97 protein-coding genes and 1 pseudogene (2 of these 98 running past the window's edge) are annotated in these 115343 nt (G+C 62.9%); 71 read left to right on the top strand and 27 right to left on the bottom strand.

Features of this window, described 5'->3' with window-relative positions; genetic code table 11:
• From NRG23_RS03920 to ispC, 6 genes are all read right to left on the bottom strand, one after another.
• Nucleotides 1–102, bottom strand: the start of a protein-coding gene (locus tag NRG23_RS03920) for a gamma-glutamyltransferase family protein (protein ID WP_028683950.1). The gene continues 1509 nt to the left of window position 1, outside the view; the window shows 102 of its 1611 coding nt (coding positions 1–102); its start codon is at nucleotides 100–102; the stop codon falls past the left edge of the window.
• Nucleotides 103–134: 32 nt separating this feature from the next.
• A complete protein-coding gene (locus NRG23_RS03925) occupies nucleotides 135–914 on the bottom strand; it encodes an amino acid ABC transporter ATP-binding protein (RefSeq protein ID WP_009048997.1) in 780 nt (259 codons plus the stop codon).
• 2 nt (nucleotides 915–916) lie between these two features.
• The gene (locus NRG23_RS03930) at nucleotides 917–1684 is read right to left on the bottom strand and encodes an amino acid ABC transporter permease (protein ID WP_257373789.1); all 768 of its coding nucleotides are present in this window, start codon (nucleotides 1682–1684) and stop codon (nucleotides 917–919) included.
• An 11-nt stretch (nucleotides 1685–1695) separates the two neighbouring features.
• Complete coding sequence (locus NRG23_RS03935) at nucleotides 1696–2520, bottom strand: ABC transporter substrate-binding protein (RefSeq protein WP_257373790.1); 825 nt, start codon at nucleotides 2518–2520, stop codon at nucleotides 1696–1698.
• 81 nt (nucleotides 2521–2601) lie between these two features.
• Nucleotides 2602–3270, bottom strand: coding sequence for a GntR family transcriptional regulator (locus tag NRG23_RS03940; protein ID WP_009048994.1), 669 nt, complete (start codon nucleotides 3268–3270; stop codon nucleotides 2602–2604).
• Between the two features lie 238 nt (nucleotides 3271–3508).
• The gene (gene ispC / locus NRG23_RS03945) at nucleotides 3509–4756 is read right to left on the bottom strand and encodes a 1-deoxy-D-xylulose-5-phosphate reductoisomerase (RefSeq protein ID WP_257373791.1); all 1248 of its coding nucleotides are present in this window, start codon (nucleotides 4754–4756) and stop codon (nucleotides 3509–3511) included.
• 495 nt (nucleotides 4757–5251) lie between these two features.
• Between ispC and idi the strand changes: the two genes are divergently transcribed.
• From idi to ispG, 9 genes are all read left to right on the top strand, one after another.
• On the top strand, nucleotides 5252–6667 hold the full coding sequence (idi, locus tag NRG23_RS03950) for an isopentenyl-diphosphate Delta-isomerase (RefSeq protein ID WP_080684228.1): 1416 nt from the start codon (nucleotides 5252–5254) through the stop codon (nucleotides 6665–6667).
• Between the two features lie 57 nt (nucleotides 6668–6724).
• The gene (gene dxs / locus NRG23_RS03955) at nucleotides 6725–8650 is read left to right on the top strand and encodes a 1-deoxy-D-xylulose-5-phosphate synthase (RefSeq protein ID WP_257373792.1); all 1926 of its coding nucleotides are present in this window, start codon (nucleotides 6725–6727) and stop codon (nucleotides 8648–8650) included.
• Between the two features lie 25 nt (nucleotides 8651–8675).
• Nucleotides 8676–9623 carry a cyclopropane-fatty-acyl-phospholipid synthase family protein gene (locus NRG23_RS03960; protein WP_103331242.1) on the top strand — a complete coding sequence of 316 codons (948 nt, stop codon included), beginning with the start codon at nucleotides 8676–8678 and terminating at the stop codon, nucleotides 9621–9623.
• 21 nt (nucleotides 9624–9644) lie between these two features.
• A complete protein-coding gene (locus NRG23_RS03965; RefSeq protein WP_124340156.1) occupies nucleotides 9645–10673 on the top strand; it encodes a Rieske 2Fe-2S domain-containing protein in 1029 nt (342 codons plus the stop codon).
• Between the two features lies 1 nt (nucleotide 10674).
• Complete coding sequence (locus tag NRG23_RS03970) at nucleotides 10675–11835, top strand: terpene synthase family protein (protein ID WP_103331240.1); 1161 nt, start codon at nucleotides 10675–10677, stop codon at nucleotides 11833–11835.
• A gap of 264 nt (nucleotides 11836–12099) precedes the next feature.
• The gene (locus NRG23_RS03975) at nucleotides 12100–13275 is read left to right on the top strand and encodes a terpene synthase (RefSeq protein WP_257373793.1); all 1176 of its coding nucleotides are present in this window, start codon (nucleotides 12100–12102) and stop codon (nucleotides 13273–13275) included.
• A gap of 121 nt (nucleotides 13276–13396) precedes the next feature.
• Nucleotides 13397–14431 (top strand): Rieske 2Fe-2S domain-containing protein, encoded by a 1035-nt coding sequence (locus NRG23_RS03980; protein ID WP_232291012.1) that lies wholly within the window; start codon nucleotides 13397–13399, stop codon nucleotides 14429–14431.
• Nucleotides 14432–14530: 99 nt separating this feature from the next.
• Entirely contained in the window at nucleotides 14531–15460 is a 930-nt protein-coding gene (gene ispH, locus NRG23_RS03985) for a 4-hydroxy-3-methylbut-2-enyl diphosphate reductase (protein WP_257373794.1), read from the top strand.
• Between the two features lie 25 nt (nucleotides 15461–15485).
• Nucleotides 15486–16778 (top strand): flavodoxin-dependent (E)-4-hydroxy-3-methylbut-2-enyl-diphosphate synthase, encoded by a 1293-nt coding sequence (gene ispG / locus NRG23_RS03990; protein ID WP_257373795.1) that lies wholly within the window; start codon nucleotides 15486–15488, stop codon nucleotides 16776–16778.
• 157 nt (nucleotides 16779–16935) lie between these two features.
• On the opposite strand, the gene NRG23_RS03995 is transcribed toward ispG, so the two are convergent.
• The 5 genes from NRG23_RS03995 to NRG23_RS04015 form a co-directional block, all read right to left on the bottom strand.
• Entirely contained in the window at nucleotides 16936–17370 is a 435-nt protein-coding gene (locus NRG23_RS03995) for a nuclear transport factor 2 family protein (protein ID WP_009043842.1), read from the bottom strand.
• 148 nt (nucleotides 17371–17518) lie between these two features.
• Nucleotides 17519–18043 carry a cupin domain-containing protein gene (locus NRG23_RS04000; protein WP_257373796.1) on the bottom strand — a complete coding sequence of 175 codons (525 nt, stop codon included), beginning with the start codon at nucleotides 18041–18043 and terminating at the stop codon, nucleotides 17519–17521.
• A 106-nt stretch (nucleotides 18044–18149) separates the two neighbouring features.
• Complete coding sequence (locus tag NRG23_RS04005) at nucleotides 18150–20036, bottom strand: Gldg family protein (RefSeq protein WP_038632337.1); 1887 nt, start codon at nucleotides 20034–20036, stop codon at nucleotides 18150–18152.
• Nucleotides 20037–20046: 10 nt separating this feature from the next.
• Nucleotides 20047–20781 (bottom strand): ABC transporter permease subunit, encoded by a 735-nt coding sequence (locus NRG23_RS04010; RefSeq protein ID WP_009048982.1) that lies wholly within the window; start codon nucleotides 20779–20781, stop codon nucleotides 20047–20049.
• The gene (locus NRG23_RS04015; RefSeq protein ID WP_009048981.1) at nucleotides 20778–21701 is read right to left on the bottom strand and encodes an ABC transporter ATP-binding protein; all 924 of its coding nucleotides are present in this window, start codon (nucleotides 21699–21701) and stop codon (nucleotides 20778–20780) included. Before NRG23_RS04015 ends, NRG23_RS04010 begins: the two co-directional genes overlap by 4 nt.
• Before the next feature lie 334 nt (nucleotides 21702–22035).
• On the opposite strand from NRG23_RS04015, the gene NRG23_RS04020 reads away from it, so the two are divergent.
• Nucleotides 22036–23079, top strand: coding sequence for a hypothetical protein (locus NRG23_RS04020; protein ID WP_100208965.1), 1044 nt, complete (start codon nucleotides 22036–22038; stop codon nucleotides 23077–23079).
• Nucleotides 23080–23135: 56 nt separating this feature from the next.
• Here NRG23_RS04020 and NRG23_RS04025 read toward each other — a convergent pair whose 3' ends face one another.
• Complete coding sequence (locus tag NRG23_RS04025) at nucleotides 23136–23927, bottom strand: ABC transporter substrate-binding protein (protein ID WP_306674811.1); 792 nt, start codon at nucleotides 23925–23927, stop codon at nucleotides 23136–23138.
• A gap of 779 nt (nucleotides 23928–24706) precedes the next feature.
• On the opposite strand from NRG23_RS04025, the gene arnB reads away from it, so the two are divergent.
• Genes arnB through NRG23_RS04075 form a run of 10 tightly spaced genes read left to right on the top strand, consistent with a single transcriptional unit; the run spans nucleotide 24707 to nucleotide 35718 of the window.
• Entirely contained in the window at nucleotides 24707–25855 is a 1149-nt protein-coding gene (gene arnB, locus NRG23_RS04030; protein ID WP_257373798.1) for a UDP-4-amino-4-deoxy-L-arabinose aminotransferase, read from the top strand.
• Nucleotides 25852–26871 carry an undecaprenyl-phosphate 4-deoxy-4-formamido-L-arabinose transferase gene (arnC, locus tag NRG23_RS04035; RefSeq protein ID WP_009048977.1) on the top strand — a complete coding sequence of 340 codons (1020 nt, stop codon included), beginning with the start codon at nucleotides 25852–25854 and terminating at the stop codon, nucleotides 26869–26871. Before arnB ends, arnC begins: the two co-directional genes overlap by 4 nt.
• Nucleotides 26868–28874 carry a bifunctional UDP-4-amino-4-deoxy-L-arabinose formyltransferase/UDP-glucuronic acid oxidase ArnA gene (gene arnA / locus NRG23_RS04040; protein ID WP_016702927.1) on the top strand — a complete coding sequence of 669 codons (2007 nt, stop codon included), beginning with the start codon at nucleotides 26868–26870 and terminating at the stop codon, nucleotides 28872–28874. The genes arnC and arnA overlap by 4 nt, the downstream gene beginning before the upstream one ends.
• Nucleotides 28874–29758, top strand: coding sequence for a 4-deoxy-4-formamido-L-arabinose-phosphoundecaprenol deformylase (gene arnD, locus NRG23_RS04045; protein ID WP_009048975.1), 885 nt, complete (start codon nucleotides 28874–28876; stop codon nucleotides 29756–29758). Before arnA ends, arnD begins: the two co-directional genes overlap by 1 nt.
• Nucleotides 29755–31401, top strand: coding sequence for a lipid IV(A) 4-amino-4-deoxy-L-arabinosyltransferase (gene arnT / locus NRG23_RS04050; RefSeq protein ID WP_257373799.1), 1647 nt, complete (start codon nucleotides 29755–29757; stop codon nucleotides 31399–31401). The genes arnD and arnT overlap by 4 nt, the downstream gene beginning before the upstream one ends.
• Complete coding sequence (gene arnE / locus NRG23_RS04055; protein WP_009048973.1) at nucleotides 31398–31742, top strand: 4-amino-4-deoxy-L-arabinose-phosphoundecaprenol flippase subunit ArnE; 345 nt, start codon at nucleotides 31398–31400, stop codon at nucleotides 31740–31742. Before arnT ends, arnE begins: the two co-directional genes overlap by 4 nt.
• Nucleotides 31739–32152 carry a 4-amino-4-deoxy-L-arabinose-phosphoundecaprenol flippase subunit ArnF gene (gene arnF, locus NRG23_RS04060; protein WP_009048972.1) on the top strand — a complete coding sequence of 138 codons (414 nt, stop codon included), beginning with the start codon at nucleotides 31739–31741 and terminating at the stop codon, nucleotides 32150–32152. Before arnE ends, arnF begins: the two co-directional genes overlap by 4 nt.
• Nucleotides 32149–33522 carry a UDP-glucose/GDP-mannose dehydrogenase family protein gene (locus tag NRG23_RS04065; protein WP_016702921.1) on the top strand — a complete coding sequence of 458 codons (1374 nt, stop codon included), beginning with the start codon at nucleotides 32149–32151 and terminating at the stop codon, nucleotides 33520–33522. The genes arnF and NRG23_RS04065 overlap by 4 nt, the downstream gene beginning before the upstream one ends.
• Nucleotides 33523–35142: a glycosyltransferase family 39 protein gene (locus NRG23_RS04070; protein ID WP_257373800.1), complete on the top strand. Its 1620-nt coding sequence runs from the start codon at nucleotides 33523–33525 to the stop codon at nucleotides 35140–35142.
• Between the two features lie 42 nt (nucleotides 35143–35184).
• A complete protein-coding gene (locus NRG23_RS04075; RefSeq protein WP_124313541.1) occupies nucleotides 35185–35718 on the top strand; it encodes a GNAT family N-acetyltransferase in 534 nt (177 codons plus the stop codon).
• Nucleotides 35719–36094: 376 nt separating this feature from the next.
• On the opposite strand, the gene NRG23_RS04080 is transcribed toward NRG23_RS04075, so the two are convergent.
• Nucleotides 36095–37060: a LysR family transcriptional regulator gene (locus NRG23_RS04080; RefSeq protein ID WP_016702918.1), complete on the bottom strand. Its 966-nt coding sequence runs from the start codon at nucleotides 37058–37060 to the stop codon at nucleotides 36095–36097.
• Nucleotides 37061–37364: 304 nt separating this feature from the next.
• Here NRG23_RS04080 and argH point away from each other — a divergent pair, with 304 nt between their 5' ends.
• The 9 genes from argH to NRG23_RS04125 all read left to right on the top strand — a co-directional run bounded on the left by argH (nucleotide 37365) and on the right by NRG23_RS04125 (nucleotide 46730).
• Nucleotides 37365–38792, top strand: a complete 1428-nt coding sequence (argH, locus tag NRG23_RS04085; protein ID WP_110177187.1) for an argininosuccinate lyase — start codon at nucleotides 37365–37367, stop codon at nucleotides 38790–38792.
• Between the two features lie 113 nt (nucleotides 38793–38905).
• The gene (locus tag NRG23_RS04090) at nucleotides 38906–39784 is read left to right on the top strand and encodes an amino acid ABC transporter permease (protein ID WP_257373801.1); all 879 of its coding nucleotides are present in this window, start codon (nucleotides 38906–38908) and stop codon (nucleotides 39782–39784) included.
• Nucleotides 39785–39805: 21 nt separating this feature from the next.
• Nucleotides 39806–40570, top strand: coding sequence for an amino acid ABC transporter ATP-binding protein (locus NRG23_RS04095; RefSeq protein ID WP_009043823.1), 765 nt, complete (start codon nucleotides 39806–39808; stop codon nucleotides 40568–40570).
• A 53-nt stretch (nucleotides 40571–40623) separates the two neighbouring features.
• Entirely contained in the window at nucleotides 40624–41448 is an 825-nt protein-coding gene (locus NRG23_RS04100; RefSeq protein WP_016702916.1) for an ABC transporter substrate-binding protein, read from the top strand.
• A 111-nt stretch (nucleotides 41449–41559) separates the two neighbouring features.
• Entirely contained in the window at nucleotides 41560–42408 is an 849-nt protein-coding gene (locus tag NRG23_RS04105; protein WP_009048964.1) for a polysaccharide deacetylase, read from the top strand.
• Nucleotides 42401–43288 (top strand): polysaccharide deacetylase, encoded by an 888-nt coding sequence (locus NRG23_RS04110; protein WP_009048963.1) that lies wholly within the window; start codon nucleotides 42401–42403, stop codon nucleotides 43286–43288. The genes NRG23_RS04105 and NRG23_RS04110 overlap by 8 nt, the downstream gene beginning before the upstream one ends.
• Nucleotides 43285–44637 carry an MmgE/PrpD family protein gene (locus NRG23_RS04115; RefSeq protein WP_257373802.1) on the top strand — a complete coding sequence of 451 codons (1353 nt, stop codon included), beginning with the start codon at nucleotides 43285–43287 and terminating at the stop codon, nucleotides 44635–44637. The genes NRG23_RS04110 and NRG23_RS04115 overlap by 4 nt, the downstream gene beginning before the upstream one ends.
• A gap of 43 nt (nucleotides 44638–44680) precedes the next feature.
• A complete protein-coding gene (locus NRG23_RS04120; RefSeq protein ID WP_257373803.1) occupies nucleotides 44681–45865 on the top strand; it encodes an MFS transporter in 1185 nt (394 codons plus the stop codon).
• A gap of 157 nt (nucleotides 45866–46022) precedes the next feature.
• Nucleotides 46023–46730 (top strand): HPP family protein, encoded by a 708-nt coding sequence (locus tag NRG23_RS04125; RefSeq protein ID WP_124336627.1) that lies wholly within the window; start codon nucleotides 46023–46025, stop codon nucleotides 46728–46730.
• A gap of 183 nt (nucleotides 46731–46913) precedes the next feature.
• Here the strand turns inward: NRG23_RS04125 and NRG23_RS04130 are convergent, their stop codons facing one another.
• Nucleotides 46914–47777 carry a LysR family transcriptional regulator gene (locus tag NRG23_RS04130; protein WP_257373804.1) on the bottom strand — a complete coding sequence of 288 codons (864 nt, stop codon included), beginning with the start codon at nucleotides 47775–47777 and terminating at the stop codon, nucleotides 46914–46916.
• A gap of 260 nt (nucleotides 47778–48037) precedes the next feature.
• On the opposite strand from NRG23_RS04130, the gene NRG23_RS04135 reads away from it, so the two are divergent.
• Complete coding sequence (locus NRG23_RS04135; RefSeq protein ID WP_257373805.1) at nucleotides 48038–49159, top strand: enoyl-CoA hydratase/isomerase family protein; 1122 nt, start codon at nucleotides 48038–48040, stop codon at nucleotides 49157–49159.
• A gap of 3 nt (nucleotides 49160–49162) precedes the next feature.
• Nucleotides 49163–50356 carry an acyl-CoA dehydrogenase family protein gene (locus NRG23_RS04140; protein ID WP_232788621.1) on the top strand — a complete coding sequence of 398 codons (1194 nt, stop codon included), beginning with the start codon at nucleotides 49163–49165 and terminating at the stop codon, nucleotides 50354–50356.
• A gap of 12 nt (nucleotides 50357–50368) precedes the next feature.
• Here the strand turns inward: NRG23_RS04140 and NRG23_RS04145 are convergent, their stop codons facing one another.
• The 6 genes from NRG23_RS04145 to NRG23_RS04170 form a co-directional block, all read right to left on the bottom strand.
• Entirely contained in the window at nucleotides 50369–51142 is a 774-nt protein-coding gene (locus NRG23_RS04145) for an enoyl-CoA hydratase (RefSeq protein ID WP_016702909.1), read from the bottom strand.
• A gap of 20 nt (nucleotides 51143–51162) precedes the next feature.
• Nucleotides 51163–52290 (bottom strand): acyl-CoA dehydrogenase, encoded by a 1128-nt coding sequence (locus NRG23_RS04150; protein WP_016702908.1) that lies wholly within the window; start codon nucleotides 52288–52290, stop codon nucleotides 51163–51165.
• Nucleotides 52291–52299: 9 nt separating this feature from the next.
• On the bottom strand, nucleotides 52300–53487 hold the full coding sequence (locus NRG23_RS04155) for an acetyl-CoA C-acyltransferase (RefSeq protein WP_009048952.1): 1188 nt from the start codon (nucleotides 53485–53487) through the stop codon (nucleotides 52300–52302).
• A gap of 12 nt (nucleotides 53488–53499) precedes the next feature.
• Nucleotides 53500–54261, bottom strand: a complete 762-nt coding sequence (locus NRG23_RS04160) for an SDR family NAD(P)-dependent oxidoreductase (protein ID WP_009048951.1) — start codon at nucleotides 54259–54261, stop codon at nucleotides 53500–53502.
• A gap of 18 nt (nucleotides 54262–54279) precedes the next feature.
• The gene (locus NRG23_RS04165; RefSeq protein WP_257373807.1) at nucleotides 54280–55944 is read right to left on the bottom strand and encodes an AMP-binding protein; all 1665 of its coding nucleotides are present in this window, start codon (nucleotides 55942–55944) and stop codon (nucleotides 54280–54282) included.
• Between the two features lie 746 nt (nucleotides 55945–56690).
• Nucleotides 56691–57707, bottom strand: a complete 1017-nt coding sequence (locus NRG23_RS04170) for an AraC family transcriptional regulator (RefSeq protein WP_257373809.1) — start codon at nucleotides 57705–57707, stop codon at nucleotides 56691–56693.
• A 357-nt stretch (nucleotides 57708–58064) separates the two neighbouring features.
• Here NRG23_RS04170 and NRG23_RS04175 point away from each other — a divergent pair, with 357 nt between their 5' ends.
• The 9 genes from NRG23_RS04175 (at nucleotide 58065) to NRG23_RS04215 (ending at nucleotide 70627) form a co-directional block, all read left to right on the top strand.
• Nucleotides 58065–60275, top strand: a complete 2211-nt coding sequence (locus tag NRG23_RS04175) for a TonB-dependent siderophore receptor (RefSeq protein ID WP_257373810.1) — start codon at nucleotides 58065–58067, stop codon at nucleotides 60273–60275.
• A gap of 379 nt (nucleotides 60276–60654) precedes the next feature.
• A complete protein-coding gene (locus tag NRG23_RS04180; protein ID WP_371923123.1) occupies nucleotides 60655–61926 on the top strand; it encodes a sugar ABC transporter substrate-binding protein in 1272 nt (423 codons plus the stop codon).
• 151 nt (nucleotides 61927–62077) lie between these two features.
• Nucleotides 62078–63004: a carbohydrate ABC transporter permease gene (locus tag NRG23_RS04185; RefSeq protein ID WP_110177210.1), complete on the top strand. Its 927-nt coding sequence runs from the start codon at nucleotides 62078–62080 to the stop codon at nucleotides 63002–63004.
• A 10-nt stretch (nucleotides 63005–63014) separates the two neighbouring features.
• Nucleotides 63015–63845, top strand: a complete 831-nt coding sequence (locus NRG23_RS04190) for a carbohydrate ABC transporter permease (RefSeq protein ID WP_028683916.1) — start codon at nucleotides 63015–63017, stop codon at nucleotides 63843–63845.
• Nucleotides 63846–63993: 148 nt separating this feature from the next.
• The gene (locus NRG23_RS04195) at nucleotides 63994–65097 is read left to right on the top strand and encodes an ABC transporter ATP-binding protein (protein WP_110177212.1); all 1104 of its coding nucleotides are present in this window, start codon (nucleotides 63994–63996) and stop codon (nucleotides 65095–65097) included.
• Between the two features lie 14 nt (nucleotides 65098–65111).
• On the top strand, nucleotides 65112–66593 hold the full coding sequence (locus tag NRG23_RS04200) for a mannitol dehydrogenase family protein (RefSeq protein ID WP_257373811.1): 1482 nt from the start codon (nucleotides 65112–65114) through the stop codon (nucleotides 66591–66593).
• A 916-nt stretch (nucleotides 66594–67509) separates the two neighbouring features.
• Entirely contained in the window at nucleotides 67510–69018 is a 1509-nt protein-coding gene (gene xylB, locus NRG23_RS04205) for a xylulokinase (protein ID WP_257373812.1), read from the top strand.
• A gap of 2 nt (nucleotides 69019–69020) precedes the next feature.
• A complete protein-coding gene (locus NRG23_RS04210) occupies nucleotides 69021–69959 on the top strand; it encodes a carbohydrate kinase (protein ID WP_257375126.1) in 939 nt (312 codons plus the stop codon).
• A 50-nt stretch (nucleotides 69960–70009) separates the two neighbouring features.
• Nucleotides 70010–70627: a lipoprotein gene (locus tag NRG23_RS04215; RefSeq protein ID WP_038579126.1), complete on the top strand. Its 618-nt coding sequence runs from the start codon at nucleotides 70010–70012 to the stop codon at nucleotides 70625–70627.
• Nucleotides 70628–71543: 916 nt separating this feature from the next.
• Here the strand turns inward: NRG23_RS04215 and NRG23_RS04220 are convergent.
• Nucleotides 71544–72860: an OprD family porin gene (locus NRG23_RS04220; RefSeq protein ID WP_257373813.1), complete on the bottom strand. Its 1317-nt coding sequence runs from the start codon at nucleotides 72858–72860 to the stop codon at nucleotides 71544–71546.
• A 641-nt stretch (nucleotides 72861–73501) separates the two neighbouring features.
• Here NRG23_RS04220 and NRG23_RS04225 point away from each other — a divergent pair.
• The 24 genes from NRG23_RS04225 to NRG23_RS04340 all read left to right on the top strand — a co-directional run bounded on the left by NRG23_RS04225 (nucleotide 73502) and on the right by NRG23_RS04340 (nucleotide 103799).
• On the top strand, nucleotides 73502–74854 hold the full coding sequence (locus tag NRG23_RS04225; RefSeq protein ID WP_009048938.1) for a UDP-glucose/GDP-mannose dehydrogenase family protein: 1353 nt from the start codon (nucleotides 73502–73504) through the stop codon (nucleotides 74852–74854).
• Nucleotides 74851–75870: an NAD-dependent epimerase gene (locus NRG23_RS04230; RefSeq protein ID WP_009048937.1), complete on the top strand. Its 1020-nt coding sequence runs from the start codon at nucleotides 74851–74853 to the stop codon at nucleotides 75868–75870. The genes NRG23_RS04225 and NRG23_RS04230 overlap by 4 nt, the downstream gene beginning before the upstream one ends.
• Before the next feature lie 74 nt (nucleotides 75871–75944).
• Complete coding sequence (locus NRG23_RS04235) at nucleotides 75945–76718, top strand: sugar transferase (protein WP_257373814.1); 774 nt, start codon at nucleotides 75945–75947, stop codon at nucleotides 76716–76718.
• 1 nt (nucleotide 76719) lies between these two features.
• A complete protein-coding gene (locus NRG23_RS04240) occupies nucleotides 76720–77364 on the top strand; it encodes a CpsD/CapB family tyrosine-protein kinase (RefSeq protein WP_038632293.1) in 645 nt (214 codons plus the stop codon).
• A gap of 22 nt (nucleotides 77365–77386) precedes the next feature.
• Complete coding sequence (locus tag NRG23_RS04245; protein ID WP_101282431.1) at nucleotides 77387–78400, top strand: polysaccharide biosynthesis/export family protein; 1014 nt, start codon at nucleotides 77387–77389, stop codon at nucleotides 78398–78400.
• An 11-nt stretch (nucleotides 78401–78411) separates the two neighbouring features.
• A complete protein-coding gene (locus tag NRG23_RS04250; protein ID WP_038632291.1) occupies nucleotides 78412–79980 on the top strand; it encodes an LPS biosynthesis protein in 1569 nt (522 codons plus the stop codon).
• Nucleotides 79981–80003: 23 nt separating this feature from the next.
• Nucleotides 80004–81068: a glycosyltransferase family 4 protein gene (locus NRG23_RS04255; protein WP_016702143.1), complete on the top strand. Its 1065-nt coding sequence runs from the start codon at nucleotides 80004–80006 to the stop codon at nucleotides 81066–81068.
• Nucleotides 81065–82423: an O-antigen ligase gene (locus NRG23_RS04260; RefSeq protein WP_257373815.1), complete on the top strand. Its 1359-nt coding sequence runs from the start codon at nucleotides 81065–81067 to the stop codon at nucleotides 82421–82423. The genes NRG23_RS04255 and NRG23_RS04260 overlap by 4 nt, the downstream gene beginning before the upstream one ends.
• Before the next feature lie 1297 nt (nucleotides 82424–83720).
• A complete protein-coding gene (locus NRG23_RS04265; protein ID WP_110177219.1) occupies nucleotides 83721–84686 on the top strand; it encodes a glycosyltransferase in 966 nt (321 codons plus the stop codon).
• A complete protein-coding gene (locus tag NRG23_RS04270; RefSeq protein ID WP_028683902.1) occupies nucleotides 84679–85815 on the top strand; it encodes a glycosyltransferase in 1137 nt (378 codons plus the stop codon). Before NRG23_RS04265 ends, NRG23_RS04270 begins: the two co-directional genes overlap by 8 nt.
• Nucleotide 85816: 1 nt before the next feature.
• A complete protein-coding gene (locus NRG23_RS04275) occupies nucleotides 85817–86815 on the top strand; it encodes a polysaccharide deacetylase family protein (RefSeq protein WP_028683901.1) in 999 nt (332 codons plus the stop codon).
• Nucleotides 86812–88122 carry a lipopolysaccharide biosynthesis protein gene (locus tag NRG23_RS04280; RefSeq protein ID WP_081361591.1) on the top strand — a complete coding sequence of 437 codons (1311 nt, stop codon included), beginning with the start codon at nucleotides 86812–86814 and terminating at the stop codon, nucleotides 88120–88122. Before NRG23_RS04275 ends, NRG23_RS04280 begins: the two co-directional genes overlap by 4 nt.
• Entirely contained in the window at nucleotides 88116–90050 is a 1935-nt protein-coding gene (locus tag NRG23_RS04285) for a hypothetical protein (RefSeq protein ID WP_257373817.1), read from the top strand. The genes NRG23_RS04280 and NRG23_RS04285 overlap by 7 nt, the downstream gene beginning before the upstream one ends.
• Nucleotides 90047–90751 (top strand): GNAT family N-acetyltransferase, encoded by a 705-nt coding sequence (locus NRG23_RS04290; protein ID WP_257373819.1) that lies wholly within the window; start codon nucleotides 90047–90049, stop codon nucleotides 90749–90751. The genes NRG23_RS04285 and NRG23_RS04290 overlap by 4 nt, the downstream gene beginning before the upstream one ends.
• Nucleotides 90748–91878 (top strand): GNAT family N-acetyltransferase, encoded by a 1131-nt coding sequence (locus NRG23_RS04295; RefSeq protein WP_257373820.1) that lies wholly within the window; start codon nucleotides 90748–90750, stop codon nucleotides 91876–91878. The genes NRG23_RS04290 and NRG23_RS04295 overlap by 4 nt, the downstream gene beginning before the upstream one ends.
• An 8-nt stretch (nucleotides 91879–91886) precedes the next feature.
• Nucleotides 91887–92669 carry a ChbG/HpnK family deacetylase gene (locus NRG23_RS04300; RefSeq protein WP_257373821.1) on the top strand — a complete coding sequence of 261 codons (783 nt, stop codon included), beginning with the start codon at nucleotides 91887–91889 and terminating at the stop codon, nucleotides 92667–92669.
• A 167-nt stretch (nucleotides 92670–92836) separates the two neighbouring features.
• A complete protein-coding gene (locus NRG23_RS04305) occupies nucleotides 92837–94897 on the top strand; it encodes a type VI secretion system tip protein VgrG (RefSeq protein WP_257373822.1) in 2061 nt (686 codons plus the stop codon).
• Nucleotides 94888–95748, top strand: a complete 861-nt coding sequence (locus NRG23_RS04310) for a DUF4123 domain-containing protein (protein ID WP_009048921.1) — start codon at nucleotides 94888–94890, stop codon at nucleotides 95746–95748. The genes NRG23_RS04305 and NRG23_RS04310 overlap by 10 nt, the downstream gene beginning before the upstream one ends.
• Nucleotides 95749–95784: 36 nt before the next feature.
• A complete protein-coding gene (locus tag NRG23_RS04315; protein WP_009048920.1) occupies nucleotides 95785–99051 on the top strand; it encodes a hypothetical protein in 3267 nt (1088 codons plus the stop codon).
• A gap of 11 nt (nucleotides 99052–99062) precedes the next feature.
• On the top strand, nucleotides 99063–100040 hold the full coding sequence (locus NRG23_RS04320) for a tetratricopeptide repeat protein (RefSeq protein ID WP_193384699.1): 978 nt from the start codon (nucleotides 99063–99065) through the stop codon (nucleotides 100038–100040).
• Nucleotides 100041–100091: 51 nt separating this feature from the next.
• On the top strand, nucleotides 100092–101063 hold the full coding sequence (locus NRG23_RS04325; protein WP_016701752.1) for a tetratricopeptide repeat protein: 972 nt from the start codon (nucleotides 100092–100094) through the stop codon (nucleotides 101061–101063).
• A gap of 60 nt (nucleotides 101064–101123) precedes the next feature.
• Nucleotides 101124–102320, top strand: a complete 1197-nt coding sequence (locus tag NRG23_RS04330) for a hypothetical protein (protein WP_257373824.1) — start codon at nucleotides 101124–101126, stop codon at nucleotides 102318–102320.
• Between the two features lie 75 nt (nucleotides 102321–102395).
• Entirely contained in the window at nucleotides 102396–103277 is an 882-nt protein-coding gene (locus tag NRG23_RS04335; protein ID WP_053268996.1) for a hypothetical protein, read from the top strand.
• 261 nt (nucleotides 103278–103538) lie between these two features.
• The gene (locus tag NRG23_RS04340) at nucleotides 103539–103799 is read left to right on the top strand and encodes a DUF2790 domain-containing protein (RefSeq protein ID WP_038579170.1); all 261 of its coding nucleotides are present in this window, start codon (nucleotides 103539–103541) and stop codon (nucleotides 103797–103799) included.
• A 147-nt stretch (nucleotides 103800–103946) separates the two neighbouring features.
• Here NRG23_RS04340 and NRG23_RS04345 read toward each other — a convergent pair whose 3' ends face one another.
• Nucleotides 103947–104216 carry a DUF1652 domain-containing protein gene (locus NRG23_RS04345; RefSeq protein ID WP_257373826.1) on the bottom strand — a complete coding sequence of 90 codons (270 nt, stop codon included), beginning with the start codon at nucleotides 104214–104216 and terminating at the stop codon, nucleotides 103947–103949.
• 475 nt (nucleotides 104217–104691) lie between these two features.
• Here NRG23_RS04345 and eco point away from each other — a divergent pair, with 475 nt between their 5' ends.
• Nucleotides 104692–105174, top strand: coding sequence for a serine protease inhibitor ecotin (gene eco / locus NRG23_RS04350; RefSeq protein WP_009048913.1), 483 nt, complete (start codon nucleotides 104692–104694; stop codon nucleotides 105172–105174).
• 186 nt (nucleotides 105175–105360) lie between these two features.
• On the opposite strand, the pseudogene ilvA reads toward eco, so the two are convergent.
• Nucleotides 105361–106368 (bottom strand): annotated as a pseudogene (gene ilvA, locus NRG23_RS04355) (threonine ammonia-lyase, biosynthetic); the annotation flags it as partial.
• Nucleotides 106369–106632: 264 nt separating this feature from the next.
• Between ilvA and NRG23_RS04360 the strand changes: the two are divergent.
• The 3 genes from NRG23_RS04360 to map all read left to right on the top strand — a co-directional run bounded on the left by NRG23_RS04360 (nucleotide 106633) and on the right by map (nucleotide 108011).
• A complete protein-coding gene (locus NRG23_RS04360; RefSeq protein WP_016701749.1) occupies nucleotides 106633–106968 on the top strand; it encodes a hypothetical protein in 336 nt (111 codons plus the stop codon).
• Between the two features lie 78 nt (nucleotides 106969–107046).
• On the top strand, nucleotides 107047–107250 hold the full coding sequence (locus NRG23_RS04365) for a ParD-like family protein (RefSeq protein ID WP_009048910.1): 204 nt from the start codon (nucleotides 107047–107049) through the stop codon (nucleotides 107248–107250).
• On the top strand, nucleotides 107247–108011 hold the full coding sequence (gene map / locus NRG23_RS04370; RefSeq protein ID WP_041984000.1) for a type I methionyl aminopeptidase: 765 nt from the start codon (nucleotides 107247–107249) through the stop codon (nucleotides 108009–108011). The genes NRG23_RS04365 and map overlap by 4 nt, the downstream gene beginning before the upstream one ends.
• Before the next feature lie 4 nt (nucleotides 108012–108015).
• Here the strand turns inward: map and NRG23_RS04375 are convergent, their stop codons facing one another.
• Nucleotides 108016–108954, bottom strand: coding sequence for a magnesium transporter CorA family protein (locus tag NRG23_RS04375; RefSeq protein WP_257373828.1), 939 nt, complete (start codon nucleotides 108952–108954; stop codon nucleotides 108016–108018).
• Nucleotides 108955–108961: 7 nt separating this feature from the next.
• Complete coding sequence (locus NRG23_RS04380) at nucleotides 108962–110548, bottom strand: RimK family protein (protein WP_016701747.1); 1587 nt, start codon at nucleotides 110546–110548, stop codon at nucleotides 108962–108964.
• A gap of 92 nt (nucleotides 110549–110640) precedes the next feature.
• Here NRG23_RS04380 and NRG23_RS04385 point away from each other — a divergent pair, with 92 nt between their 5' ends.
• The gene (locus tag NRG23_RS04385; RefSeq protein WP_257373829.1) at nucleotides 110641–111747 is read left to right on the top strand and encodes a GNAT family N-acetyltransferase/peptidase C39 family protein; all 1107 of its coding nucleotides are present in this window, start codon (nucleotides 110641–110643) and stop codon (nucleotides 111745–111747) included.
• Nucleotides 111748–111860: 113 nt separating this feature from the next.
• On the opposite strand, the gene NRG23_RS04390 is transcribed toward NRG23_RS04385, so the two are convergent.
• Both NRG23_RS04390 and NRG23_RS04395 read right to left on the bottom strand, forming a co-directional pair.
• A complete protein-coding gene (locus NRG23_RS04390) occupies nucleotides 111861–113012 on the bottom strand; it encodes a PQQ-dependent sugar dehydrogenase (RefSeq protein WP_009048905.1) in 1152 nt (383 codons plus the stop codon).
• A 67-nt stretch (nucleotides 113013–113079) separates the two neighbouring features.
• Nucleotides 113080–113436 carry a hypothetical protein gene (locus NRG23_RS04395; RefSeq protein ID WP_016701742.1) on the bottom strand — a complete coding sequence of 119 codons (357 nt, stop codon included), beginning with the start codon at nucleotides 113434–113436 and terminating at the stop codon, nucleotides 113080–113082.
• A 215-nt stretch (nucleotides 113437–113651) separates the two neighbouring features.
• Here NRG23_RS04395 and NRG23_RS04400 point away from each other — a divergent pair, with 215 nt between their 5' ends.
• Nucleotides 113652–114524 (top strand): Ku protein, encoded by an 873-nt coding sequence (locus tag NRG23_RS04400; RefSeq protein WP_038632256.1) that lies wholly within the window; start codon nucleotides 113652–113654, stop codon nucleotides 114522–114524.
• Between the two features lie 32 nt (nucleotides 114525–114556).
• Nucleotides 114557–115343, top strand: the start of a protein-coding gene (ligD, locus tag NRG23_RS04405) for a DNA ligase D (protein ID WP_257373831.1). It continues 1748 nt past the right edge of the window; only the first 787 of its 2535 coding nucleotides appear in the window; it begins with the start codon at nucleotides 114557–114559; its stop codon lies beyond the right edge, outside the window.

A 115343-nucleotide genomic window follows, 5' to 3' on the forward strand; every position in this document is an offset into this window, starting at 1 on the left:
CTCGGCGGCCAATGGCTGGGACGCCGCGACCATGCCGCGCTTGGCGAACACGCTTTGCCGCTGGGAGGCGTAGGGATACTCGTGGGCAGAAAATTTGAACATGGCAAGACTCACACAAGATTGAGGATTCGGGTTCACAACACCCGGCTGAGAAAGGCCCGGGTCCGGGCGTGGCGGGGCTGGCTGAAGATCTGCTCGGGCGGGCCCTGCTCGATCAGCTCACCCTGGTCGAGCACCACCACCCGGTCGGCCACTTCGCGGGCAAAGCCCATTTCGTGGGTGACCACCACCATGGTCATGCCCTCCTCCGCCAGTTCCTTCATCACTTGCAGCACTTCGCCCACCGTCTCCGGGTCGAGGGCGCTGGTCGGCTCGTCGAACAGCATCGCCTGGGGTTTCATCGCCAGCGCCCGGGCGATCGCCACCCGCTGCTGCTGGCCGCCAGACAACATTGAAGGATAGTGGCCGGCCTTCTCCGCCAGCCCCACCCGCTTGAGCAGTGCCCGCGCCTGTTGCTCCGCGGCGGCGCGCGGAACGCCGAGCACGTGGACCGGTGCCTCGATGATGTTTTCCAGGGCAGTCATGTGCGGGAACAGGTTGAAACGCTGGAACACCATGCCGATGTCCCGGCGCTGGCGGGCGATGTTGCGTTCCGAGTCGCGCACCAGGCTGCCATTGGCCCGCGTGCGGTAGCCCATGGGCTGGCCGGCGACGCGGATCTGCCCGGCCTGGATGTCTTCCAGCAGATTGATGCAACGGATAAAGGTGGTCTTGCCCGAGCCGGAGGCGCCGATCAGCACCACCACTTCGCCGCGCCGGACTTGCAGGGAGATGCCCTTGAGGATCTCCAGGTCGCCGAAGGACTTATGAATATCCAGGGCTTCGATGACCAGTTCTTCACTCATGTGCGCCATGCTCAACGCCCCCTCAGCAGCTTCATGGTGTTACGCCCGAACAGGCGGCTGGCCGCCGGCGCCGGCCGCTCGGACTGGCCGAAACGGCTCTCCAGCCAACTCTGGAAAAAGCCCCAGAGCGTGGTCAACGCCAGGAAGTAGATAGCAACCACCAGGTACAGCTCGAACACCCGGAAGGTCGCCGAGGTGACCATCTGGGTACTGAGCAACAGCTCTTGCACGCCGATGACGCTGACCAGGGTGGTGTTCTTCAGCATCACGTTGAACTCGTTGCCCAGTGGCGGGACTATCACCCGGAACGCCTGGGGCAGCACGATGCGCCGCATCAGCTTGGGAAAGGTCATGCCCAGGGAGCGTCCGGCCTCGTACTGGCCTTTATCCACCGCACCGATGCCGGCGCGGATGATCTCGGCCATGTACGCGCCTTCGTTGAGGCCCAGGGCGATGATCGCCGCCTGGATATTGCCCGGCACCACGAACCAGCCCAGGTCCAGGTCCTCGAAGCGGAAAATCCCCCCGGCCGCCAGCGCCGTGTACAGGAACACGATCTGCACCAGCAGCGGCGTGCCGCGCATCAGCCACACATAAAAGCGCACCGGGTACTGCAACAGCGGGTTGCGCGACAGCTTCATCAGCGCCGCCAGCAACCCCAGCACACAGCCCAGGAGCATGGCCGACACGCTGATCAGGCAGGTCAGCCCGAGCCCCGTCAGGTAGACATCGCTGGGCAGCAACAGGTACTGCCAGAACACGTCCCAATTGAAGTTCATCGAGCCTGCCCTCAGTCCAGTTTGTCGCTGCCGACATGCCATTTATCCAGCAACGCGGCGTAGCTGCCGTCGGCGCGCATGTCCTGCAGGACCTTGCCCAGCGCCGCGCTCAGTTGCGGGTCCTGCTTACGCACGCCGAAGCCGGTGAGGATCCGGTTGAACGCCGGCACCGCCGACTGGAACAGGTCCGGGGCCAGTTGCTGATAGTGCCCGGCGGACTCCACCGTGGTGCCGAAAGCGTCCACCTGGTTGATGCGCAGCGCCTGGAAGGCATCGGCGTCGACGTTGTACACCACCAGTTTCATCGGTGGCTTGCCGGCCGCTACCAGCTTGTCGTTCTCGGCGCCGAGCAGGAGGCGGATGGTCGAACCGTTGCTCACCGCCACCTTGAGCCCGGACAGGTCCTCCAGGCTGTTCACCGCTTTCGGGTTGCCCTTGGGCACCACGATCGACTGGCTGGAGTACATGAAATTGACGATGTCGATCACTTCCCGGCGCTCGGGCTTGTCGAACAACTGGTCGACGATCATGTCGCATTGCTGCGCCAGCAGTGCCGGGATCAGCCCGGCAAAAGGCGAGATGCGCCACTCGACTTGCTTGCCCCCCAGGCGCTGGGCAATCGCCTCGCCCATGTCCACTTGCAGCCCGACCGGTTTCTGTTGCGTGTCGAAGGACACCAGCGGCGGCGAGTCCATGCCGGAGCAGTAGACGATCTTCTCACTCTTGCTCAAGCGCTCCGGCAACTCGGGGGCGGCTTGCGCCCATTGGGAACAACCTAGATTCAGGAAACATAGACTCAAGGTAAAAACGGCAGCTGACGCGCAAGGCTTGTGCATGGCATTACTCCGGTCATGTCGGGTAGCAAGGGGGGATGGCGCTAACGGCAGGCGTTAGCGCTCGACAAGAAATGCGATTTTTTACTGATGGGCCTCCAGGAACTGGATCAGCCGCGGGATGGTGCCTTCGATGTGCTCGCACACCACCTGCGCCGCCTTGTCCGGGTCGCCGGAACGCAGCGCGGCAATGATCGAGGCGTGTTCGTCACGGGCGCTGCGGGGCTTGTCGGCGTGTTGCAGCCACAGGCGCATGTGCGGCTCGATCACCGAATACAGCGCCGAGATCTGCCGCATCAGCCGTGGGCGTTCGCTCAGGCTGCACAGGTATTCATGAAAGGCGCGATGGCGGCTGACCCACTCGGCGCCGTCTTCGCGGTAGTCGTCCATCTCATCGAGCAGGCGCTCCAGATGGCTGAAATGGCGCTCGGTGATCTTGCCCACCGCCACGCGGATCGCCAGGCCTTCGAGGGCGCTGCGCATTTCGAAGACTTCGCGCATTTCATCGATGTTCAAGCCACGGACAATGGCCCCGCGATTGGGCCGCAAGGTCACCAGACCATCGGCATCCAGGCGCCGGAAGGCTTCGCGCACCGGCATGCGGCTCATGTTGATTTCGCTGGCGATGTCCTCGGCGATCAACCGCTCGCCGGTACGGAAACGTCCTTTACAGATCGCTTCCAACAGAAAGTTGTAGGCCTCCTCCTCCGCGGTCACGGGCTGGCGCTCGGTATAGGCTGGGGCGAATTTCATCGGCGGCACCTTTTGTATTTTTGTATCCAATTATCCATATAGCCAAAACAGCAGATTGCGTGCCAAAGCCCCGCTACGTTTTGCAGGTGCTTGATTCGCTTGGTTTTTGATTAATCGGGAAGGCTGGCGAAGAAAATTGCTGATCACGACAGCGAGTGAAAACGCCCCAGGACGGGGCTCATGGAGCGCAGAAAAGGTGCTGGCGGTAACACCCGGCGCAGGCCAGTCACCCGAGGTTCTAGCGGCCTCCTTGCAAGAGACTCACCGCCGCCGCGCTGGACGCGGCATAGAGGCTGGGACTTGAGTGCGGCATCCGGCAAACACGCTGCACGACCGCGCTCCCGATACGCCTGGAGTGTTGATCGATGTCCATGACCTCGTCGAAGCTGGTCACTGCTGCACCGGGTATTTTTTGCAGGACCTCATCAACGACCCGGGCGATATCGGTGAAGCGGATACGGTGGGTGAGAAAGGCCTCCACAGCCACCTCATTCGCGGCATTGAGCACGGTGCTCATCGCCCCGCCTTCACGGATGACTTCAAGGGCCAGGGCCAGACACGGAAACCGCGCCAGGTCGGGTGCTTCGAAGGTCAGCGTGGCGACTTTCACCAGGTCGAGCGGTTCGGCGCCAGAATCGATGCGCTGGGGGTAGGCCAGCGCATGGGCAATCGGTATGCGCATGTCCGGACTGCCCAGTTGCGCCAGCACCGACTGGTCGCGATAGACCACCATCGAGTGAACGATGCTTTGCGGGTGTATCAACGTCTCGATGCGTTCAGCAGGAATATCGAACAGCCAGCGCGCCTCGATAAGCTCCAGGCCCTTGTTCATCATGGTCGCCGAGTCGACGGAAATCTTGCGCCCCATGCTCCAGTTCGGATGGGCGCAGGCTTCGTCCGGGGTGACCTGGTCCAGTGTCTGTAACGGGCGATTCCTGAACGGCCCTCCAGACGCGGTAAGGATCAGTCGCTGCACGTCTCCGGAAGCCCGTTGTGCGCCGTGCAGGCACTGGAAAATGGCATTGTGTTCGCTGTCCAGCGGCAGGATGGTCGCCCCCGAATTCGCCGCGGCTTCCATGAACAGCGTACCGGACATGACCAGGGCTTCCTTGTTGGCCAGGAGTATCTTTTTCCCGGCTCGCGCGGCACTCAAGGTGGGCGGCAATCCGGCTGCGCCGACGATAGCGGCCACCACCGTGTCGCAGTCGGCGGCACAGGCTGCCGCACACAGAGCCTGTGCCCCGCATTGAACTTCGGTATTCAACCCGGCTGCCTGCAAGTTGGCTTGAAGTTCGATGGCGTGGTGCGGCTCACTGACAATCGCCAGTGCCGGACGAAACTTCAAACACTGCCGATAGAGTTTTCCTATGTTGCGATGTGCCGTCAGGCCATGAATAACGGCCGTCTGCGGATTGCGCGCGACGACATCCAGCACATTGTCGCCAATAGACCCGGTGGAACCGAGAACAAACAGCCGCTGCGACATGATTTATCGTCCTGAAGTAGAAAGTTAATCCATGTTCTTACAGAACAAACAGCAACTTACTTAGAACAATGAAACGATCACTTTAAAAAATGGCAGTAAAAAAACCGCACTCGAATGTTGCCTCGCTGGCAACGGCGCAGGGCACCCGGATTTCCGGTTTGCCAAGGCTAGCAAGGCAAAATCCATTAGCCAGTGCAGCCGCTGAATAAATCGAAATAAGCGAATTACAAAGCGCTGCCAATCGTTCTATCGAGCAAAAAATTGAATTAATGCAGGCATCTCGCAGACTCGAGCATTCGAAATAAAACCATCGCAGCCTGAAATTAAAAATTATAGGGCGCACTCTTGCAGCGCTTTGGAAACTGCCTAATGTGAGCACTCACGTTACATCGCATAAAAAGTCTCATCTCGACAAAGTCTTGTCCCGATATAGTTGTCATGCGCTTTACGCAATAAAAATTGCCAGCACAATTATGGAGTTGTATCGGAGATTTCATGGAAGAAACACTTATTCTGGTCAATAAAGACGACTGTCAGACCGGGTTTGCGGAAAAGCTGCATATCCATCAGCAAGGGCTCTTGCACCGGGCTTTCTCGATTTTCATCTTCGATCGACAGGGCCGTTTGCTGTTACAGCAACGGGCGCTGGGCAAGTATCACTCTCAGGGTTTGTGGACCAATACCTGCTGCGGCCATCCACGTCGCGGCGAGGCCACCGAGGCCGCGGCCAGGCGCCGGCTGTTCGAGGAAATGGGGCTTGAATGCGAGCTGCGGCTCGTCTCCCAACTGCTCTACCATGAGCAGGTTTCCAACCAGCTGATCGAGCATGAATACGACCATGTGTTCGCCGGCATCTGCCAGCAGGATCCGGTCGCCAATCCCGAGGAAGCGCTCGCCTGGCAATGGCTGAGCCTGGCGCAAGTATCCCAGCGCCTCAGCCAGGCGCCACAGACCTTCAGCATCTGGTTTCGCCGGATCTTCGAACGCCACGGAATCATCGGTTTGCGCGCCTGGCAAGAGCAGGCGCGAAGCGCCCTGTTCGATGCGTGGCGGCACGCCATCGTCGAGCGCACCGAACGCATGCTCGAGCAGCAATTGCCCTCCTCCGAAACCTTGCCATCGGCCCTGCACCAGGCCATGCGTTACGCCGTGCTGGGGGGTGGTAAACGTATGCGCCCACTGTTGTGCCAGGCTGCCGGCCTGGCCGCCGGAGCCAACCCGGCGGCGCTGGACATGGTGGGGGCCGCGCTGGAAATGATGCACGTCTACTCGCTGGTCCATGACGACTTGCCCGCGATGGACGACGATGAGCTGCGCCATGGCCGTGCCACCGTGCATGTGCAGTTCGATCAGGCCACGGCGATTCTGGTGGGCGATGCCTTGCAGTCCCAGGCGTTCATCACCTTGCGCCGTGTGCCGGTGGCGGCCGAGCGTCAGGCTTTGCTGATGGGTGAGCTGGCCATGGCGGTCGGTTCGCTGGGCATGGCCGGCGGGCAGATGATCGACATCGGCAGTGTCGGTCAGGCGCTGGACCTCCCCCGGCTCGAGCAGATGCACCGGATGAAGACCGGCGCCTTGATCCGGGCCGCGCTGCGCATGGGCGCCCTGTGTGCCGAGGGCGCGCCGTTCGACCTCGAGCCCCTGGATCGCTACGCGGCCGCGATCGGCCTGGCGTACCAGGTGGTCGACGATATCCTCGATGCCACGGCCGACACCGCGACCCTGGGCAAGACCGCCGGCAAGGATGCCCAGGACCACAAACCCAACTACGTTTCGCTCCTTGGCCTGGAGCCTTCGCGACGACTCGTCAGGCAACTGGACGAGCGCGCGCACCAGGCACTCGAGCCGCTGGCTGAACGTGCGGAGCAGCTGCACGAGCTGGCCGACCTGGTGATCAACCGCTTGCACTGACTCGCTCTCCCCGCTCACGGGAATACGTGGGCATGGCTCAACGGAAGGAATCCCAGCATGTTCGAGCTACTGAACACGGTAAACACCCCGGCCGACCTGCGCGCCCTGCATAGCGCGGCCCTCGTTCCACTGGCGGATGAGCTGCGGGCGTTCATCCTGCACAGCGTCTCGAGCACAGGTGGGCACCTGGCCGCGAACCTGGGCACCGTCGAGTTGAGTATCGCCCTGCACTATGTGTTCGACACGCCACGGGACCGGATCGTCTGGGATGTCGGCCATCAGTCCTATGCCCATAAGATCCTTACCGGACGCCGCGAGGCCATGGCCGGCATTCGTCAGTTGGGCGGGATTTCCGGCTTCCCCAGGCGCCAGGAGTCGGAATACGACGCCTTTGGCACGGCCCATTCCAGCACCTCGATTTCCGCCGCGCTGGGCATGGCGCTGGCGGCACGCCACAGTCGCGAGCCACGGCACAGCATTGCGGTGATCGGCGATGGCGCCTTGAGCGGTGGCATGGCATTCGAAGCGATGAACAACGCCGGCCTGTACCAGGACCTGCCGCTGCTGGTGATCCTCAACGACAACGACATGTCGATTTCGCCCCCCGTCGGCGCCCTGCGGCACTATTTCGGCAAGCTCACCGCCCAGCGCTGTGCGGTGGCGGTCAAGGAACGCATCAAGCACTTGCTGCAGGAAGCACCGGTCCTGCGCGAGCTGGCCCATCGCGCCGAAGCCCAGGTCAAGGGCCTGATGACCTCGGCCACGCTGTTCGAAGCTTTGGGCTTCAACTACAGCGGCCCCATCGACGGTCACAACCTGGACGAACTGATACCGGCGCTGCAAGCGCTCAAGGACCTGCGCGGGCCCCAGTTGCTGCACATCGTCACGCAAAAGGGCCACGGCTACTCGCCGGCCGCCGCCGACCCGGTGCTCTATCACGGCCCGGGCAGGTTCAACCCGGTGCAAGGCATCCTGCCCGGCGCGGCCAGCCAGCCGACCTACACCCAGGTGTTCGGCCGCTGGCTTTGCGATGAGGCAGAACGGGATGCGCGGGTCGTCGCGGTGACCCCGGCGATGAGCGAAGGCTCGGGGCTGGTGGAATTCGAGCAACGATTCCCCGCGCGCTACTTCGATGTCGGGATTGCCGAACAGCACGCGCTGACCTTCGCCGCCGGCCTGGCAAGCGAGGGGCTGAAACCGGTGGTGGCGATCTACTCGACCTTCCTGCAGCGGGCCTATGACCAGTTGATTCATGACATCGCGATCCAGAACCTGCCCGTGGTGCTCGCCATCGACCGCGCCGGCATCGTCGGCGCCGATGGTGCCACCCACATGGGTGCCTTCGACATCGCCTTCCTGCGCTGCGTGCCGAACCTGGTGGTGATGGCCCCGGCGGACGAAAACGAATGCCGGCAGATGCTGCATACCGCCCTGCTCCAGGACGGTCCTTGCGCGGTGCGCTACCCACGGGGTGTCGGCAGCGGGATCGCGGCCCGCTCCGAGCTGACGCCGCTGGCACTGGGCAAGGGCGAAATGCGGCGGATTTCCAGCCAGTCGTCGGGCTGTCGCATCGCCATCCTCGCCTTCGGTTCGATGCTGCTACCCGCGCTGGGTGCGGCCGAAACCCTCGATGCCAGCGTCGCCAACATGCGCTTTATCAAGCCTCTCGACGGCGCCCTGATCGAGCGGCTCGCGTGCAACCACGACCTGTTGGTCACCCTGGAAGAAGGTTGCGTGATGGGCGGTGCCGGTTCGGCTTGCCTGGAGTATCTGGCCACCACCGGGCTCTCGCGCCCCGTGCTGCAACTGGGCCTGGGCGATCAATTCATCGAGCACGGCGCGCCGGAAAGACTGCTCGGGCTCTGCGGCCTCGATGCCGAGGGCATCAGCGCATCGATCCACGCTTTCCTCATCGAGCACAGTCTGCAAGACCCGGTCAGTGACCACGCAACGGACAGGCTTTCGCTGCGTGCCAGAGCCTGAAGTGAATCTTCACAAGGAGACAGCCATGAGCATTCAAGCCAGAGAGCCAGCCATCGCCGATGAAACCCGTCTGCCGTATCGCGTCATCCAGGGCTCCAGTGTCGATACCTATCAGGAAAAGGTCGTTTATACCTACGGAGACAGCCCCGAAGATTGGCGCAAGGCCATTGGCAACTACATCCTGTTCCAGTTCGGAGTCTATGACGATCCTCGCTCGACGCCGCCAATCAGCCTCGACGAATCGGGAATTCGTTATTTCGAGCGACAACTGAAACTGGCCGGCCTGGAAGAGCCCGATCGGCCGCCGATCAGGCGCATTCTCGATATCGGCTGTGGCTGGGGCTACATCCTCAAGTACCTGGCCGAACGTTTCCCGGAATGCCAGCGCCTGGACGGGGTGAATGTCAGCCGGCGCCAGCTGGAGTACTGCGCGAAGTTTCACGCCGAGCAAGGGCTGTCGGAGCGGATCGATCTCTACCTGTGCAATGCCAAGGACATCGAGTTGTTGCCCGACGCGGATGAGCCTTATGACCTGGTGATCATTCGCGGAGTGATCTCGCACTTCCCCGACGAACTGTACGAAACCGCCATGCGCGCCCTTGCCGGCCGGGTTCGCCAGGGCGGCAGCGTGATCATCTCGGACAACCTCTACAACACTCCGCCGCAAGCCTATACCTCCGATACCCCGGACGAGGTCGACCGGCTGGCCTGCAAGCACCGCAAGGCGCCGGGGTACTTTCGCGATGTGCTCGAACAGAGCGGTTTCACCCTCCATGACATGCGGGTCCTGCCGGCCAATATCGATGTCGCCCGCTGGCTGATGGACGCCAAGGCCAACATCGAAAACAAAGAGCTATTTCCCCATGGGGTCACGGGCGCGCTGGAGGAACTGCGGGTGCTGGCGGAGAACTGGTCGGTGGCGCTGCTCAAGAACAAGGTTTCGACCTATAGCGTGATTGTCTGCAAAAAATAGGGCAGCGACCGGAGATTAATCATGGAAGTGTTCTCGATGGTAGAGCAAGACAGCATCGTCCCCATCACCTTCTTGCCTGGGCGCAAGCGCAGCGAAACCGGCCTGGAAGAAACGGTGTTGCCCTACCCCAATGGTTGGTTCTGCGCCTGCTTCAGCCATGACCTGAAACCCGGACAGGTACTGACAGTCCCGTTTATGGGGCAGGAGCTGGTTATATATCGAACCATGTCCGGTATTGCCCGAGCCATTGACCCTTATTGCCCCCATCTTGGTGCCCATCTGGGGCATGGCGGGAATATTGTCGGGGAGGAGCTGGTTTGCCCTTTTCATGGGATGGCATTTAACCCAGATGGCATTTGTGTGGGGATCCCCAGTGGCCAAAAGCCGCCAACCGCCGCGTTGACGCAGCGTTACTCGACCGAAATCAATGGCGGGATATTTATCTGGTGCCATGAAGGCTCTCTCCCTCCCTATTGGCAGTTGCCGATATTGCATCCAGAAGGTTTTTCTCAGAGAAGGTACAAGACATTCAACCTGCAAGGGCTCTGTCAGGACATGACAGAAAACAGTTCCGATGTTCTCCACTTTTCTTACTTGCACGGACTTCAAGACGTTGACACTCAACATCAAGAGGACGGCATAAAGATGACCTACATTATGCAAGCCAAGTTTCTTGGTCAGCAGGTCAGTATGAAAATCGTCTGCTATGGCCTGGGGTTTGCCTTCGGTGAAGCGTCATTCCCGCGCTTGGGGTTGATTGCTCGAACGCAAGTGACAGGAACACAAACCGCACCGCGGAAATGGACGCTGAGAATGAGCGACGATCTCCATATTGCAAAAGTAGAAAAACTTCCTCGTTTTCTGCGCTACATCAGCTACACCATTTTGCTGCCCTATGCTCATCGCTGGTTTGTGAAAACGGTACAGGAGGACTTCGAAATCTGGAACAACCGGAAATATATGGAGCGCCCGCACTTTATGAGTGGTGAAGGCAACATTGCCATCTATCGCCGCTGGTCCGCACAGTTCTACCCAACAGGAAAATCATGAAATGACTATCAAACTTCCCCCGCTACCTCAACCCTTCTCGTTTGCCGTGCACCCGAGTTATTGCCCTGGAAATCCGAGTCCGTTTCTTGATCTGGATATTTACGATCATAGTCCGTTCGAGCGGGTCACCAGGGACTATGCGGATCGTTTTGAATTGTATCAGGACGAGATTCAGCGTCAGCGCCTGGCAAACATTCACTGTAGTTGGTTGGGTGCCATGATGTATCCGACTGGGACGGAGGAGTTATTGCAGGTTGGTGTTGATTTTTGCATGTGGGCTTTTGCCTACGATGATGAATATTGCGACGAGGGGCCGATTGCCCGAGACCCGAATAAACTCATACAGGCATCGGTGGAAATCTGGCGGCAGTTCGAATCTCCGGAATACCAACTGACCAACGATCGTTATGCATTGGCTGCCCGGGACTTGCGTATTCGCCTTGATAAGTATGCCAAGCCGGAGCAGACCGGCAGGTTTGTCGAAGCCATGCGTATCTATTTGATGGCGGAGATGTGGAAAGCGACCAATGCCACGCCTACTGTCAGCGATTGTGTTTTTATGCGGGCTACCGGCGGTGGGGCCTGGGCATTTCCGGCATTGGGACATGCTATTGCCGATATCGATATTACCCAGCGGGAATATGAAGATCGGCGTGTGCGAGCGCTATTCGAAATGCTCTCCAGCTTAATGGCCTGGGAAACGGAACCCCATGCCTTCAGCAAGGAGATGGAGCGAGGGGCAAACTATAAAGAGCACAATTTGATCCGGGTGATGATGCGCGAAAACCAGTGCAGTTTCGACTCGGCTGTTGAAGATTATCTGGAAATGCGTTTGCGCTTGCTAAGTCTTTTTCTACGTTTGAAGGCTGAGGTAGACAGTTATGCCTCCGAAGGGGTTAAAGCCTATATTGAATCTGTTATTCGCTACTATGTTGGCGCGACTGTCTGGTCGCAAAATACCAGGCGATACAAGTCATTGAGCGGCAACATAGATGACCATATTTTTGTAGGAGGACAGTTAACAGCGCCACAACCACCGGAGGTCTTCAGCAACACAAAGCCCATTGATATAGACGGGGTGAGATGGTGGTGGGAATACGACCCACTCAATAAACAAGCATCAGATGGGGCTACCCTTAAGTATCGTCCGGCGAGTGTTTAGGCTGTATGGCGTAGCGATGTATGTGCGTCACAAGATCGTGCATAACCGGACGAAAACCCAGCAGTACCCTAACGACCCGATATAAAACCTGATGATGTACTCGGTTTGTCGGTTTGTTCCAAGGAGAGGGAAATGAAACAGTCCACCGTCCCATCACCAGTGCCATTCATCCTGATTCCGAGCACACCGATGCCCAGTCTGCGTTATAGATGGAGCACTTTCCCTCTATTCAGCCTAGGACTATTCATAATTAAGGAGAGTGTCATGGCAATTATTACGTTACCTAGTATCTATTGCCCTTTTTCACACACTCAACACCCAAAGGCCGACCAGTTCGACCAATGCACGGCAGACTGGCTGCAACACTGGGAGCTCTACTGGGACGATCAACAGAGACAGAGAATGATTCGGCCAGGTTGGGGGCTATTGGCATCGCTCGCCTATCCCAAGGGCACTGACGAATTGATTCAGATCGCTTCCGACTGGATGGCGTGGGCCTTTGCCTGGGACGATGAGTGGTGCGATGAAAGCCCGGTTACAAAGAAGCCGGAGGACATGATCGTCGCATTCGCAAGAATGAACCGGGCATTGGAATGCCCGAAGTTCCCCGTCGCCCCGGATGACCGTTATGCCTTGTCCATGCAAGAACTGCGCATCCGCCTCGAGCAACACGCCACTCCCATTCAGGTGAATCGTGTGGTTGAAGCCCAAAAAGGCTATTTCATGATCGAAATGATCAAGGCGGCGTCCCTTTCGCCCGGCTTGAATGAGTCTACGTTCATGCGTCTGACGGGCGGCGGCGGGATGGTTTTTCCGAGCCTTACTCATGTTGTTGCCGGTATCGATATTAGCCAGGAAGAGTTTCTTGACCGCCGGATAGTGGCGATGACGGAAATGGCAGCCACTCTCGTGGTATGGGAAAACGAGTTTTTTTCCTACGCGAAAGAGAGTATGCGCGCCAGCCTCGACGAGCGTGGACACAACCTCATCGATGCCGTAAGGAGGGAGTTCAACTACACCGAGCGGCAAGCACTGGCATGGTTCAACGTGATGCACGACCGGATTATCGGTTTGTTTGTCCGCTTGCGCGAACAACTGCTTCAGGACGCCTCTGCCGAGGTCGAACAATATATTGAAGCGCTGATTCATTATCAGACAGGCGTCCTCGAGTGGCATCGAATGGATGAGCGCTATCGCATTCTGGGCCCCGGAGACCCCACGCCTTGTTACGAAGGTGGCCACAGTACCGACCAGTCACATGATCACAGCCTCGATCCGGTTCCCATACCGTCGATTCAATGGTGGTGGGACTACGACCCTGCTCGTCCTGCACCTGTCAAAAAGTTCCATCCCAATGATCATGTTGCAGCGGCCAGACAAGCCGGGCGTGAGTTCAACGCCCGTCAAGTGCCCTATGTCTACAAGCAACAGCGGGGCTGAACACATCGATCAAACAACGGCTGAGCAGAACTTGGAGCATCGGCAAGTCAAGGACCGAAGATGCATGCCCTCTGCAGATTGGCAGCCGTTGATATGCGGCCTGAAAAGCCTGGGAGTGCACATGAATCAGCGCCAATCCAGCGTCGACACACGTCAGCCATTGCCCTATGCCAATGGTTGGTTCGCGATATGTTTCAGCCATGAACTCAAGCAGGGAGCCGTTCTTGCGTTGCCGTTCATGGGCCAGGAGCTTGTGGTGTACCGCACTCGATCGGGGCAGGTGCGCACCGTCGATCCATATTGCCCACATCTCGGAGCGCATCTTGGGCATGGTGGCAAAGTCGAAGGCGAGAATCTGGTCTGCCCGTTTCATGGCTTGGCATTCAACCCCGAAGGCCATTGCATACGCACCGGAATCGGGCAAAAGCCGCCTTGTGCAAAATTGCCCCACAAGCAGACACGTGAATCCAATGGCGTAGTACTGGTATGGAACAGTAGCGGCGGATACCCGCCTGACTGGGAAATACCGGAGCTCGACACCACCGGGTTCTCCCTTCCCGCCTATAGCCGCTACGACCTGGCCGGGTATGCCCAGGACATGATCGAAAATAGCGCGGATATGCTGCACTTTGCCTGGGTCCATGGGTTCACGGACGTCGCCATGTCCCACCAGACAGACAGCTCCAAGATGGAGCTCAATCTAAGTGCTCGCTGGCGCGGGGTGCCGTTACACATGCACGTTACAAGTCATGGCCTTGGATACGTACTTGTAAAAAGCCAAATGCCGCGCTTCGGGGTGCAAGTAAAGACCCGAGGGTTTGCCACTCAGACGCGCCCTTTGGAGTGGACATTCCGCTGGTCCGATATCGTTCGCGTTGCATACTTGGACAGGTTCCCGGCCATTCTGCGCAAGCCTGCGTATGCCCTTCTGATCAAGCTTGCACACCTCTGGTTCGTGCGAGTGGTCAGTGACGACTTTCCTATCTGGAACAACCGACGCTATGTGGCGGATCCGAAACTGATCGCTGGCGAGGGCGCATTGATGGCGTACCGACGTTGGGCGTCCCAGTTTTATCCCCATGAAGTCGAACCACAGTTAGATATCCGCGGAGCGGAACAGACTGCGCAAAAAATTTCTGCGAAATTGACCGAGTGACCTCATTCAATGCTTCCAGGGCTATGGGGTGGAATGAACGCCCGGCAAGTCTTCACGCCAGACCAACACTGTGCGGCAACAACCGACTGAGGGATCGCCATGAAAATCATCCTTGCCCAGCCCCGCGGTTTCTGCGCAGGCGTGGTGCGGGCGGTAGAGACTGTCGAGCAGGCACTCGAGCTGCAGGGTGCCCCGGTGTATGTGCGCCACGAGATCGTGCACAACCAGCATGTGGTCGATAGCCTGCGGCGCAAGGGTGCGCTGTTCGTCGAGGAACTGGATGAAGTACCGGCGAATGCGCTGGTCATTTTCAGCGCCCATGGCGTGGCCAGGGTCGTCGAAGACCAGGCCCGCCAACGCCATTTGCGGGTGCTGGACGCCACTTGTCCGCTGGTGAGCAAGGTGCACAAACAGGGCCGTCAGTACGCGGCCCGCGGCTATCGGTTGATTCTTATTGGCGAGCCCGGGCACCCGGAAGTGCTCGGCACCCTGGGGCAGATTCCGGCACAGGTGACGGTCTTGCTGACAGTGGCCCAGGTCGAGGCGCTCGAGTTTGCGGCCGATACACCACTGGCCTACATCACCCAGACCACCTTGAGCGTCGACGACACCCGTCAGGTCGTGGCAGCGCTCCGTCGGCGCTACCCGCAGATTGTCGGCCCCGACACCCGGGATATCTGTTACGCGGTACAGAACCGCCAGGTCGCCGTGCGGGCCTTGAGTGCCTGTGTCGACCTGGTGCTGGTGGTCGGCAGCCAGAAGAGCGCCAACTCCGTGACCCTACGCGACATCGCCGGCGAAAGCGGCATTCCCAGCTACCTGATTGCCGATGGCCGTGCGTTGCGTCGCGAGTGGTTCGATCAGCGACCGACCGTCGGTATTACCGCTGGGGCCTCGACACCGGAGTCCATGATCGAGGATGTGCTGGCGGCCCTGGCACGCATCGCACCGCTGGATATCACGAGCCTGCCGGGGCCTGAAGAGCAGGTCCAGTTTCGTCTGCCGGCCGGGCTGATCGCCCGCCAGTGAGACGCCCTCCACAGGAGTCGAACCGATGAACACGCCCCTCGCCCGGCGCCAGACCCGACAGGTTGCCGTCGGCCCGGTCACCCTCGGCAGCGCCGGCCCGATCGTGGTCCAGGCCATGACCAACACCGACACCGCCGATGCCCAGGCAACGGCCCGGCAGGTCGAAGCCCTGGCGCTGGCCGGCGCCGAACTGGTGCGCATCACGGTCAATGGGCATGAGGCGGCGGCCCAGGTCGCGCGTATTCGCGAATTGCTGGACCGCCGCAATATCCAGGTGCCCCTGGTGGGCGACTTTCACTTCAACGGCCACCGTTTGCTGGCGGCCTACCCCGAGTGTGCCCAGGCCCTGGGCAAGTACCGGATCAACCCCGGTAACGTCGGCAAGGGCGCGCGGCGCGACGAGCAGTTCTGCAGCATGATCGAGGTCGCCTGTCGTTACGACAAACCGGTGCGCATTGGCGTCAACTGGGGCAGCCTCGACCCGGACCTGCTGGCGCGCATGATGGACGCCAATGCGGCGTTGCCCGAGCCGCTGCAAGCTGATGCGGTAATGCGCGAGGCCCTGGTGGTCTCGGCCCTGGACAACGCCCAGCGAGCCATCGAGGTGGGCTTGCCGGCGGAGCGTATCGTGCTGTCGGCGAAGGTCAGCCATGTCCAGGACCTGATTGCCGTCTATCGCAATCTCGCCGCCCGTTGCGACTTTCCGCTGCACCTGGGGCTGACCGAGGCTGGCATGGGCTCCAAGGGTATCGTGGCTTCGACGGCGGCCCTGGCGGTGCTGCTGCTGGAAGGCATCGGCGATACGCTGCGGATCTCCCTGACCCCGGAACCCAACGGCGAGCGTACCCGCGAAGTACTGGTGGCCCAGCAGATCCTCCAGGTCATGGGGCTGCGGGCCTTCACCCCGACCGTGGTCGCCTGCCCCGGCTGCGGCCGCACCACCAGCAGCTTCTTCCAGGAACTGGCGCAACAGATCGAGCAGTTCCTCGCAGCGCGGATGCCGGTCTGGAAAACCCGTTTCGCCGGGGTCGAGCAAATGCACGTGGCCGTGATGGGCTGCGTGGTCAACGGCCCGGGCGAAAGCCGGCTGGCGGATATCGGGATTTCCCTGCCAGGGGCCGGCGAGCATCCTTCGGCACCGGTGTACATGGATGGCGAACGGGTCACGACCCTCAAGGGGCCGGGGATCGCCAGCGACTTCACCCGCTTGCTCGAGGCCTATGTCGAAGCCCGTTACGGCGGGCAGGAACAGGCGCGCCAACAGTTGCAGCACCTGTTGCAGAAAGACCCGGCAGAGCAGCAAATCCTGGTGCGCTAAAGGCTCCACCGACATCACCTGCCCAGCGCCACACCAAGGGCAAACGGCTGCTGGTGCCTGGAACCGAAAAGCTACGGCCTGTGAAACCCACGAAAAACGGGCGCCTGTCACGGCGCCCGGATCGTTGGCCTATGGCCGCCCTGCTCTCGCTCGCTGCTCAGCCAGACGCCTTGCTCGCCGCCAGATAGGGCGCCAGGCGGCGCGCCATTTCTTCTCCGAGGGCCTGCAGGCCGCTCATGGGACGGACCATCACCTCGAATTCGACGATCTTGCCGGCTTCGTCGAAGCGGATCAGGTCGATGCCCTTGATCTGCCTTTCGCCGACCCGCGCGCTGAACTCCAGCACCACGCTCAGGCCATCGGCGGTGACCAGTTGGCGGTGATAAGCGAAGTCGCTGAACACCTTGAACACGGTATTGAGGATGGTCGAAACCACCGGCGCGCCCGGATAAGGCGTATGGGCCATGGGCGAGCGGAATACCACTTTCGAATCCAGCAGTTCAGGCAAGGCGCCCAGGTCGCCCTGGGCAAGCATGGCGTGCCAGCGTTGCAGGGAGGCGGCAGCCTGGGGATGCAGTTTCAGATCGGACATGGTGTTCTCCTGTCACTGGTAAGGGTCGGACTGGGGAGCTGTGGTTCGCTTCGATGACCGAGCCACCATAAGCGCCGGGCGCCGCGCGCAACAATGATCGCAAGTGACACTTGACTGATCGCAATGAGCAATCCCCGTGGCGGCCTCTTCAGGCCTGGCAGAGTTGCTCGAACAGTCTGGCGTGCTGCGGGAAGCGTTCGCTGAGCCGATGCTTGCAGCCCAGTTGCATGTCCGCGTAGTCGAACCCGGGACATACCGCCTCACTGATCAGCCCATAACCCGCCGCGCCGGGCAGCAGCCGCGAGGCCTTCCATACGCCGCCGGGAGCGTGCAGCTGCAAGCATTGGCCGGCCAGGACATCGCTGCCCATCACCCGGGTTTGCAGGCGGCCGTCCGGGAACACCAGGCAGTATTCGAGGGCATCCCCGAGATGGAAGTAATGCAGGATGTCGGACTGGTTCAGATGAAAGTGACCGATGGGCGAATCCCCGGTCAGCAGGTAATAGATGGAGCTCATCAAGTAACGCTGCCCGCCCGCGCTGGCGAGCATCGGCCGCTGGTCCGTCTGGAAGGTCCGGCGGTAGTAGCCGCCTTCCGTGTGCGGTTCCAGGTTGAGGGCGCTGAGCAATTGTTGGGTGCTGCAAGCAGGCTTGGGCGGGAGCGGGTCAGTCATGGCGGGATCGCAGGTCAGGGAGTTGCTCCCAGCGTAGCAGCGCTTCGCCCTGGCGCCCTTGGCTGGCCCGACCTGCCGTACGAATGGCAGGTCGGGCCCTGGTCACTTACGCCCGCCGCGTGCCGGCTACCTTGCCGGCCGGTGCAGGCTTGCGCGACAGGGTCCTGGTCCGGCGCAGGTAACGTACGGCCCAGACCAGCAGCATGCCAAGGCTCAACAGCAGCGGAACCGCGGCGATGTTGAGCATCTTCAAGGTCCTGCCCAGCTCATCGATATCGGCGTTCAACTGGTATTGCACCTCGCGCAGTTCCTTGCGAATGCGGGTTTTCTCCTGCAGGAACTGGCGCACCGTCGCCTGCTGTTCGGTGCTGAGGCTCTCGCCCTTTTCCGACGAGCCCTGCAGCTGCTGCAGCTTGCCTTCGGTTTCCTCGAGACTTTCCTCGAGGGCGAAGCGTTTGGCGCGGAAGCTGTCTTCAGCCTGGCGGCGCAATTGCTCCACCACCACGAACGGACGGCTGTAGGGGCCGCGCGAGCGCAGGTTGTTCAGGGCATCCGAACCCGCGAGGTTGTCCAGGGTGTTGAGCACGAAGGAGGCGTTATCGGCCCATGGCCGCGTTGCCGGGCGCCCGTTGATGTCCTGCATCTCCAGCCACATCCGGTCGCTCAACAGGTCGGTATCGGCCACCACCACCAGGTTGACCTGCTGCGCTTCCTTGAGGCCGTCCTTGCGCCCCTCGATGCCCTCGGCAAAGGCGGTCTTTACCGGCCCCTGCACTCGGGCAGCGACGATGTAGCGCTGGCTGGGCTGCTCCTGGTCACGCAACATTTGTTTGCGGTCGGCGGGCTTGTCGAAACGGTCCGCCTCGAAGGCCTTGGCCGAGTCGGAGCTGTACATCAGCGGGGTAAAGCGCGTACTGGCGCCGGCTACCGGTTCGAGGATGCCGACGGTGCTCAGGGCGATGAACTTCAGCCCGGCGGTACTCGGGTCCTGCTGGCTCAACGCGGCTTGCGGCACACCCAGGGTGAACGGCCGCGGCAGCGGACGCCCGTCCTCCTCGGAAGTCTCCATCAAGGCATAGAGGTTGTCCCCCAGGACCTTGCCCGGCTGCATATGAATGCCCCAGGCCTTGAACAATGGCTCGAGATTGGACGACTTGTCCTTGCTCTGGATGCCGAAGTACTCCTCGCCGGAGTCCTGTTCGCTGTAGGGATCGACGAAGGCCAGCAGCTTGCCGCCGCGCAGCACGAACTGGTCGATGGCGTACAGGGTCGGCTGCGAGAGTTTTTTCGGGTGCAGCAGCATCAGGATGTCGAGGTCTTTCGGAATGTCCTGGGTATCGGGCTTGAGCTGTTGCAGATCGAACTCCCGGCGCAGCTCCTGGATCAGCATCCACGGCTCGGTCTTGCTCTGCGTGCGGATATCGAAGCCACCGTTGGCCGGCAGGCTGCTCAGCAGGCCCAGGGTCGGGCGCTTGGGGTTGGCCAGGGCCTGCAGCAAGCGGCTGATGTCGTACTCGAGAAACTCCTCCTGGTCCGGCGCAAAGAACTCGATCGTCTGGGCGTTGTTCTGCTCATCGGTGCCGGCCAGGCCGAAATACACCGGCGCCCCGCCCTGCCCCAGCGGCACGGCCTGCAGGCCGAACTCGCTGGCCTTGTCCTCGTCCGCGGAAAACGGCAGCGGGTCGATGACATGCAGGCGGATCTTGCCGTCGGCCTCGCGCTCATAAACCTTGAGCAGTTCCTGGACGCGCTGGGCATAGCCACGCATCGGCACCAGCTCCTTCGAGCCGCTGTCGGAAAAGTAGAAATACAGGTCGAGCGGTTGTTTCAGCTCCGCGAGAATCTGCCGGGTGCCGGCGCTGATGGAGTAGAGCTTGTTCTGGGTCAGGTCGAGCCGGACACCGGTAAGCAGCAGTCCGGTCGCCAGGTTGAAGGCCAGGAACAGCAAGGCAATCAGCAACAGGCCGGAAGTGGAATACAGCATGCGTTTCATCGAATCGTCCTCACTCGGCTTTCTTCAGGTTGACCGTCACCACCGTGGCCATCAGCCAGGCGACGATCACGCTGAGGAAATACAGCGGATCGCGCAGGTCGATCAGCCCTTTGCTGATCGCGCCGAAATGCGTCAGCAGGCTCAGCGAGGCCAGCAAGTCCAACAGCCATTGCGGCGCCCACGGATTGATGGCATCCAGCACCAGGGAGAAACCGCAGGCAACGAACAGGAAACACACCGTGAAGGCGAGGATCAGGGCGATCACCTGGCTCTTGGCCATGGCCGACATGCAGGAGCCGATCGCCAGGTAGGTGCCGGCGAGCAACCAACTGCCCAGATAGCCGGTCAGGATCACGCCGTTGTCCGGGTTGCCCAGGTAATTCACGGTCAGCACCATGGGCAGGGTCAGCAGCAGGGTGAGACCAGCGACGACCCAGGCGGCGAGGAACTTGCCAACCACCGCTTCGAAACAGCTCACCGGCAGGGTCATCAGCAATTCGATGCTGCCGGACTTGCGCTCCTCCGACCACAGGCGCATGGCCAGGGCCGGCAGCAGGAACAGATAAAGCCAGGGATGGACGTCGAAGAACGGCGCCAGGTCCGCCTGGTTGCGCTCGTAGAAACTGCCCAGGTAGAAGGTGAAGACGCCCGAGAGCACCAGGAAGATCTCGATGAACACGAAGGCCAGCGGCGTGGCGAAATAACTGCCCAGCTCGCGCTTGAAAATCACTGGTAACTGTCTCATGCCGATTCTCCCCGGGTCAGGGTCTGGAACACCTCATCGAGACGGCCCTGCTCCAGTTCCAGGCGCTTCATCTTCCAGCCACGCGCCGTCACCAGCGCGTTGACCTGCGGGAAAATCACTTCGCCAGGCCGCGCCAGCAGCGTCAGGCTGCCCTCGGCCGCGTTCTCCTCAACGCCCGCCACGCCCGGCAATACCACCAGGGCCAGCAGGTCCAGCGGCTCGTCGGCCTGCAAGGTCACCGCCTGGCGATAGCGTGAACTGCGTTCCAGCTCATACGGCGTGCTGTCGGCCAGCAAGCGGCCATTGCTGATGATCAGGGCGCGGTTACAGACGGCCGATACTTCCTCGAGAATGTGGGTCGAGATGATCACGATCTTGTCCTGGCCCAGATCCTGGATCAGTTGGCGAACCAGTTGCTTCTGGTTCGGGTCGAGCCCGTCGGTGGGTTCGTCGAGAATCAGCACCCGCGGATCGTGGAGGATCGCCTGGCCCAGGCCGACCCGGCGGGTGAAGCCCTTGGACAGGGTCTCGATGGTCTGGCGGCGGACGTCGCCCAGTTCCAGCAGGTCGATCACCCGGTCCACCCGTTCGCGCTTCTGCGCGCCGCGATAGCCGCGAACACTGGCAATGAACTCGAGAAACCCCTGTACCGCCATGTCGCTGTAGCTGGGCGCGCCTTCCGGCAGGTAACCCATCTGCTGCTGGGCGTGACGGGTCTGGGTGCGGATGTCGAAGCCCATGATGCTCGCGGTGCCGGAGGTCGGCGCCAGAAAGCCGGTGAGCATTTTCATCGTGGTGGATTTACCTGCACCGTTTGGCCCAAGAATCCCCAGAACTTCTCCCGGGCCGATATGACAGGACAGGTCGTCGACCGCGACCTGTCCGGAAAAAGACTTGGTTAGTTTGGATATTTCAATCATGGCTTCCAGGTTCAGCAAGAGAAGTCTGAGGTGAACAGCTAAAGGCCATTCATATTCAGCGGGGGTTGAGATTGAGTAGTTGCAACAGGATCAATAGCTGTGTTGTGCCGGAATGGGCGCAATACAATACACGTTGATATTTTTAATGAGGGGATAAGGCCATATGAATAAGACCATTCAATAGAAATATAAGATTTATCTTACTCATTCGAAGTATTGCTCTTAACGCCAACCGACATTATTTCCTAGTATCCTACCGCTCATATTTTTACTTGAGTTTACTGGGTGACATATGCTCTTACGCACTATCTTCATCGAAAACAAAGAGCAGCAAATGCTGACAGCGGCTTTGCTCTGCAGTTTTTCTGTTCCAGAAGCAGGTCGAAACTTTCTCGCCTATAGCCTGAACGAAAGCATTGATGAGGATAATCTGCGCGTCTATATCGCCTTGTTATTCAACGAAGGGGGCAATTACTGCCTGGGCGCCCTGGACTCGGAAGAAGACGGGCAACTGGCGATGCGCGTGTTCGGCCAGATCCTGCGCGAAGCCGCCACTGGCGAACGCCGTGAAAGCGATGTGCCCTACCATCTGCTGGACCTGAACAAACAACAGTTGCCTGCCGCCGCCGCGGCGCACCATCGACTCTTGAGCACCAAGAAGGAATGGGTCGCCAGGCTGCTGAGCTTCCAGGCTTCGGCTCAATTTGGCCCGGCGGTCGAACATTCACCCACCGTCATCGACGACCAGCAACTCGACGCCGCCCTGGCACAGCTCGACGAACAGCTGGACGACAGCGCTGAACAGAAACACCACGAATCCACCGAGACGGCCGATGGCTGCGACGCGGAAAGCCCCCGGCCAGAGGCGCCTGCGGCCGAAATTCGCTACTCCGACGCCGGCCCCCTGCCGATGCCGGCCGAGCAGCAGAACCCGGGCGGCCTCCAGAATGACGACTGGCCTTTCCCGGGCACCGACCCCGAGCAGTTCCTGCAGGATGTCGAGGCCAGCCTGATGGAATTCTCCAGCATCGCCGACCGGCTCAAGCAACAGAAACAGCACAGCCAGGCACAACAACAGACCTTGAACTCCAGGGAGTCCCAACTGCAGGAGAAAGAGCGCCTGTTCGAACAGAGGGAAGAGCAGTTACAGCAATGGCAAGGGCAACTTGATCAGGATCGACAAGCCGACAGTGCGCTACGCGCGCAACAAGAAGAACGTCAGCGCGAACTGGATAAACGTGAAGAAGCACTGCAGCAAAAGACCAGGGAACTGGCGCAGCAATTCAAGAAGCTCAACCATGCCAAGGACCACTTCAACAACACCCTGAAAAACCTCAATGAGATCATTCGAGTCAATGAGGATGTGCTGTCCGAATAAATCTACCCTGGCTGCCAGGCAAACTTCGTTATTGCCAGAATTGGTGGGCCACTCAATTACAAGCTGCCTGACCTTGTCGACTTTTCCATCGGATCGTTATTTAGATAACGGCCTTTGACTTTCTCGATATAACCGTCACGACGCATCGTTTCTATGGCTTTCGCGACATGGGTCACGACCTCGGCGTCGCACACTTTGGAACAGGCGAGGTAAAGCTCATGGCCGACCATGGGCGGGCTCATCAACAGCGGCCGGCTGGAGACGCGCCTCCAGATATAGCGGCTTTCCTGGACCCCGTTGAACCAGGCGTCCACCCTGCCCTTCAACAGCAATTGCGCGGGGTTCTCGCCGATCTTGATGGCATAGATCTGTTCCGGGGCGAAGCCTTTGCTACGCAGGATTTCTTCCTGGGCGCTGCCCAGCCCCACGGCGATGGCCTTGAAACGTCGCCGGGCTTCTTCGAAGTTCGCCACTTTATGCTCGAGGCTGAAAAATGCCCGGTCCATCTGCATGATCGGGGCGATCCAGGTGTAGCGATGTTCCCGCTCGGGTGTGCGACTGAGTGGAGCGATCAGGACGTTGTCCTTTTCGATGGCATATTTCTGCGCCCGCGCCCACGGCAGGGTTCTGGGTTCACTGGCATAGCCACTGTTTTTCAGCGCCTGCAAGACAATGTCGCCGACTATGCCGTGACGATCGCCCTGATTGGCCATGGTCAGGGGCGGCGCGTCCGGAATAAGGAACTCGAGAGATTCGTGAGCCTCAAGCACAGGAACCGTTCCCAGGAATAGCGGCAGTAGCAATAAGCTGAAAAGAGAGACGCCTTTGGCTGATGTTCTGTCAATCACACAACGAGCCTCTTGTTGGCTTTTATCCGATATCGAGTGGTTGGTGGTCAGGGGGTGAATGGTAGAGCAGTGTCGTTGTCCGTGCCCTGCTTCTGCCGATTCGGACAGCGATAGCGCCGGTTTTTCCCCCTGTTTTTTGACTTCAGGCAAACGATCGGGCGCCGCTACAAGCCCGACGGAGTATATGACGGGAACGCTATGGCTTTATCACAGGTCGTATCGGTCGCCATGGTCGAGCGCCCCGAAGGTGTCAAGGCAGCCAGATAGAGCGTCCACGGATCGCTGGTGGGCAAACGGATGCTCCTTAGTTCAGGTGGTGTTTGAAAACAGTGGCGCCTGCAAAGGCAAAAAACGTCTCTCGGCCAAGCGACTTTCACCCGTGTCATCAGCGCAAAAAAACACCGTTGGTATTGCTGTAACCGGGGTTTTCCCGGTCAACGCGTGGCGAAGTCTGAACACCGGCTGTCTAGGTGAAAGATAAACGCGCCGTTGGCCTTTTTTTCATGTTCGTTTCACATTTTTCCGCTTAACCTGAATCCATTCAGGGGCGCTGGGAGTCAGCCCGGTCATCTAATCGAAACAAAAGCTAACACATTGATATGGCTTTACTTTTACCTTGCATGGTCTTTACTGCAATCAGGCATGGATGACCACACCGACCTCACTTATGGACGCGCTTCAATGACCGAACCAAAAACGCCTTTTTTGAATGCCCCCCGCTGTAGCACAGGCGCTTTTTCTTCTTTCGATTGCTGAAATCCTTTTTCCCCGAGGTCTCAATGAGCCAGGTTTTCCTTCCTTTCTCGCGCCCGAGTATTGGCGATGAAGAGGTCGCCGCGGTCGAGCAGGTTCTACGTTCCGGCTGGATCACCACCGGACCGAAAAACCAGGAGCTCGAGCAGCAATTCGCCGCGCGGGTCGGCTGCCAGCACGCGGTGGCGCTGTCGTCGGCCACCGGCGGCATGCACATCACCCTGCTGGCGCTGGGCATCGGCCCCGGCGACGAGGTGATCACCCCCTCGCAGACCTGGGTTTCCACCGCCAACATGATCTGCCTGCTGGGGGCGACGCCGGTCTTCGTCGATGTCGACCCGCACACCCTGATGACCGACACCGCCACGGTTGAAGCCGCGATCACCCCACGGACCAAAGCGATCATCCCGGTGCATTACGCCGGTGCCGCCTTCGACCTCGACCCGCTGTACGCACTGGCCGAAAAACACGGGATCGCGGTGATCGAGGACGCCGCCCACGCCGCCGGCACCACCTATCGCGGCCGGCCCATCGGCGCCCGGGGCACGGCGATCTTTTCCTTCCATGCGATCAAGAACATGACCTGCGCCGAAGGCGCGATGTTCGTCAGCGATGACGAAGCCCTGGCCAACCGGGTGCGCATGCTCAAGTTCCATGGCCTGGGTGTCGACGCCTATGACCGCCTGACCCACGGACGCAAGCCGCAGGCCGAGGTGATCGAGCCCGGCTTCAAATACAACCTGGCGGATATCAATGCCGCCATCGCCCTGGTGCAGTTGCAGCGCCTGGACGCGATCAATCGCCGGCGCGAAGTCCTGGCCAACGCCTACCTTGAGCAACTGCGCGACCTGCCGGTGCAACCGCTGCACCTGCCGACGTATCCGCAGCAACATGCCTGGCACCTGTTCATCCTGCGCATCGACGCCGAGCGTTGCGGCATCGATCGCGACGGCTTCATGAAGGCCTTGCAGGAGCAGAACATCGGCAGCGGCATCCACTTCGTCGCCACTCACCTGCACAGCTATTACCGCCAGCGCTTCCCGGATGTGCACTTACCCAACACCGAATGGAACTCGGCACGCCTGTGCTCGATTCCGCTGTTCCCCGACATGACCCTCGACGATGTCGAGCGGGTCGTCGGCGCCATCAAAACCTGTCTGGACCGAAACCTTTGAAACCTTATCCAATCCAGTTCGTGTCGATCGTCATTCCGGTCTACAACGAAGAACAGAGCCTGCCCGAACTGCTGCGCCGCACTGAAGCGGCCTGCCGCCAGCTCAAGCACGATTTCGAGATCGTCCTGGTCGACGACGGCAGCCGCGACGAATCGGCGCAGATCCTCGAGGACGCCGCCAGCCGCGAAGGCAGCCCGGTGGTGGCGGTGATCCTCAACCGCAACTACGGCCAGCATGCGGCGATCATGGCCGGCTTCGAGCAGTGCCGCGGAGACGTGGTCATCACCCTGGACGCCGACCTGCAGAACCCGCCGGAAGAAATCCCGCGCCTGGTGGCCCAGGCCGAGCTGGGCTACGACGTGGTCGGCACGGTGCGCAACAACCGCCAGGATTCCGCCTGGCGCCGCTGGCCGTCGAAGCTGATCAACCTGGCCGTGCAACGCTCCACCGGCGTGGCCATGAACGACTACGGCTGCATGCTGCGCGCCTACCGCCGCAGCGTGGTCGACGCCATGCTCGCCTGCCGCGAACGCAGCACCTTCATCCCGATCCTGGCCAACAGCTTCGCCCGCCACACCACCGAGGTGCTGGTGAACCACGCCGAGCGTGAACACGGCGATTCCAAGTACAGCCCGATGCGCCTGATCAACCTGATGTTCGACCTGATCACCTGCATGACCACCACGCCGCTGCGCCTGCTGAGCATCATCGGTTTCAGCATGGCCGGCCTCGGCGTGCTGTTCGCCCTGCTGCTGATTTTCCTGCGCCTGGTGTTCGGCGCCGAATGGGCCGGCGACGGTATGTTCGTGCTGTTCGCCATCCTGTTCGTGTTCACCGGTGGCCAGTTCATCGGCATGGGCCTGCTGGGCGAATACCTGGGCCGCATGTACAGCGATGTGCGCGCCCGCCCGCGCTTCTTCATTGAAAAAGTTCTGCGCAGCCAGCCTGCCGCCCCTGCTCCCGCTGTCACGGTCGACGGTCTAACTTCCACTCTCTCCGATCAGGTTTCGCCATGAGTCATAAAGCTGTTGTCTTCGCCTATCACGATATCGGCTGCGCAGGCATCGAAGCCCTGCTCAATGCAGGCTATGAAATCGGCGCGGTCTTCACCCATGCCGACGATCCGCAGGAAAACACCTTCTACGGCTCCGTGGCCCAGTTGTGCTCGCTCAAGGGCATCCCGGTGCATGCCCCGGAAGACGCCAACCACCCGCTGTGGATCGAGCGCATCGCCAAGCTGAAGCCTGACTACATCTTCTCCTTCTACTATCGCAACCTGCTCAGCGAAGCGCTGCTGGCCACCGCCAGCAAGGGCGCGTTCAACCTGCACGGTTCGCTGCTGCCGAGCTACCGTGGCCGCGCGCCGGCCAACTGGGTGCTGGTCAACGGCGAAAGCGAAACCGGCGTGACCCTGCACCGCATGGTCAAGCGCGCCGACGCCGGGGCGATCATTGCCCAGCAGCGGGTGGCCATCGAGCGCAGCGATACCGCGCTAAGCCTGCACGGCAAGCTGCGCGACGCCGCCACCAGCCTGCTGCGCGACACCCTGCCCGCCCTGGCGCAAGGCAAGGTCAGCGAGACCGCCCAGGACGAATCCAGGGCCAGCTACTTCGGTCGCCGCACCGCGGCCGACGGCAAGTTGCTGTGGAGCAAACCGGCCGAGCAACTGTTCAACCTGGTGCGCGCCGTGACCAAGCCTTACCCGGGCGCGTTCTGCGCCGTGGGCGAGCACAAGCTGATCGTCTGGAGCGCCGAAGTGGTCAAGGGCAACGAAGGCCAGGCCCCGGGCCGGGTGATCAGCGTCGACCCGCTGCGCATCGCCTGTGGCCAGGATTCGCTGCTGATCAACGCCGGCCAGCGTAACGACAACGGTCTGTATCTGAGCGGTCCGCAACTGGCCAACGAACTGGGCCTGGTGGATGGCTCGCTGCTGCGCGGCGCCGAATCCGGCCGTGCGCCGCGACGCACCCGGGTGCTGATCCTCGGCGTCAACGGTTTTATCGGCAACCACCTGTCCGAGCGCCTGCTGCGTGACGACAAGTACGAAGTCTACGGCCTGGATATCGGCTCCGACGCCATCGAGCGCCTGCGCAGCCATCCGCACTTCCACTTCGTCGAAGGCGACATCAGCATTCACTCCGAATGGATCGAGTACCACATCAAGAAGTGCGACGTGGTCCTGCCGCTGGTGGCCATCGCCACCCCGATCGAATACACCCGCAACCCGCTGCGCGTGTTCGAGCTGGACTTCGAAGAGAACCTCAAGCTGGTCCGCTACTGCGTCAAATACAACAAGCGCGTGATCTTCCCGTCGACCTCCGAGGTCTACGGCATGTGCCAGGACCAGAACTTCGACGAAGACACCTCCAACCTGATCGTCGGCCCGATCAACAAGCAGCGCTGGATCTACTCGGTGTCCAAGCAGTTGCTGGACCGGGTGATTTGGGCCTACGGCAGCAAGGGCCTGAACTTCACCCTGTTCCGTCCGTTCAACTGGATGGGCCCGCGCCTGGACCGCCTGGACTCGGCGCGCATCGGCAGCTCCCGGGCCATCACCCAGCTGATCCTCAACCTGGTGGAAGGCACGCCGATCCGCCTGTTCGATGGCGGCGAGCAGAAGCGCTGCTTCACCGACATTGCCGACGGCATCGAGGCCCTGGCGCGCATCGTCGACAACGAAAACGATGTGTGCAACGGCCAGATCATCAACATCGGCAACCCGGACAACGAAGCCAGCATCCGCCAGTTGGGCGAGGAGCTGCTGCGTCAGTTCGAAGCCCACCCGCTGCGTGGCAACTTCCCGCCGTTCGCCGGTTTCCGCGACGTCGAGAGCAAGTCGTTCTACGGCGCCGGCTACCAGGACGTGGAACACCGCAAACCAAGCATCGCCAACGCCAAGCGCCTGTTGAACTGGGAACCGACCGTCGAGATGAAGCAAACCATCGGCAACACGCTGGACTTCTTCCTGCGCGAAGCCATGCTCGAAATCGCGGAGTCCTCTAAAGAAGAAGCATGCTGATGCAGGCAGGTCTGCGAATCGATGTCGACACCTATCGCGGCACCCGTGAGGGGGTGCCGCGGTTGCTGGAACTGCTCGACGAGGCCGGGATCAAGGCCACCTTCTTCTTCAGCGTCGGCCCGGACAACATGGGGCGCCACCTGTGGCGCCTGATCCGTCCGCAATTTCTGTGGAAGATGCTGCGCTCCAACGCCGCCGGCCTGTATGGCTGGGACATCCTGCTGGCGGGCACCGCCTGGCCGGGCAAACCGATCGGCCGCGACCTCGGACACCTGATGCGCCAGGCCCGGGACGCCGGTCATGAAGTCGGCCTGCACGCCTGGGATCACCACGGCTGGCAGGCCAATGCCGGGCGCTGGAACCAGGCGCAGCTGATCGAGCAGATCCGCCAGGGCGTCGACACCCTCAATGACATTCTCGGCCAGCGCATCGACTGTTCGGCGGCCGCCGGCTGGCGCGCCGACGAGGCGGTGATCGCAGCCAAGCAGGGCTTCGGCTTTCGCTACAACAGCGACTGCCGCGGCACCTCGATCTTCCAGCCACGGCTGGCGGATGGAGGCCTGGGCGCCCCGCAGATTCCGGTCGACCTGCCGACCTTCGACGAGGTGGTCGGGCCGACCGTCGTGGCCCACGACTTCAACACATTCATCCTGGACCGGTTCAGCCCTGAGAGGCTCAACGTCTACACCATTCACGCCGAAGTCGAAGGGATTCTGATGGCCAACGATTTTCGTCAGCTACTGGCGCAAGCCCGCCAGCGCGACATTCATTTCAATACCCTGGGCAACCTATTGCCCACGTCCTTGCAGAGCCTGCCCCAGGGGCAGGTCATTCGTGGCGCCCTCGAAGGCCGCGAAGGCTGGCTGGGGGTGCAAGGCGCATGACCAGACGCTGGGCCCTGCCTCTTCTACTGCTTGCCTTCGGCCTGTTCTACCTGCTGCCAATGGCCACCCACGGTTTGTGGATTCCCGATGAAACCCGCTATGCGCAGATCAGCCAGGAAATGCTCCTGACCGGCCACTGGGCATCGCCGCATTTCATGGGCATCCGTTATTTCGAGAAGCCGGCCGCCGGCTACTGGATGATCGCCCTCGGCCAGGCGGTGTTCGGCCAGAACCTGTTCGGCGTGCGCGTGGCTTCGGCCCTGAGCATGGGCCTCAGCGTGCTGCTCACCTACCTGCTGGCCAGGCGGCTGTGGAACGACCCGCGCAAGAGCCTGGTCTGCGCCCTGCTGTACATGAGCTTCTGCGTGGTGGTCGGCGCCGGTGGTTATGCCAACCTCGACCCGCAGTTCACCTTCTGGGTCAACCTGAGCCTGGTGGCCCTGTGGTTCGCCCTGGACAACCAGACGCTGCGCGGCCGCCTGCTGGCCTGGGCCGGCCTGGGCTTCGCCTGTGGCATGGGCTTCATGACCAAGGGTTTCCTCGCCTGGCTGCTGCCGGTGCTGATCGCCCTGCCCTACATGCTCTGGCAGAAACGCTTGCGCGAGCTGTTTGTCTACGGCGGTGTGGCGGTGCTGGTGGCGATTGTCGTCAGCCTGCCGTGGGCCCTGGCGGTGCATGCCCAGGAAGCGGATTACTGGCGCTTCTTCTTCTGGCATGAACACATCCGCCGCTTTGCCGGGGAAGACGCCCAGCACGCCTCGCCATGGTGGTACTACCTGCCGTTGCTGGTGGCGTTCAGCATGCCCTGGGTCCTGGTGCTGCCGGGCGCCTTGAAGCAGGCCTGGCAGGCCCGGCGCCAGGCGAGCATCGGTTTCCTGCTGCTGTGGCTGATCCTGCCGCTGGCGTTCTTCAGCCTGAGCAAGGGCAAGCTGCCAGCCTATATCCTGCCGTGCCTGCTGCCGCTGGCGCTGCTGATGGGCAATAGCCTGAGCGACCGGCTGCACGCCGGGCAGACCCGGATCATCCGCCTCAACGCGGTGCTCAACCTGGTGCTGGGCCTGTTGCTGCTGTTGGCGCTGGTGTACTTCCAGCTGAAGAAGCCGCTGTACAGCAACGAGCCCGGGCATCTGGTGCTGGTGTTCCTGGCCCTGCTTGGCTGGAACATGAGCAACCTGCTGCCGGCCTTCCGCCCGCTGCGCCTGTGGGCCGCGCCGGCCCTTGGCAGCTGGCTGTTCATCGCCCTGCTGCCCGCCGGCCTGCCGAACTCGGTGGTCTACAACAAGATGCCGGATCAATTCATCATCGATCACGCCGAGGAACTCGCCCGGAGCCACACCCTGGTGAGCAACGACCTGGGCGCCGCCTCGGCCCTGGCCTGGCGCCTCAAGCGCCCGGATATCGCCTTGTACAACACGACAGGCGAAGTGAAATATGGCCTGGCCTATCCTGACACCCAGCATCGTTACATCGACCTGCGCAAGGTCGGCGAATGGATGCCTGCGGCCCGCAAGCTGGGCCAGGTGGCCGTGGTGATGCGTATCAATGGCGACGAACACTACGAAATCGATCTGTTGCCGCAGGATTTCAAACGTTATGACCAGGGCAATCTCGTGATCCTGATCTTCCCTCAGAGCCAACCATGAGCCTGTTGCTGCTGCTCGTCGCCTGCCTGCTGACCTGCCTGGGCCAGATCGCCCAGAAGTTCGCCGTGGAAAGCTGGCGCGGCCAGCCTTCGGGCGCGCTCGACAAACTGCGCTCGCCCTGGCTGTGGCTGGCCCTGGCCAGCCTTGGCCTGGGCTTGCTGGTGTGGCTGCTGGTGCTGCAACGGGTCGAGGTCGGCATTGCCTACCCGATGCTCAGCCTGAACTTCGTGCTGATCACCCTGATCGCCCGCTTCGTCTTCCATGAAGCCATCGACCGCCGCCACTGGCTGGGCGTGGTGCTGGTGCTCGCTGGCGTACTGCTGTTGAGTCGCCACGCATGAGCCGGGCCCTGGGCTTCACCTTCGCCATGGGCAGCGTGCTGCTGGTCAGCGCCGCGCAGTTGGGCATGCGCTGGAGCATGACCCGCCTGCCGGCGCCGGCGGACTGGCTGGCGGCGCTGTCCAGTGGCCAGGTCGACCCGCTGGCGCTGGGCGTGGTGCTGGCGGCAATCCTCGCCTATGTCCTGTCGATGCTCTGCTGGCTGGCGGCGTTGCGCGACCTGCCGCTGGGCCGGGCCTATTCCCTGCTGAGCATCAGCTACGCCCTGGTCTACTTGCTGGCCGCCGCGCTGCCGCTGTTCAACGAGCCGTTCAGTCTCTCGAAAACCCTGGGGGTGGCCCTGGTCATCCTCGGCGTCATTACCATCAACTCACGACCTGCTCCCGCGACAAGTCCCAGGAATACCCCATGAAAATCAGCGTATTTGGAAGTGGTTACGTCGGCCTCGTACAGGCCGCCGTGCTGGCCGAAGTCGGCCACGATGTCATCTGCATGGACATTGACGAGCACAAGGTCCAGCAGCTGCAACAGGGGCACGTCAGTATCTTCGAGCCCGGCCTGTCGAGCCTGGTGCGCGACAACCTGGAAAGCAAACGCCTGAGCTTCACCAGCGACGAAAAGCTCGCGGTGCAACATGGCCAGGTGCTGTTTATCGCGGTCGGCACGCCGTCCAGCGAGGATGGCTCGGCCGACCTGCGTTATGTGCTGTCGGTGGGCGACGCCGTGGCCCGGCACCGTGAGAAACCGGTGATCCTGGTGGAGAAATCCACGGTGCCGGTGGGTACCGGCGACACCTTGAAAGCCCATATCGAAAAGGCCCTGGACGGGCGCGCCCTGCAGTTCGATATCGTCTCCAACCCGGAATTCCTCAAGGAAGGCTCGGCGGTTTCCGACTGCCGCCGTCCGGACCGGATCATCGTCGGTTGCGAGCGCGAAGAAGTCCGCGACGTGATGCGCGACCTGTACTCACCGTTCAACCGCAACCATGACCGCATCATGTTCATGGACCTGCGCAGCGCCGAGCTGACCAAGTACGCCGCCAACTGCATGCTGGCGACCAAGATCAGCTTCATCAACCAGATCGCCGAGCTGGCCGAACACCTGGGGGCCGATATCGAATCGGTGCGCCTGGGCATTGGCGCCGACTCGCGCATCGGCTACCACTTCATCTATCCGGGCTGCGGTTATGGCGGCTCGTGCTTCCCCAAGGACATGCGCGCGCTGATCCACAGCGCCGAGCAGGCCCATTGCTCCAGCGACCTTTTGCAAGCGGTGGAAGCCATCAACGAACGGCAGAAACACAAGCTGTTCGAGCGCATCAACGCCTTCTACCAGGGCGACCTGAAAGGCAAGACCTTCGCCCTCTGGGGCCTGGCCTTCAAACCCAACACCGACGACATGCGCGATGCCCCCAGCCGGGTGCTGCTGGAGTCGCTGTGGGCCGCCGGCGCCAATGTGCGCGCCTTCGACCCGGAAGCCATGCAGGAAACCCAGCGCCTGTACCCCGACGAGCCGAAGCTGATGCTGATGGGCACCCCGGAATCGGTGCTCAACGACGCCGACGCGCTGATCATCTGCACCGAGTGGCAGCAGTTCAAGGCGCCGGACTTCCAGCTGCTGCAACAGCGCCTCAAGGCCCCGGTGATCTTCGACGGGCGCAACCTGTACGACGCCGAGCGCCTGGCCCGTGGCGGCTTCACCTACTTCCCGATCGGTCGCGGCGAGTCGCGCCAGCTGCCGATTCCTCACCGGCAATGGGCCGACGCCAGGGCCAAGGCCTGAATGCCCAGGGTCGGCAGCACGCCTTCCAGCACCCTGCATTGGCAAGCCTGGGGGCTGGGGCTGCTGGCCCTGCTGCTGTTCTGTGCCGGCGCCGGGCAAGTGACGGTGATCGGCTTCGATTCGCGCTTCGTGCTGTTCGCCAAGGAAATGCTGCGCCATGGACCGGGCTTCTTTCCCACCACCTACGGCCAACCCTACGCTGACTACTCCAGCGCCTCGACCCTGCTGATCGACCTGTTCGCCCTGGCCTCGGGCCGGGTCACGACCCTCGCGGCCTGGCTGCCCACGGCCATCGCCGGGGCGCTGATCGTCAACCTCATGTACCGCCTGCTGGCGCCCAGTTCAAAAACCTGGGCCTTGACCAGCATCGCCCTGCTGTTGCTCAGCAGCACCTTCATCAGCGAAACCCGCGCCGTCTCCCTCGACCTGATGCTCGCGGCCATCGCCCTGGCGGTGTTCTACCTGGGGTATGCCCACGATCATTTCGCCGCGCCGCGACGCCTGTGGCTGATCCTCGCGTTGCTGGTCGCGGGGTTCGCCATTCGTGGGCCGATCGGCCTGGTGATTCCCTGCGGCATGCTGTGCAGCTATTACCTGCTCGAAGGCCAGTGGCGGCGGATGTTCATCTTCGGTGGCTGCGCCCTGCTCCTGCTGCTGGCGTGCGTGGCGCTGTTGCTGGGGCTGGCCCGACTGAACGGCGGCCCGGCCTTCATGCAGGAGGTGATCCGCATGCAGTTCACCGGGCGCATGGACGGCAGCGAAGGCAGCAGCGGCCCGTTCTATTACTTCAGCAGCTCCCTGGGCAACTATGCCCTGGCCTACCCGCTGGCGATCCTGACCTGGCTGGCAGTGTGGCTCGGCCCCCGCGAACAGCAGGACCGCGCGCGCAAGCTGCTGGTGCTGTGCAGCGCCGCGGCCCTGCTGGTGTTGATCGGCCTGTCGATTCCCCAGGCGAAAAAAGCCCGCTACCTGCTACCGATGTTGCCCATGCTGGCGATCGTCGCGGCTTATCCCTTCCACGATATCCAGGGTCGCGGCCTGGCCTGGCTGCGTCGGGGTATCCAGGGCCTGTGGCTGTTGACACCCGGATTGCTGATAGCGGCGTTGCTGGTGGCGCAGCGGCGCTTTGCCGAACCCTTGTCCGGCTTGACCCCTCTGCTGGTGTTGCTCGGCGTTTTTCAACTGGCGGCGCTGGGCCTGTTGCGCATGCCGCGCTGGCGGATTGGCGGCCTGGCCCTGGGCGCCGTGCTGGCCGTCTGGAGTGCCTATATCCTTGGGATCGAGCCGCTGGCCCGCCAGCTCTACGACACCCGCACCTTCACCCTGGCCGCCTGGACGCTGATCGAGCAGAACCCGGCCCCGGTGGTGCTGCACCATATGGGCAAGGATGCCAAGGCCATCAAGTTCATGGTCCACCTCGACCAGGACCTGCAGCCACTGTTCACCGAACGCCCCGAGGCCCTTGCCGCCATCCCCGGCCCAGCCTGGGTGATCATGGATCAAAGTGACCTGGCGACGCTCAAGGCCACGCCCCTGGCGCGGCTGGCCCCGGTGCTCAGCGGGCGCTTCGACAAGAACGACTTCGTCATGCTGCACCTGCCGGCCACCCCCCAACCCTGAACGGTTGCCCCACCGCGCCCTGGCTCCTTACACTCGCGCCCCATGACCCTGCAAATCCGCCTGGCCACCGAGGCCGATGCCCTTCTGCTCCCCGCCATCGAACGCAGCGCCGCCGCGCTGTTTCGCCGCGCCCCCGAACTGGCCTGGCTGGCCGACGCCGAGGTGCCCGATGCTATGCATCACCTGGCTCATATCCGCCAGCAGCGGGTGTGGGTCGCCGTGCTCGATCGAGAGGTGTGCGCCTTCCTCGACGCCGAAGCCTGCGCCGATGCTCTGCATATCTGGGAAATCTCGGTCGCCAGTAGCGCCCAGGGACGCGGCATTGGCCGCCACCTGCTGGAGACGGTGCACGAACAGGCGCGCCAGCAGGGTTTCGCCGCCCTGACCCTGAGCACCTTTCGCCAATTGCCGTGGAATGAACCCTTCTACCAGCGCTGTGGTTTCGTCACCCTGGACGCCGACCAACTGGGGCCGCGCCTGCAACAGGTGCTGGCCGAGGAAGTTCGCCACGGCCTGCCAGCGGCCCGGCGCTGCGCCATGCGCCTGACATTGCCTGCGAAACCAAGCCCATCGTAGGAGCGAAGCTTGCTCGCGGTGGCGGTCTGGCAGGCCATATCGATGTTGAATGTGCCGGCTTTATCGCGGGCACGCTTCGTTCCTATAGAGGGGTGTTCGGGGGTGTTTCCAGGCATCTAAGGCTGCCACTCCGCGTTATTTAAAGTGGCTTGCGGGCGGGACCGCCAATGGCATGTCTTGTACTCACCGGTTACTTCATGCGGATAACCGCGCGGGAATCTAAAAGACAGTAGTCCTGGGTTGAAAATGCCATTACGCAGGATATATCGGCCACCCGTTTCAGGCGCCTCGCCTGATCGACCGCTGTACTTTCCACAGCGACTTCAGCAACAGCCCCTTAATCCCCGACAAGCCCGCTCCGAGAACTTGGGTAGTGTCAGCCATTACTCTTGAGATCCACTCCCAGCGCCTGGGCGAAAGCCTTCACCAAAGGGCTGCGTACCGTGTTGTGCCGCAGGATCAGGCTGAAAGGCGTGCTGTAGTGGACCCGGTCTGGAAGCAGCGCGCGCATTTCGCCGCGCTCCACCAGCGCCGCGGCATAGTGCCGGGGCAGAAACCCGAGGAAACGCCCGGTCTTGATCAGTATGGCCACGGCCTCCACCTGGGAGGCCGCCGCCGAAAAGCTGTCGTACGCGGCGAAGTGGCTCTTCTCCTGATGGATCGCGTAGCGGTGGTTGATGAATTCATGCTGCTTGAGCGTCTCGGCGTCGATTGCGCTATCGGCCACGCTGAACAACGGATGCCCTTCGGCGCAATAAGCCGCGGACTCTTCGTCATATAACTTGAAGTAGTCGAACTCTTCACGCTTTTGATAAACCGGCACTATTCCGGCAACTAAGCGTCCTTCCACCACCCCCCGTTCAACTTCATCCAGCTGTGAAGCATACAGCCTGAACCTTACTTTCGGAGATTCAATATTGATGCGCCGCAAGGCAGCAACTAACGGAGAATTAACATCGGTAATCGTGTTATCAATCACCCCCACTCCAAGATCGCCGATTATTTCATTCTGCGCGCAACTAAGCCGATCACGAAAGTTGTCCACCGAGGCAAACAGATCAATCGAGGCCTGGTACACCAGGCTGCCTTCCTCGGTCAGGCAAAAGCCCTCCCGGCCCCGGGTGCACAGGCGCATGCCGATGCGGATCTCGAGGTCGGAGATCTGCTTGCTGATGGCCGCAAGGCCCACGTTCAGCTCGTTTTGCGCAGCGCTGAAGCCGCCCGCCTCGACCACCGCCTTGAACACCTTGAGCAGTTTGAAGTCCAGTCCGCTGAGTGCCAGCGGTGCTCTGTGGGCGGTTTTAATCGGTGGGTTTCCAGAATTGGAAAGTGGGGTTTCCATAATGCTTATTGACCTCGGGCGGCATATTCAACAGGCTTTGCTGCACAACAAAAACACAGCCGACAAATAATAATGAACACAGAAAACAAGGCTTGGCAACCATCAAAGTATTCCCTGGACCCGCTGCAACTCGCTGATTCAATGCAATTAAAAACTGACACTTCGATCAGTTCTCGCCACTTGCTACTGCCCTCTTGAAACCTGCCTGACCCGAAGACTTTCCGATGCCCTTTCGCGGGTTGTCGGAGTGTCCTTCCGGTCGGCTGTACCGAATTCAATTCGCGTTATCGACGAGGAAAAAACAATGAACCAGCCTACCGATCGCCTCTGGGGCGCCCGTTTCAAAAGCGGCCCGTCCGAGGCCCTGGCCGCCCTGTCGCGTTGCCCCGAGCGCTACTTCCGCCTGACCCCTTACGACCTCGCCGGCTCCAAGGCCCATGCCCGGGAACTGCAACGCGCCGGCCTGCTGGACGAGCAGGAAACCCGCACCATGCTCGAGGCCCTGGAACGCATTGGCGAAGACTTCCGCGCCGGCCGGGTGAGCCCGACCCTGGACGACGAAGACGTACACACCTTCATCGAGCGCCTGCTCACCGAGCGTCTCGGCGCCCTCGGCGGCAAGCTGCGCGCCGGCCGCTCGCGCAACGACCAGACCGCCAACGACCTGCGCCTGTTCCTGCGCGACCATGTCCGCACCCTGGCGGTGCAGGTGCTGGACCTGCAGCAGGCGCTGGTGGAACAGGCCGAACAGCATGTGGACAGCATCTGCCCGGGCTTCACCCACCTGCAGCAGGCCCAACCGATCGTCTTCGCCCATCACCTGCTGGCCCATGCCCAGTCGATGCTGCGCGACGTGCAGCGGCTGGTGGACTGGGATGCCCGCACCGCCCTGTCGCCCTTGGGCGCGGCGGCCATGGCCGGCTCGGCCATCGCCCGCCAGCCGCAGCAGTCGGCGAGGGAAATGGGTTACGCCGGCGTCTGTGAGAACTCCATCGACGCGGTGGCCAGCCGTGACCACGTGGCCGAGTTCCTGTTCGTCGCCAGCATGCTCGGGATCAACATCTCGCGCCTGGCCGAAGAGTTCTGCCTGTGGTCGTCGCGACAGTTCCGCTGGGTGGCCCTGGACGACGCCTACGCCACCGGCAGCTCGATCATGCCGCAGAAGAAAAACCCCGATATCGCCGAGCTGGCGCGGGGCAAGGCCGGCCGGCTGATCGGCAACCTCACCGGGCTGCTGTCGACCCTCAAGTCGTTGCCGCTGTCCTACAACCGCGACCTGAGCGAAGACAAGAACGGCGTGCTCGACAGCGTCGACACCCTGCTGCTGGTACTGCCGGCCATGGCCGGGATGGTCGCGACCATGACCGTCAACGTCGAGGAACTGCGGCGCCAGGCGCCACTGGGTTTCACCCTGGCCACCGAAGTCGCCGACTGGCTGGCGGTGCGCGGGGTGCCATTCAAGGAAGCCCACGAAATCACCGGCGCGCTGGTCCAGGCCTGCGAAAAACACGACCTCGAACTCTGGGAAGCGTCCCCGGCCCTGCTGGCCGAGATCGATGCGCGCCTGACCCCGCAGGTGCGCGACAGCCTGACCCTGGAAGCCGCCATCGCCGCCCGCAGCGGTTGGGGCGGCACCGCGCCGGAACAGGTACGCACGCAGATCGCCCGACTGAAAACCGCCCTGGCGGCGCAGCGGCAATGGGCCGCGCAGTACGACGGTTTCCGTCTCTGAAACCTTGAACGCAGTCCCGCGGGAGCGAGCCGGCGTCGATGCCGCCCGCTCGCTCCGCCGGGATGATGACCGACAGACCGCAGGCGCCATCCGCCTGCGTTGGGAGAAACACCATGAGCCAGACCCAGGCAGAGCGCCTCCTCGCCGAGCGCAAACAAGCCGAAAACCAGTTCGATATCACCCAGTACGAACATGTGCCGCGGCGCTACTACGGACGGATCTTCTTCGCCACGGTGATCGTCATCGCCCTCGTCGGCCTGATCCGGGCCTTCGCCGAAGGCAAGATCGAATGGTCGTACATCGGCCAGTTCCTCACGTCCCGGGCGATCCTGTTCGGCCTGCTCAACACCCTGGTCATGGCGATCCTGGCCATGGCCCTGGGCATCGTGTTCGGGGTCATCACCGCGATCATGCGCATGTCGGCCAACCCGATCCTGCGCTACGTGGCCGTGACTTACACCTGGCTGTTCCGTGGTACGCCGCTGATCCTGCAGCTGCTGCTGTGGTTCAACCTGGCGCTGATCTTCCCCACCATCGGCATTCCCGGGGTGTTCGAGCTGGACACCGTGAGCCTGATGACGCCGTTCGTGGCCGCCCTGCTCGGCCTGAGCATCAACCAGGGCGCCTACACCGCCGAAGTGGTGCGCGCCGGCCTGCTGTCGGTGGACACCGGCCAGTACGAGGCCGCCAAGTCGATCGGTATGCCGCGCCTGCAGGCCCTGCGCCGGATCATCCTGCCCCAGGCCATGCGCATCATCATCCCGCCGGTGGGCAACGAGTTCATCGGCATGGTCAAGATGACCTCCCTGGCCAGCGTGATCCAGTACTCGGAACTGCTCTACAACGCCCAGAACATCTACTACGCCAACGCCCGGGTGATGGAGCTGCTGATCGTCGCCGGCATCTGGTACCTGGCCGCCGTCACCGTCCTGTCCTTCGGCCAAAGCCGCCTGGAACGCCGTTTCGCCCGTGGCGCCGGCAAGCGCTCGTAAGCAGCCCTGGAGAATCCGATCATGAGAAACATCGTCAAGGCTGTGGGCCTGAACAAGTACTACGACAACTACCACGCTCTCAAGGACGTCAACATCGAGGTCGAGCAAGGCGAAGTGCTGTGCATCATCGGCCCGTCCGGCTCGGGCAAGAGCACCCTGCTGCGCTGCGTCAACCAGCTGGAGAAGATCGACAAGGGCGGCCTGTGGGTCGACGGCGAACTGGTGGGCTACCGCATCGTCGGCAACAAGCTGCACGAGCTCAACGAATCGCAGATCGCCCGCCAGCGCCTGGCCACCGGCATGGTGTTCCAGCGCTTCAACCTGTTCCCGCACATGACCGTGCTGCAAAACATCGTCGAAGGCCCGTGCCAGGTGCTCAAGCGCTCGCCCAAGGAATCCCACGAGGAAGCCCTGGAACTGCTGGCCCGGGTGGGCCTGGCCGACAAGCGCAACAGCTACCCGATCGAGCTGTCCGGCGGCCAGCAGCAGCGGGTGGCGATCGCCCGCGCCCTGGCCATGCGGCCCAAGCTGATGCTGTTCGATGAACCCACTTCGGCACTCGACCCGGAACTGGTCGGTGAGGTGCTGTCGGTGATGCGCGACCTGGCGCAGACCGGCATGACCATGATCGTCGTCACCCATGAACTGGGCTTCGCCCGGGAGGTTTCCAACCGCATGGTGTTCATGGACGGCGGCCAGATCGTGGAGGCTGGAAGCCCCGAAGAAATACTAATAAGCCCACAAAACCCGCGCACCCAAAGCTTCATTTCTGCCGTTCGAACCTAGGCCCGAGCTCGCAAACCCGGAGCGGACCTCACAACACTCATAAGAGAACGACCATGAAGAACTTCGTCATTCCAGCAGTACTCGCAAGCCTGATGGCCAGCAGCTTGACCTTCGCCGCCGAGCTGCCCGCCAGCCTCAAGGCCAAGGGCGAGATCGTCGTAGCGATCATGCCCAACTACCCGCCGATGGACTTCAAGGACCCGGCCACCAACCAGCTCACCGGCCTCGACTACGACCTGGGCAACGCCCTGGCCGAGCGCCTGGGGGTGAAGATCGCCTGGCAGGAAACCGGCTTCGAGCAAATGATCAACGCCCTGACCACCGACCGCGTGGACGCGGTGCTGTCGGGCATGACCGACACCGCCGAGCGGCAGAAGAGCGTGACCTTCGTCGACTACTTCACCAGCGGGCCGCAGTTCTACACCCTGCAGAAAAACACCGCGATCAACGAACCCACCGACCTGTGCGGGAAGAAAGTCGGCACCAGCCGCCGCACCACCTTCCCGACGGAAATCGCCACCTGGAGCAAGGCCAACTGCGAAGCCCACGGCAAGCCGGCGGTGGTGGTGATCGGCGCCGAAGGTTCGGCCGACGCCCGCGCCCAACTGCGCCAGAGCCGCATCGACGCGGCCATGCAAGGCAGCGAGACCCTGCCGTACCTCAAGACTCAGGAGAAGGACACCTACAAGACCCTGGGCCTGCCGATCTCCGAGCAGTTCACCGGCCTGGGCGTGAGCAACAAGAAGCCCGAGCTGGCCGAAGCCCTGAAGACCGCGCTGCAAAGCATGGTCGACGACGGCAGCTACCAGGCCATCCTGAAGAAATGGGACCTGGAGCTGGGCGCGATCAAGACCGTGACCCTCAACGCCGGTAAATAACCACCCGAGCAATCCCCCCGCGGGCGCGAGCCCATTCGTGTCCGCGGGAGGTGGCTGTCGCTCACCCGATGACGGGCAAACCGGCCCGCCCCAATGACTGGAGCGCTATCGATGTCCTCCTCACCCCAACCCACCTGGCCGGACGGGCACCAGGCATGCCTGGCCCTGGCCTTCGACCTCGACGGGCCGACCGGCGACGCCATGCTCGACGGCTCGATCTGGCGCAAGCCGGAATACTTCGGCTTCGGCGGCTACGGCCCCTATCGGGCCCTGCCGCGCTTGCTCGACCTGCTCGATGCCTTCCGGATCCCGACCACCTTTTTCGTCCCGGCCTGGGTGGTGGAGAACTGGCCCAGGCAATGCCAGGCAATCGTCGAGCGCGGGCACGAGGTGGCCTACCACGGCTACCGGCATGAGTCCTTCTATGCCCTGCCGCTGGAGCAGCAGAAGGCGGTCATGGCCAAATCCCGCGAGGTGTTCTGGAAGCACCTGAATATCCGCGCCGAAGGTTTCCGTACCCCGTCCGGCGACTGGCGGGCCGAAACCCCGGCCATGCTGGTGGAAGCCGGCGTCACTTACTCCAGCAGCATGCGCGGCGACGACCGCCCGTACCTGGTCCGGGTGCCGGGCCATGCCACGCCGCTGGTGGAGATCCCCGGACGCTGGGAGATGGACGACTACGCCTCCATCGCCTACACCCGCGCCCCCGATTTCCCTGCGGGCCTGGACCGCACCGCCAGCTACGAGCTGACCCTGGACAACTGGCGCCGCGAGTACGACGGCGCCATGGACGAAGGGCTGTGCCTGACCACCCTGTTCCACCCCAAGATCACCGGCAAACCCGGGCGCATCCTGCTGCTGGAGCGCCTGTTCGAACATATGCGCCAGCGCCAGGACGTGTGGTTCGCCACCTGCCGCGACGTCGCCCGCTGGTGGCTCAAGGAGCATCACCATGGCTGAACCCCAGGCCTGGCCCCAGGGCTACCGCTGCGCCGTGGCGGTGACCGTCGACTACAACGACATCCACGGCATCCTCACCCAGGCCCCGGAAGTGGCCGGGCGCGACAAGACCCTGTCGGTCTGGCGCTATGGCAGCCAGCGCGGCGTCGAACGCCTGCTGGCGCTGCTCGACGAATTGCGGGTGCCGGCCACCTGGTTCGTTCCGGGGATCGTGGCCGAGGAAAACCCCGGGCATGTGCGGGCGATCCAGGCCGCCGGGCATGAAATCGCCTGCGCCGGTTATCGCCACGCCAACTACGACCGCTTGAGCCTGGCCGAGCAGCAGCTGGAACTGCAACGCGGTTGCCAGGCCCTGGCCGACCTCACCGGCCAGCGCCCCAGGGGCTTTCGCATTCCGGCCGGCAACTGGGCCCCGGGGTTTGTCGAGGCGCTGCATGGGCAAGGCATTCGCTGGTCGTCGTCCTGGCGCGGCGATGACCTGCCCTTCCCCCACCCGACCCGGCCGCAAGTGATAGAGCTGCCCCTGCACTACGAGCTGGAAGACGAGCCCTACTTCGCCTTCAACCTCAGCCCGGCGGTACCGCCGGGGCAATCGCGGATCGCCTCCTACAGCCACACCCTGGGCAACCTGCAGCTGGACTTCGCCGGCTTCCACCGCTTCGGCCTGCTCTACGTGCTGCGCCTGCACCCGGAGATCATCGCCACCCCGGGGCGCATCGGCCTGCTGCGCGAGCTGTTGCAGGGCATCCAGCGGCACGAGGATGCGTGGATCGCCCGCGCCGGCGAAATCGCCCAGTGGTGGGCGGAACGCGCGCAACCGCTGGCGGAGGATCACCCCGCGGCGATTTATGAACGTCACTATCGGGCCTACCTGCCATGACCGATCGTTTGCAACGCCTGGCGCAATTCTGCGTCGACAGCCGTTTCGAAGACCTGCCCCCGGCCCTGGTGGCCCAGGCCACCCGGCATATCCTCGACACCTTCGGCGCCGCGCTGGCCGGGGCGCACAGCGAAGTCGCCGCGGCGGCGCGACAGGCCCTCGGCGACGAAACCGGCCCCAGTCGGGTATGGGGCACCGACCTGAGCACCAGCGCCACCCAGGCGGCCTTGCTCAACGGCATCGCCGCCCATGCCCTGGAGCTGGACGACACCGGCGGCTGCGACCATTCCGGGGCGGTGGTGCTGCCAGCGGTGATGGCCGCCGTCAGCCTGCGCAGCACCGCACTCAGCGGACGCGAACTGCTCACTGCGGTGGTCATGGGTTACGAAGTCGGGCGCCGGGTGCTGGAAGCCTGCGGCGGTTATTCCGCCCACAACGGTGCCGGCTGGCATTCCACTGCCACCTGCGGGGTGTTCGGCGCGGCCGTCGCCTGCGGCCGGGTGCTCGGCCTCGATGCCAGGCAGATGGGCTCGGCCCTGGGCCTGGCCGGCAGCTTCAGCGGCGGGCTCTGGGCCTTTATTCACGACGGTTCGCACAGCAAGAAACTGCACAGCGGCCGGGCGGCCGAAGGCGGTCTGCTGGCCGCGCGGCTGGCCCGGCAAGGCGTGACCGGGCCGGGCCAGCTGTTCGAGGAGGTCTGGGGCGGCTTCCTCAAGACCCTGGCCGGCAGCGATGCGATTCCCCAGGCCCTGGACGAAAACCTGGGCCAGGTGTGGAAGCTCGCACGCTGCTCGATCAAGCCTTATGCCTCCTGCCGGGGCACCCACTCGGCCATTGATGCCCTGGGCCTGTTGCTCGAACAACTGCAGGTGACGGCGGATCAGGTGGAAGACATTCAGGTGTCCCTCTGCGCCTTCCTCGACGGCATGTGCGGCAGTCGCGCCATCGACTCCCTGGCCGCCGCGCAGATGAGCCTGCCCTACGCCCTCGCGGCGCGCCTGGTGTATGGCCATGCCGGGCTGGATGCCTATGATCGCCCGTGCCGCGAAACACCGCGGATCGCCAGCGCCATGGCACGGATCCGCCTTGAAGTGGATCCACAACTGTCAGAGGATGGTGAGCCCGTGGTCACCCTGCACACCCGTGACGGGCGCCAGGCCAGCCTGTGCGTCGAGGTACCGTTGGGCGCGCCGGGCAACCCGCTCGGCGATCAGGCGCTGCAAGAAAAGTTTCTCAGCCTGGCGACCCGGGTGCTGCCCGCCGAACGGGCCGGCGAATTGCTGCAACAGTTGTGGCGGCTGGCGGATATGGAATCCGTCGCCGTGCTGGACCGCTGGCTCCAACCATAGGCCTCCCATAGCCCACTCAGACAACAAGGACTCGTGCACCACCGTGGCCACTTATTCGCTGGTTATCCGCCGCCTGATGATCTGCTCGCTGACCATTGTCGTCAGTCGCGCCATCACCAGCCCCTTGCTCACCCTGTTCCTCAGCGAAAAACTCAGCCTCGACCAGCAGGACGTCGGCCTGCTGCTGGGGATCGCAGTGTTCATCGCCACCTTGCTTGCGCTCTATGGCGGCTACATCCTCGATCGCCTGGACAAGCGCCGGCTGCTGATCCTGACCATGCTCTCCAGCGGCATCGGTTTTGTGCTGCTGACCTTCGCCCACAACCTCTACCTGACCACCGCGATCCTGGTGATCACCGAAACCGCCTCGGCGCTGTTCCTGATCGGTTCCAAGGCGATCATCAGCGAAAACCTGCCGGTGAGTCAGCGGGCCAAGGTGTTCTCCCTGCGCTACACCCTGACCAATATCGGCTACGCCACCGGCCCCATGCTCGGCGTGGTGATCGCCGGGCAACTGCCGCTGGCGCCGTTCCTGATCGCTGGCGCCATCGCCTTTCTCAGCACCCTGCTGATGCGCGGCATTCCACCCACGCCGGGCCTGCCCTCGCTGAGCAAGCCGCAGAGTTTCCTCAATACCCTGGTGACCCTGAAAAACGACCGCACGCTGATCATGTTCACCTGCGGCTGCCTGCTCAGCACCATCGTCCATGGACGCTTCACCCTGTACCTGTCGCAGTACCTGCTGGTCACCGAAGACGCGAAAAGCGCCCTCGACACCATGGCCGCCCTGCTGGCCTGCAACGCCATCAGCGTGATCCTGCTGCAGTACCAGATCGGCCGCTTCCTCAAGCGCGAACAATTGCGCTACTGGATCGCCGTCGGCACCAGCCTGTTCATCCTCGGCCTGATCGGCTTCAGCCTGGCCGACAGCCTGCTGGGCTGGTGCCTGGCGATGTTCGTCTTCACCCTCGGCGAGATGATCATCTACCCGGCGGAATTCCTGTTCATCGACACCCTGGCTCCCGAGGCACTGCGCGGCAGCTATTACGGCGCGCAGAACCTCGCGGCGCTGGGCGGTGCCTTGAGCCCGGTGATCTGCGGCTACCTGCTGGTGCACACCCCGGCACCGACCATGTTCTATGCCCTGAGCGCCTTGGCCGCCCTCGGCGGGCTGCTGTGTTTCATCAGCGGACGGCGGGTGGCGCAGGTCGCGACAGTGCAAAAATAGTGCACTTAAACAGCATTATTATGAATTTGTAGGCGCTTCGATTGATCGGCACACTGTGCCGGTTCCTCCCCCCAAATGTTGGAACGCTTCAGGGCTTTCTGGTAATCCAGACAAGCCCTTCTTTTTGCCCGCTGAACCGGAATTGGATCGCTTCGTCATGCTTGCTCGCTGGAAACCCGCCGCCATCAATACCCGCCCCTCGGAATGGAGCCGCGCCGCGCTCGGCATGGCCTTGGGCACGCTGTTCAGTGTCTGGTTGTGCAGCCGGGTGTTCGGCATGGAGGTGGCGCTGCACCTGATCGGCCCGCTGGGGGCTTCGGCGGTGCTGCTGTTCGCGGTGTCGTCCGGGGCGCTGGCGCAACCCTGGTCGATCCTCGGCGGTTACCTGTGCGCCGCGGTCCTGGCGCTGCTGGTGGCCCATGTGCTCGGACGCACCCTGGGCAGCGCCTGCCTGGCCGCCGGCATGTCCCTGGTGCTGATGTGCTGGCTGCGTTGCCTGCACCCGCCGGCCGGCGCGGTGGCCCTGACGATGGTGCTGGCCGACCCGGCGACCATCGCCCTCGACTGGCTGGCCCTCGGCCCGGTGATGCTGGCGGCCCTGTGCCTGTTGCTCAGCGCCCTGGCCTACAACAACCTGACCCGCATCCGCTACCCCAAGGGCCAGAGTGAACCTGCGACCCAGCTGCCCGCCGAGCAGCCATCCACCGATGCCCTGGCCATCACCGCCGCCGACCTCAAGCTGGCGCTGGATGAGATGCAGGAGTTCTTCGACGTCACGCCGCAGGATCTGGAGCAACTGATCCACGCCAGCGAAGCCCATGCGCGCCGGCGCAGTATTGGCGAGGTGTTGGCGTCGCGGGTGTGATCGGGGTTATCCGGACAGATCGCGGACTCAGGTTTGACGGCAACTGCGTTGCCGATCGCAGCCTCGCAGGCTCGGCAGCGGCTACACAAACACCGCGGTCCCTGTAGCCGCTGCCGAAGGCTGCGATCGGCCGGTCCGCGTTCGGGCGAAGCAGTCGTAAAACCAGACGCCGCGTTTTTTAAGTCAGATCATCGGATCCCAACGCTGCGACCAGTCGGTGTCGCTGGCGATGACTTCGCGCAGCACTTCGAAGGCCCGCTGCAACTCCACCGAATCCCGTTCGCGGGCGTACAGCAGGTAGGTCGGGAAGTTGAACTCCGGGGCCTTTTCCACCCGTTCCAACACGCCGCTGTCCAGGTAGCTTTGCACCACCCGGGTACGGAAGTAGCCACTGCCGCCGCCTTCGAGGATGAACTGCAAGGCCAGCGGCCCGAGGTTGAAACCCACCGCGGCCTTGGCCTGGTCCGGCAGCGCCGCGTCGTGCTGGTGGCGGAAATCCTCGCCCCAGTCGATGTACACATAAGGCTCGGGTTTGCCGGCCAGGCGCACCAGGATCAGCTTTTCCTCGAGCAACTGCTCGACCTGCAACCCCGGCCCATACACCGGCTGGAACACCAGCGCCGCATCCAGCACACCCAACTCCAGCTGGCGTTGCAGGCTCGCGCCCTCGGCGATCTGGCTGCGCACGGCGTGGCTGGGAATCGCCTGGCGCAGGCGGCGCACCCAGTTGAGCATCAACGGATTGCACAGGCTGACTTCACCGCCGATGTGCAGCACGTTGCGATAACCGGCCAGCAGCGGCAGGTCGCGCTGGGCGGCCTCCCAGGTCTGCACCAGCTGGTTGGCATAGACGATGAACGCCTCGCCATCGGCGGTCAGCCGGGCCCCGGCGCGGTTGCGCACGAACAGCTTGCAATTGAGCTGGCCTTCGAGGTTCTGCACCCGGGCGCTGATCGCGGTCTGGGTCAGGTGCAGGCGTTCGGCTGCGGCGATCAGGCTGCCGCTGCGGACGATTTGCAAAAAGGTGCGGGCCAGGTCGATGTCCATGTTGCCTCTGGGTCACGAAAGTCGAGCGCCATTGTAGCGGCGCTGGTCGTCCGGTGCGCCTGGACAGCGGATAAATACGGGCTCGCCATACTGGCCCGGACGGCACGACAAACAGCGTCGAGGGCATCTGCGCCTCATGCAAAAATGCACAGCCAACCTGCAGTTATCCCGGTTGTACATGGCAAATTTGCACTGTTACGATCCCTCATCGTTCGCGCGCGAACACACCTATAAAGAACAATAAAAGCAGGGAGTTAGTGATGACTGCTCAGGTTCCATCCCAGGCCACGCGAGACGCCGGCGCCACGTCGGTCGAGGCCTCGCAACAGGACGTGCTGGCCGAAGTCCGCAACCATATTGGTCACCTGACCCTCAACCGCCCCGCCGGCCTCAATGCCATCACCCTCGGCATGGTGCGCACCCTGCAGCGCCAGCTCGATGCCTGGGCCCAGGACCCGCAGGTGCACGCGGTGGTCCTGCGCGGCGCCGGCGAAAAAGCCTTCTGCGCCGGCGGCGATATCCGCACCCTCTACGACAGCTACAAGAACGGCCAGACCCTGCACGAGGCGTTCTTCGTCGAGGAATACGCGCTGGACCTGGCGATCCACCATTACCGCAAGCCGGTGCTGGCGCTGATGGACGGTTTTGTCCTCGGCGGCGGCATGGGCCTGGTCCAGGGCGCCGACCTGCGCCTGGTCACCGAGCGCAGTCGCCTGGCGATGCCGGAAGTGGCCATCGGTTATTTCCCGGATGTCGGCGGCAGCTACTTCCTGTCGCGCATCCCCGGCGAGCTGGGCACCTACCTGGGGGTCAGCGGCGTGCAGATCCGCGCCGCCGATGCCCTGTACTGCGGGCTGGCGGACTGGTACCTGGAGAGCGACCAGCTGAGCCTGCTGGACCAGCGCCTCGACAACCTGCAATGGCGCGACACCCCGCTCAAGGACCTGCAGGGCCTGCTGGCCAAGCTCGCCGTGCGGCAGTTGCCGGACGTGCCGCTGGCGGCGCTGCGCCCGGCCATCGACCATTTCTTCGCCCAGGCCGACGTGCCGAGCATCGTGCAACAGTTGCGCGAAGTGACCGTTGGCGATACCCACGAATGGGCCACCCGCACCGCCGACCTGCTGTCGACCCGCTCGCCCCTGGCCATGGCCGTGACCCTGGAAATGCTCCGGCGCGGTCGCCAGCTGAGCCTGGAACAGTGTTTCGCCCTGGAGCTGCACCTGGACCGCCAGTGGTTCGAGCGCGGCGACCTGATCGAGGGCGTGCGCGCCCTGCTGATCGACAAAGACAAGAACCCACGCTGGAACCCGCCGACCCTGCAGGCGCTGGACGCCGCGCACGTGGCGAGTTTTTTCAGCGCTTTCGACCCGAGCCGGAGCTGAGCCATGCACGACATTGAATTGAGCGAAGAGCAGGTGATGATCCGCGACATGGCCCGGGACTTCGCCCGCGGTGAAATCGCCCCCCACGCCCAGGCCTGGGAAAAGGCCGGCTGGATCGACGACGCCCTGGTGGCGAAGATGGGCGAGCTGGGCCTGCTGGGCATGGTGGTGCCCGAGGAATGGGGCGGCACCTATGTCGACTACGTGGCCTACGCCCTGGCGGTGGAAGAAATCTCCGCCGGCGACGGCGCCACCGGCGCGCTGATGAGCATCCACAACTCAGTGGGCTGCGGGCCGATCCTCAACTACGGCAGCGAAGAACAGAAACAGACCTGGCTGGCGGACCTGGCCAGCGGCCAGGCGATCGGCTGCTTCTGCCTGACCGAACCCCAGGCCGGTTCCGAAGCCCACAACCTGCGCACCCGCGCCGAACTCAAGGACGGCCAGTGGGTGATCAACGGCGCCAAGCAGTTCGTCAGCAACGGCCGGCGCGCCAAGCTGGCCATCGTCTTCGCGGTGACCGATCCGGACTTGGGCAAGAAAGGCCTGTCGGCGTTCCTGGTGCCCACCGACACCCCGGGTTTTGTCGTCGACCGCAGCGAACACAAGATGGGCATCCGCGCCTCGGACACCTGCGCGGTGACCTTCAACCAATGCACCGTCCCCGAGGCCAACCTGCTGGGCGAGCGCGGCAAGGGCCTGGCCATCGCCCTGTCCAATCTCGAAGGCGGGCGCATCGGCATCGCCGCCCAGGCCCTGGGCATCGCCCGTGCGGCGTTCGAGGCGGCGCTGGCCTACGCCCGCGAGCGGGTGCAGTTCGACAAGCCGATCATCGAGCACCAGAGCATCGCCAACCTGCTGGCCGACATGCACACCCGCCTGAACGCCGCGCGCCTGCTGATCCTGCATGCCGCGCGCCTGCGCAGCGCCGGCCAGCCGTGCCTGTCGGAAGCCTCCCAGGCCAAGCTGTTCGCCTCGGAAATGGCCGAGAAGGTCTGCTCCTCGGCGATCCAGATCCACGGCGGCTACGGCTACCTCGAAGACTACCCGGTGGAGCGTTACTACCGGGACGCGCGGATCACCCAGATCTACGAAGGCTCCAGCGAGATCCAGCGCATGTTGATTGCCCGCGATAGCGTCTTCACAGACACCGCACAAATAAAAACCGCAGCCTTGGCTGCGATTTTTTATGGGTAACGACAGCCCGGATTATTTGTCCTTGAACTGCGCCTCGCGCTTGGCAATGAACGCCGCCATGCCTTCCTTCTGATCCTCGGTGGCGAAGGCCGCATGGAACACCCGGCGCTCGAAACGCACGCCTTCCGACAGGCTGACTTCGAAGGCGCGGTTCACGCTTTCCTTGATCATCATGCTCACGGGCACCGATTTGGCGGCGATCAGCGCCGCGACTTTCAGCGCTTCGTCCAGCAGCTCATCGGCCGGCACGATACGCGCGACGATGCCGCAACGCTCGGCTTCCACCGCATCGATGAAACGCCCGGTCAGGCACATTTCCATGGCCTTGGCCTTACCCACCGCGCGGGTCAGGCGCTGGGTGCCGCCCATGCCCGGCAGCACGCCGAGGTTGATTTCCGGCTGGCCGAACTTGGCGTTGTCGCCGGCCAGGATGAAGTCGCACATCAGCGCCAGCTCGCAGCCGCCGCCCAGGGCAAAACCGTTGACCGCGGCGATGATCGGCTTGCGCCGGTTGGCCACCCGGTCACTGTCGCTGAACAGGTCGTCCATGTAGATCTGCGGGTAGGTCAGCTCGGCCATTTCCTTGATGTCGGCACCGGCAGCGAAGGCCTTCTTCGAGCCGGTGAGGACGATACAGCCGATCCGTGGATCGGCTTCCAGGCTGTCCAGGGCCTGGTTCACTTCGCTGACGATCTGCGCGTTGAGGGCGTTCAGCGCCTGCGGGCGGTTGAGGGTGATCAGGCCGACGCGGTCCTTGATCTCCAACAGAATGGTTTCGTAACTCATGGATCAGCTCCTGCTAAAAGTCAGAGGTTGCGCGAAATGACCATGCGCTGAATGTCGCTGGTGCCTTCGTAGATCTGGCAGACCCGCACGTCGCGGTAGATGCGCTCCAGCGGAAAGTCGTTCAAGTAGCCATAGCCGCCCAGGGTTTGCAAGGCGGCGGAACAGACCTTCTCGGCCATTTCCGAGGCGAACAGCTTGGCCATCGACGCCTCCACCAGCGCCGGCTTGCCGCTGTCGCGCAGGGTCGCGGCGTAGTGCACCATCTGCCGCGCCACGGCGATCTGGGTGGCCATGTCCGCCAGGCGGAAAGCCACCGCCTGATGCTCGATGATCGGCTTGCCGAAGCTCTGCCGTTCGCGGGCATAGTCACGGGCAGCCTCGAAAGCCGCACGGGCCATGCCCACCGATTGCGAGGCAATGCCCACGCGGCCGCCTTCGAGGTTGGCCAGGGCGATCTTGTAGCCCTCGCCCTCCTCGCCCAGGCGGTTGGCCACCGGCACCTTCACATCCTCGAAGAGAATCTGGCAGGTGTCGGAGGCATGCTGGCCGAGCTTGTCCTCCACCCGCGCGACGCTGTAGCCCGGCGCGTCGGTGGGCACGATAAAGGCGCTGATGCCGCGCTTGCCGGCCGCCGGGTCGGTCACCGCGAACACGATCACCACCCCGGCGTTCTGCCCGGAGGTAATGAACTGCTTGCAGCCGTTGAGCACGTAATGGTCGCCCTCCAGCCGCGCCCGGGTTTTCAGGCTGCTGGCGTCGGAGCCGGCCTGGGGTTCGGTCAGGGCGAAGGCGCCGAGCATCGCACCGCTGGCCAGGGGCTTGAGGAAACGCTCCTTCTGCTCGTCGTTGCCGAACTTGAGGATCGGCACGCAGCCCACCGAGTTGTGCACGCTCATGATGGTCGAGCAGGCGCCGTCGCCGGCGGCGATCTCTTCCAGGGCCATGGCATAGGCCAGGTAGCCGGTGTCGCAACCGCCCCACTGCTCCGGCACCAGCATGCCGAAGAAGCCCAGCCCGGCCATCTCGCCGATGGCCTCGCGAGGGAAGCGATGCTCGCGGTCCCATTCGGCGGCGAACGGCTTCAAGCGTTCCTGGGCGAACTGCCGGGCCGCGTCGCTGATCTGCTGTTGTTCGTCATTAGGCAGCATGGTGATTCCTTAATACAGGCATTCGACAGCCATGGCCGTGGCTTCGCCGCCGCCGATGCAGATCGCCGCGACGCCGCGCTTCAGGCCTTTCTGGCGCAGGGCCGAGAGCAGGGTCACGAGGATCCGCGCGCCGGACGCGCCGATCGGGTGGCCCAGGGCGCAGGCGCCGCCGTGGACGTTGACCTTGTCGTGGGGGATTTCCAGCTTCTGCATGGTGACCAGGCTGACCACGGCAAAGGCTTCGTTGATTTCGAACAGCTCGACCTGGTCCAGCGACCAGCCGGTCTTCTTCAGCAGTTTCTTGATCGCCCCGACCGGCGCCACCGGGAACAGTCCCGGGGTATCGGCGAACGCCGCATGACCGTGGATCACCGCCAGGGGCTTGAGGCCACGTTTCTCGGCCTCGGAACGGCGCATCAGCACCAGGGCTGCGGCGCCATCGGAGATCGAACTGGAGTTGGCCGCGGTGACGGTGCCACCGTCGCGGAACGCCGGTTTCAGCGTGGCGATCTTGTCGAGCTTGGCCTTGGGCGGCTGTTCGTCGTCGCTGATGGTCTGCTGTTCCTTGCCGACAGTGACCTGCAGCGGCACGATTTCCGCCTTGAAGCTGCCGTCCTTGATCGCCTGTTGGGCGCGGGTCAGCGAGGCCACGGCGAAGGCGTCCTGGGCTTCGCGACTGAAGCCGTTGGTCTCGGCGCAGTCTTCGGCGAAGGTGCCCATCAGGCGGCCCTTGTCGTAGGCGTCTTCGAGACCGTCGAGGAACATATGGTCGAGCACCCGCCCGTGGCCCATGCGGTAGCCGCTGCGGGCGCGATCCAGCAGGTACGGCGCGTTGGACATGCTTTCCATGCCGCCGGCGATCACCACCTCGGCGCTGCCGGCCAGCAGCATGTCGTGGGCGGCGATGGTCGCGGCCATGCCGGAGCCGCACATCTTGTTCAGGGTGGTGCAGCGGGTGGCCTTGTCCAGCCCGGCGCCCAGCGCCGCCTGACGGGCCGGCGCCTGGCCGAGACCGGCCGGCAGCACGCAGCCGAACAGCACTTCATCGACGCTGTCGCTGGCCACTCCAGCGCGCTCCACCGCGGCCTTGATCGCGGCGGCGCCGAGTTGCGGCGCGGTCAGGCTTTTCAGCTCGCCCTGGAAACCGCCCATCGGGGTGCGGACGGCGCTGACGATAACGATCGGATCTTGGTTCATGAAGAGTCCTCCTTACTTGGCTGCCATGCGCAAGGCGCCGTCGAGACGGATCACCTCGCCATTGAGCATGCTGTTGCTAATGATATGCCCGACCAGCGCGGCGTACTCGTCCGGCTTGCCCAGGCGTGGCGGGAACGGCACGCCGGCGGCCAGGGAAGCGCGGACTTCGTCGCTCATGCCGGCCATCATCGGGGTTTCGAAAATGCCCGGGGCGATGGTCATCACCCGGATGCCGAAGCGCGCCAGTTCGCGGGCGGCCGGCAGGGTCAGGCTGGCGATCGCGCCCTTGGACGCGGCATAGGCGGCCTGGCCGATCTGCCCGTCGAAGGCTGCCGCCGAAGCGGTGTTGATGATTACCCCGCGCTCGCCGTCGGCGTTCGGTTCGCTATTGGCGATGGCCGCGGCGGCCAGTCGCATCAGGTTGAAACTGCCGATCAGGTTGACGTTGATCACCTGGCTGAAGCTGGCCAGGGCATGGGGGCCATGCTTGCCGAGGATCTTCTCGCCGCGCACGATCCCGGCGCAGTTGACCAGCCCATGCAGGCTGCCGAACGCCTTGAGCGTGGCCTGCACCGCCGCTTCGGCGGCCGCTTCGTCAGTGATATCGGCGACCGTGCTCCGGCAGCCGAGCTGCTGCGCCTGGGCCGCGACGGCCTCGGCATTGAGGTCCACCAGCATCACCTGGGCGCCGGCCTTGACCAGCATCTGCGCGGTGGCCGCACCGAGACCGGAAGCGCCGCCGCTGACGAGAAAAACCTTGTTTTCGATGTGCATCATGAGTTCCTGGGTAATTCAGGCCGAAGCCTTGTGCGCCGCGGCCTCTTGAGCCTTGGCGATTTCCTGGTTGCGCAGGATGAAGCGCTGCAACTTGCCGCTTGGGGTTTTCGGCAATTCGCTGACAAATTCGATTTCACGGGGGTACGCGTGCGCGGCCAGGCGCTTGCGCACATGCTGGCGCAGCTCTTCGGCCAGCTCCGGCGCGGCGCGGTATTGCGGGCTGAGCACGACGAAGGCCTTGACCAGCTCGGTGCGCTCCGGATCGGGCTTGCCGATCACCGCCGCCTCGACCACCGCCGGGTGCTCGATCAGCGCGCTTTCCACGTCGAACGGGCCGACCCGGTAACCCGAGGTGGTGATCACATCGTCGCTGCGGCCGACGAAGCTGATGCTGCCGTCCGGGTTCAGCTCCACGGTGTCGCCGCTGAGGTAGTAGTGGCCGACGAAGGCCTTGGTCACCACGCCGTCGTAGCCGTTGAACCAGCACATCGGCGACTGGCTGCGGTCGATGGCGAGGATCCCCGGCTGGCCCACCGACAGTTCCTGGTGCTGCTCGTCGAGCACCACGATGCGGTGGCCCGGCGAGGCGAAACCGGCCGCGCCGACATGCACCGGATGCTCCAGGCCATGGTGGTTGCACAGGACCATGCCCAGCTCGGTCTGGCCGTAATGGTCATGGATCACCACGCCGAGGTTGTCGGCGAACCAGCGGATCACCTCCGGGTTCAGCGGCTCGCCGGCGCTGCTGACGATGCGCAGCTTGCCCTTGATCGAGCGGGCGAACTCGTCGCCGCCGGCAATCAGCAGGCGGTAGGCGGTCGGCGAACCGGTGAGGTTGCTGATCCCGTATTTGTTGATCACCCGGCAGGTGCTTTCCAGGGTGAAGGGCCCATCGTAGAAGGTGATCGGGTGGCCCAGGCCCAACGGGCCGGTGACGCCAAAATAGATGCCGTAGGCCCAGCCCGGGTCGGCGACGTTCCAGAACGCGTCCTCGGGACGCAGGTCGACGGCGTCGCGAGTGTAGCTCTGGAACGCGACGATGGCCTTGAGCGGCACGTACAGGGCCTTGGACGGGCCGGTGGTGCCGGAGGTGAACATCAGCAGGAACGGGTCTTCGCCCGTCAGCAGCACGGGTTCGCACTGCGCCGGGTAATTGGCCAGTTCGGCCCAGAAACTGAAATCGCCACGGACGATGCCCTGGCCCTTGGCGCCCGCGACCGTGACGATGGTCGGGCAGTCGGCCACCTCATTGAGCTTTGGCCGGTTGACCGCGTCGGTCACCACCACTTTGGCCCCGGAGCTGTTCAGGCGGTGTTCGATGGCCTTGGGGCCGAAGGCGGTGAACAGCGGCTGGTAGACCGCGCCGATGCGCCAGGTGGCGAGCACCGCGATCAGCAGTTCGACGTTGCGCGGCAGCAGGCCGGCGACCTTGTCGCCCTTGCCCACGCCCTGGGCCAGGAGGAAGTTGGCGAAACGCGCGGCCTGCCCCTGCAACTCGCTGAAGGTGTAGGTCGCGCTACTGCCGTCGCGGCCCTCCCAGAACAATGCGATGCGCCCCGGCAAGGCGTGCCGGTCACAGCATTCGACGCAGGCATTGAGTGCCGACAGGGAGCCATGCAAGGCCGCATCGACGGTGTGCTGGTAATTGAAGTGTGCCGTGGCAGACAGGTAATCGCGCATTGCCAGAATCCCTCGCTGTTCTTATTAGGATGGGAACTACAAAAACATCGGGCAAATACTGGCGCCACGGCCCGGGCGGGACAATGGTCAAAGCTTTCAAGTTGCGTGACTGGTTTGGCCAAGAACCCCATGGCGGTCAAGGCGCCCTGTAGCCGCTGCCAAGCGACAGCGAGGCTGCGATCGACCCGCGTAGCGGTCGCAACCCAGGCAACGCATTCAGCCTGACCCACCGCAAGCTCAGGTTTCGCGGCAACTGCGTTGCCGATCGCAGCCTCGCGCTGCTCGACAGCGGCTACCCAAGTTCCCCGTAGCCGCTGCCGCAGGCTGCGATCGACCCGCGTAGCGGTCGCAACCCAGGCAACGCATTCAGCCTGACCCACCACAAGCTCAGGTTTTGCGGCAACTGCGTCGCCGATCGCAGCCTCGCGCTGCTCGACAGCGGCTACCCAAGTTCCCCGTAGCCGCTGCCACAGGCTGCGATCGACCCGCATAGCGGTCGCAACCCAGGCAACGCATTCAGCCTGACCCACCACAAGCTCAGGTTTTGCGGCAACTGCGTTGCCGATCGCAGCCTCGCGCTGCTCGACAGCGGCTACCCAAGCTCCCCGTAGCCGCTGCCGCAGGCTGCGATCGAGGCCGCAGGACTCGCTATCAGCCTTGATGCGGTGCATCAGCGACACCGCGCCGCACGCCTTTGCGACGGTTCCGGTCGATCGCAGCCTGCGGCAGCGGCTACAGGGATGCGCTCAAGTCGGGTCGTTGAGGATCAGGCTGCGGTAATGCCCGGGGTTGGAGCCGGACCATTTGCGAAAGGCTTTGTAGAACGAACTGGCGTCGGCGAAGCCCAGGCGGCTGGCGATTTCCGTGAAGCTGATCTGCGGCTCGGCCAGCCAGGCGATCGCCAGTTCCTTGCGCACCCCGTCCTTGATTCCCTGGTAGGTCTGCCCCTCTTCCGCCAGGCGGCGACGCAGGGTCGAGGCCGACATGCACAGGCTGTGGGCCAGGCTCTCGGTTTCCGGCCACTGCGCGGCGGGCAGCTGGCGCAGATCGTGCTTGATGCGGCTGGCCAGGCTCTGCGGGTCGCGGTATTTGACCAGGATATTGGCCGGCGCCTGGGCCAGGAAACGCTTGAGCTCCTCGTCAGTGCGCTTGATCGGCAAGTCCAGGCAGTCGGCGGCAAAGATCATCCGCGTGCGCGGCCGGTCGAACCGCAGGTTCTGCGAGAACATCACCTGGTAGTCGTCGCAGAAATCCGGCTCCGCGCAGCGCAGCTCGATGGCCAGGATCGGGATGCGCCGCCCGGCCAGCCAGCAGGCCACGCCGTGGACGATCATCCAGTAGGTGAAATAGGTGAAGGCCCGGCGCGGCGCCTGCTCGTCCTCCAGCAGGACGATCTCCGCCAGGCTCTGCTGGCGCACCAGCTGGGCCGGCAGGTGTTCGAGCATCAGCGACAGGAACGCCAGCCCGGACTCCAGGCCCGCCGCCAGGTTCGGCCGGGCCATCGCGGTGCGACAGAGAAACTCCAGGCTGCCGGACTTGAGCTTGCGCGGGTCCATGCCGAAGAACTCGTCGTCCGTGCGCCGGGCCAGCAGGCGCCACAGCCGGGCATAGGCCACCGCCGGCACGCGGGCGGCGCTGACGTCCAGCCGGGCCGGGTCGATGCCGACCTTGAGCAGCACTTCTTCGCTGGCGGTACCCGGGGCGCAGCTTTGCAGCAGCGCTTCGCGCACCAGTTGCATGGAGATCGTGTCTTTTTCCGACATCGCGCGTAACTGCTTCCTGCATAAGGAGATTTGTCGGTCATCTTAGGCAGTGACGAGGAAAAAGCCAGTGGGCTTTTGGCTAAGCGGCCCATCTCGTTCCGTCCCGGCTCCTGACCTTTGTGCGCCGCTGCCTGCAGTGCTCTGCGCAGCGACAGGCTGCCGCCCATTCGCCGCTGCCCCAGGCAGATAAGCCTCAGTACACCGAAAGAAAAATCCCTTACAAGTCCTGATCTTGCCTTCGCCACAAAAAGATAAATCTCATTAACGCCAAAAAATTGTAAGCGTTCTTGTACATTCCGTTTTTAATAATCAATCTTAAATAGGATTTAATCTCATCAAACCCAAAGAGTGATTCTCATGGATAGCAAAGCCCCCTCCTCCTTGCCACAGCACCGTCTGCTGGCCCCCACAATAGGCCTCGCCATCGTCTCTGCCTCCGGTCTCACCGCTGCTGGCGAACGGCAGAACGTCTTGCAACTGGACAACATCAAGGTCGAGGCGGAGGAAAGCAAAGGCTACAAGACCGAACGTTCGTCTTCCGCCAAGTACGTGGCGCCGCTGCTGGACACCCCGCAGACCATCACCGTGGTGCCGCCCAAGCTGATCCAGGAACAGCAGGCGCTGAGCCTGCGCCAGGTGCTGTCGAACGTGTCCGGCATCACCTTCAACGCCGGCGAAGGCGGTGGCGGCTCGGGGGACAGCATCAACATCCGCGGCTTCTCGGCCAACAGCAACCTGCAGATCGACGGCCTGCGCGACAGCGCGCAGACCAACCGTTCCGACACCTTCAACATCGAACAGGTGGAGGTGATCAAGGGCCCCAACTCGGTGTTCGGCGGCGCCGGCACCACCGGCGGCAGCATCAACCTGGTCAGCAAGCAACCGAAAAACCAGGCGTTCACCCGCCTGGGCGGTAGCCTCGGCACCGACAACTACTACCGCCTGACGCTGGACAGCAACCAGCCCCTGGAAGGCGTCGGCCAGGACAGCGCGGTACGGATCAACCTGATGGGCCATCAGAACGATGTGCCCGGCCGCGACAAGATCGACCGCGAGCGCTGGGGCATCGCGCCGTCGTTGCGCCTGGGTTTCAGCGACGCCACCCGGCTGACCCTCAGCGCCTTCCACCAGACCGACGACAACCTGCCCGACTACGGCGTACCGGCGCTGGACGGCAAGAAGCTGGCCGGGGTCAAGCGCGATGCCTATTTCGGCTGGAAGAACCTGGACAAGGAGCAGATCGAACAGAACGCCTTCACCGCCGATTTCGAGCATGACTTCAGCGACCACCTGCGCCTGCAGAACCTCACGCGCTACAGCCGCACCGCGCGCGACACCATCGTCTCGGCGTCCCATGTCAACACCAGTGGCGTGCCGGCGGGCCGCTACCGCCCGGCCGGGCCCCAGGCCTACGGGCGCGACGCCACCACCGAGATGTGGATCAACCAGAGCAACCTGATCGGCGACTTCGAGTTCGCCGGCATGCGCCACGACCTGGTGGCGGGCGTGGAACTGTCCCGGGAAACCCTCGACCTGAAGACCTACAACCATGGCCTGGGCAGCGCGCTGTATCCGCGCGACGGCTATGCCCTGGGCAACCCGCCCGGACGCTGGAACGGCCCGGTCAACAAGGCCACCAGCGGCTATACCGAGACCACCCTCAAGGGCCAGGCCTACTACCTGTTCGATACCATCGCCCTGAGCGAGCGCTGGGACCTCAACCTCGGCCTGCGCTACGACAAGATCAAGGGCGACGTCGACAAATACTCGGGCAGCCATGTGAAAAGCGAGAGCCTGGTCTCGGACACGAACAAGGCCAGCGCCCGCACCGGCCTGGTGTTCAAACCGACCGAAAACGGGCGCATCTATGCCGCCTGGGGCAATTCCTTCAACCCGTCCGCCGAGAACCTGGCCTCGACCGGCGGCGGCTTGAGCAAGGGCAACCAGGACCTGGCGCCGGAGAAGAACGAAACCTGGGAACTGGGGACCAAGTGGGAGCTGCTGGACAAGCGCCTGGAACTGGACGGGGCGCTGTTTCGCGTAGAGAAGAGCAACGCCCGGGAAACCATGGCCGACGGTTCGACCCAACTGGCCGGCAAGCAGCGGGTGCAGGGTGTGGAAATCGGCGTCACCGGGCATGTCACCGAGCAGTGGGACGTGTTCGCCAACTACACCTTCCTCGACAGCGAAACCCTGAAAGCGGCGAACACCGCCTCGGGTATCGCGCGCAAGGGCCAGGCCCTGGGCAACACGCCGCCGCGTTCGCTCAACCTGTGGACCACCTACGAACTGCCGGCCGGCTGGACCCTGGGTTACGGTACTCGCTATGTCAGCGAGCGCAACGTGACCTCCAGCACCCGCGCCAAGCTGGACGCCTACTGGGTGCACAACGCCATGCTCGGCTACAAGGTCAACCACAACCTCGACCTGCAGCTGAACGTCAACAACCTGTTCGACAAGGACTACGTGGAACGGGTGCGCCAGCAGAACGGCTCGACCGCGCGCTCCTCGGCCATCGAATACGGCGACGCGCGCGCGGCGATCATGTCGGCCACCTATAGCTTCTGACCCCTCCCCTCAGCGCGAAGCCCCGGTCGACCTGGGTTTCGCCGCTGTCATCGGCACCTTCTCGCCGTTCTCCGGCCCAGGCCGCCACGGCAAAAAAAACCAATACGTTATCTCCCCGGTTTTACCCGGCGCGAACGGGCGAATCCCTGGCCCATGGCGGCTTGCGCCGGGCGAAGGATTTCATCGCAGTGCAAAAAAGTATCGATTCGAGTGTCAGGGATGATTTGTCAGCGCGGGCGTTGAGGGCTGTAATCAGCCGCACATTCTTCCCTGCATCCGGAAGACACAACAACAATAACCGTCCTTCTGCCGCCCACCGGGCCCGGAAGAGGAGTGCACGATGAAACCCTGCATTACCGCCCTGCTCGTCACCACCTGCATGACCCTGAGCGGCGTCAGCCTCGGCGCCCAGACCCTGACCATCGCCACCGTCAACAACAGCGACATGATCCGCATGCAGAAGCTCTCGAAAACCTTCGAGAGCGAACACCCGGAGATCAAGCTGAACTGGGTGGTGCTCGAAGAGAACGTGCTGCGCCAGCGCCTGACCACCGACATCGCCACCCAGGGCGGGCAGTTCGACGTGCTGACCATCGGCATGTACGAAGCCGCTTTGTGGGGCGCCAAGGGCTGGCTGCAACCGATGCAGGACCTGCCCGCCGCCTATGACCTGCAGGACATCTTCCCCGCGGTGCGCGAAGGCCTATCGGCCAAGGGCACGCTGTACGCCCTGCCGTTCTACGCCGAAAGCTCGATGACCTACTACCGCACCGACCTGTTCAAGGACGCCGGCCTGGTCATGCCCGAGCACCCGACCTGGGAGCAGATCGGCGAGTTCGCCGGCAAGCTCAACAAGCCCGAGCAGGAACAGTACGGCCTCTGCCTGCGCGGCAAGGCCGGCTGGGGCGAGAACATGGCCCTGATCACCACCCTGGCCAACGGTTTCGGCGCGCGCTGGTTCAATGAGCAGTGGCAGCCGGAATTCACCGGGACCGAATGGAAGAACGCCCTGACCTTCTACGTCGACACCATGAAAAAGGCCGGCCCGCCCGGCGCCTCCAGCAACGGTTTCAACGAGAACCTGGCGCTGTTCAACAGCGGCAAGTGCGCGATCTGGGTCGACGCCAGCGTCGCCGGCTCCTTCGTCACCGACAAGTCGCAGAGCAAGGTCAGCGAACACGTCGGCTTTACCTACGCCCCGCAACAGGTGACCGACAAGGGCAGCGCCTGGATGTACTCCTGGGCACTGGCGATCCCCACCAGCTCCAAGGCCAAGGATGCCGCGCAGACCTTCGCCACCTGGGCCACCTCCAAGGAGTACGGGGCCCTGGTCGCCGAGAAAGACGGCATCGCCAACGTGCCGCCGGGCACCCGCGCCTCGACCTACAGCGAGGCCTATATGCAGGCCGCGCCATTCGCCAGGGTGACCCTGGAATCGCTGAAAGTCGCCGACCCGACTAAGCCGACCCTCAAGCCGGTGCCCTACATCGGTATCCAGCTGGTGACCATTCCCGAGTTCCAGGCCATCGGCACCCAGGTCGGCAAGCTGTTCTCCGCCGCGCTGATCGGCCAGACCACGGTCGACCAGGCCCTGGCCGCCGCGCAGCAGACCACCGAACGCGAAATGAAACGCGCCGGCTATCCCAAGTAATCCCCCAAAACCTGTAGGAGCGAGCTTGCTCGCGAAAAACGTCAAGACAGCGCATTCACCCAGGTTGGGCGCGTTATCGTTGACGACCATCGCGAGCAAGCTCGCTCCTACAGGGAACCGCGTTACGCGTACCTGAACGGTTGTGATCGCCATGAATACCTCGACTGCCAAAGCTCATTTGCCAATGCCCCAGGTCGCGCGCAAGCACCGCCTGCTCAACCCCGGCTGGTTCCTGGTCAGCCCCTCGGTGGCGCTGTTGCTGCTGTGGATGATCGTGCCGCTGGGCATGACCCTGTACTTCTCGCTGATCCGCTACAACCTGCTGTACCCCGGGGAAAACCAGTTCGTCGGGCTGGAAAATTTCAGCTACTTCCTCAGCGATTCGGGCTTTTTGCCCGGGGCCGGCAACACCCTGCTGCTGGTGGGCAGCGTGCTGCTGATCAGCGTGGTGTTCGGGGTACTGATCAGCGCCCTGCTGGAAGCCAGCGAGTTCCTCGGCCGCGGCATTGTCCGGGTGCTGCTGATCTCGCCGTTCTTCATCATGCCCACGGTGGGCGCGCTGATCTGGAAGAACCTGATCTTCCACCCGGTGTCGGGGATTCTCGCCGCCGTGTGGAAGCTGTTCGGCGCCCAGCCGGTGGACTGGCTGGCCCACTACCCGCTGCTGTCGATCATCATCATTGTCTCCTGGCAGTGGCTGCCGTTCGCCATCCTGATCCTGATGACCGCCATGCAGTCGCTGGACCAGGAGCAGAAGGAAGCCGCACGCCTGGATGGCGCCGGGGCCATCGCGATCTTCTGGCACCTGACCCTGCCGCACCTGGCGCGGCCCATCGCGGTGGTGGTGATGATCGAGACCATCTTCCTGCTCTCGGTGTTCGCCGAAATCTTCACCACCACCAACGGTGGCCCGGGCTATGCCTCGACCAACCTCGCCTACCTGATCTACAACCAGGCGCTGGTGCAGTTCGACGTGGGCATGGCCTCGGCCGGCGGCCTGATCGCCGTGGTCATCGCCAATATCGCCGCGATCATCCTGGTGCGGATGCTCGGCAAAAACCTGACTGACAAGCCCTGAGGTGCGCGCCATGACCCTGCAACAATCCCGCCGCCTGCAAAGCCTGCTGCTCGGCACCCTGGCCTGGGCCATCGCCATCCTGATCTTCTTCCCGATCTTCTGGATGCTGCTGACCAGCTTCAAGACCGAAATCGATGCCTTCGCCACGCCGCCGCAGTTCATTTTCACACCGACGCTGGAGAATTACCTGCACATCAACGAGCGCAGCAACTACCTGGCCTTCGCCTGGAACTCGGTGGTGATCTCCTTCAGCGCCACCGCCCTGTGCCTGCTGATCGCGGTGCCGGCGGCCTATTCCATGGCCTTCTACGAGACCCGTAACACCAAGCGCACCCTGCTGTGGATGCTGTCGACCAAGATGCTGCCGCCGGTGGGCGTGCTGATGCCGATCTACCTGCTGGCCAAGAGCTTTGGCCTGTTGGACACGCGCATCGCGCTGATCGTGATCTACACCCTGATCAACCTGCCGATCGTGGTCTGGATGATTTACACCTACTTCAAGGACATCCCCCGGGACATCCTCGAGGCCGCGCGGCTGGACGGCGCCACGCTGGGCCAGGAAATGCTCCGGGTGCTGCTGCCGATCGCCAAGGGCGGGCTGGCCTCCACCGTGCTGCTGTCGCTGATCCTGTGCTGGAACGAGGCGTTCTGGTCGCTGAACCTGACCTCGTCCAACGCCGCGCCGCTGACCGCGCTGATCGCCTCCTACTCCAGCCCCGAAGGGCTGTTCTGGGCCAAGCTCTCGGCGGTCTCGACCCTGGCCTGCGCGCCGATCCTGATCTTCGGCTGGATCAGCCAGAAACAGCTGGTGCGCGGCCTGTCCTTCGGCGCCGTGAAATAACCAGACGACCCACTACCTGTAGCCGCTGCCGAAGGCTGCGATCGAGCCGCAGGCTCGCCAGCGACCGCACAGGCGCCCAGGCCCCTGCGGTGCCTATCGCAGCCTGCGGCAGCGGCTACACCGAAATTCTGAAATCCGGAGAGATTCCATGGCCAACCTGAAAATCAAGAATCTGCAAAAAGGCTTCGAAGGTTTTTCCATCATCAAGGGCATCGACCTGGAGGTGCGCGACAAGGAGTTCGTGGTCTTCGTCGGCCCCTCGGGCTGTGGCAAGTCCACCCTGCTGCGGTTGATCGCCGGCCTGGAGGAAGTCAGCGGCGGCAGCATCGAACTGGATGGTCGCGACATCACCGAGGTCAGCCCGGCCAAGCGCGACCTGGCCATGGTGTTCCAGACCTACGCCCTGTACCCGCACATGAGCGTGCGCAAGAACATGTCCTTCGCCCTGGACCTGGCCGGCGTGCCGAAAGCCGAGGTGCAACAGAAGGTCAACGAAGCGGCGCGCATCCTCGAACTGGGGCCGATGCTGGAGCGCAAGCCCAAGCAGCTGTCCGGCGGCCAGCGCCAGCGCGTGGCCATCGGCCGGGCCATCGTGCGCAACCCGAAGATCTTCCTGTTCGACGAGCCGCTGTCCAACCTCGACGCCGCGCTGCGGGTGCAGATGCGCCTGGAGCTGGCGCGCCTGCATAAAGAGCTGCAGGCGACCATGATCTACGTGACCCACGACCAGGTCGAAGCCATGACCCTGGCCGACAAGGTGGTGGTGCTCAACGGCGGCCGCGTGGAACAGGTGGGCTCGCCGCTGGAGCTGTACCACAGCCCGGCCAACCTGTTTGTCGCCGGCTTCCTCGGCACGCCGAAGATGGGCTTCCTCAAGGGCCGGCTGAGCCGGGTCGATGGCCAGGGCTGCGAGGTGCTGCTGGAGGCCGGCACCCGCATCCAGCTGCCACAGCGCGGCGCCCACCTGAGCGTCGGCAGCCCGGTGACCCTGGGCATCCGTCCCGAGCACCTGGAACTGGCCCGCCCCGGCGACTGCACCCTGCAGGTCACCGCCGACGTCAGCGAGCGCCTGGGCAGCGACACCTTCTGCCATGTCCGCACCGCGTCCGGCGAAGCGCTGACCCTGCGTATCCGCGGCGACCTGGCCAGCGCCTATGGCCAGCAACTGAACCTGCACCTGGATGCCGAACACTGCCACCTCTTCGATGCCGACGGCGTGGCCGTGGCCAGGCCGCTGCGCGCCGCCGCCTGAACGAGAACCGAACGATGAAACTGAACCGACACAACCTCCACCGCCTGGCCCCTGAAGTGCGGCTGCCCGCCTACGACCTGGCCGAGACCCGGCAAGGCATGGTGCATATCGGCGTCGGTGGTTTCCACCGGGCGCACCAGGCCTATTACACCGATGCCCTGATGAACACCGGCGAAGGCCTGGACTGGAGCATCTGCGGGGTCGGCCTGCGCGCCGAGGACCGCCGCGCCCGCGACGACCTGGCCGGCCAGGACTACCTGTTCACCCTGTTCGAGCTGGGCGACAGCGACGCCGCCGAAGTGCGGGTGATCGGCGCCATTAGCGACATGCTGCTGGCCGAGGACGGCGCCCAGGCGCTGATCGACAAACTGGCCGACCCGCAGATCCGTATCGTCTCGCTGACCATCACCGAAGGTGGCTACTGCATCGACGACAGCAGCGGCGAGTTCATGGCCCACCTGCCGCAGATCCAGCATGACCTGGCCCACCCGCAGCAGCCGAAGACCGTGTTCGGTTTTCTCTGCGCGGCCCTGGCCCTGCGCCGGGCGGCCGGGGTCCCGGCCTTTACCCTGATGTCCTGCGATAACCTGCCGCACAACGGCGCGGTGACCCGCAAGGCGCTGCTGGCCTTCGCCCGCCAGCGCGACGCCGACCTGCACGACTGGATCGCCGCCAACGTCAGCTTCCCCAATGCCATGGTCGACCGCATCACGCCGATGACCAGCACCGCCCACCGCCTGCAACTGCACGACCAGCACGGCATCGACGACGCCTGGCCGGTGGTCTGCGAACCCTTTGCGCAATGGGTGCTGGAAGACAAGTTCGTCAGCGACCGGCCGGCCTGGGAAAAGGTCGGCGTGCAATTCACCGACGACGTCACGCCCTACGAGGAGATGAAGATCAAGCTGCTCAACGGCAGCCACCTGGCCCTGACCTACCTGGGCTTCCTCAAGGGTTATCGTTTTGTCCACGAGGCGATGGCCGACCCGCTGTTCGTGGCGTACATGCGCGCCTACATGGACCAGGACGTGACCCCGCAACTGGCGCCGGTGCCGGGCATCGACCTGAACGACTACAAGGACACCCTGGTGGCGCGCTTCTCCAACCGGGCGATTGCCGACCAGCTGGAGCGGGTCTGCTCCGACGGCTCGTCGAAGCTGCCCAAGTTCACCGTGCCGACCCTCAACCGCCTGATCGCCGACGGCCGCGACACCGAGCGCGCCGCCCTGGTGGTCGCCGCCTGGGCCCTGTACCTCAAGGGCGTGGACGAAAACGGCGACACCTACGCCATTCCCGACCCACGGGCCGCGTTCTGCCAGGCGCTGGTGGCGGATGACGCACTGATCGGCCAGCGGCTGTTGGCGGTCGAGGAAATCTTCGGCACGGCGATCCCCGCCAGCGCGGCATTCACCGCGGCCTTCGAGCGCTGCTACAGCAGCCTGCGCGACAACGGCGTGACCCGCACCCTGGAGCGGGTATTGGCCCGGGGCCGCTGATGCTTGCCTGTCGCCGATGCGTTTCTCCAGGCAGATCGCGGACCCAGGTTTTGCGATTGCGTTGCAATCGATCGCAGCCTCGCGAGCTCGGCAGCGGCTACATAGCCACCGCAAACCCTGTAGCCGCTGCCGAAGGCTGCGATCGGCGGCGTAGCCGACGCAAATCCTGCCGACGCGTTTCTCCAGACAGATCGCGGACTCAGGTTTTGCGGTTGCGTTGCAACCGATCGCAGCCTCGCAGGCTCGGCAGCGGCTACACGGCCACTGCGGACCCTGTAGCCGCTGCCGAAGGCTGCGATCGGCTGCGCAGCAGCCGCAAATCCTGCCGACGCGTTTCTCCAGGCAGATCACGGACTCAGATTTTGCGATTGCTACGCAACCGATCGCAGCCTCGCAGGCTCGGCAGCGGCCACACCGCCACCGCAAATCCTGTAGCCGCTGCCGAAGGCTGCGATCGGCGGCGTAGCCGACGCAAATCCTGCCAACGCGTTTCTCCAGGCAAATCGAGGGCTCAGGTTTTGCGATTGCTCCGCAATCGATCGCAGCCTCGCAGGCTCGGCAGCGGCTACACGGCCACCGCGGACCCTGTAGCCGCTGCCGAAGGCTGCGATCGGCGGCGTAGCCGACGCAAATCCTGCCAACGCGTTTCTCCAGACAGATCGCGGACTCAGGTTTTGCGGTTGCGTTGCAACCGATCGCAGCCTCGCAGGCTCGGCAGCGGCTACACCGCCACCGCGAACCCTGTAGCCGCTGCCGAAGGCTGCGATCGGCTGCGCAGCGGCCGCAAGGCCTGCCGATGCGTTTCTCCAGGCAGATCGCGGATTCAGGTTTTGCGATTGCTGCGCAATCGATCGCAGCCTCGCAGGCTCGGCAGCGGCTACAGTGGGTTTGATTTGAATTTTGTGCAGGTTCATCCATGACGACGCAACAGCTTTTCCTCGGCATCGACTGCGGCACCCAGGGCACCAAGGCCGTCGTCCTCGACGCCGCCAGCGGTGACGTACTGGGCCTGGGCGCGGCGCCCCACAGCCTGATCAGCGGTGCCAACGGCCGCCGCGAACAGGACGTCGGGCAATGGCGCGAGGCGTTCGCCCTGGCCACCCGCCGGGCCTTATTGGCCGCGGGTATCAGCGGCCAGGACATCCTCGGCATCGGCGTGTCCGGCCAGCAGCACGGCCTGGTCCTGCTCGACCCACAGGGCCAGGTGCTGCGCCCGGCCAAGCTCTGGTGCGACACCGAATCCACCCCGCAGAACCAGCGCCTGCTGGATCATCTGGGCGGCGAACAGGGCTCCCTGGAGCGCCTCGGCGTGGCGATTGCCCCCGGCTACACGGTGTCGAAACTGCTGTGGACCCGGGAGCAGCATCCGCAGATATTCCAGCGCATCGCCCATGTGCTGCTGCCCCACGACTACCTGAACTACTGGCTGACCGGCCGCTGCTGCAGCGAATACGGCGATGCCTCGGGCACCGGCTATTTCAATGTGCGGACCCGGCAATGGGACCTCGCGCTGCTCAGGCACATCGACCCCGCCGGCCGCCTGGAAGCCGCCTTGCCGGAACTGCTCGAAGCCCACCAGCCAGTGGGCACCCTGCTGCCGGAGATCGCCCGGCAACTGGGCCTCAACCCACGGGCGCTGGTGTCCAGCGGTGGCGGCGACAACATGCTGGGGGCCATCGGCACCGGCAATATCCAGCCCGGGGCGATCACCATGAGCCTGGGTTCTTCCGGCACCCTGTACGCCTATGCCGAGCAACCCCGGGTCAGCGCAGACGCCGCGGTGGCGACCTTCTGTTCCTCCAGCGGCGGCTGGCTGCCGCTGATCTGCACCATGAACCTGACCAATGCCACGAGCGCGGTGCGCGAACTGTTCGAGCTGGATATCGACGCCTTCAACCAACGGGTGGCGCAGGCGCCGATCGGCGCCGAGGGCGTGTGCATGCTGCCGTTCCTCAACGGCGAGCGGGTCCCCGCCCTGCCCCATGCCAGCGGCAGCCTGCTGGGCCTGACCGCCAACAACCTGACCCGGGCCAACCTGTGCCGCGCGGTGGTCGAAGGCACCACCTTCGGCCTGCGCTACGGCCTGGACCTGCTGCGCCATAACGGTCTGCAAAGCCAGAGCATCCGCCTGATCGGCGGCGGTTCGAAAAGCCCGCTGTGGCGGCAGATGGTCGCCGATATCATGCACACCCCGGTGGTCTGCACCGAGCAGAGCGAAGCCGCGGCCCTGGGCGCGGCGATCCAGGCGGCCTGGTGCCAGTCGCACCACAGTGGCCAGGCGCAGAGCCTGGCGCAGCTGTGCCAGCGCTGCGTGAGGCTCGATGCAAGCAGCGAAACCTTGCCGATAGCGGCCAATGTCGCGGCCTACCAGCAGGCCTATGAAGGCTACCAACAGCATGTGGCAACCCTTTTGAAGAGCGAATGACTATGTACCTGGTCTGTGGTGAAGCACTGTTCGATTTTTTCAGCCAAGACGATGCCAGCGGTCGGGCATCGAGGGTCAACTTCCAGGCAATCGCCGGCGGTTCGCCCTTCAATGTCGCGGTGGGTTTGCGCCGCCTGGGGGTGGACGCGGCGCTGTTCGCCGGGCTGTCCACCGACTACCTCGGCCGGCGCCTGTTACAGGTGCTGCGCGACGAAGGCGTGGGCGAAGACTACCTGCTGCACGTCCAGGCGCCGACCACCCTGGCGATGGTCGCGGTGGGCGCCGACGGCTCGCCGCAATACAGCTTTCGTGGCGAAGGCTGCGCCGACCGCCAGTTGCAACTGACCGACCTGCCGCCGCTCGACAGCCGGGTGCGCGGCCTGCACATCGGCTCGTATTCCCTGGTGGTGCAGCCGATCGCCGACACCCTGCTGGCGCTGGTGCGCCGCGAGCGCGGCCAGCGCCTGATCAGCCTCGACCCCAACGTGCGCCTCAACCCGGCCCCGGACATCCAGCTGTGGCGCCAGCGCATCGACACCCTGGTCCGGCTGGCCGACCTGATCAAGGTCAGCGACGAGGACCTGCACCTGCTCTACCCCGACCAGGACCCGCAGCACGTGATCGAAGGCTGGCTGCGGCATCACTGCCAGCTGGTGTTCCTGACCCGCGGTGCAGAGGGCGCGACGGTGTTCAGTCGGGTACATGGCCGCTGGTCGGCGCCGGCCATGCCGATTAAGATGGCCGACACCGTGGGCGCCGGCGACACCTTCCAGGCCGCTCTGATTGCCTGGCTGACCGAACGACAGCTGGATTCGTTGGAGGGTGTGGCGGGCTTGAGCCGGGACCAGATCGACCAGATGCTCAGGTTCGCCATCCGCGCCGCGGCGCTGACCTGTGGCAAGACCGGACCGGACCTGCCCTATCGCCACCAACTGAACTGATCGAAGGAGCGCCACGCGGCGCTCCCATCGACCCGAATAGAGCCTTGCCTTTGACCCGCTTCGCCTGTGCCGCCGTAGCACTCCCCCTCATCCTGACCGGTTGCGCGACCTCGCCGCCGGCCAACCCCAACGACATCTGCGAGATCTTTCGCGAGAAAAGCGACTGGTACAAGGCGGCCAAGGCCACCGAAGAAAAATGGGGGGTGCCGATCCAGGTGCCGCTGTCGATCATCTACCAGGAATCGAGCTTCAAGCAGGACGCCTTGCCGCCCCGCAAATACCTGTTGTGGGTGATTCCCTGGGGCCGGGTGACCTCGGCGGCCGGCTACCCGCAGGCCAAGGACGAAGTCTGGGGTGACTATCAGCGCAAGGGCGACAACTACTGGGCCAGCCGCACCAACTTCGCCGACGCCACCGACTTTATCGGCTGGTACATGGACCAGACCACGCGGGTCAACGGCGTGACCAAGCAGGACGCCTACCGCCAGTACCTGAACTACCACGAAGGCTGGGGCGGCTACCGCCGGCAGACCTATGCGGCCAAGCCCTGGCTGCAGACCGTGGCGATGAAGGTGCAAAGCCGCTCCAGCCTGTACGGCCAGCAATACGCCGGTTGCCGGGAAGAACTGAACCGCGGCTTCTGGAGCCGCTTCTGGGATTGGTTGTAAGCGCCTGACGCGGATCTCCCGCCTCCGCATTCTCTGTAGCCGCTGCCGAGCACCGCGAGGCTGCGACCGGCTGCAACGCAGCCGCTAAACCAGCGCACGCGGTGTACCTGATGCAACGCGGTTGCCGGGTTTGCGACGGCTGCGCCGCCGATCGCAGCCTCGCAGGCTCGGCAGCGGCTACAAGACACCGCGATCCCCTGTAGCTGCTGCCGAAGGCTGCGACCGGCTGCAACGCAGCCGCCCAACCAGCGCACGCGGTGTACCTGATGCAACGCGGTTACCGGTTTTGCGACGGCTGCGCCGCCGATCGCAGCCTCGCAGGCTCGGCAGCGGCTACACAGCCACCGCGATCCCCTGTAGCCGCTGCCGAAGGCTGCGACCGGCTGCAACGCAGCCGCCCAACCAGCGCACGCGGTGTACCTGATGCAACGCGGTTACCGGTTTTGCGACGGCTGCGCCGCCGATCGCAGCCTCGCAGGCTCGGCAGCGGCTACACAGCCACCACGGCCCCTGTAGCCGCTGCCGAAGGCTGCGATCGGCTGCAACGCAGCCGCTAAACCAGCGCACGCGGTGCCCCTGATGCAACGCGGTTACCGGGTTTGCGACGGCTGCGCCGCCGATCGCAGGCTCGGCAGCGGCTACACAGCCACCGCGATCCCCTGTAGCCGCTGCCGAAGGCTGCGACCGGCTGCAACGCAGCCGCCCAACCAGCGCACGCGGTGTACCTGATGCAACGCGGTTACCGGTTTTGCGACGGCTGCGCCGCCGATCGCAGCCTCGCAGGCTCGGCAGCGGCTACACAGCCACCACGGCCCCTGTAGCCGCTGCCGAAGGCTGCGATCGGCTGCGCAGCAGCCGCAAGGCCTGCCGACGCGTTTCTCCAGGCAACTCGCGGACTCAGCTTCCGGCAGCGCCGTCAGAGGATCGAGAAGTTGTAACTGACGATCAGCCGCGTCTCGTCCACGTCCCGGGCGAACTTCTCGTAGTTGCTGCGGTAGGTGGCGTTACGCAAACGCAGGCTGACGTCCTTGAAGGTGCCGCTCTGCACCACGTACTTGAGTTCGCTGTCGCGTTCCCATTCGCGACCTTCCTGGTCGCTGCCCGGGACCTTGATATGGTCGCCGCTGACATAGCGGGTCAGGAAGCTCAGGCCGTTGATGCCGATGGCCTTGAAGTCGTAGTCATAGCGCAGCTGCCAGGAACGCTCCTGGGCGGCGGCGAAGTCGTTGACCTGCACGTAGTTGACCAGGTACGGGTTGCTGCCATCGAGGTACGGCATCGAGTTGTCGCCGTTCATGCGCTGCCAGCCGGCGCTGAAGGTGTGGCCGTCGATGGCGTAGCCGAGCATGCCGCTCAGGGCGCGGTTGTCGATGGAACCGGCGCGCTCGGCGCCACTGTCGGTACTCTTGAGCAGGCGCAGGTCGGCCTTCAATACGCCCGGGCCCAGCGGCTGGTTGGCCAGCAGGCCGATGAAGTGCTGGCGGTAGATGTCTGCAAGCTCCCCGTAGTGATACTGGCCGGTCAGGCGGTCGTTGAACTTGTAGTCGATGCCGTACATGTCGAAATGGTCGGCGGTGACGTTGCAGGCGTAACGCTTGTTCTTGCAGTGCACGCGGATGTCCTGGGCGTCCGTGGAATCCCGGGCGGTGTAGCGGTCCAGGCGCGCGGCCATAAACGTCAGGTCCTTGATCTCCTTGGACGTGAGCATCGCGCCATTGAACATGGTCGGCAGCAGGCGCCCGTCGTTGTACTTGAGCAGCGGCAGGTCCGGCAGCAGCGCGCCGTACTTGAGCACGCTCTGCGACACGCGCACCTTGGCGGTCAGGCCGAGCTTGGCGTACTGGTCCTTGGAGCCCCGCGGGTCCTGGCCGCTGGACGGCAGCAGGCCGCTGTTGCTGCGGTCGGGGCTGGAGTCGAGCTTGAAGCCGAGCATGCCCAGCGCGTCGATACCAAAACCGACGGTGCCTTCGGTGTAGCCCGATTGCAGGTTGAGAATGAAGCCCTGGGCCGCCTCTTCGCGCTTGGAAGCGCCCTGATCGTTGCTGGTATGACCGTCGCGGAAGTCACGGTTGAAGTAGAGGGTGCGCGACTCGAGCTTGGCGCTGCTGTCTTCGAAGAAGCCCGCGGCCTCGGCCTGGGCGGTAAATCCCGCGCACAGGCAAAGGGCGCCGAGGCCCACCGTTGGATAACGCAGCGGTCGGAATGAGTGCAGCAAAGGGAAAGGGGGACGCATGAAAAGCTCCAGCAGTGCATCGGTAACGCGGACGAAAGAAAGGCAATAGCAATCCATCTGGCGAATCATTTCTGGCCAGGTGAATTGATCAAATCAATGTTGACCCGCAATGATGGCAGATGGCTTTGACGGGCTACACTCGACTTTAGTCTGAAGCTGCTACAGCCTTTGGCACTTCCCGCGCTCTTCCAGCGCACTGTCCCGCCTGCGATAAAGCGATCATTTCCAACACTTTTTTCCGTCGTGGAGGCCCTTGACCGAGGCGCCATTCATTGGGCGATTCCAGAAGTTTTGGATCCAAGCAAGCGTCCGCCGACGATAAAAACGCTGTTTTTTTCACTCAAAAAACTACCGTTCGTCGGCTTTATTTGCCCTTACGAGTTTTGTATCAAGGAATTGACACAATGCTTTCACCACCCTTTCAGACTAACTATCTATTTGATTTTAAAAACAATTAATTAATTTATAAAAGGATCCAAAACGCCATCGTCATTTATACAACACGGCAAAACGCCAATTAACCGTCTCCATGCTGTGGTAGTGTCAAAAAAAGAACGCGAAAAGGACTTGCACCTATTCAGTTCTTTAAGAAGTGGGCAGAAAAAACTCACTCATTACCCATCACGGATGAGGTTCCTCCCTTGGATGTCAGCGTTTTTGGTACCGGCTACGTCGGCCTGGTACAAGCAGTCGCCCTGGCCGACGTCGGCCACAACGTGGTCTGTGTCGACATCGACGGCCAGAAAGTCGCCCAATTGCAGCGCGCCATCGCGCCCATTCACGAGCCGGGGCTGACGACGCTGATCGAAGACAATCTGAAAGCCGGCCGCCTGTCCTTCACCACCCTGGCCCAGGACGCGGTGAACCATGGCGAGCTGATGTTCATCGCGGTCGGCACCCCGTCCAACGAAGACGGCTCCGCCGATCTCGACCATGTGATTGCCGTCGCCCGCGACATCGCCCGCCTGATGCACAGCGACAAGACCCTAGTGATCAAATCCACGGTGCCGGTGGGCACCGCCGACCTGGTGCTGGAAACCGTCATCGAGCAGCTCACCGACCTGGGCAAGTCCGAGCTCAGGGTGCATGTGGTGTCCAACCCCGAGTTCCTCAAGGAAGGCAGCGCGGTGGCCGACTGCATGCGCCCGGACCGGATCATCGTCGGCTGCGCCCATGACAAGCCGCGCCAGCAGTTGAGCGAGCTGTACGCGCCGTTCAATCACAACCGCGACCGCCTGATGTTCATGGATAACCGCAGCGCCGAGCTGGTGAAGTACGCCGCCAACGCGATGCTCGCCACGCGCATCAGCTTCATGAACGAAATGGCCAACCTGGCCGAGCGCCTGGACGTCGACATCAGCGCCGTGCGCAAGGGCATCGGCGCCGACCCGCGGATCGGCTACCACTTCATCTACCCGGGCGCCGGCTTTGGCGGCTCGTGTTTCCCCAAGGACCTCAAGGCGCTGATCCACACCGCCGAGAGCCATGGCCTGGAGCCGCACATGCTCAAGACCGTGCGCGACGTCAATGAGCAGCAGCGCCACGTGCTGTTCCGCAAGCTCAAGGCGCATCTGGGCGACAACCTGCGCGGCAAGGTCATCGCCCTCTGGGGGCTGGCCTTCAAGCCCAACACCGACGACATGCGCGAAGCCACCAGCCGCTACCTGATGGAAGCGCTGTGGGAGGCCGGCGCCACGGTGCATGCCTACGACCCGGAAGCCATGACCGAATGCCGGCGCCTGTACGGCTACCGCCCCGACCTGCAGCTGTGCGCGACCCGCGACGACACCCTGCAATGCGCCGATGCGCTGGTGATCTGCACCGAGTGGAAGGCCTTTCGCGTGGTCGATTTCAACCAGCTGCGCGAGCGCCTCAAGGCACGGCTGATCGTCGACGGGCGCAACCTCTACAACCCGCAACAGGCGGCGGATGCCGGCCTGCATTACCTGAGCATCGGACTACCCTATCGTCTACCGGGGGCGCTCTACGCATGAATATCCTGATCACCGGGGCCGCCGGTTTCATCGGCGCCCATACCGCACTGCGTTTGCTCAAGGATGGGCATCAGGTCACCGGGCTGGATAATTTCAACGACTACTACGACCCGCAACTCAAGCGCGACCGGGTGCGCTGGGTCGAGCAACAGGTGGGCGCCTTCCCGCTGTACTGCCTGGACCTGAGCGATGCCGACGCCCTCGACCGGCTGTTCGCCCAGGTCCGCCCGCAGGTGGTGATCAACCTGGCGGCCCAGGCCGGGGTGCGTTATTCCCTGGAAAACCCCAAGGCCTACCTGGACAGCAACCTCGGCGGCTTTCTCAACCTGCTGGAAATGTGCCGGCGCTACCCGGTCGAGCACCTGATCTACGCCTCGTCCAGCTCGGTGTACGGCGCCAACCATCACACCCCGTACAAGGTCAGCGACAACGTCGACCATCCGCTGTCGCTGTACGCCGCGAGCAAGAAGGCCAACGAGTTGATGGCCCACAGCTACAGCCACCTGTTCGACGTGCCGGCCACCGGCCTGCGCTTCTTTACCGTGTACGGCCCCTGGGGCCGCCCGGACATGTCGCCGATCCTGTTCGCCCAGGCCATCTGCGAAGGCCGGCCGCTGAAGCTGTTCAACTACGGCATGCACCAGCGCGACTTCACCTACATCGACGACATAGTCGAATCCCTGGTACGGCTGCTGGGTAAACCGCCAGTGCGCGACCCGCTGTGGAACCGCGACCAGCCCGACCCGGCCACCAGCATGGCGCCCTGGCGCCTGTTCAATATCGGCGGGCAGCGCCCGGTGGAACTCAAGGACTACGTCGCCACCCTGGAGCAACTGCTCGGGCGCAAGGCGCTGGTCGAGTACCTGCCGCTGCAACCCGGCGATGTGCTGAACACCTGCGCCGATGCCAGCGCCCTGGAGAACGTCACCGGTTTCGGCCCGCAGGTGCCCCTGGCCGAAGGCCTGGGACGCTTCGTCGACTGGTTCCAGAGCTACTACCGGCCGCCACGGGACTGACGAATCACACCGAGCTGCACCGGCGAACCCGCTCGCCGCTTCTACCCACTGCCTATGGAAATACCCCGATGGACATGGAGAGACCATTCTCATCGCCCGCGCCTTCTGCTCCCGATAAGCCGACGCCGGCTGCCGGCCCCGTCCATATCGACCGGCGCAACGACCCGTTCCGGCGCAAGGTCGAGGCCGCCGTCGAGCTGCAACGCCGTGGCTGGCTGACCGGTCGCCGCGGCGGCTGCCCCTGGACCCTGTCCCTGAGCAAGCGCCTGACCTCGACCCTGCTGGCCGCGCTGATTTTGCTGCTGATCGCGCCGCTGCTGCTGGCGATCGCCCTGCTGATCAAGCTGACCAGCCCCGGCCCGGTGTTTTTCGTGCAGCTGCGCACCGGTTTTCGTGGCCGGCGTTTCGGCATGTACAAGTTCCGCACCATGGTGGTCAACGCCGAATCCCTGAAGGACTCGGTGCGCCACCTGAACAAGCACGGCCCGGACTCGGTGGACTTCAAGATCGACCGCGACCCGCGGATCACCGGGATCGGCGGTTTCCTGCGGCGCACCAGCCTCGACGAGCTGCCGAACCTGATCAATGTGCTGCTCGGCCAGATGCGCATCGTCGGCCCGCGGCCGACCTCGTTCCACGCCCAGACCTACAAGGAACACCACCTCGGCCGCCTGAGCATCTACCCCGGCATCACCGGCCTGTGGCAGGTGTCCGGGCGCAGCGATGTGGATTTCGACGGCCGGGTGACCCTGGACATGACCTACATCTTTCAGCAAAGCCCCTGGCTGGACCTGAAGATCCTGCTCAAAACCCCTCTCAAAGTCCTCAACGGCCACGGAGCAAGTTGAAATGGCGGCTGCAACCTTTGCCAGTCTGGACATCCAGACCCCCACCGAAAGCAACCTGGCCGTGACCGTACTCGACCAGCAACTGCGGGTGATCCTGCTTACCGCGCCGAACCGCAATAGCGGCGTGACCACCAGCAGCCTGGCCCTGGCCAACGAGCTGGCGCGCACCAGCCGCGGACGGGTGCTGCTGCTGGACACCAGCCTCGCCGACGACAGCCTGACCCAGCGCCTGGGCCTGGAACAGAACCCGGGCTTCCTCGACCTGGTGCTGGCCGAGCAGCCGCCGAGCCTGGCGTCCTGCATCGAGCATCCCGGCGCCCCGGGCTTCGACTTCCTGCCCCTGGGGCGGCGCCAGCAGTACAGCGAACGCCTGACCAGCCAGCCGCTGCGGGAACTGTTCGCCGCGCTCAACGAGGTGTACCGCTTCGTGATCGTCGACGGCGACCCGGTGTACAGCAACGGCGACCTCCTCACCCTGAGTACCCAGGTCGATGGCGTGGTGCTGGTGGTGCGCAGCGAGGAAACCCGCTGGGAAGTGGCCCAGGCCGCCGCGCAACGCCTGGTCCAGGCCGAGGCGAAGCTGATCGGCAGCGTGTTCAACGCGCGCAAGTACTACATGCCCAAATGGGTCTACGACCGTCTCTGACCGGCACAAGGAAAGTCTGCACATGAAACCTCAAGCGCTCCCCCTTTGCCTGTTGCTGGCCGCCCTCGCCGGCTGTTCCAGCCCCGACGTCGAGCAAATGCCGGTGCAGGTCCTCAGCGCCGACGCCGGCCAGGGCCAGATGACCGAAGTGCTGCCGGTGGAGCAGGTCCTGCGTCCCCAGGACGTGCTGGACGTGATCTTCCACATCGGCAGCACCAGCCAGACCCGCTATCGGGTGCAGCCGGGCGACCAGGTCGACGTCTCGTTCCTCAGCGCCGCCGAGCTGGGCGGCAACAAGCTGGTATTGCCCGACGGCAGCATCGAGATGCCTTACGTGGGCAATGTACAGGTTGCCGGGCTGACCGCCGAAGAGGCGCGCCGGACCCTGGAAAGCGCCTATGCGCGGGTGCTGAAAAGACCCCAGGTGACCTTTTCGATTTCCCACGCCATGGCCCAGCTGGACAACCTGCGCACCAGCCTGACCAACCCGGCCACGGGCCTGAGCCGCGAGATCACCGTCGGCTCGGACGGGCGCGCCAGCTTCCCGTTGCTCGGCGCCATGTCCTTGCAGGGCATGACCCTCAGCCAGTTGCAGAAGACCATCAACCAGCGCTACGCCAAGGAAGTCGGCCAGGTCAGCGCCGACGTGCTGCTCAAGTCGACGGCGGCCAACGAAGTGTTCGTGCTCGGTGAAGTCGGCCAGCCCGGTGCCTACCCGATCCGCCGCCCGGTGTCGGTGCTCGAGGCCCTGACCCTGGCCAAGGGCGCCGGCCCCACCGCGCGCCTGGACTCGGTGGTGATCATGCGCCGTACCGGCAACCAGGTGCAGGCCCGCACCTACGACGTCGCCGCCGCCCTGGACCGCAACGCCGCGCAGTTCGCCTACCTGCAGCCGGACGACCTGCTCTATGTGCCCAAGACCCGCCTGGCCAAGGCCGGCGCGTTCAGCAAGCAACTGGCGGACATCATCATGTTCCAGGGTGTCGGCTTCAGCTTCGGCTACCGCGTCGACAACAAAGAATCGGACAACAATTGAGCCTTCCCGCGATGAACAGAATCGAAAACTACCTGCACGAGTTCCTCCTCGTGTTCTTCGTCAATCGCCGGCTGATCAAACGTGTGTTCCTCGGCTTCGCCGTGATCGCCCTGCTGTTGCCGCTGGTGCTGCGCCAGAGCTACGAGATCACCGCCGAAGTCATAGTGCAGTCGAAAAAGCTGTCACAGAGCGACGCCAACACCGTGCTCACCCCGGACAGCGACAAGTTCATCCCGCCGTCCCTGGCGGACATGGAAACCGAGAGCAATATCCTGCGCTCGCCGACGCTGATCCGCGAAACCATCGGCCAGTTGCGCGAGGCCGGCGAGTTCGGCGACGGCGAGGGCCTGCTCGCCCGGCTGCTCTTCAATCCGCTGCGCGATCATGTGACCACCCCGCTGCGCGCAGCCCTGGGCCTGAAGATCGAACCGGTGCGCGACACCGCCCTCGACGCCATGACCAACCAGGCGGTCAAGGACCTGAAGATCGCCACCCTGCCCGGCTCCAACGTGATCTCGGTGGTCTACGCCAGCGCCGACCCGACCCAGGGCACGCGTTTCGTCGAGCGCCTGCTGGCCAACTACCTGAAGAACCGCCAGGACCTGCAATCCAACGAGCTGCCGCAGGCCTTCTTCGAGCAGAAGAAAGTCCAGTACCAGGAGCGCCTGGACGACCTCGAAGGCTTGCGCCAGGCCCTGCTGGAGGCGGCCCATGCCTCCGATCCCAAGGAAGAGATCACCTTCCGCCTGAACGCGATCAACACCGAGGAGCAGTCGCTCAACGGCTACCGCGACCAGGCCCTGGAGAACCAGCGCCGCCTGGACTACCTGCAAAACAACCTGAAGGCCGCGCGCAAGGGCAGCCTGACCGACTACACCTTCCCCTTCGCCTTCGCCAACACCGTGGACAACGTGGCCTACGAGGACCGCGAGATCAAACAGCTGGGCGAGCAGTTGACCAACCTGGTGAGCCAATACGGCACCACCTCCGACACCTACCGCGCCGACAGCGTGCCGATGCAGCAACAGCGCGAGCAGATCGTCCGCGCCCGCGCGCAGTTCCTCAAGGTAGTGGAAAACCGCGTGCGCGAGCGCACCAGCGACCTGCAGATCACCAACTCGGTGATCGCCCAGAAGACCGCGCGGATCAACGAATACAAGACCCGCGTGCGCGACCTGCAGGAAGTACTGAGCAAGCTGCGCCAGCTCGACACCGAGATCGACGCCCTGCACAAGGCCTTCTTCACCTACACCCAGCGCTACGAAGAAAGCCGCGGCGAGCGCCTGATCAATGGCGAGCTGTCCAACGCCCGGGTGCTCAGCCAGCCTTATGAACCCAGCGAGGCAGCGTTCCCCAAACCGATGCTGATCATCCCCCTGGGCCTGCTTACCGGCCTGCTGCTGGCGATTGCCCTGGGCTACGTCTACGAGTTCTTCGATCACCGCTTCAAGCATCCGGCCCAGGTCGGCGACCACCTGAACCTGCCGGTGCTGATGGTGCTCGACGCGGTGCAGGCGCCGGTGGTCAATCCCTACCCGCGTTGGACCTGGCAGTGGCTCTGGCACTGGGCCAAGCAGTGAACCGCACGGAACGCGAGAGGCTCATGGCCGACCTGCCGATTGTCCATGTGATCCACAGCGGCGGCTTCTATGGCGCCGAACGCATGCTGCTGGATCATTGCCGGGGCATGCCCGGGCAGCATCGGGTGCTGTTCATCGACGCGCCGCCGGCCCTGCTCGAGCGTTTTCGCGCGGGCGGCGTCGAGTGCCACAGTTGCAGCGGACTGCGGGCGATGCTCAGCCACCTGGGCCAACAGCCGGTGCTGCTCAATGCGCACAATTTCAAGGCCCAGCTGTTTGCCCTGCTGTGCGCCTGGCGCCTGGGCCTGCCGCTGGTATGGACCCAGCACGGGTTCACTCCGCGCAGCGCCAAACAGAAGTTCTACACCTGGCTCAGCCTGCGCCTGTGCCGCCGGCGCACGGTGCGCCGGGTGGCCTGCGTGGCGCAGAGCATCGCCCGCTTGCATCGCCAGGCCGGGGTCGAGGCGGAGAAACTGCAGGTGATCCCCAATGGTTTGCCCGAGCAGTGCATCCCCGACCAGAACCTGCGCGACCGCAATGCGCCGCTGGTGGGCTTCGTCGGCCGCCTGAGCCAGGAAAAAGGCCCGGACCTGTTTCTCGACGCGCTGATCCCGCTGTGCCAGCAACGCCCGGCGCTGAAGGTGGTGCTGCTCGGCGACGGGCCCTTGAGCGAGATGCTGCGCCAGCGCATCCAGGACGCCGGCCTGGCGTTGCAGATCCTGATGCCGGGCTACCAGAACAACATGAGCAAATGGATGCACCGCCTCAGCGTGCTGGTGCTCAGCTCGCGCACCGAAGGCACGCCGATGATCCTGCTCGAAGCCATGCAGGCCGGCACGCCGATCGCCGCCTTTGCCGTCGGCGGCATTCCCGATGTGATCGAACACAGCGTCAGCGGCCTGCTCGCCCGGCCGCTGGACAGCATTGAGCTGGCCGGGCATATCGCCGAACTGCTGGACGACCCCGACCTGGGCGAACGCCTGAGCCTGGCGGCGCGCCAGCGGCAACGCCGCGACTATCACCTGCCGCGCCTGGCCCTGCGCTGGCAGGCCCTGTACCGCGCGACCAGCGAGGCCTGGAACCGATGATCGCCTCCCTTTCCCTGGGCGCCCTGCTGGGGCTGGCCTGCCTGCTGCTGCTCGCCAGCCCCTGGCCCTACCTGGCGCCGCTGGTGGTGGTCGGGATGTTCGGCCTGGCGCTGCTGTACCGCCGCACCGGCTGGGGCCTGCTGGGCATCTGCGCATTGGTGCCGTTCGAAGGCCTGTTCAAGGACAGCGCCTTTTCCGCGGCCAAGCTGCTGGGGGCCTCGCTGATCCTGATCCTGCTGTTCAAGCTGCTGATGCGCCAGATCGGCGAGACGCGGCTGCGCAGCAACCTGTGGCGGGCGCTGCTGCCGTTCCTGCTGTGCCTGCTGCTGAGCCTGATGTACAGCGAGAACCTCGGCGTGTCCCTGGGCAGCCTGCGGGAACTGGCGGTGGGCCTGGTGCTGTTTTTCGTGACCCTGCTGATCGGCCGCGAGGTCAACCTGCTGATGCTCTGCCGCCTGCTGGCGCTGAGCGTGGCCACCACCTGCGTGATCGCCCTGTTCTCGGCCAAGTACCAGGTCGGCGGCCGGGCCATCGGCCTGCTGCAGGACGCCAACTACTTCGCCCTGCTGATCGCCATGGCGGTGCCGCCGGCGATCCTCCTGGCCCTGCGCGAGCGGCATTGGCCGCTACGGCTGTTCTGGGCCGGGGTGACCCTGACGCTGATGGCCGGCATGACCAAGACCGACTCGCGCTCCGGGCTGCTGGTGGTGCTGTTCACCATCGCCATCGGCGCCTGGCACTACCGCCATCGGCTGCAACGGCTGCGGCCCAAGCACCTGGGGTTCGTCATGTTCGCCGTGGCAATCGTCGTGCCCCTGGGCATCGCCGCGCTGCCGGCGGACTACGTGGCGCGGATCCAGTCCCTGAGCCTGCTCAAGTCCGGCGCCCACTCCGCCGACACCTCCCTGGGCCGACGTACCTCGTACCTGGTGGTCGGCGGGCAGATGATCCGCGAGAACCCGCTGCTCGGCTCGGGCCTGGGCACCTTCCCGATCCATTACGCGCAGACCGGTTTTGCCAGCGGCTTCTCGGAGAACATGAACGAGCCGGACCTCTACCGGCGCGCCCACAACACTTACCTGGAACTGTTCAGCGAACTGGGGATTCCCGGCGGCCTGAGCTTTGTCGCCCTATTGCTGATGGGCCTGCGCAACTTCGAGCGGGCGCGGGTCGCATGGCTGAGCAAGGGCCGGCAGGACCAGGCCGACATCGCCACCCACCTGGGCCTAAGCCTGCTGGCCCTGGCGGTGTTCCTGCTGTTCCTCAGCGCACCGAACCACAAATACCTGTGGATCTTCCTGGCCCTGTCCAGCGTCCTGCGCCGCCAGGCCGAAGCCCCGGAGAGCCGCCCATGACGATGTACTCACCCCCTGTAGCCGCTGGCGCAGCCTGCGATCGGCTGCGCAGCAGCCGCAAGGCCTGCCAACGCGTTTCTCCAGACAGTTCGCGGACTCAGGCTTTGCGGTCGCTGCGCAACCGATCGCAGCCTCGCGGGCTCGGCAGCGGCTACACGGCCACCGCGAACCCTGTGGCCGCTGCCGAAGGCTGCGATCGGCTGCGCAGCAGCCGCAAGGCCTGCCAACGCGCTTATCCAGGCAGATCACGGACTCAGGCTTTACGGTCGCTACGCAACCGATCGCAGCCTCGCGAGCTCGGCAGCGGCTACACGGCCACCGCGAACCCTGTAGCCGCTGCCGAAGGCTGCGATCGGCTGCGTAGCAGCCGCAAGGCCTGCCAACGCGTTTATCCAGGCAGATCGTGGACTCAGGCTTTGCGATTGCTACGCAATCGATCGCAGCCTCGCGGGCTCGGCAGCGGCTACACGGCCACCGCGAACCCTGTAGCCGCTGCCGAAGGCTGCGATCGGCTGCGCAGCAGCCGCAAGGCCTGCCGATGCGTTTTTCCAGGCAGATCGCGGACTCAGGTTTTGCGATTGCTCCGCAATCGATCGCAGCCTCGCGAGCTCGGCAGCGGCTACACGGCCACCGCAAACCCTGTGGCCGCTGCCGAAGGCTGCGATCGGCTGCGCAGCAGCCGCAAGGCCTGCCAACGCGTTTATCCAGGCAGATCGTGGACTCAGGCTTTACGGTCGCTGCGCAACCGATCGCAGCCTCGCGAGCTCGGCAGCGGCTACACGGCCACCGCAAACCCTGTAGCCGCTGGCGCAGCCTGCGATCGGCTGCGCAGCAGCCGCAAGGCCTGCCGATGCGTTTCTCCAGGCAGATCGCGGACTCAGGTTTTGCGATTGCTCCGCGCTCGATCGCAGCCTCGCGAGCTCGGCAGCGGCTACACGGCCACCGCGAACCCTATAGCCGCTGCCGCCGCGCATCGGCTGCGTAGCGGCCGCAAGACCTGCCGACGCGTTTCTCCAGACATATCGCGGACTCAGGCTTTGCGCTTGCTACGCAACCGATCGCAGCCTCGCAGGCTCGGCAGCGGCTACACGGCCACCGCGAACCCTGTAGCCGCTGCCGAAGGCTGCGATCGGCTGCGCAGCAGCCGCAAGGGCGACCGATGCGTTTCTCCAGGCAAATCGAGGGCTCAGGTTTTGCGATTGCTGCGCACTCGATCGCAGCCTCGCAGGCCCGGCAGCGGCTACACAGGCCATGCGCTGCGGCAGCGGCTACCGGTCAGGAACAAGGAACGCCGAGCATGAAACGAATCAGCGTGATCGTGCCGATGTACAACGAGGCGCGGCATATCGTGCGTACCCTGGACAGCGTCAGCAGCGCCGCCGCGGTGGCGGGGCTCGAATGCGAGCTGATCGTGGTCGACAACGGCTCGCGCGACAACGGTCCGCGACTGGCCATGGACCAGGGCGCGCGGGTGCTGCATTACCCCGGGCTGTCCATCGGCGCCCTGCGCAATCGCGGCGCGGCCTGTGCGACCGGCGACTGGCTGGCCTTCCTCGATGCCGACATCGAGGTGCCGCTGAACTGGCTGCTGCTGTGGAAATCCGCCGAGGCCAGCCAGCGCGCCGATGTCTTCGCCCTGGACTGCGATGCACCGCGCAGCGCGCCCTGGTTCGCCCGCGCCTGGCAGCGCCGCAGCCTGTCCGGCAACCAGCAGGAACGCCTGCTGCAATGGCTGCCCACCCCCAACCTGTGCATGGCCCGGGTCTGGTTCAACCGCATCGGCGGTTTCGACGAGGGTCTGCGCACCGGCGAGGACAAGGATTTCGGCCTGCGCCTGAACCGTGCCGGCGCCCGCCAGCTGAGCCTGGCCACACCCGTGGTGCAGCACTGGGGCTTCGAGGGCAGCTGGCGCGAATGGAGCGGCAAGGAGTTCTGGCGCCAGAGCAGCCATGTGCAGCTGTTGCGCAATGGCGGGCTGAGCCCGCGGCTGTTGCGTTTCCCCCTGCTGTGCCTGGCCACCGCCCTGCTCAGCCTGCTGGCCGTGCTCTGCCTGCTCGGCGGGCAATGGCCGGCGGCGCTGCTGGCCCTGCTCGGCAGCGCCCTGGCGCCCCTGGGCCTGGCCCTACGCCAGAGCTACCGGCACCGCGACCCACTGTTTTTCCTGCAACTCTGGCTGCTGCACTGGCTGCGCCTGCACCTGGGCGCCGCTGCCCTGCTGCAGGGCCTTTTCAACCGTACTGCCGTGAGGCCCGATCGTGGCTAAGACACTCTTCTGGTTATGCCTGCTGTTGCCGGTCTACGCCTGGATCGGTTACCCGCTGATCCTGGCGCTGATCAGCCTGTTTATCCGCAAGCCCCGGGTCGAGCCGGGGCCGCCCTTGTCGGTCAGCGTGATCATCGCCGCGCACAACGAAAGCCGGCACATCGAGCACAAGCTGCGCACCCTGCTGGCCCAGGACTACCCGACCACCGACCTGCAGATCATCCTCGCCAGCGACGGCTCGACCGACGCCACCGTGGCCACCGCGCTGGCGATCCACGACCAGCGGGTGCTGGTGCTCGACCTGCCGCGAGTAGGCAAGGCCGGAGCGCTGAATGCCGCGGTGGAACTGGCGCGCAACGAGATCCTGGTGTTCACCGACGCCGACAACCAATGGTCCGGCGACACCCTCGGCAAGCTGCTCGCCCCCTTCGCCGATCCGGAAGTCGGGGCCTGCGGCGGGCATATGATCATCCCCACCCCCGGGCACGCCCTGAGCCTGGGTGACAGCCTTTACCGCCACTACGAAGCCTGGCTGCGCGAGGCGGAAAACCGCACCGGCTGCATGGTCTCGGCGGACGGCGCGCTGCTGGCCCTGCGCCGCGAACTGTTCGAGCGGGTGCCGGCCGAGGTCAACGACGACTTCTTTATCAGCACCTGCGCCCCAGTCGCGGGCAAACGCATCGTCTACGTCGAGGAGGCCCAGGTGCTGGACCAGGGCGTGGATGAAGTCGGCAAGCAATACCGCCGACGCCTGCGGGTCACGGTCGGCGGCCTGCAAAGCCTGGCCCAGCGCCGTGGCCTGATGAATCCCTGGCGCCACGGCTTCTACGCGATCGCGCTGATCAGCCACAAACTGATCCGCCGCCTGGCGCCGGTGCTGTTGATCCCGCTGCTGCTCAGCAACCTGTGGCTGTGGAACGCCGGGGCCTTCTACAGCCTGTGCCTGATCGCCCAGCTGTGCGGTTATGGCGCCGGTATGCTTGGCCTGCTCGATCAGCGCGGGCGCTTGCCCAAACCCTTTCGCCTGGCCGGTTTCGTCCTGGTGACCCTGGCCGGCATGAGCATGGGCCTCTGGCAATTTCTCCGCGGGCAGCGCTACAGCCTGTGGAACCCGCAGCAGAACCGCTGACATGACACTCAGACAACACTTCAAGCGCCTGGCCGGCAGCGCCTACCTCAATAGCTTCGGGCGCACGCGCCTGAGCGAAGCCGGCGTGGTACTGATGCTGCACCGGGTGCTGGCGGACGAACACGCAGCGAACCTGCCCCATCGCGGGCCGCTGTGTGTCGGCCGCAACAGTTTCGAGCACCTGCTGCGCTGGCTGCGCCGGCATTTCGACTGCGTGCCGCTGGAGCACCTGCTGCTGTACCCCGGCGGCGATCGCCCACGGCTGGCCCTGACCTTCGACGACGGCTGGCGCGACAACGCCGAGCAGGCCTATCCACTGCTGGAACGTCATGAAGTACCGGCGAGCATCTTTCTCTCCACCGACTTTATCGGCACTGGCAAGGCGTTCTGGTGGGAAGCCATCGGCGAGACCCTGTGGCGCCAACCCGAGAGCATCGCCGGCCGGCAATTGCAGGAGCAACTGCGGGTACTGGGCGTGGTGCTGCCGGCCAGCCTCAGACAACCCGGCGCCGACGAGGCCCGCAGCCGTGACCTCGGGCTGTTGCTGCAACGCCTGAAAACCCTGGCCCCGGACAGCCTGCAATTGCTCGCCGACAGCTGCCCGCGAGACACCGCGCCCCACAGCCTGGACTGGAGCCAGGTCAAGCGCCTGGAACGTTCCGGGCTGGTGCGCTTCGGACCCCATGGCGCCAGCCACGGCATCCTCACCCAATTCGACAACGCGGCCCTGAAGGACGACCTGGCACGCTCCCATGCTTGCGTGCAGCACCATTGCGCCGCGCCGCTGCCGATCTATTGCTACCCCAATGGCGACCATGACCCGAGCGTGCGCCAGGCCGTCGCCGACCTCGGCTACCGCTATGCCCTGGGCACCGCCCCGGGGCTGATCGAACCCTCGCGCAACGAACCCCTGGCCCTGCCGCGCATCGACGTCAGCCAGGCCAGCGCCCGCTGCCCGTCGCTGCTGGCCTGGCGCCTGCTGAAAGGGGCGCGGGCATGAAGCGCAACGGCTATGTCTGGCACCTGCTGCTGAGCATGGGCACGCGGCTGGCGATGATCGCCATTCGCCTGCTGCGCAACGTGCTGCTGGCGCGCCTGCTGGGCCCGGCGGATCGCGGCCTGTTCGCCCTGCTCAGCGCCCTGCCCGACCTGATCGCCGCCCTCACCAGCGGCGGCCTGAACACCGCGGTGGGTTATGAAGCGGCGCGCCAGCGACCGATGGGCCTGCTGCTGACGCAGATCCTGGTCTACGGCTGCCTGCTGGCCGGGACCCTGACCGTGATCGGCCTGCTGCTGATGAACAGCCTGGGCCAGGACTGGTCGATCACCACCCAGCTCGGCCCCTTCGCCTGGCTGTTGCTGCTAGCGGTGCCGCTGACCGTGCTCAAGAGCGGCCTGCTGACCCTGCACAACGCTGACGGTCGGGTCGGCGCGTTCAATGGCCTGCGTCTGCTGGAATCCCTGGTGCCCTTGCTGCTGTTTGTCGTGCTCTGGTGGCTGTGGCGCGACCAGGCCCTGTCGGCGGCGCTGGCCGGCTGGCTCGGTGGCACCCTGCTGGTGGTACTGGCGGGCTGGTACTGGCTGGGGCGTTATCACCGGTTGCGGCTGCGCTGGCAGCCGGGCGAGCAAGGCAAGCTGCTGCGCTACAGCGCCCAGAGCCACCCCGGCGTGCTCTCGCAGCAATTGATGCTGCGCTGCGACTACCTGTTTATCGGCGCCCTGCTCGACCCGGTCGCCCTGGGCCTGTACGCCATGGCCAGCGCCGCCGCGGAACTGCTGCTGATCATTCCCGAGGCGGTGACCACGCCGCTGATGAAGCGCCTGCTGCAACAGGGCGAAGGCATCGAACGCCTGACCCCGCTGGCCCTGCGCATCACCGCCACGGTGATGCTCGGCGCCTGCCTGGGCATGGCACTGGTCGGCCACTGGCTGATCGTCAGCCTGTTCGGCGAGGCCTACGGCCCGGCCTACCCGGCCCTGCTGGCGTTGCTGCCGGGGCTGTTCGGCCTGTGCTACGCGAGCATCCTGCGCCTGGACCTGCTGGGCAAGCAGCGCCCCGGCGCGCTGTCGTGGCTGCTGGGCGGCGGCGCGCTGCTCAACCTGCTGCTCAACGCCGCGCTGATCCCGACCCTGGGCATAGTCGGCGCCGGCCTGGCCTCGTCCCTGGCCTACCTGGCGGTGAGCCTGGCGATGCTGGTGATGTACTGCCGCCTGAGCGGCGTGGCCTGGTACCGCACCCTGCTCCTGCTGCCCGAAGACCTGATGCAGCTGCGCGCGCTGTTGCGCCCTCGGGAGGCGGCATGTTGAAAGCCGGTTTCTACACGCTCCTGGCCCTGCTGAGTCTGGCCCCGGGCGCCCAGGCCGGATCCATGCAGTGGTCGAGCATCCGCGACGGCAGCCTGTACCTGCGCGCCGACCGGCCGGACCGGCTGAAGATCGGCTGGAGCCCGGCCTGGCAGAGCGACGCCAACCGCGAGCAGCTGTACCTGCTGCAGCCCGGCGGCCAGTTGTTCAAGCAACTGGAGATCCGCGCCGACCGGGCCTATGGCGAACAGGACATCGAGCTGCCAGCGGCCACGGGCGACTACCGCCTGCAGATTCCCGGCTACAGCTTTCGCGGGTTCAGGGTCAGCCACCGCGACAGCACGGCGGCGCAATTCGAGCCGACCAAGGTGCATTTCAGCGCCGAAGTCCACAGCGGCGCCGAGCTGTTCTTCCGGGTCGCGGCCGGTGAGCAGGCGATCCTGGCCGGCAAGTATTACGGCGGCGTCAGCGTCTTGCAGGCCAGCCGCCTGAGCGATGGCGCCAAGGTTCGCCTGGAACTGAAAGAACACCCGGCCTACGGGCAATTCGACCAGGTGGCGCTGCCGCCGGCCGAACAGGACGAAGTCTGGCGCCTGGCCCTGGGCGGCTCCGGCAAGGCGGCGTTCTGGCTGGACGGCACGGCCAATCTGTTTGCCCAGGAGGTCCAGCAACTGCACCTGTTAGACCAGCCCCGGGGCGAGGCCCATCTGCAGCTGAAGGCCCAGATCCTCGGGACCACGCCGCGCCTGGGCATCGCCCTGCCCTATGCCCAGCCGCCGCAGTCCACCTTCGGCCTGTTGCAGGCGATTGGCGCCCGCGCGGCCAACTTCTACAGCTTCGTCGATGTGATCGAGCAGGAGCCCGAGCGGGAAATCGGCTTTCGCCGGCTGTATCGCGAGCGCTTCGGGATCGACCGCGACATCACCCTGCTGGCCGGCACCGGGCGCCGCGCCGTGCTCGCGGCGGACGCCCAGAGTTTCGCCGGCCTCGACGCCTGGCTGGCCGACAGCGTGCGCCTGGCCGGCAACGGCCTGCATTACCTGGCCTTCGCCGACGAGCCCAACCTCAACTACCCGGACTACAGCAGCTACGCCCTGTACTTCGAGCAGATGCTGGCCCGGGCCAAGGCCAATCCCGAGGCCCGCGCGGCCGGGGTGCGGATCGCCATGCCGGCCAGTTCGCGGCTGCTCGACGGGCCGTTCCGGGTCGGCGCCGGGCAACGCCGCGGCATCGACTGGGCGCGCAAGCTGCTGGAGCGGCACGGTCAGGACATCGACGCCCTGGCCTGGCACGAATGGATGGTCCGCGACCTGCTCGCCACCCGCCGCTACCGCGACAGCGTGCGCGCCGCCGCCGAGCTGGTGGGCCTGGATGCCGCGGGCCGGCCGCGCAAGGCCCTGCTGCTGAGCCAGACCAATATCTCCAGCGGCCGCGATCTGAGCCCCTATCAGCAGGACACCCATTACGCCGGCCTGTGGTGGGCCTCGGTGGTGATCAACGCCTCGGCGGACGGCCTGCTGGACATGCTCAACTGGTTCCAGGCCGCCGACGAGCCGGACTACCCCAAGGGCATGCTCGCGCAACGCAGCGCCAACCAGTTCAGCCTCAAGCCGGTGGCCGTGGCCCAGCAGTTCATTGCCCGGCACTGGCTGGCCCATGTGCAAGCCCTGGACAACCCGGCCTTCGAGGTCGATGCCCTGGCCATGAGCGAGGCCGGCCGCCACAGCCTGCTGGGGGTGAACAAGGCGTCGCGGGTGCAGGCGGTGAGCCTCGACGGCCCCGGCGACCTGTGCCAGGCCGCGCCGCTCAAGCTGAGCCTGCTCGGCCCCGACGACCAGCCTCGCGACGCGGCCGTTGAATGCCGTGATGGCCGGGTGCACTTCGAGCTGCCCGGCGAAACCCTGTTTGCCCTGACCTGGAAAGCCTTATGAGCCGATTGAGCGCATTGCTGGAAAAAATCCGCCGCAAGGGCCTGCGTGACAGCCTGCGGGTCCTGCGCGAGCGCTACTTCTATTACCACTGGGAACTGCTCAGCGTCGAACGCTCCCTGGCGCTGCCGGTGCCTTGCCCGGTCACCACGCGACGCTGGCCACAGGTGCCGATCGAGCGCGCGCTACTGCCGGCCTTCGACAAGTACTTTTCCGCGCAGTTGCCGGCGATCCGCGGCCTGCTGGACAAGGGCTGTCGCGGCTACGCCCACCTCGACGCCGACGGCAACGTGATGCTGATGATCTGGATCAACGAGCGCGACTACTACGACGATCAGCTGTACCGCTGCTGGATCCGCATCCCGCCGGGCTGCATCTATCAGTTCGCCGGCGAGTGCGCCCTGCCTTACCGCGGTACCGGGGTGGTGGTGCTGGCGCAGAAACTGATCTGGGAGCACTACCGCGAGCGCGGCTTCAAGACCACCCGGGCGGTGGTCAACGTGCGCAACGAGGCGGCGCTGAAGATGCACATGCGCATGGGTTTCACTGAGGTCGGCGAATCGATCCACGTCTATTGCCTGTTGCGTTGCCTGCATTTCCATCGGCGCGTGCCCTATCACCAGCCCCGCCTGCTGCACCTGCGCAAGTCGCGGCCGACAGCACAAGCAGGCACCTCGACCGACGCCGGTAGGGAGCCGCTGTGACGATCCGCTTCGCCTGGCGCTCCAGCCTGCTGGACGATGACTTTCCCGCTGCCGCCTTCGAGCAACTGCGCAACGCGGTCGAACTGGCCACGCCCTTCAATCGCCTGGCCTGGCTGCGCGGCGCCGAGCAAGCGCTGGACGCCGGGCAACGCCTGCGGGTGCTGCTGGGCTGGCACGGGGAACGGCTGGTGCTGTGCCTGCCGTTGCTGCATGGCCGCGAGCGCAAGGCCGGCCTGCCGTTGCAGGTGGTGCGCCACCTGGGCTTCCCCCTCAGCGACCGCCTGGCGCTGCTGGTGGCCGAGGACGCGCTGCCGGCCATGCCCCGGGCACTGGAGGAAATCCGCCGCGAGTTGCCCCATGCCCTGCTGCAATTGAGCGAACTGCTGGCGGCCGAACCCACCCTGGCGAGCTGGCGCGAGCACAGCTGGTACAGCGCCTGCGCGATCAGTTGCCGGGCGCCGGAACACCTGATCGTCGAGGCCGACCGCCAGGAAGCCCGGGACAAGAACCTGCGCTACGAGCTGCGCCGGGCGAAAAAACGCTGCGCCGAAATCGACGCCCGGGTGATCCGCGTCAGCCCCGATGGCGAGGGCATCGACGCGCTGCTGGACTTTATCGGCGCCGTGGAACAGGCCAGCTGGAAAGGCGCGGATGGCCTGGGGATCTTCTCCGGCACCCAGCGCCAGCAGTGGATGCGCAGCGCCCTGCGTGGGCTGGCCGCCGACGGCTGCGTGCGCGTGGTGCTGCTCGAACACCAGGGCCGCTGCATCAGCTATCGCCTGGGGCTGCTGGAGCGCGGGCGGCTGTACGACTACAACATCGCCTTCCTGCCGGACTACGCCAGCCTGGGCAGCGGCCGGCTGCTGCTCGACGAGTGGATCCGCTGGGGCCTCGACGAAGGCTGGCAGTGGGTCGATGCCTCGCGGGTCAGCCTCAGCCGCTCCAGCCATCAACTGCACGAACGCATGAGCGGCCAGGTCGAGCACCAGCGCTGGAGCTTCTATTCGCGCCGCCCCGGCGGCCTGCTCCTGGGCTTCGCCGATCGCCTCTGGCAAGCCCTCAAACCCCATGTCAAAAACTGGCGCGAACGCCGTGCCGCCCGCCACCAGCAAGAGAGCCGACCTTGAGCGCTACTTTGAACAGCACAACGACCGCGGCGAACCTGCCGGCGGTGATCGTCAATGCCGACGACTTCGGCCTCGACCCCGAGTACAACCAGCTGACCCTGCGCGCCTTCGAGCGTGGGGTGATCAGCTCCGCAACCCTGATGGCCAATATGCCGGCCTTCGAGGACGCCTGCCGGCTGGCCCGCGAGAACAGTCTGCAGGGGCGCATCGGCCTGCATTTCAACCTGACCTACGGTGAGCCACTGAGCGTGCCGATCCGCAGCCAGCGGCGGTTCTGCAACAGCAGCGGCGAGTTCGACCTCAGGCTGCCGCGCTCGGTGCTGCACCTGCCCGCCAGCACTGTGGCCGCGGTCCGGGAGGAACTCGAAGCGCAATGGCAACGCTGCGTCGACCAGCGCCTGCGCCCGAGCCATATCGACTCCCATCAGCACGTGCACAACCTGTGGCCGATCGCCCCGATCGTCGCCCGCTTCGCCGCGCAACAAGGCGTGCCGGTACGCCTGGCGCGCAATGTCGGGGGCAATATCGGCCTGGCCAAGCGTCTGTTCAAGAGCGCCCTGAACCGGCGCATCGTCCGCTTGAGCGGCGCCACGGTGGCCTTCGTCTGCACCCCGCGGGACCTGCTGCAAGGCTTGCGGCCAGCCGGTGCGCTGGAAGTGGTGGTCCATCCCACCCTGCTGGCCAACGGTGATTTCGGTGACGATTACCTGCCCGAGGGGCAGTCCCTGGACCGGTTGCTACGGGAAACCCTGAGGGGCCATCGGCATATCGCCTACAGCCAGTTGCGCTGATCCCCGTAGGGCGTTAGCCGGATCGGTTGTCAGGCCTAAGGGATAGTTGGCGCGGACATTTCTGAATGTTCCAGGGGGGCGGATGACGGCGGCCGCCCCCGCTTGAATCGACTGGCTTATTCCTGCACCATCCGCCCCCTGCTTATTCAATGGATGGATTTCACGGCATGCTGGATGCTAACGCTACCCATATTTCCCTGACGATCGAAGGCGCCTCGGTCGACCTTCAGGTCCTCAGTTTCGTTGGCCGCGAAGCCCTCAATCAGCCCTTCTGCTTCGATATCGAACTGGTCAGCGCACGTCCCGACCTCAAGCTCGAGGAACTGCTGCACAAGCCGGCCCGCCTGACCTTTGGCGGCTTAGGCAAAGGCAGTGGCAAAGGCCTGATCCATGGCCTGGTGTACCGCATCGCCCAGGGTGATTCCGGGCGCAAGCTGACCCGCTACAGCATCAGCCTGACCCCGCAGCTCAACTACCTGCGCCACAGCTTCAACCAGAAGATCTACCAGCACCTGAGCGTGCCGAAGATCATCGCCCAGGTCCTCGAGGCCCGCGGCATCCTGGCCGACGCCTACAGTTTCCAGCTCGGCGCTACCTACCCGGAACGGGTCTACTGCACCCAGTACGACGAGTCCGACCTGCACTTCATCCAGCGCCTGTGCGAAGAAGAAGGCATTCACTTCCACTTCCAGCACAGTGCCGGCGGCCACAAGCTGGTGTTCGGCGACGACCAGACGGTGTTCCGCAAGCTGGCAGCGGTGAACTACCAGCAGGACTCCGGCATGGCCGCCGAACAGCCGGTGATCAAGCGCTTCAACCTGCGCCTGGAAACCCGTACCAGCCGCGTCAGCCGCCGCGATTACGACTTCGAGAAACCACGCCTGCTGCCCGAGGGTGCGGCCAAGTCCGGGGCCATGCCGGACCTGGAAGACTACGACTACCCCGGCCTGTTCACCCAGCAGGCCCGCGGCAAACAACTGGCGACCCGCGCCCTGGAACGCCACCGCAGCGACTACCAGTTGGCCGAAGGCAAAGGCGACGAGCCGAGCCTGGTCAGTGGCCACTTCCTGACCCTGGCCGAACACCCGCGCAGCGAATGGAACGACCTGTGGCTGCTGCTGGAAGTCATCCACGAAGGCAAGCAGCCGCAGGTGTTGGGCGAGAACATCACCAGCGACGTCACCAGCAACAAGGACGACTTCCACCAGGGCTACCGCAACCGCTTCCTCGCCACGCCCTGGGACGCCCACTACCGCCCGCCGCTGGAACACCCGAAACCCAAGTCCCTGGGCAGCCAGACCGCCGTGGTCACCGGGCCCAAGGGCGAAGAAATCCATTGCGACCAGTACGGGCGGATCAAGGTGCAGTTCCACTGGGACCGCGATGGCCTGGCCGACGACAACACCTCCTGCTGGGTCCGCGTCGCCAGCGGCTGGGCCGGCAAGGCCTACGGCGGCATCGCCATCCCGCGGATCGGCATGGAAGTGCTGGTGACCTTCCTCGAAGGCGACCCCGACCAGCCCCTGGTCACCGGCTGCCTGTACCACAAGGAAAACGTGGTCCCCTACGACCTGCCGGCGAACAAGACCCGCAGCACCTTCAAGACCCTCAGCTCGCCGGGTGGCAAGGGCTATAACGAACTGCGCATCGAAGACAAGAAAGGCGCCGAGCAGATCTACCTGCACGCCCAGCGCGACTGGGACGAAAACGTCGAGCACGACCAGCGGATCCGCGTCGGCAATGAACGCCACGACACAGTCGAAGCCAACACCCTCACCGAACTCAAGGCCGAAGAACACCGCATCACCCACCTCGACCGCAAGAGCGAAATCCGCGCCAACGACCACCTCACCGTGGCCGTCACCCAACACGCCAACATCGGCACCGCGCAATTCGTCGAAGCTGGCCAGGAAATCCACTACAAGGCCGGCAACATCGTGGTCCTGGAAGCCGGCGCCGAACTCACCGCCAAGGCCGGTGGCAGTTTCGTGAAGCTCGATGCCGGTGGCGTGACCATCAGCGGGGCGAATGTGAAGGTCAACTCCGGGGGCGCGCCGGGGGTGGGTACGCCGGCGGCGCCGCTGTTGCCGGGCCCCTTGAAACTCGCCGATAACGACAAGGCCGGCAAGGTCCCGCTGCCCAGCCGCCTCAACGAGTCGGGCATCACCCCGCTGTGCGGAAAACAGAGCAACGGCGCCTGCAGCCGTAAGGATTGCACATGCATGTAAACGCCATGAACACCCTGCTGGCCGCACCGCGTTATACCTTCGAGCAACTGCCCCGCGAGGGCTCCAGCCAGAGCCTGTACTTCATCATCGATCGCGGCCGCCAGCCCGAGGCCATGTCGATTCTTTATCGTGTCGGCGAGCCGATGAACACCCAGCCGCTGTTCGGCAATACTGACTTGGCCGAGCTGGCCAGCGAAGGCCCGCTGTGGCTGGTCGCCCCCTGGGGCAGCCGCCTGGCCGCCGAAGCCGCGCGCCTGTGCGCAGAGAACGGCGCCGGCATCGCCCTCACCGCCGAGGACCCCGCCCAGGCCCTGGCCCACGCCCGCTGGCTGCTGAAGGCCAATGACGGCTCCGGCGGCCAGAGCCTACTGAGCTATCACAAGGCCAGCCTGTGGGCCGCCCTGGTCTATACCGCCGGCGATACCGCGAATCAGCTGTTCGGCCCCTGGCAGAACGTCTACAGCCCTGCCCCGCGCAATTTCGGCCCACAGAACGGCCCCTGGCTGGCCTGGAGCACCGACACCCAGCAACCCTGGAGCGCCGATGGCCCTGCCTTCAACCTCCCCGCCGACACTGCCAGGGTCCAGGCACGCCTGGGCTGGGTGTACTGGGTCGACGAGCAATACGCCGCCTTCGGCGAACCCGAGGATGAACGCCTGCCAGACATCACCGAGAACCTCGACGTGCTGCTGGAACACCAGATTTATGAAGGCCGGCATTTGCTCAAGCTGGCCCCGGTGGTCAATGGGCCACTGTTTAAAACCCGGCCACAAGCCATGACCGTCCTGCAATCCAAGGAAGAGTCGTTCATCAAGGTTGAACAGCTGCAGCAACTCGCCAGCGACGCCTGATGAACCTCACCGCGCCCCGCACGAATGGAAGCATTTATGGAATCTGATACCTCTGTTGCATCGAAAGCCGCTCCCAAACCGGCAGCTCAGACGACTGTGGCCAAACCGCCAAAACAGCTGGACCCGCAACCTAAACTGCCGAAGAGTTGCGAAACTTCCTTCGAAAAGGTCAAAACACCTTGCTCAACCACTTTCGGGGAAGTGATTTACGCAACCAAAGAGCAAATGTTTTACCTGCTTCCTGATCGTGCGGCGACTTCGATCAAGGAGGCAATGAAGGAACTCGAGGATCATCTTTCAGCTGGAAAGTCTCCCGAAGAGCGGCAGAAAGCCATGAACAAGCTTGGGCTGCTGGAGTATTTCCTGGAGCCCAAACTGGCCAACTTCCTCGAAGGCGAGCAGCGCAGCCGCATGCTGGAGATAGAGAAACAGGAGCCTTACATCGACCAACCCACCATGGCGATGCGCATCAAAGCGGCAAAAAGAGAAGCCGAGTACGCTGCCAAGGCTCAGGGGGCGAAAGAACAACCCGACTCCTACCTCAGTCGCGAGCTGGCCAGCACTCAACAGGATCAGTTTCTCGAAGCCCACAAAGAAGGCATGCATCTTCAGCATCTGCATCATGAGTGGAAAAAGCTCAAGAAAATCGCTGTGGCACAGGCTGAAAAAGAGGGCTACATCTACGAAAACGGCAACTTGTTCACCCCAGAAGCACTTGAAGCGCGCAAACGTGTTCAAACTTATCTGAAGGCTCGCAAAGAGCTGATTGACGACGACGAACTGACCACGCTCAGTGCGGACGATCTGGCGAAAAATAAAAAGTTCTATTTGGATGCCACCAACTGCGCGAGCGACGGCAAGGCACAAATGTGCCGTTATCTGGAATTGCAAGCTGAGGAACGCAAGAGGCTGGAGAAGAAGTTCAGCGCTTATATCGACGCAATCCTGAAAGTCGCGGACTACGGGTTGGCTCTGCCTGAATTCGCGTTGATTCCGGAAAATGGCGCCATTGAAGCGGGCATAGAGCAATTCAAGTCCTATCTGGAGACGGAACAGCAGCAAAATGACGTCAGTGAGCGGATCCGCAGCAAATACAAAGCCTGGATTGACGCTAGCGGTCAGAACATTCCCGCCCCCTCTGGTTTGATCGATGCCGAAAAGGCTGAATGGGAACGCCTCCAGCAATCGAGAATTGCCTTGCGTGCTACAGCGGAAGCCGCCGTGGCCAAAACCACCCCGCTCCGCCACCTGTTGTGGGAGCCGGAACAATTCGAACCGAAACCGGAAGAACGTCGAGTAAAGGCAGGATTCCCATTGCGGGAAGTCAGTTTGCTGAGCGCCGTGAACAAGCCCTTGAAGCACTTTAGCCTGTTGAACCTTGAAGGCATCAGAAAAGTAGTGAAAGAGGACTTGAGCAAAATAGGAGCCGATCTCGAAGAAGATCTGGTGAAAGTGCCTGGTAACAGCAGCGAAAAGTCCACTGAAGACACAACCGACAATTCATTCCACGAATGGCTGCGTCTACAAGGCGCCATCGCGATCAAGGACCAGGAAAATAACTGGTTTGACGCCCAAGGCTGGTTTGATGTCGAGCTCTTCTATAGTTACCTGCAAAGCAAGAACTACAAGGTCAGTACGCTTGAAGATGCCTCCGTCAGGCAGGAATGGGGTTTGCGGCTGCGCCAGTTGTTGTTCAAGGGTGAGGTTCGCAGTCAATTGAGGCTCTTCGATAAAAGCCCTCAGGCGCAGCTCATCAGGTGCCTCTCTCCTGCACAGTCGATGATTCACAAAGAGCTAAAGCTTGAAGGCCCCGAGTTCACGCTGGCCGATGGTTTCAAGGCCTCTGCCGAAGCCAGCTTCGGCATTGATTTGGCGCGTGGTGAAGTTGAACTTCTAAAAGTCGACCTCCCGGAACGCAGTCGGGCAAAAGAGTTCGTACTCAATTATCAGGACTATCAGGACCAGCCTCAGACACTCAATCTCGGTCGTTTTTCCTTGCATCTGGGCGCCAGGGCATGGGGCTATGCCGGCGCGTCGTTGCTTCTGTCATCAAGCATCGAACTGGGCGCGGGTAATGTTCGAGGCGGCATGAACCTGCAAGCCATTGAAAATGCCGAACGACCAGAAGCGAAACGAGCAATAGCGGTCACACAACGCAGCGCCATGCAGGACAATCCCACCAGTGCCTTGAAAGTCGAAGACGGCGCCAAGGCCGAATTCAGCCTGTTTGCCGGAGTCCAGGCAGGAGTTCTGCTGACAGGTGCCTTGAACTGGGCCCCCCCACAGCAAGTTGTATTACTGCGTACTGCACCGACTCCCGGCATGGCCGGTAAAGACAATGCCAATAAGGCAAGCCAATGGTTCAGTCTCGCAAGGCTCACAGCGGGATTCACCGGCTCGCTGGGCGCTGGCGCTAACGCAGACGTAACGATTTCGCTGCACGAAGGCCGCTTTATCATGAGGCTCAAAGCATCGCTGATAGTAGGTGCCGGTGGCGGTGGGGAGTTTGAGTTTGAGGTGGGGTACGACGGGGTAACAGAACTGATCAACCTGATACGTCGTGAGATGCATAAGAACCAAGGCCACCGACTGGTATTTGTTTCTCAAGAAGCTGAAACCTTTATCGACAGGCTCAACTTTATAGGCACCGCCGGGATGAATGTGGCGATGATTTATATGATGGGGTGGGATATAGCGATGTCTCTATATGAGTCCTTGACAGGAGGAGGACGAGGCGGACCAATCGCTCATACCATAATGACCTACCGTGATCAGGCTGAGCTTGAGATGTGGGTTCTAAATGCTACTCCTAGCGCTTTAGGGCCGATGCTGATGACGCTGCTTTCAGCAGCAGAAAGCTTCGACATTATCGATGTTGCATCTGACTCAAAAGCTGAGTCCAGGGAAGACAAACACACTTACAACAAATCTCAGGCACATCTATTACAACAACAGGCAATTGAGCGAATCTTAGGTTGGATAGTAGAAAGGGCCAAGCAACAAGGAACTATTTCTACAGCCCAGAAACAGTTTGAAGATGCATGTATGCGCATGAGTAGATTCGGCACTAAAGATGATAATCCGAAACAGAATTATTGTGAAAACCGCCTGAAAATGGATAATTTTATGTCCGAAGGCGTGCAAAATCTATACAACGTACGAAATGATCGCATGAGAGAGCGCTACAAGAAACATGTTAGTTTGCTTGGCGCCAACCTGGATGGACTTTGCACACGAAAAACATATTACGGACGCACCTATCTACCTCACGGCCAAGCAGACTACGTTGGCTCTAGCGAGTAAATGGAAGCCATATGCTACTCAAATCAAACACCATAGCCGCCCTAATATTATTTTTTATTTCCAGTACTGTTTCAGCTCAAATAAACCAAGAGCAAGCAGACGCAAAAAAACATGGCATAAGCTTGTTTAACCAATATAAGCCTGCTGAAAGATATTTACGAATAGCGGCGGAAGCAGGAGACTCAGAAGCCCAATTTTATCTGGCTGAAGAATTACGCCTTGCTAGCCAGTTTATTACAGCAGAAGCACAATCATGGTATGAAAAATCTGCGGAGCAAGGCGATTTTTACTCCATGATTCGGCTAGGGCGCAGTAAAAAAGATCTGTGTGCAACGTTAAAAAACTGCCCTGATGGGAAAAGAACCCCATCAGGATGGTTAAAACACGCTCAAGACATGGCCAAACCAAAAGCAGAGCAAGGCGATGCCGAAGCCATGTTCATTATGTATGAAGTAACATCAAATAAAGATTGGTTGGAAAAATCCGCAGAGCATGATCATGCTATTGCTCAATACTGGATGGCAATTGGCATTCGGCAAGGTGAAGGCTTCTTTCTGCCTTGGAAGCGAGATAACATTGTAGGTGAATGGTTAAGAAAGTCTGCCGAAAATGGTTACCCCAAAGCCATGATGGAGTACGCAGTTTTTTTATATGAAAACGGCGGCGACTTATCTGATGTACGGAAATGGATTAAAAAATCTGCCGAGGCAGGCCTGGAAGACGGTGTAAGCAGCTATGGGGCATATTTGGCTCATGCGCCGTCAAGATTTGATTTTCCATATGATGTTGTAAAAGGCTACGGAATAACTTCTCTTCTATCTGACTTGGATGGTGGCGGCGGAAACGTTCAATCTTACCTTGAAGAAGTACTTCCAGAAATTGCTGCAAAAATGACGCCCAGCCAAATCGAAGAAGCAAAAGAGTTTGCAATGAAATGGAAATCCTCTCACCCGCCCATTTCGTATTTCCCAGACAAACTTGGGTATTGACATTCACCACTAACAACCTCATCGCTTTCTACTTTGACCGGAGATCACTTTTTGAAAATATCTTCCATAGTGACGGCTATTTTCTTGTTGCTCTCCAGTCAAGTGAACGCGGGGCTTTCGCCGGAGCAGCAGACCGCTAAAGAGCAAGGCTTGATTCTATACAATCAGTTCAAAGCCACTTCGGCTGCTCCTTTTTTGACTGTTGCAGCCGAGGCAGGAGACGATGAGTCGCAATACTTCTTGGCAGAGGCACTCAGAAAAAAGGACCACTTTATGAATTCTGAGGCAAAAAAGTGGTATGAGGCGGCCGCATCTCAAGGCAATTTATACGCGATGATTCAACTTGGCCGGGATAAGGATGACCTCTGCAAAATGGCAAAGGACTGTCCTATTGACCAGAAGAGTCCAATTGATTGGTTAAATAAAGCTAAAGAACTTGCCGAACCTCGAACTTCTGCAAAAGATGCAGAAGCGATGTATGTAATGTACGAGCTGACACTGGACAACACTTGGCTTGAAAAATCCGCCACTAACGGTCATGCGATTGCCCAGTACTGGATGGGAATACTGTACAAGCAGGGTGAAGGTTTTCTTTTGCCATGGAACCGTGCCGAAGTAGTTGAGAAGTGGTTTAAGGCATCCGCCGAGGGTGGCTACCCAAAAGCGATGATGGAATATGCGGCCATATTGTTTGAAAAAGGTGACACAGAAGGCTTTCGTCAGTGGAATGAAAAAGCAGCTTTAACTGGTTATGCCCCAACAGTATATGGTTACGGCTCGGATCTTGCCCATGAACCCGATACTTACGGCTTTCCTTTCGAACCTATAAAAGGGTATGCCCTCATCTATCTTTTAAAGGAGTTGGACGGGGGTGGTGGAATGCAAGAAAATGTTGAATACAAGCTCCCTCTAATTGCAAAAAAAATGACCTCACAACAAATAGAGGAAGCAATAGAAGCATCCAAAAAGTGGAAGGCTAGCCACCCACCTCTATCTTTTTTCCCTGACAGGCTAAGCCAGTAACTCTTATGAGAATCCCTTACTACATTGCCGTTATCTTGCGGATGGTTCTCAGTCAAGCTCATGCACAGTTTTTTGCAGAGAGCAGCAAACCGCCAAAGAAAGAGAGCTTGCTCTATACAAATACAAGGCTACTTCAGCAATTCCTCATCCAAGAGTCTCCGCGCAGGCTGGCGACTCAGAATCGCGCAAGCATGGTTGGACGGCGATACTGAAAGTGTTCACGCAAAACATGAAGCACTTCAGCATAGCGAAAGCGAGGTAGAGTCATTTGTCAATAAGCGCAAGAAGTCGCTAACAAAAAATATGGCGCATCGATCAAAATTGAAAACCCTACATGGAGATGCAGATATCAAGTATCGCTTTCTGGAAAAACAAAACATGAGAAGACTGTCCTACCTTATCATTATTACCTTTCTGGCCGGCTGTAATAAAAGCGAGAACACATATGCAAAAAGCCAACTCATCCACATAGACCTCAACGGATCTACACAAAGCCTACTACAAAAAAGTCCGGTCGAGTTCTCTAAAGACTGCATGGATACAGTGGATATGTGCTGGTATAAAGTCCAGAATCCTTCCAGCAGCAGTAACCTTCCTTCAGTAGATATCAGCCTTGATAATAAAATATTAAATATCAATCAGGTTTCAGATATCACAACTGCTGTCAGCAAAGAGTTTGGCGAAAATCTGAGCAACCTCAAGTTGACCTTGCGCGGCCTTCCAGACAACAGCCTCCACAAGGATCAAAGAGATTTTATCTATGCGCTGACAAACTCTATAAAAGCTGTGGGATGGCAGCACTACTTCTTTCCATCTGACCCTAGAGTAAGTGGTTCACAGGCAAAAAAGATAAACAGCCCAGATGATGTACTTGGATTTTATGTAAGCAGCCATCCCTGGCTGGATCCGGACTATGAAATGGACATGGACTCCTGGCTTAAAGTCGGCTCCTTCTATAATTGGTATTTTTTCAAGGATGGAGTTCATTTAAATCTTCGCGCCTGGCGAAAAAACTCCAAAGATACACCTGGTGAACGCGGAACTTACCTAATCACCTTGAATTTCAAAACTGAGGAATTCTACTGGCTTTCCGGATTTGAAGAAAAAAATGAGCGACGTAACTGGAGAGAGTTACTCCCTGCACGTTTGAAAAAATATGCTGAAATGCGGCAAGAACGAGAAGAAAAGGTACGCACAGCAGGTATTGAGGTGGATGAAAACTACCAAGACCCTCGAATCAAAGCTCTAGAGAAATGAGAGGCTTTATCACGGTATCGCCCTCCATGGACCGGTTAATGGGATCGTTACGATCGCCAGTTAGAGGAGCAAGGAATGAAAACACTCTGGTTACTGTCCCTTGTATTGCTCGTTGGCTGTGATGGCTTTACAAATGAAGGCACGTACAAGATTAAAAAAGAAACCAAGAGCATAAATATTCAACTAGGATCACCTATTGAAGACCTACTTAAACAAAGCCCTGTCAAGTTCAGCTCCGACTGTCTGGCTGCCGCCAATATATGCTGGTACGAGATCAATAAAAGCAGGGATGACCGGGATCTATTGAGCCTGAACATCACTCAGCCAGAGAGTGCCCTCGAGTTGAATCAGGTCGTATCCCTTGGTGTTGTGGCCGACGATGCTGTTTCCAAGAACATCGAGGAGGTTGAAGTTACGCTCCGTGGCTTGCCGGATAACAGCACACACGAAGAAAATCGGACGCTGATCTACGGCCTCGTAGACAAACTGAAGGCGGCGGGATGGCATAAATACTACTTCCCTTCGGACCCACGAATCCCAGGTTCCGAACTGGATAAATTCGACTGGAAAAAATCGGTATTCGGGCGAAGTCCTTTGGGCCATCCGCTCTTTGATCCAGACAGAAAAATGAGTCTTGAGCAGTGGGCAGCATCAGGCATGTTCTATGACTGGTACTTGTACAGTGGCGACTACCTGGCTCACATCAAGGTCTTGCGAAACTCGGCGGTTGCCTTGACAGAGACCGGGTCTTATTTAATAAAAATCGAATTCACCTCACTGAATACCTTTTGGCAAAACAGCTTCGAAGAGGAAGAGCGCCCTAACTGGAGGAAGCTATTTCCCGAGCACTTGAAAGCTCTTTTACTGCTTAGATCGGAAGCCGAGTCCAAGGCAAGAACTGCAGGAGTGGAAATTGACCAGAGTTACCAAGCTCCCGCCATGGAACTGGTTAACTGAAATAGTAGAAATGATCTGAAAGGCAGGGGGCTTCCCTTGCCTTCAAGCCTCACACTGGGATTGAACAACGGGTAAACATTTCTGCCCACAGCCCCTTCCCCTGAACGATCTCCCTTCACACCACAAATCATTAGCCCCCTACTTAATCTTCGATTAATCCCGCCGCCCAAAACTGTACGAAACCGCGCAGCGCAGAATCCTCTGCCGCCCTCCGCGGCGTGCTCGATGGTGGTTTGTGTCGGGTTTATCGGAGAAATTCTCATGAACATGCGTATTTTGCTGGTCGGGGCCTTGGCTTTTGTCGGGGCTGTGGGTGTGGCTCAGGCGGACACGGCTCAGGTGCAGCCGGTGCCTTATCACTATGGCATGCCGCTGAATGTGGCCAAGGTGGTGTCGATGACCGAGCCTGCGACGCCGGAGTGCAAGGTGATCACCGCGGACATGACCTTTATCGACAAGGCGGGCAAGCTGGAAGCCATCAGCTACCGCAAGTTGTCGGACGCCTGCAGTTATCAGAACTGAAGACTGCTCCTGCTCTACCGCGCGCAAGGTTACAGGCAGCTCTGTGAGATTCAGGCGGGGATTTTATTCGCGGTGAGGGTCGAGTTTGCGCCTGGCCCGGGTCTATCCAGGCCAGGCAGGCAACGCAGGCATTGGCAAAGCAGCCGATCAATGAGCCCTGGATTTCAGGGTGATGGGCTGGCTTCCCGGATGATTGGCCAGGTCGTGGCGCAGTTCGGCGATCAGGTCGTTGATTTCCCGGCAGCCGTTGAGGCTCGCCGCATCGATACCGGTGACCACCAGGTCCACACGGTCGGTTTCATGGTCGCCATAGACTTTTACGGTCATGTGCAGGTCGGGGCTCAGGGTGCACTCGCAGCGTTTGGGCAGGAAGCTGCATTCAATGATATTGCGCAGTTCCAAGGCAGATAAGAACATGGCAGATCTCTCCGTTGGTGCAGTGGCCATTCAATGATGGCAAGAATATCGTCTCGGGATTCCACCCCCGAAATACGGCGTACGGCATGACTAAACCTCCCTGGAAGAGAAAGCCAATTCCTAGACTAGGCCGTATTTGCGCTTCTACTAAATTCTATTTTGCTCTGAGCAGTGAGGCTTTTTTTCACCCTCAGTCCTGGGACTTTCGCCTGACTGGAAGACCTCCTGCGGAACCGATAGCTGCCTCTCGCCGATAGAGGATGGAGCATATGCATACCGTCCTCCCGCCAGTTGTCATGCTTTATAAATCATTGACTTACCATTGGATATTGAAGGAATACATCATGTCAGTTGCCGCGGCGAAGCGGGCCACGGTTTGCATGATCGGGCGTTACCCGGTCAAACTGCCCGGCGTTTCAAGCAAGCGACTCCCTCTAAATGGAGAGAGCCGTCGATCAACCTGCAAGGAGGCCTTATGCGCTTTTTTCCTGTTTCCACCGCCGTCGCTGTGCTGTTGAGCGGTATTTCCACCCTGAGCCATGCGGCCAAACTCGAAGACGTGGCGCCCTACCCCAAGGCCGAAGACGGTTTTGTGCGCCAGGTGATCCATCTGCCCAAGCAGGCCAAGGAAGAAGACTTCAAGGTCGAGGTGCTGGCCGGCAAGACCCTGACCGTCGACTGCAACCGTCAGCGCCTGGGCGGCACCCTGGAAGAGAAAAACCTGGATGGCTGGGGTTATCCCTACTACCGCCTGGACAAGGTCAGCGGCCCGATGAGCACCCTGATGGCCTGTCCCGAAGGCACCAGCAAGCAGGCGTTCGTGCCGGTGGTCGGCGAAGGCTTCGTGCTGCGCTACAACAGCAAGCTGCCGATCGTGATCTACGCCCCCAAGGACATTGAAGTGCGCTACCGCCTGTGGTCCGCCTCCGATAAAGTCGAGAAGGCCCGCGCGGAATAATCCAGACCGCGGCGGCTGCATCGCAGGTGATGTAGCCGCTGCCGCAGGCTGCGATCGGCTACGCAGTAGCCGCCAGGCCAGGCAACGCGGTGCAGCAGTGGTTCGGTTGGCGAGCGCTTCGCGCTCGTGCGCAGGCTTCGCCAGCGGCTGCAGAGGCCCTGCTCCTTCTTACACCAGCGCAACCGCGCCCAAAGCCGCGCGCTCGGCCACATGCCCCAGGCGATCGAAGTTGATATTGGCCCCGGAATCGATGGCCACCAGGGTTTCGCCCTGTACGCCGCTGCGGGCCACGTACCGCTTGATCCCGGCCACCGCCAGCGCCCCCGAGGGCTCGGTGATGGAGCGGGTGTCGTCGTAGATGTCCTTCATCGCGCAGCAGAGTTCGTCGTTGCTGACCGTGATCACCTCGTCGACCAGCACTCGGCACAGCTCGAAACAATGGGCGCCGACCTGCGCCACGGCGACCCCGTCGGCGAAGGTGCCGACGCTGGGCAGCACTACCCTTTCCCCGGCCCGCAACGCCTGCTGCAAACAGTTGGAGTGTTCGGACTCGACGCCGACGATGCGCACCTCGGGCCGCAGGTATTTCACGTAGGCGGCGATGCCGGCGATCAGTCCGCCACCACCCACCGGGACGAAGATCGCGTCCAGGCGTCCGGAGTGCTGACGCAGGATCTCCATGCCCACCGTGCCCTGCCCGGCGATCACGTCCGGGTCGTCAAAGGGCGAGACGAAGGTCTGGCCGCTGTGCTCGGCCAGTTGCAGGGCATGGGCCAGGGCAAAGGGAAAGCTCTCGCCGTGCAGCACCGCCTCGGCGCCACGGCTGCTGACGCCCTGCACTTTCAGTTGCGGCGTGGTGGAAGGCATGACGATGGTCGCCTTGATCCCCAGTTCCCGCGCCGCCAACGCCACGCCCTGGGCGTGATTGCCGGCGGATGCGGTAATCACTCCGCGACGCTTCTGCTCGTCACTGAGCTGCACCAGCTTGTTGTAGGCACCGCGGATCTTGAAGGAAAAGGTCGGTTGCAGGTCCTCGCGCTTGAGCAGCACCTGGTTGCCCAGCGCCGCCGACAAGGCCGGCGCCGGCTGCAACGGCGTACGCACCGCCAGGTCGTAGACCGGCGCCGCGAGAATCTTCTTCACGTAGTGCTCAAGCAGGTCCAGTTGCGTGTCGGGCTCGGCGGGATGGTTCATACGGCTCTCCTGGCTGTGTTGAAGGCCCCGGAGACAGAAAGAAAAAACCCGCCTCTAGGGCGGGTTGGGTGCAGTGTCAGGCCCGCCAATCAGGAATGGCGGTAATAATGCTTGGCTGGGAACGCAATGCGGAAAAAGTCATGGCCAGGAAATTAACCGGCACGCTGCTGGCAAGTCAATGGCCAATTCTTTGAGACGACCGCTGCCTGCGCTACTCTCGCGGCTCGCTTCTCAGCCCTCATTCAGCCACCAAGGAAGGAACCCATGAAGTCTGTCGGATTGCCGTTGATTGCCCTGATCGCCTTTGCCGGCTACACCTTCGCGGTGATGCTGCAGGCGGAACAATCGCTGATCGAGTTTGGCCTCGGGCTGATGTCCCGCGCCGACACCGCGCAGGTGGTGATCGACCTGTACTTGCTAGCGACCCTGGCCGGCATCTGGATGTACCGGGACGCCCGCTCTCGTGGCCAGTCCGCATTGTCGGTGCTGCCTTATCTGCTGCTGACGGCAGTGTTCGTCTCCATCGGTCCGCTGTTGTATCTGGTGGTTCGCGGCTTTCGTGAACGGAGAACCACCCGCCCTGCCCGCCAGCAGGCTTGAGCCCGGTCGAGAGATTGCCGTTTGCCGATGAATATATGAAACATATATGATTCGTATATTTACCAGGACAGAAACCCCGTGGGCATCGTCAAGATTTCAGATCAGCTGCATGAACAGATCCGCGTCGCCAGCGACGCCATGGATCGCTCCATCAACGCCCAGGCCGAGTTCTGGATCAAGATCGGCCTCTTGGCCGAGCTCAATCCGCACCTGGCCTACAACGACCTGATCAACAAGCTGCTGCTGAACAAGAGCGACCTGATCCGGGGGCGCAGCGAATGACCCAGCCCCTGATCAAGACCCCGCAACAACTGGCCCTGATGCGTGAGTCCGGGCGCCTGCTGGCGACGGTGTTCACCTTTCTCGACGACCTGGTCGCGCCCGGCCTTTCCACCATGGAGCTGGACACCGCGGTGGAGCGCTTCATCCGCCACGACCTGGGCGCCCGCCCGGCGAGCAAGGGCCAGTACAACTACCCCTACTCGATCAACACCTCGATCAACGAAGTGGTGTGCCATGGCATGCCCCATGAGCAGGCCATCCTCAAGGACGGCGACATCATCAACATCGACATCACCCTGGAAAAGAACGGCTTTATCGCCGACGCCAGCAAGATGTACCTGGTCGGCAACGTCAGCCCCAAGGCCCAGCACCTGGTCAGCACCACCTTCGAGGCGATGTGGCAAGGCATCAAGCTGGTCCGCCCCGGCGCGCGCCTTGGCGATATCGGCCATGCCATCCAGAAACACGCAGAAACCCAGGGCTACAGCGTGGTGCGCGAATATTGCGGCCACGGCATCGGCCGGCAGATGCACGAAGAACCGCAGATCCTGCATTTCGGTCGCCCCGGCACCGGCCTGGAGCTGCGCGAAGGCATGGTGTTCACCATCGAGCCGATGATCAACCAGGGCAGCGCCCGGGTGCGCGGCCTGAAAGACGGCTGGACCGTGGTCACCCGCGACAACCGCCTGTCGGCGCAGTGGGAACACACGGTGGCGGTGACCCGCGACGGCTATGAAGTGCTGACCCTGCAACCGGCCTGAACGCTCAGGCGCACTTGCCGCTGCCGGCCAGGCGCCTGAGCCCCAGCACCATCCCCCCTGCCGCCAGCAGCATCGCCACGAGGAACAAGGGGTAGGCAATCCACCAGGGGGTGCCGGCGGTAATCATGCTGAATTCGGACATGCCGCCAATGCTGGCGATCAGGTTCAGCGGCAGGAACACCACGTTGATCAGGGTCAGTTTGCGCAGCAGGCTGTTCATGTTGTTGTTCATCAGGTTGCCGCGCGCATCGATCAGCCCGGAAAACACCGTCGAATAGATCTCCGCCTGTTTGTAGCACTGGTTGTTCTCGATGATCAGGTCGTCGATCAGGCCGATGGCCTCGGCGCTGAAATGTTCCTTCTCGGCGTGGTTGCGCAGGCGGGTCAGCACCGCGCCGTTGCTGTGAATGGCGTTGATGTAATAGATCAGGCTTTCGCTGAGGTTGAACATCTGGATCAGGTGGCGGTTTTCCATCGAGTCGTTGAACTGCTGCTGCAACTCCCGGGCGACCATCTTGATCACCTTGAGGTGCCCCAGGTAGTGATGGATGTTGTTGGACAGCAGGTCCAGCAGCACATCCAGGGGGCTATTCAAGGCCTGGCGCGCGCCCAGGCCGCTGAGCTGGCTGTCGTCATGGGCAATCAGCAGCAGGCGCTGCGGGGAAAACAGCAGGCCGCAGGACGACACCTCGAACGACAGGCTGCCGCCGCCGGAGTAGTTCTCCGGGCGCTTCCAGATCAGGAACAGGTTGTCCGGGTGGAACTCGATGCGCGACACCTCGTCCGGGTCCAGGGCCGAGGCCAGGGCGTGTTCGTCGAGCTTGAAGCCGGTGTGCAGCACATCGCGTTCGGCGGGGTCGGGGTTGCTGAACAGCATCACCTCGGCGTCCAGGCGCTCCACCGCCAGCAGGCGACCCTGGCTCAGCTGATAGCTCTTGATCATCGGCCGTTCACCAGGCCTGTCCGCGGCGCTTGAGTTCCAGGCGGCGGACGAACTCCTCGAGCACCAGGGAATACAGATCGTCGCGCAGGTAGGCATCTTCGATGCCGGCGTCCAGGTTGGGGTTGTCGTTGACTTCGATCACCACCACCTTGTCGCCGGACTGTTTCAGGTCCACGCCGTACAGGCCGTCGCCAATCAGGTTGGCGGTCTTCACCGCCAGCTCCACCACCGCCCGCGGCGCCTCGTGGATCGCCAGGGTGCGGCATTCGCCGTTGATGTCCTGGCCCTTGGCCTTGTGGTTGTAGATCTGCCAATGGCCCTTGGACATGAAGTACTGGCAGGCGAAGATCGGCTTGCGGTTGAGCACGCCGATGCGCCAGTCGTACTCGGTGTAGAAAAACTCCTGGGCCAGCAGCAACACCGAATGCTCGAACAGTTCGGCAGTGGCCTCCAGCAGCGCCTGCTGGCTCTCGACCTTGATCACCCCGCGGGAGAAACAACCGTCGGGAATCTTCAGCACCAGCGGGAAGCCCAGGCGTTCGCCAACCCGCTCGAAATCTTCCGGTCGCTCCTTGTAGAGAATCTCGGTGGCGGGCATGCCTAACTGATGGCTTTTCAACAGATCGGTCAGGTAGACCTTGTTGGTGCAGCGCAGGATCGAGGTCGGGTCATCCATCACCACCAGGCCCTCGCTTTCGGCCTTCTTGGCGAAGCGGTAGGTGTGGTTGTCGACGCTGGTGGTTTCGCGGATCAGCAAGGCGTCGTACTCGGCGATCCGCGGGTAATCCTTCTTCTCGATCAGCTCGACGTCGATGCCCAGGCCCTTGCCGACCCGGACAAAGTTCTCCAGCGCCCGGGCGTTGGAAGGCGGCAAGGCTTCCTGGGGGTCATGCAGGATGGCCAGGTCATACCGGGCCAGTCTTTTCGAGCGCGGCACGCGCCAGATCTTGCGGCTGAAACTGTCCAGGGAATGGGCGAATTGATCTTCCTGGTCTTCGCGCAACTTATGTAAGGCCCCGGACTTCACGCCTTCGATATGCCAGCCGTTAGTTCGTTTGAAGTCCACCAGCAATATCGGACAGGGGAAAACTTCGAATAACTGGCGGGCCAACTCCTGTAACGGTTCGATATGGGTCTTGCCGAAGTACAGGGTCAGGGTAAAACCTTCGGTATCGCTGTAAAGATGATTGCTCAGGGCCTTTTCCAGGGTTTTATCCAGGTCGTCCAGGGCCAGTCCGTAGAGCGACTTGCGGGTCAGTTCGCTGATGGTGCGCACCGAGGGAATCACCTTGTGCCCCCGCGCCTCGGCCAGCAGCGAACAGTAGTAACCGTGGCCCAGGTACTTGTAGCTGCGGCACAGGTTGATCACCTGGACCCGCTTGCCGGGCTGGGTTTCGCGGGTCTGTTCCAGGTACTCCTGGGCGCTGAGGATGTCTTCGCTGGGGAAGTAGGAAGCCCAATCTTCCTTGCGCTCGACAATAATCACCAACTGACTGGAAGTTTCACTCACCGTTGAAAAATAATTAACCGGCGTTATTGTCGCCGGCAGACTTTGCTCGGATACTCCACGCCAATGACCTTGTACCGCTGACATAATGTTTGATCCGCTTAAGAACAAGACCTTTTCTATTAAGCACGAACTTTTCTGAAAGTCTCGTTTCGTTACGCAACTTTTACGGCGGTTATATGGATCTTGTCTTTCGCATTGCCACACCTGAGGATTTGCCCGCATTAGTGCAACTGGAACAGCAGTGTTTCACCACCGATCGCCTCACCGCGCGCAGCTTCCAGTGGATGATCAGCCGCGCCCATGCGCGCCTGATCGTCGCCGAGCAGGCGGAGCAGCTACTGGGTTACGCCCTGGTGCTGTTCCATCGCGGTACGTCCCTGGCCCGCCTGTACTCCATCGCCACCGCGGTCGAGGCCCGCGGGCTGGGCCTGGGCAAGCGCCTGCTGGAGCGGATCGAGGCCTGCGCGCGGGAGCATGACTGCGCCTACCTGCGGCTGGAGGTGCGCACCGACAACCCGACGGCTATCGCCCTGTACGAACGCAGCGGCTACCGGCGCTTCGCCGTGCTGCACGACTACTACGAGGATCACGCCGATGCCCTGCGCCTGGAAAAGCGCATCCTGCAGCATCGCGAGACCCGCAATATCAGCGTGCCCTATTACCAGCAGACCACCGATTTCACCTGCGGCCCGGCCTGCCTGCTGATGGCCATGGGCGCGCTGCAACCCGGACGGGCCCTGGAGCGGCGCGAAGAGCTGCAGCTGTGGCGCGAGGCGACCACCGTGTTCATGACCTCCGGGCATGGCGGCTGCAGCCCCCAGGGGCTGGCGTTGGCCGCGTGGCGCCGGGGCTTCAGGGTCAGGCTGCAGGTCAATACCCGCGGGCCGCTGTTTCTTGGTGGGGTGCGCGACGAGCATAAAAAAGACGTCATGCGCCTGGTGCACGAGGAGTTCTGCGCAGAGCTGGATAGCAGCGACGTCTTGCAGGTGCTGGGCGGCCCGCTGGACCTGCCGAGGCTGCTGGCCGACGGCGGCCAGCCCCTGGTGCTGATCAGCAGCTACCGCCTGACCCGCTCCAAGGCCCCGCATTGGGTGATGGTCACCGACTGCGACGAGGAGTTCGTCTACCTGCACGATCCCGATGTCGACCACAGCCAGCACCGCCAGCCGATGGATTGCCAGCACCTGCCGGTGAGCCACGGCGAGTTCGCCAAGATGTGCCGTTTCGGCAGCGGCAAGCTGCAGGCGGCGGTGATCCTCTACCCGACCGCAGTGCCTCTGTAGGAGCGAAGCTTGCTCGCGATAGCCGCGAAGCGGCGATTCATCCTGCCAACACGCGTTATCGTTGAAGATTTTTTTCGCGAGCAAGCTTCGCTCCTACAGAAGAAGGGATTGGTTTATTCCAGGCCAACCTTGTACAGCGTGCCCTTGTCCTCGTCGGTCAGCACATACAGATAACCGTCCGGCCCCTGGCGCACGTCGCGGATGCGCTCCTTGAGTTCACCCAGCAGGCGCTCTTCGTGGCCCACCTTGTCGCCATCGAATTGCAGGCGGATCAGTTCCTGGGAAGCCAGGGCGCCGATAAACAGGTTGTGTTGCCAGGCCTTGAAGCGGTCGCCATCGTAGAAGGCCATGCCGCTGATGCCGGGGGACTTCTCCCAGACATGCCGTGGCCCCACGGTGCCCGGGGCGGTCTTGCCCTCGGCTTCGGGAATCGGCGCACCGGAATAGTTGATGCCGTGGGTTGCCAGGGGCCAGCCGTAGTTCTTGCCACGCTCGATCAGGTTGATTTCGTCGCCGCCCTTGGGCCCATGCTCGTTATCCCACAAGGTGCCGCTCCAGGGGTTGAGCGCCGCGCCCTGGGGGTTGCGGTGGCCGTAGGACCAGATTTCCGGGCGCACGCCCGGTTGGCCGACGAAGGGGTTGTCCTGCGGGATCCGGCCATCCGGATACAGGCGCACGATCTTGCCTTGCAGCTTGTCCAGGTCCTGGGCGGTCGAGCGCTCGTTGTTTTCCCCCAGGGTGATGAACAGGTAGCCATCGCGGTCGAACACCAGGCGCGAACCGAAATGGTTGCCGGTGGAAAGCTTGGGCGCCTGGCGGAAAATCACCTGGAAATCCTTGAGTGTCTTCAGGTCCTCGGACAGCCGCCCGCGCCCCACCGCCGTCCCTGCCGTGCCACCCTCGCCGCCACCTTCGGCGTAGGACAGATAGACCAGGCGGTCCTGCTTGAAGTCCGGCGACAGCACCACATCCAGCAAGCCGCCCTGGCCCTTGGCCCAGACCTGCGGCACGCCGCCCAGGGGCGCCGAGAGCTTGCCGTCGGTGCCGACCAGCCGCAGGTTGCCCGGCCGCTCGGTCACCAGGATGCCCTGGCGGTCCGGCAGGAATGCCAGGGCCCAGGGGTGATCCAGGCCCTCGACCACCGGGGTCACGCTCAGCGGGCCCTGTTCGCTCTGCAATTGTTGGCGGGTGGCGGCCGCGGCCGGTAGCGCGCTACTCAGGACAAGGCTGGCGCAGACTGTCGCCAAGAGGGTTTTACGCAACATGCACGATTCCTTCTGTCGATAAAAAGGGGTCCGCCCGGAGCCGGCATCGGCCTCGGGCGGTCAGCGTTTATCGCTGCTGTTGGTTACGCGGTGGGGTCACGGGTGTCGGATCGATGATCCGCGGCTGGGTGATGGTGCGCGGGTAACCGTTGCCGATGCCGCCGTTCTCCAGGGTCGGAGGGCGTTGCACCGGTACCGGATTAACCCCGCGGACAGCCGGGGCACTGGGCTGGGTGCCCTGCATGCTGTTGGGGTTGGCCCGGCGTATCGGGCTGTTGTAGGGATTGTTGTTGATGCTGCCGGGCAGGTTCTGCGCCAGCAGCATGGCGGTGCTGTCCGAGGACGCCTGGGGTGCGGCGAACGCCGCGATGCTGGCCCCGCTCATCAGGGCAAACACGGCAAGACCGCGAAGCAGGTTGTTCATGGCGACCCTCCTGGATGGCGACGAGTTATCGCATTCGAGTCCAGGCTACGTCGCAGGTTCGGCCTTGTTAATTAAATAATCCGCCAGACATGTAACACGAGTTATCGGCTCGCCCCTGCAAGCCGGCACCCCGGGGAAACTTTCGCGCCACGCCACGGGTCACCTGAAAACCAGTCGCTGCATAGCGATTCCACAGTCAATACGGGGACAGGCTCATGGCACGGGCAATCTGGAAAGGCGCGATCAGTTTCGGCCTGGTTCACATTCCGGTGGCGCTGGTTTCGGCGACCTCCTCCCAGGGCGTCGACTTCGATTGGCTGGACCAGCGCACCATGGACCCGGTGGGTTACAAGCGAATCAACAAGGTCACCGGCAAGGAAGTCAGCAAGGAACATATCGTCAAGGGCGTGGCGTACGAGAAAGGCCGCTATGTGCTGCTCAGCGAGGACGAGATCCGCTCGGCCCACCCGCTGTCGACCCAGACCATCGACATCTTCGCCTTCGTCGACAGCCAGCAGATCCCGCTGCAGAACATTGACACCCCTTACTTCCTGGCCCCGGACAAGCGCGGCGGCAAGGTCTATGCGCTGCTGCGCGAAACCCTGCGGAGCACCTCGAAAGTCGCCCTGGCCCTGGTGGTGCTGCACACCCGCCAGCATCTGGCGGCGCTGATGCCGCTGGAGTCGGCGCTGGTGCTGGTAATGCTGCGCTGGCCGGCCGAGGTGCGCAGCCTCGACGAACTGGCCCTGGGGCCGGAGGTGACTCACCCGGACCTGACCAAGGGCGAGCGGGACATGGCCAAGCGCCTGGTAGCGAACATGAGCACCGATTGGCAGCCGGAGGAATACCGCGACAGCTTCACCGACAAAATCATGGCCCTGGTGGAGAAAAAGGCCCAGGCTGGCAAGATCGAAGACGTGGAAAGCCGCACCGGCGAAGCGCAACGCAGGAGTGCCGATGTCATCGACCTCACCGAAATGCTCAAGCGCAGCCTGGGCGGCAAATCCAGGAGCAAGCCGCCCGCCAGCCCGGACAAACCCGGCAAGGCCGCTGCGACCAAGAAAACCACGAAACGATCCAGTGCCTGAACGGCGCGGCTCGTATGACAAGGTAGTGGGTCATGGCCAGATCCTTGAGTGAATACCAGCGCAAACGCGACTTCGCGATCACCTCGGAGCCGGCGGCGGACAAACCCTTCGGCCAATCCGCCAAGACCGCCTCGGCCCTGCGCTTCGTGATCCAGAAGCACGATGCGCGCAACCTGCACTACGACTTTCGCCTGGAACTGGGCGGCAGCCTGAAAAGCTGGGCGGTGCCCAAGGGCCCGAGCCTGGACCCCAGGCAAAAACGCCTGGCGGTGCATGTCGAAGACCACCCGCTGAGTTATGGCAATTTCGAAGGCATCATCCCCGCCGGGCAATACGGCGCCGGCGACGTGATCGTCTGGGACCATGGCGTCTGGCAACCCCATGACGACCCCGACGCCAGCTACCGGGCCGGCAAGCTCAAGTTCACCCTGATCGGCGAGAAGCTCGGCGGCGACTGGACCCTGGTGCGCACCCATATGCGCGGCAGCGGCGACAAGGAACAGTGGCTGCTGATCAAGGAGCAGGATGCCCAGGCACGACCGAGCAACGAGTACGACGTGGTCCAGGCCCTGCCCAGGAGCGTGCTCAGCGGTGCCACGGTGGGCGACAACAAGCGCGCCAAACCCCAGGCCGCGAAAAAAACCGCGAAGAAACCGCCAGGAAAAAAGGTCGTCGCCCTGCCGCAAAGCCTGGCGCCGCAGCTGGCAACCCTGGTGGACAAGGCGCCCAGCGGCGACTGGCGCTACGAGATCAAGTTCGACGGCTACCGGATCCTGGCGCGGATCCAGGACGACGAAGTGCGCCTGCTGACCCGCAACG

This window comes from Pseudomonas sp. T8 (assembly GCF_024610635.1).
GTDB classification, from domain to species: domain Bacteria; phylum Pseudomonadota; class Gammaproteobacteria; order Pseudomonadales; family Pseudomonadaceae; genus Aquipseudomonas; species Aquipseudomonas chlororaphis_I.

Bases quoted from the DNA above. Each gene is read 5' to 3' on its own strand.
- arnD (WP_009048975.1), top strand. From the start codon at position 28,874: ATGCAGGCAGGTCTGCGAATCGATGTCGACACCTATCGCGGCACCCGT.
- NRG23_RS04320 (WP_193384699.1), top strand. From the start codon at position 99,063: ATGCTACTCAAATCAAACACCATAGCCGCCCTAATATTATTTTTTATT.
- NRG23_RS03925 (WP_009048997.1), bottom strand. From the start codon at position 914: ATGGCGCACATGAGTGAAGAACTGGTCATCGAAGCCCTGGATATTCAT.
- NRG23_RS04135 (WP_257373805.1), top strand. From the start codon at position 48,038: ATGACTGCTCAGGTTCCATCCCAGGCCACGCGAGACGCCGGCGCCACG.
- NRG23_RS04305 (WP_257373822.1), top strand. From the start codon at position 92,837: ATGCTGGATGCTAACGCTACCCATATTTCCCTGACGATCGAAGGCGCC.
- NRG23_RS04070 (WP_257373800.1), top strand. From the start codon at position 33,523: ATGCCCAGGGTCGGCAGCACGCCTTCCAGCACCCTGCATTGGCAAGCC.
- arnE (WP_009048973.1), top strand. From the start codon at position 31,398: ATGAGCCTGTTGCTGCTGCTCGTCGCCTGCCTGCTGACCTGCCTGGGC.
- ispH (WP_257373794.1), top strand. From the start codon at position 14,531: ATGAAAATCATCCTTGCCCAGCCCCGCGGTTTCTGCGCAGGCGTGGTG.
- NRG23_RS04245 (WP_101282431.1), top strand. From the start codon at position 77,387: ATGAAACCTCAAGCGCTCCCCCTTTGCCTGTTGCTGGCCGCCCTCGCC.
- NRG23_RS04285 (WP_257373817.1), top strand. From the start codon at position 88,116: ATGTTGAAAGCCGGTTTCTACACGCTCCTGGCCCTGCTGAGTCTGGCC.
- NRG23_RS04275 (WP_028683901.1), top strand. From the start codon at position 85,817: ATGACACTCAGACAACACTTCAAGCGCCTGGCCGGCAGCGCCTACCTC.
- NRG23_RS04240 (WP_038632293.1), top strand. From the start codon at position 76,720: ATGGCGGCTGCAACCTTTGCCAGTCTGGACATCCAGACCCCCACCGAA.
- NRG23_RS04290 (WP_257373819.1), top strand. From the start codon at position 90,047: ATGAGCCGATTGAGCGCATTGCTGGAAAAAATCCGCCGCAAGGGCCTG.
- NRG23_RS03935 (WP_257373790.1), bottom strand. From the start codon at position 2,520: ATGCACAAGCCTTGCGCGTCAGCTGCCGTTTTTACCTTGAGTCTATGT.
- NRG23_RS04315 (WP_009048920.1), top strand. From the start codon at position 95,785: ATGGAATCTGATACCTCTGTTGCATCGAAAGCCGCTCCCAAACCGGCA.
- NRG23_RS04010 (WP_009048982.1), bottom strand. From the start codon at position 20,781: ATGAGACAGTTACCAGTGATTTTCAAGCGCGAGCTGGGCAGTTATTTC.
- NRG23_RS03970 (WP_103331240.1), top strand. From the start codon at position 10,675: ATGACTATCAAACTTCCCCCGCTACCTCAACCCTTCTCGTTTGCCGTG.
- NRG23_RS04390 (WP_009048905.1), bottom strand. From the start codon at position 113,012: ATGTTGCGTAAAACCCTCTTGGCGACAGTCTGCGCCAGCCTTGTCCTG.
- arnT (WP_257373799.1), top strand. From the start codon at position 29,755: ATGACCAGACGCTGGGCCCTGCCTCTTCTACTGCTTGCCTTCGGCCTG.
- NRG23_RS03980 (WP_232291012.1), top strand. From the start codon at position 13,397: ATGAATCAGCGCCAATCCAGCGTCGACACACGTCAGCCATTGCCCTAT.
- NRG23_RS04210 (WP_257375126.1), top strand. From the start codon at position 69,021: ATGTACCTGGTCTGTGGTGAAGCACTGTTCGATTTTTTCAGCCAAGAC.
- NRG23_RS04160 (WP_009048951.1), bottom strand. From the start codon at position 54,261: ATGCACATCGAAAACAAGGTTTTTCTCGTCAGCGGCGGCGCTTCCGGT.
- NRG23_RS03930 (WP_257373789.1), bottom strand. From the start codon at position 1,684: ATGAACTTCAATTGGGACGTGTTCTGGCAGTACCTGTTGCTGCCCAGC.
- NRG23_RS04265 (WP_110177219.1), top strand. From the start codon at position 83,721: ATGAAACGAATCAGCGTGATCGTGCCGATGTACAACGAGGCGCGGCAT.
- NRG23_RS04360 (WP_016701749.1), top strand. From the start codon at position 106,633: ATGAAGTCTGTCGGATTGCCGTTGATTGCCCTGATCGCCTTTGCCGGC.
- NRG23_RS04310 (WP_009048921.1), top strand. From the start codon at position 94,888: ATGCATGTAAACGCCATGAACACCCTGCTGGCCGCACCGCGTTATACC.
- map (WP_041984000.1), top strand. From the start codon at position 107,247: ATGACCCAGCCCCTGATCAAGACCCCGCAACAACTGGCCCTGATGCGT.
- NRG23_RS04230 (WP_009048937.1), top strand. From the start codon at position 74,851: ATGAATATCCTGATCACCGGGGCCGCCGGTTTCATCGGCGCCCATACC.
- NRG23_RS04075 (WP_124313541.1), top strand. From the start codon at position 35,185: ATGACCCTGCAAATCCGCCTGGCCACCGAGGCCGATGCCCTTCTGCTC.
- NRG23_RS04375 (WP_257373828.1), bottom strand. From the start codon at position 108,954: ATGATCAAGAGCTATCAGCTGAGCCAGGGTCGCCTGCTGGCGGTGGAG.
- arnF (WP_009048972.1), top strand. From the start codon at position 31,739: ATGAGCCGGGCCCTGGGCTTCACCTTCGCCATGGGCAGCGTGCTGCTG.
- NRG23_RS04150 (WP_016702908.1), bottom strand. From the start codon at position 52,290: ATGCTGCCTAATGACGAACAACAGCAGATCAGCGACGCGGCCCGGCAG.
- NRG23_RS04095 (WP_009043823.1), top strand. From the start codon at position 39,806: ATGAGAAACATCGTCAAGGCTGTGGGCCTGAACAAGTACTACGACAAC.
- NRG23_RS04170 (WP_257373809.1), bottom strand. From the start codon at position 57,707: ATGTCGGAAAAAGACACGATCTCCATGCAACTGGTGCGCGAAGCGCTG.
- NRG23_RS04000 (WP_257373796.1), bottom strand. From the start codon at position 18,043: ATGACTGACCCGCTCCCGCCCAAGCCTGCTTGCAGCACCCAACAATTG.
- NRG23_RS04255 (WP_016702143.1), top strand. From the start codon at position 80,004: ATGGCCGACCTGCCGATTGTCCATGTGATCCACAGCGGCGGCTTCTAT.
- NRG23_RS04190 (WP_028683916.1), top strand. From the start codon at position 63,015: ATGACCCTGCAACAATCCCGCCGCCTGCAAAGCCTGCTGCTCGGCACC.
- NRG23_RS04380 (WP_016701747.1), bottom strand. From the start codon at position 110,548: ATGTCAGCGGTACAAGGTCATTGGCGTGGAGTATCCGAGCAAAGTCTG.
- NRG23_RS03940 (WP_009048994.1), bottom strand. From the start codon at position 3,270: ATGAAATTCGCCCCAGCCTATACCGAGCGCCAGCCCGTGACCGCGGAG.
- NRG23_RS04260 (WP_257373815.1), top strand. From the start codon at position 81,065: ATGATCGCCTCCCTTTCCCTGGGCGCCCTGCTGGGGCTGGCCTGCCTG.
- NRG23_RS04385 (WP_257373829.1), top strand. From the start codon at position 110,641: ATGGATCTTGTCTTTCGCATTGCCACACCTGAGGATTTGCCCGCATTA.
- NRG23_RS03965 (WP_124340156.1), top strand. From the start codon at position 9,645: ATGGAAGTGTTCTCGATGGTAGAGCAAGACAGCATCGTCCCCATCACC.
- NRG23_RS04065 (WP_016702921.1), top strand. From the start codon at position 32,149: ATGAAAATCAGCGTATTTGGAAGTGGTTACGTCGGCCTCGTACAGGCC.
- argH (WP_110177187.1), top strand. From the start codon at position 37,365: ATGAACCAGCCTACCGATCGCCTCTGGGGCGCCCGTTTCAAAAGCGGC.
- NRG23_RS04165 (WP_257373807.1), bottom strand. From the start codon at position 55,944: ATGCGCGATTACCTGTCTGCCACGGCACACTTCAATTACCAGCACACC.
- NRG23_RS03995 (WP_009043842.1), bottom strand. From the start codon at position 17,370: ATGTCCGATCTGAAACTGCATCCCCAGGCTGCCGCCTCCCTGCAACGC.
- NRG23_RS04185 (WP_110177210.1), top strand. From the start codon at position 62,078: ATGAATACCTCGACTGCCAAAGCTCATTTGCCAATGCCCCAGGTCGCG.
- NRG23_RS04175 (WP_257373810.1), top strand. From the start codon at position 58,065: ATGGATAGCAAAGCCCCCTCCTCCTTGCCACAGCACCGTCTGCTGGCC.
- NRG23_RS04020 (WP_100208965.1), top strand. From the start codon at position 22,036: ATGCTGACAGCGGCTTTGCTCTGCAGTTTTTCTGTTCCAGAAGCAGGT.
- NRG23_RS04005 (WP_038632337.1), bottom strand. From the start codon at position 20,036: ATGAAACGCATGCTGTATTCCACTTCCGGCCTGTTGCTGATTGCCTTG.
- NRG23_RS04235 (WP_257373814.1), top strand. From the start codon at position 75,945: ATGGAGAGACCATTCTCATCGCCCGCGCCTTCTGCTCCCGATAAGCCG.
- NRG23_RS04200 (WP_257373811.1), top strand. From the start codon at position 65,112: ATGAAACTGAACCGACACAACCTCCACCGCCTGGCCCCTGAAGTGCGG.
- NRG23_RS04155 (WP_009048952.1), bottom strand. From the start codon at position 53,487: ATGAACCAAGATCCGATCGTTATCGTCAGCGCCGTCCGCACCCCGATG.
- NRG23_RS04090 (WP_257373801.1), top strand. From the start codon at position 38,906: ATGAGCCAGACCCAGGCAGAGCGCCTCCTCGCCGAGCGCAAACAAGCC.
- NRG23_RS03960 (WP_103331242.1), top strand. From the start codon at position 8,676: ATGAGCATTCAAGCCAGAGAGCCAGCCATCGCCGATGAAACCCGTCTG.
- NRG23_RS04180 (WP_371923123.1), top strand. From the start codon at position 60,655: ATGACCCTGAGCGGCGTCAGCCTCGGCGCCCAGACCCTGACCATCGCC.
- NRG23_RS04330 (WP_257373824.1), top strand. From the start codon at position 101,124: ATGCACAGTTTTTTGCAGAGAGCAGCAAACCGCCAAAGAAAGAGAGCT.
- NRG23_RS04280 (WP_081361591.1), top strand. From the start codon at position 86,812: ATGAAGCGCAACGGCTATGTCTGGCACCTGCTGCTGAGCATGGGCACG.
- NRG23_RS04250 (WP_038632291.1), top strand. From the start codon at position 78,412: ATGAACAGAATCGAAAACTACCTGCACGAGTTCCTCCTCGTGTTCTTC.
- NRG23_RS04015 (WP_009048981.1), bottom strand. From the start codon at position 21,701: ATGATTGAAATATCCAAACTAACCAAGTCTTTTTCCGGACAGGTCGCG.
- idi (WP_080684228.1), top strand. From the start codon at position 5,252: ATGGAAGAAACACTTATTCTGGTCAATAAAGACGACTGTCAGACCGGG.
- NRG23_RS04140 (WP_232788621.1), top strand. From the start codon at position 49,163: ATGCACGACATTGAATTGAGCGAAGAGCAGGTGATGATCCGCGACATG.
- NRG23_RS04130 (WP_257373804.1), bottom strand. From the start codon at position 47,777: ATGGACATCGACCTGGCCCGCACCTTTTTGCAAATCGTCCGCAGCGGC.
- NRG23_RS04340 (WP_038579170.1), top strand. From the start codon at position 103,539: ATGAACATGCGTATTTTGCTGGTCGGGGCCTTGGCTTTTGTCGGGGCT.
- NRG23_RS04395 (WP_016701742.1), bottom strand. From the start codon at position 113,436: ATGAACAACCTGCTTCGCGGTCTTGCCGTGTTTGCCCTGATGAGCGGG.
- NRG23_RS04115 (WP_257373802.1), top strand. From the start codon at position 43,285: ATGACCGATCGTTTGCAACGCCTGGCGCAATTCTGCGTCGACAGCCGT.
- NRG23_RS04145 (WP_016702909.1), bottom strand. From the start codon at position 51,142: ATGAGTTACGAAACCATTCTGTTGGAGATCAAGGACCGCGTCGGCCTG.
- NRG23_RS03975 (WP_257373793.1), top strand. From the start codon at position 12,100: ATGGCAATTATTACGTTACCTAGTATCTATTGCCCTTTTTCACACACT.
- eco (WP_009048913.1), top strand. From the start codon at position 104,692: ATGCGCTTTTTTCCTGTTTCCACCGCCGTCGCTGTGCTGTTGAGCGGT.
- NRG23_RS04195 (WP_110177212.1), top strand. From the start codon at position 63,994: ATGGCCAACCTGAAAATCAAGAATCTGCAAAAAGGCTTCGAAGGTTTT.
- ispG (WP_257373795.1), top strand. From the start codon at position 15,486: ATGAACACGCCCCTCGCCCGGCGCCAGACCCGACAGGTTGCCGTCGGC.
- NRG23_RS04100 (WP_016702916.1), top strand. From the start codon at position 40,624: ATGAAGAACTTCGTCATTCCAGCAGTACTCGCAAGCCTGATGGCCAGC.
- NRG23_RS04110 (WP_009048963.1), top strand. From the start codon at position 42,401: ATGGCTGAACCCCAGGCCTGGCCCCAGGGCTACCGCTGCGCCGTGGCG.
- NRG23_RS04400 (WP_038632256.1), top strand. From the start codon at position 113,652: ATGGCACGGGCAATCTGGAAAGGCGCGATCAGTTTCGGCCTGGTTCAC.
- ispC (WP_257373791.1), bottom strand. From the start codon at position 4,756: ATGTCGCAGCGGCTGTTTGTTCTCGGTTCCACCGGGTCTATTGGCGAC.
- dxs (WP_257373792.1), top strand. From the start codon at position 6,725: ATGTTCGAGCTACTGAACACGGTAAACACCCCGGCCGACCTGCGCGCC.
- NRG23_RS04335 (WP_053268996.1), top strand. From the start codon at position 102,396: ATGAAAACACTCTGGTTACTGTCCCTTGTATTGCTCGTTGGCTGTGAT.
- NRG23_RS04125 (WP_124336627.1), top strand. From the start codon at position 46,023: ATGCTTGCTCGCTGGAAACCCGCCGCCATCAATACCCGCCCCTCGGAA.
- NRG23_RS04220 (WP_257373813.1), bottom strand. From the start codon at position 72,860: ATGCGTCCCCCTTTCCCTTTGCTGCACTCATTCCGACCGCTGCGTTAT.
- NRG23_RS04105 (WP_009048964.1), top strand. From the start codon at position 41,560: ATGTCCTCCTCACCCCAACCCACCTGGCCGGACGGGCACCAGGCATGC.
- NRG23_RS04345 (WP_257373826.1), bottom strand. From the start codon at position 104,216: ATGTTCTTATCTGCCTTGGAACTGCGCAATATCATTGAATGCAGCTTC.
- arnA (WP_016702927.1), top strand. From the start codon at position 26,868: ATGAGTCATAAAGCTGTTGTCTTCGCCTATCACGATATCGGCTGCGCA.
- xylB (WP_257373812.1), top strand. From the start codon at position 67,510: ATGACGACGCAACAGCTTTTCCTCGGCATCGACTGCGGCACCCAGGGC.
- arnB (WP_257373798.1), top strand. From the start codon at position 24,707: ATGAGCCAGGTTTTCCTTCCTTTCTCGCGCCCGAGTATTGGCGATGAA.
- NRG23_RS04080 (WP_016702918.1), bottom strand. From the start codon at position 37,060: ATGGAAACCCCACTTTCCAATTCTGGAAACCCACCGATTAAAACCGCC.